A 111,125-nucleotide genomic window follows, 5' to 3' on the forward strand; every position below is an offset into this window, starting at 1 on the left:
GGAGTGGTTCGCCTCCTTCGGGCGGCCGAACAACGCGGGCGTGAAGCTCTTCGGTCTGACCGGGCATATCAACACGCCCTGCGTCGTCGAGGAGACCATGTCCATCTCGATGAAGGAACTCATCGAGAAACACGGCGGCGGTATCCGCGGCGGCTGGAAGAACCTGAAGGCCGTGATCCCCGGCGGCGCGTCCTGCCCGATCATCCCGGCCGACCAGTGCGACGATGCCATCATGGATTATGACGGCATGCGGGAGCTGAAATCTTCCTTCGGCACCGCCTGCATGATCGTGATGGATCAGCAGACCGACGTCATCAAGGCGGTCTGGCGGCTGGCGAAGTTCTTCAAGCACGAAAGCTGCGGTCAGTGCACGCCCTGCCGGGAAGGCACCGGCTGGATGATGCGCGTGATGGACCGGCTGGTCACCGGGGATGCGGAAGTCGAGGAAATCGACATGCTCTTCCAGGTGACGAAGCAGGTCGAGGGCCACACGATCTGCGCGCTCGGCGATGCGGCTGCGTGGCCGATCCAGGGTCTCATCCGCCACTACCGCAACGAGATCGAAGACCGCATCAAGTATAAAAAGACCGGGCGCGTCTCGGCCATCGCGGCGGAGTGACGATGGCGCCCGAGGGGATGCATCTCGCCGAGCTGAACATCGGACGGCTGATCGCCGAAACCGATGATCCGCGCGTGGCGGAGTTCATGGCGGCGCTGGACCGGGTGAACACGCTCGGCAAGCGGATGCCGGGCTTCGTGTGGATGATGGAAGGATCGGGCGAACCGGGCAAGGGCAATACGGAAACGAAGATTGCGGGCGATCCGCGCTTCGTCTCCAACCTCACCGTCTGGGAGGACGTGGAGAGCCTTGAGCGCTTCGTGTGGAACACCGTCCACCGCAGCTTCTACGAGCGGCGGGCGGAGTGGTTTGAGGTGCTGGGGCGGATGCATTTCGTCATGTGGTGGGTGCCTGCCGGGCACCGGCCTACGCTGGAGGAGGGTCTGGCGCGTCTGGACCATCTGACGGCCCATGGCGACAGCGACCATGCCTTCGGGTGGAAATATCTGGATGACGCGCGGCTCTGGCGGAGCCGTGGGTGCCGGCAGATCGCGGCGGAGTAAGTGATGTCGAATATCAGGAAAATCTCCATCGACGGCCTCGTCTATGAAGTGGACGGCGCGATGACCATCCTGCAGGCCTGTGAGGTCGCCGGGATCGAGGTGCCGCGCTTCTGCTACCATGAGCGGCTGTCCATCGCGGGCAACTGCCGGATGTGTCTGGTGGAAGTGGTCGGCGGTCCCCCGAAGCCCACGGCGTCCTGCGCCATGCAGGTGAAGGATCTGCGTCCCGGCCCGAACGGCGAGCCGCCGGTGGTCAAGACCAACTCGCCCATGGTGAAGAAGGCGCGGGAGGGGGTGATGGAGTTCCTGCTCATCAACCACCCGCTCGACTGCCCGATCTGCGATCAGGGGGGCGAATGCGACCTTCAGGACCAGGCGATGGCCTATGGCGTGGATTTCTCCCGCTACCGTGAGCCGAAGCGTGCGACCGAGGATCTGAACCTCGGCCCGCTGGTCGAGACGCATATGACGCGCTGCATCTCCTGCACACGCTGCGTTCGCTTCACCACCGAGGTCGCCGGGATCACCCAGATGGGCCAGACCGGCCGGGGTGAGGACAGCGAGATCACGAGCTACCTCAACCAGACGCTCGACAGCAACATGCAGGGCAACGTGATCGACCTGTGCCCGGTCGGCGCGCTGGTGTCGAAACCCTACGCTTTCACCGCGCGTCCCTGGGAGCTGACCAAGACCGAGACGATCGACGTGATGGATGCGCTCGGCTCCAACATCCGGGTGGATACGAAGGGCCGCGAAGTCATGCGCATCCTGCCGCGCAACCATGACGGCGTGAACGAGGAGTGGATCTCCGACAAGACCCGCTTCGTCTGGGACGGGTTGCGCCGCCAGCGGCTCGACCGGCCCTATGTGCGCGAAAACGGCAGACTGCGCCCGGCAACGTGGGGTGAAGCGCTGCAGAAGGCCGCCGCCGCGATGAAGGGCAGGAAGGTCGCCGCACTGGTGGGCGATCTCGCCCCGGTGGAGGCGATCTATGCTCTGAAGGAACTCGTGCAAGGGCTTGGCGGCAATGTGGAATGCCGGACGGACGGGGCGAAGCTGCCCGCTGGCAACCGGTCGGGCTACGTCGGCACCGCGCGGATCGAGGATCTGGAAAATGCGGAGCTGATCCAGCTCATCGGCACCGATCCGCGCAACGAATCTCCCGTACTGAACGCCCGTATCCGCAAGGCGTGGATCAACGGCGCGAAGGTCGGGCTGATCGGGTCCGCCGCCGACCTGACCTACAGCTATGACCATGTCGGACCGGGACGCGCCGCGCTGCGGGAGCTTGCGGGCAAGGATATCTCAGACGAGACAAAGGCGAAGCCCAGCGTCGTCGTCATCGGGCAGGGGGCGTTGACGGAGGCGGATGGCGCGGCGGTGCTCTCGCAGGCGATGCAGCTGGCGGAGAACACCGGCTCCGGCTTCCTCGTGCTGCATACTGCGGCGAGCCGCGTGGGCGCCATGGACGTCGGCGCGGTGACCGAGGGCGGGATGGATGCCGCGCTGAACGGGGCGGAGGTGATCTACAGCCTTGGCGCCGATGAGGTGGAGATCGCACCCGGGCCGTTCGTCATCTATCAGGGCCATCACGGAGACCGCGGCGCGCATCGGGCGGACATCATCCTGCCGGGCGCCGCCTATACCGAGGAGCCGGGTCTGTTCGTCAATACCGAGGGCCGCCCGCAACTCGCGCTCCGCGCAGGTTTCCCGCCGGGTGAAGCAAAGGAGAACTGGGCGATCCTGCGGGCGCTTTCGGCCGAACTCGGCGCGACGCTGCCCTATGACTCGCTGGCTGCCCTGCGCCGGAAGCTGGTGGCGGAGGTGCCGCATCTGGCGCGCATCGACGAGGTGGCCGAGAACGCCTGGACCCCGCTCGACCCCAGCGCTCCGGCGGATGCCGATTTCCGCCCGGTTATCAAGGACTTCTACCTGACCAACCCCATTGCCCGGGCGTCGCAACTGATGGCGGAGCTTTCTGCTCTCGCCGCCGCCCGGCGCTCGCCGGCCATGGCGGCGGAGTAGCGTGCCGTGATCCGGTTCGACCCCACCGGCAACTACCGTATCCGGGCTGGCATCTGCGGGCCGGATGCTGTTAACAGCAGCGTGACCGGAGGGAGCGAGTCTCTCTCCCCGGCCGACCCAGCGATGACCGACGGTCAATGAACGTGAGGCAAGATGGCTGACTTCTTCTCCACCACCGCAGGGACCATCGTCCTCATCGTCGGTCAGTCCCTTCTGGTCGTCGCCTTTGTGATGCTGTCGCTGATCTATCTGGTCTATGGCGACCGGAAGATCTGGGCAGCGGTCCAGATGCGCCGCGGGCCGAACGTCGTCGGTCCCTGGGGTCTGTTCCAGACTTTCGCCGACGCTCTCAAATATGTTCTGAAGGAGATCGTGGTTCCCGCGGGGGCCGATAAATTCGTCTTCTTCCTCGCCCCGCTCCTGTCTTTCGTTCTGGCGATCCTCGGCTTCGCCGTGATCCCGTTCGCGGATGGCTGGGTGCTTGCCAATATCAACGTCGCCATCCTGTTCCTTTTCGCCATCTCCTCGCTGGAGGTTTACGGCGTGATCATGGGGGGATGGGCGTCGAACTCCAAATATCCCTTCCTCGGTTCGCTTCGGTCTGCGGCGCAGATGATCTCCTATGAGGTGTCGCTGGGGCTCATCATCATCGGGGTGGTGATCTCCACCGGCTCGCTGAACCTCTCGGCCATCGTCCATGCGCAGAGCGGCTCGGCCGGGCTGTTCAACTGGTACTGGCTGCCGCACCTGCCGATGGTCGTGCTGTTCTTCATCTCTGCCCTGGCAGAGACGAACCGCCCGCCCTTCGACCTGCCCGAAGCGGAATCCGAGCTCGTGGCGGGCTTCATGGTCGAATATTCCTCTACGCCGTATCTGCTGTTCATGGCGTCGGAATACATCGCCATCTGGCTGATGTGCGCGCTCATCTCCATCCTGTTCTTCGGCGGCTGGCTCTCGCCCATTCCGGGCCTGCCGGACGGCGCGCTCTGGATGTTCCTGAAGATGTGTTTCTTCTTCTTCCTCATCGCGATGGTGAAGGCGATCGTGCCGCGTTACCGCTACGACCAGCTCATGCGGATCGGCTGGAAGGTATTCCTTCCGCTGTCGCTGATCTGGGTCGTGCTCATCGCCTTCCTCGCGCGTTACGAAGTGTTCGGTCACTTCTGGGCCCGCTGGTCGATGGGGGGCTGAGGATGAAAAGGCAGCCGACGAAACAGACGCCGAAGGAAAGGGCGCACTGATGGCCACCATAAACTATGCGCGCGCAGCGAAGTATTTCCTGATGACCGATTTCATCAAGGGCTTCGGTTTGGGTCTGAAATACTTCTTCGCGCCGAAGGAGACGGTGAACTATCCGTTCGAAAAGGGCCCGCTGTCTCCCCGCTTCCGCGGTGAACATGCGCTGCGCCGTTACCCGAACGGCGAGGAACGCTGCATCGCCTGCAAGCTGTGCGAAGCGATCTGCCCGGCGCAGGCCATCACCATCGATGCCGAACCGCGGGAGGACGGCTCCCGTCGGACCACGCGCTATGACATCGACATGACGAAGTGCATCTACTGCGGCTTCTGCCAGGAAGCCTGCCCCGTGGACGCGATCGTCGAAGGCCCCAACTTCGAGTTTTCCACCGAGACCCGGGAGGAGCTGTTCTACGACAAGGCCAAGCTTCTCGACAACGGCGCCCGCTGGGAAGCTGAAATCGCCCGCAATCTCGAGCTTGACGCTCCATATCGGTGAGGCAGACATGAGCGACGACTTCTCCCGCATGTTCAAGGCGATGCTGGAAAGCAGCCAGGAGATGGCGCGCTCGCTCAATCCGGCACTCGAAGACTTCCGCATGCCGGGCTTCGACGAGCTGATGCCGACCATGTCGAAGAACTTCATGGAGATGGCCTTCGGCAGGACATTCAACCGCGAGGGGCTGGACAGCAAGACCCGCCTGCTCGTGATCATCGCCGCGCTCACCATGCTCGGCGCGCAGGCGGAGCCGCAGTTGAAGCTCACCATCCGCCACGCGCTGGAAGCGGGCGCGACCAAGCGGGAGATCGCGGAAGTGATCTACCAGATGGGCATGTTCGGCGGGCTGCCGTCGATGAACCGGGCGCTGGAGATCGCGCAGAGCGTCTTCGGGGCCAAGGGAACAGAAGAATGACGATGCTAACCTTTGCCTTCTATCTCTTTGCCATCACCACGGTGGTGGCCGGTCTCATGGTCGTGACGGCCCGGAACCCCGTGCATTCCGTTCTCTGGCTCATTCTGGCTTTCTTCGCGGCGGCGGGGCTGTTCGTCCTGCTCGGGGCGGAGTTCGTGGCGATGCTGCTGCTCATCGTCTATGTCGGCGCGGTTGCGGTGCTCTTCCTCTTCGTCGTGATGATGCTCGACGTCGATTTCGAGGAATTGAAGAGCGAGATGGTGCGGTACATGCCGCTCGGCCTGCTGATCGGCCTTGTCATCATCATGCAACTCGCCATCGCGTTCGGAAGCTGGACGATGGCGCCGACGGCGGAGGCCGCGCGGATGGCGCCGGCGCCCGCGCCGGAGGTCATGCACAACACCGCGGCCCTCGGCCATCTGATCTATGACCGTTACGTTTACCTGTTCATGGCCTCCGCGCTCGTGCTGCTGGTCGCAATGATCGGGGCAATCGTGCTCACCCTGCGGCACCGGACGAATGTGAAGCGGCAGGATGTGATCAAGCAGATGATGCGAGACCCGGCAACGGCGATCGAGCTCAAGGACATCAAGCCGGGGCAGGGACTCTGACCACCCCGACGGAACAAGGGCGGCCCGACCGCCGGTGAAGGCCGGTGCGGAAGCGCCGGAAGCGAGGGACGAGGACGATGATCGGACTCACACATTATCTGACGGTGGCCGCGGCGCTGTTCGTCATCGGGATCTTCGGGATCTTCCTCAATCGGAAGAACGTGATCGTCATCCTGATGTCGATCGAGCTGATCCTGCTGTCTGTGAACATCAATCTGGTGACCTTCTCGGCCTTCCTCGGCGATCTCGTCGGGCAGGTCTTCACCCTGTTCGTGCTGACGGTCGCCGCGGCCGAAGCGGCGATCGGGCTGGCGATCCTGGTCTGCTTCTTCCGGAACCGCGGCACCATCGACGTCGAAGACGTCAACGTGATGAAGGGCTGAGGCATGGAAAAGATCATCGTCTTCGGCCCGCTTCTGGCGGCCATCGTCGGCGGCTTCGGCTGGAGGATCATCTCGGAGCGCGGGGCGCAGTTTCTCACCACCGGGCTGGTGTTCCTGGCCGCGATCCTGTCCTGGGTGCTGTTCCTGACCTATGATGGCGAGGCGTATCGCGTCCCGCTGATGACCTGGCTCGAGTCCGGCACGCTCTATGCAGACTGGTCGCTGCGCATCGACCGGCTGACGACGATCATGCTGATCGTGGTCAATACCGTCTCCGCGCTCGTGCATCTCTACAGCTTCGGCTACATGGCGCATGACGACAACTTCGGCGACACGCCCTATCGGGCGCGGTTCTTCGCCTACCTGTCGTTCTTCACCTTCACCATGCTCATGCTGGTGACGTCGGACAACCTGCTGCAGATGTTCTTCGGCTGGGAAGGCGTCGGCGTGGCCTCCTACCTGCTGATCGGCTTCTACTACAAGAAACAGTCCGCGGGCGCTGCGGCGATGAAGGCGTTCATCGTCAACCGGGTGGGCGACTTCGGCTTCATCCTCGGCATTGCCGCGCTCTACTTCCTGGTGGACTCGATCCGCTTCGACGACATCTTCGCGGCGGCTCCCTCGCTCGCCACGACCGAGATCAGTTTCCTTTGGCGCGACTGGAACGCCGCGAACCTCGTGGCATTTCTGTTGTTCATCGGCGCCATGGGGAAATCGGCGCAGCTCTTCCTCCACACCTGGCTCCCGGACGCCATGGAAGGCCCGACGCCGGTTTCGGCCCTGATCCATGCCGCCACCATGGTGACGGCGGGCGTGTTCCTGGTCTGCCGCATGTCGCCGCTGATCGAGTTCGCGCCCGAAACCAAGACCTTCATCGTCATCATAGGCGCGTCCACCGCCTTCTTCGCGGCGACGGTCGGTCTCGTGCAGAACGACATCAAGCGCGTCATCGCCTATTCGACCTGTTCGCAGCTCGGCTACATGTTCGTGGCGGCGGGCGTGGGTGTCTATTCGGCAGCGATGTTCCACCTGCTCACGCACGCCTTCTTCAAGGCGATGCTGTTCCTGGGCGCGGGCTCGGTCATCCACGCGATGCATCATGAGCAAGATCTGCGGAATTACGGCGGACTGCGCAAGAAACTGCCCGTGACCTACTGGATGATGATGATCGGCACCTTGGCGATCACCGGCGTCGGCATTCCGCTTACCCATATCGGTTTTGCCGGGTTCCTCTCGAAGGACGCGATCATCGAGAGCGCCTGGGCCGGCGGGACGGGAGCGTCACAATACGCTTTCTGGATGTTGGTCATCGCCGCTTTCATGACATCCTTCTACTCTTGGCGGCTGATGTTCCTCACCTTCTTCGGCAAGCCGCGCGATGCGCATGTCGTGGAGCATGACACCGAGGAACCCGACGCTCATGCCAACCACCAGGCGGATCATCATTCCAACCCTCACGACAGCGACCATGGCCACGGCCATCACGGTTCCGCCTATGACCACGCGCATGAAAGCCCGAGGGTCATGCTGGTCCCGATGATCGTTCTGGCTTTCGGCGCGGTCTTTGCGGGGATGATCTGGCAAAAGCCCTTCTTCGGCGACCATCATGCGGTAGAACAGTTCTTCTCCATCCCGGCGCAGCACGAGGAGATCGCGGCAGCCGACCATGGCGCGGTGCCAGTAGGGGCGCCTGTGGAAACGGCCGCTGGCGAGGCGGCACCGGCAGACCATGCCGCCGCTCCGACGGAAGCTGCACCGGCAACAGCGGAGCATGCGGCTGTCCCGGCGAAGATCGGGGCGATCTTCATGCATCCCGACAACCACGTGATGGAAAATGCCCACCATGCCCCGGTCTGGGTCAAGGTGTCGCCGTTCATCGCGATGCTTCTGGGGCTGGGGCTGGCCTATGTCATGTACATTCGTGACCCGAGCCTTCCGGCACGCGTCGCTTCCACCAATCGCCCGCTCTACAGGTTCCTGTTGAACAAATGGTACTTCGACGAGATCTATCTGTTCATCTTTATCCGCCCGGCGCAGGCGCTCGGCCGGTTCCTGTGGAAAAACGGTGACGGCGCGACGATCGACGGCGGGATCAACGGGCTGGCCACCGGGATCATTCCGTTCTTCGCGCGGCTCGCGGGGCGGCTGCAGTCGGGTTACCTGTTCCACTACGCTTTCGCCATGGTGGTGGGCATTGCCCTGCTCGTCACCTGGATGACGCTCTGGGGAGGAGCGCACTGATGGAAAACCTCCTTTCGATCGTCACCTTCACGCCCCTCGTCGCGGCGATCATCCTTGCGCTGTTTCTGCGCGGGGACGATGCGGCGGCGCAGCGGAATGCCAAGTGGCTGGCTCTCATCGCAACGACGGCGACCTTCCTCGTCTCGCTGTTCATCCTGATCGGCTTCGACCCATCCGATACCGGCTTCCAGTTCGTGGAAAACCGGGAGTGGATTCTCGGCCTTCGCTACAAGCTGGGTGTTGACGGCATTTCCGTGCTCTTCGTCATGCTGACGACCTTCCTCATGCCGCTGACCATCGCGGCCTGCTGGGATGTCACCTACCGGGTGAAGGAGTACATGATTGCCTTCCTCATCCTGGAAAGCCTGATGATCGGCGTCTTCGTGGCGCTGGACCTCGTGCTGTTCTACCTGTTCTTCGAAGCGGGCCTGATCCCGATGTTCCTCATCATCGGCATCTGGGGCGGGAAGGACAGGATCTACGCTTCCTTCAAATTCTTCCTCTACACCTTCCTCGGCTCGGTGCTGATGCTGGTGGCGATGGTGTCGATGTACTGGCAGGCGGGCACGACCGACATTCCGACCTTGCTGAACCATCAGTTCGCCTCCGCGCCGCTCACGCTCATGGGCTGGCAGATCATGGGCGGCGTGCAGACGCTGCTATGGCTCGCCTTCTTTGCCTCCTTCGCGGTCAAGATGCCGATGTGGCCGGTCCACACCTGGCTGCCGGATGCACACGTGCAGGCTCCCACCGGGGCGTCCGTTCTGCTGGCGGCGGTAATGCTGAAGATGGGGGGCTACGGCTTCCTGCGCTTCAGCCTGCCGATGTTCCCGGTGGCGTCGGATCTGCTGGGGCCGTTCGTTCTGTGGCTCTCCGTGATCGCGATCGTCTATACCTCTCTCGTTGCGCTTGTGCAGCAGGACATGAAGAAGCTGATCGCCTATTCGTCGGTGGCCCATATGGGTTATGTGACAATGGGGATTTTTGCGGCCAACCAGCAGGGACTGGACGGCGCGATCTTCCAGATGATCAGCCACGGCTTTGTCTCGGGTGCGCTCTTCCTTTGCGTCGGGGTCGTTTATGACCGTATGCACACCCGGGAGATTTCCGCTTATGGCGGCCTGGTGAACCGGATGCCCGCCTATGCGGCGGTCTTCCTGTTCTTCACCATGGCCAACGTCGGTCTGCCCGGGACATCCGGCTTCATCGGAGAGTTCCTGACGATCGTCGGGGTGTTCCAGGTGAACACTTGGGTCGCGACCTTCGCCGCGACGGGGGTGATCCTGTCGGCCTGCTATGCGCTCTGGCTCTACCGCCGTGTGGTGCTGGGCGATCTGGTCAAGGAAAGCCTCAAGTCCATCACCGACATGACCCGGCGCGAGAAGGCGATCTTTGCCCCCCTCGTCGCCATGACACTTCTGCTTGGCGTGTATCCGTCGCTCGTCACTGACATCATCGGGCCTTCCGTGGCCAATCTGGTGCAGGGTTACGAGACGGCGGTCGCCCAGGCCGGTGAGGCCGCAACGCGGCTCGCCCGGAATTGAACCGAAGGACCGCGCCATGATCTCTGCCGATATCGCCATCGTCCTGCCGGAGCTGCTGCTCGCGGCCTATGCGATGCTAGCGCTGCTCTTCGGGGTCTATACGGGCAAGGATGCAACCGCCACGCTGATCACCTGGGTGACGGCGGTGGTGATGGTTCTCCTCGCATTCTGGATAGGCCTGGGGGGCGGCACACGGCTCGCCTTCGGGGGCATGTTCATCGACGACGCCTTCTCGCGGTTCGCGAAGGCGGTCATTCTGGTCTCCGGCGCCTTTGTGCTGGTGATGGGCCGCGACTATCTTGCCAAGCACGACCTGCTCCGCTTCGAATATCCGGTGCTGTTCGCTCTGGCGACCGTCGGGATGATGGCGATGGTGTCCGCCGGCGATCTGATGTCGCTTTATCTTGGCCTGGAGCTTCAGTCGCTGGCGCTCTACGTGCTTGCGGCGATCCGGCGTGACAATCTCAAGTCCACCGAGGCGGGCCTCAAGTATTTCGTGCTCGGCTCGCTGTCTTCGGGGATGCTGCTCTACGGCGCCTCGCTCGTTTACGGATTTGCGGGCACGACGCTGTTCAGCGGTATCACGGAGGCCGTCCGTGGGTCCGAGCAACTGCCGCTCGGCCTGCTCTTCGGGCTGGTGTTCATGCTCGCCGGGTTGGCGTTCAAGATCTCCGCCGTGCCCTTCCACATGTGGACGCCCGATGTCTATGAAGGTGCGCCGACGCCGGTCACCGCCTTCTTCGCCACTGCCCCCAAGGTTGCGGCCATGGCGCTCATTGCCCGGCTCGTTCACGGCGCCTTCGGCAATGTCGCGGGGGACTGGAGCCAGATTGTCGCATTCCTGTCGGTCTGCTCCATGTATCTCGGGTCTATCGGCGCGATCGTGCAGACGGACATCAAGCGCCTGATGGCCTATTCCTCCATCGCCCATATGGGTTACGCGCTGATGGGCCTTGCCGCGGGGACGAGCTTCGGGATTCAGGCGATGCTCGTCTATATGGCGATCTACGTCACCATGAACATCGGCACCTTTGCCTTCATCCTGTCGATGGAACGGGATGGACGTCCGGTAAGCGATATCGACTCGCTGCGCCTGTTCAGCAAGCGGGAACCGCTGAAGGCGCTGGCCCTGCTCGTGCTGTTCTTCAGTCTCGCGGGTGTGCCGCCGTTCATCGGCTTCTTCGGGAAGTTCTACGTCATCATGGCGGCGGTCGAGGGCAACATGACCTGGCTTGCGGTTCTGGGTGTCATCGCATCGGTGATCGGCGCCTATTACTACCTCCGTATCGTCTATTACATGTACTTCGGTGAAGAGGGCGCGGGCGTGGAAAGCCGGATGGGGCCGGTGCAATGGGTGATGCTGATGGGCTCGGCGGCGATCATGCTGGTCGGTGTCATCAACCTGTTCGGCATCGAACCCTATGCGCAGGCCGCGGCCACGGCGCTTGTTCCCTGAGGCATGACGGGCCCTGAGACATGACGAGGGTGGCCGACTGGCCAGCGGGTATCGGGCTGCACGTCCATGCCGAACTGGACAGCACGCTGAACGAGGCGGCGCGTATCGCGCCGTCCCTCTCCGCCCCCGCTTGGATTCTCACCTACAACCAGACGCAGGGGCGGGGCAGGCGCGGTCGCCCCTGGGCCATGCCGTCGGGCAACTTTGCCGGCGCGCTGGTGCTGCGGCCGCAGGAGCCGCCCGCGACGGTGGCGCTCCGCTCCTTCGTGGCCGCGCTCGCCCTTGCCGACGCCTTGAGCGAGGTGACGGGCCGGCCGGAGCTCCTCGCGCTCAAATGGCCCAATGACGTGCTGCTGGCGGGCGGCAAGGTGGCTGGCATTCTGCTGGAGGGCATCGGGCAGGGCGGTCAGGTCAGCCACCTCGCCATCGGTATCGGCGTCAATCTGGCGGAGGCGCCGCCTGCGGAGGCGCTGGAGCCGCATGCCGTGCAACCGGTGAGCCTGCTGGGCGCGACCGGTGCCCAGATTGCGCCCGAGGAATTCCTGTCCGTGCTTGCCCGGAGCTACGCGGCTCGCGAGGCCGTCTTCACGACGCAGGGCTTCGCCCCTATCCGGGAGGCATGGCTCGCCCGCGCCGCGCGGCTGGGAGAGCGTATCACGGCACGGACGGGCGGCACCGCGACCACGGGGATTTTCGAGACGATCGACGCGCAGGGGGCGCTCGTCCTGGCAACGTCGGAGGGGCGGCGGGCCATTCCCGCCGCGGAAGTGTTCTTCTGAGGGGGAGAAGGCCATGCTGATGGCGATCGATTGCGGCAACACCAACACGGTGTTCTCCATCTGGGACGGTGCGCGCTTCATCGCCACATGGCGCACCGCGACGGATCATCGCCGCACGGCGGATCAATATTGGGTCTGGATCAAGCAGCTCATGACGCTGAACCAGATCGACGCAGATGTGACGGAGGTCATCATCTCCTCTACCGTGCCGCGGGTCGTGTTCAACCTTAGGGTGCTCTGCAACCGGTATTTCGACTGCCGCCCGCTGGTGGTGGGCAAGCCGGAATGCCGCCTTCCGAACCCGCCAAGGGTGGATGCGGGCACGCTCGTCGGCCCGGACCGGCTGGTGAATACGGCAGGGGCCTACGACCGGCACGGGGGCGACCTGATCGTCGTCGATTTCGGCACGGCGACGACGTTTGATGTGGTGGACAGCGACGGAGCCTATATCGGCGGCGTGATCTCTCCGGGGGTGAACCTGTCGATGGAGGCGCTGCACATGGCCGCCGCCGCCCTGCCGCACGTGGATGTGACCAAGCCCGAACACGTGATCGGGCGAAACACCGTTGCCTGCATGCAGTCCGGCATTTTCTGGGCCTATGTGGGTGTGGTGAAGGAGATCTGCGCGCGGATACGGGCGGAAAGAGGCCGTTCCATGCTTGTGATCGGCACCGGGGGGCTTGCGCCTTTGTTCGCGACCGGCGAAGACCTGTTCGACCGTCTTGAAGACGACCTGACGATGCACGGGCTGCGCATCATCAACGACTACAACAAGGACACACCCCGCGAATGAGGGATACGCATGAGTGAACGGCTGATCTTCCTGCCCCTGGGCGGCGCCGGCGAAATCGGCATGAACGCCTATGTCTTCGGCTACGGGCCGGCGGGTCGGGAGCGGCTGATCCTCGTCGATCTGGGCGTGACCTTCCCGGACATGGAGACGACGCCCGGCGTCGATCTCATCATGGCCGATGTCTCCTGGCTGACCCAGCGGGCCGACCGGCTTGAGGCGATCTTCATCACCCATGCGCATGAGGATCACCTTGGCGGGATCGGCCATCTCTGGCCGCGGCTGAAGGTGCCCGTCTATACCCGCGCCTTCACCGGCGTTCTCGCCCGGCTGAAGCTGGAGGAGCAGGGTCTGGGGACGGATATGCTCAACATCGTCGGCGCCTATCCCGAGCAGGTGGAGGCGGGACCGTTCCGCATCTCCTTCATGCCCGTGTCGCATTCCATCCCGGAAAGCGCTGCGCTGGTCATCGACACGCCCGCTGGCCGGGTGGTCCACTCGGGGGATTTCAAGCTCGACGGGACGCCCGTGGTGGGTGAGCCTTTCGACGCCGCTGCCTGGCATACGATGGCGCGGGCGAATGGCAAGGTTCAGGCCTTCACCTGTGACTCGACCAACGTCTTCTCGCCCCGGCCGGGCCGCTCGGAATCCACCCTGGCCGCGCCGCTGCTCGATCTCGTGGTCAATGCGCGCGGCATGGTGGTGGCCACGACCTTTGCCTCCAACGTCGCGCGCCTGAAGACGCTGGCCGATGCGGCGGTCGCTGCGGGACGCTCCATTTGCCTGCTCGGGCGCGCGATGCGCAAGATGGTGGCCGCGGCGGTCGAGGCCGGTGTTCTGACGGATTTCCCCCCGACCGTGTCGCCCGAGGATGCGGCGAGCATGCCGCGGGAGAACGTGATGCTCATCGTCACGGGCAGTCAGGGCGAGCGGCGCGCGGCTGCCGCGCAACTGTCGCGCGGGCGCTATCTGGGGCTGGAGTTGAAGGAGGGCGATCTGTTCCTCTTCTCCTCCCGCACCATTCCCGGCAACGAACGCGGCGTGATCCGCATCATGAACGCGCTCTCCGAAATGGGCGTGGATGTGGTGGATGACAATGATGGCCTCTACCACGTGTCAGGTCACGCCAACCGGCCGGATCTGGAGGCGGTGCATGATCTGGTGTCCGCCCGCATGGTCATTCCCATGCATGGCGAGCATCGCCACCTGCGGGAACATGCGAAACTGGTCGCAGCCAAGGGTATCCCCTCGGAGATCGTGACCAACGGCATGATGATGGACCTGTCCGGCGACCGCCCCCGCGTGGTCGAACATGTGGAAACGGGGCGGCTCTATCTCGACGGAAACGTGCTGATCGGCGCGACGGACGGGGTGGTGCGCGATCGCATCCGCATGGCGCTGAACGGGCATGTTCTCATCACCGTCATCATCGACGACGAAGGCGAGATCCTCGGCGACCCCTGGGCGGAGGTCATGGGCCTGCCCACGCGTGGCCGGAGCGGCGGCGCGGTGGAGGAGGTCATCGAGCAGGCGCTCGCCGACCTTCTGGAGAAGGTGTCGCACAAGGTCATCGGGGATGACGGCAAGCTCGATGAGGCGATCCGCCGCCAGGTGCGCCAGACATCCGTGCAGGAAATCGGCAAGAAGCCCGAAGTCACCGTGGTGGTGAGCCGTCTGCTGGAGGAGTGAGCGTCAGACCCTGATGCCGTAGGTGCGGGGCGGACTGCCCAGCATCCTGCGGAACATCGTGGTGAATGCCGCAACGCTCTCATAGCCGAGGTCGAGCGCCACCGTCGTCACCGGCTCCCCTGCGGCAAGCCGGGGCAGGGCGGCAAACAGGCTCGCCTGCTGCCGCCAGCGGGACAGGCTCAGGCCCGTCTCCTGCTGGAAGCGCCGGGTGAAGGAGCGGCGGCTCATCCCCGCACGCGCGGCCCAGTCGTCGATGGCGACATGGGCGTCCGGGGAGGCGACGAACTCCCGACACAGCCGCGCAAGCCGTGGATCGGTCGGAAAGGCCAGCGCGAGCGGGCGTTCCGGCAGCAGCGGTATTTCATGCAGCAACAGGTGATTGACGAGCGTATCGCGCGCGCCCAGCGGCCCCAGAGGCGGAAGATCGGACGCCGCCTTCAGCAGTTCGCGCATCAGCGGCGTGACATGCACGACCCGGATGGTGTCCGGCAGGCCCGGATGCGCTCCGGGCAGGACATAGGCCGACCGCATCCGCACATTGCCAAGCATCTCTACCGAATGCACCGTTTCTGCGGGCAGCCAGAGGGCATGATCCTTGGGCACCATCCACCGCCCCGCATCCGCGCGGACCAGCAAAACTCCCTCCAATGCATGGATCAGCTGGGACCGGCTATGCCTGTGGGGAGGCACCAGCCGGTAATCCGGGTAATCCGCGGCCGCGGCGATGAGCGGTTCGCTGGAGATGTCGAGCGCGTCCAGCGTCGGCTTCGGCACCGCCGTCCGGTCGCGATAGTTGGGGTCCGCCTCCATGCTGTCCTCCGTTGGCCCGGATGCGAAAGTCTTTGACCAAAGCACGAAAGAACTCGATTCGGAACTGCCTTAAGAACAGGCGGAAGTATTACGCGGAGTCCCTCCCTTGTCCGATGTGTCTATAACCCCCGATATCGCGGCGCCGTTGCAGCCCGCACAGCCCGCCCCACGGCGACGTCTGGATAGCACGACTTGGTCGATCATCCTTGCCGTCAGCCTGTGTCATATGCTGAACGATGTGATGCAGTCGCTGCTCGCGGCGATCTATCCTCTGCTGAAGGCGGATTTCGCGCTGGATTTCTGGCAGATCGGGGCGCTGACGCTGGCCTTCCAGGGCACGGCCTCGCTTTTGCAGCCGGCGATCGGCATCTATACCGACAAAAACCCGTTGCCGATGTCGCTCCCCTGGGCTTCCGTGCTCACTTTTCTCGGATTGATGGTGCTCTCGGTCGCGGGCAGCTATCCGACGCTGCTCATCGGCGCCTCTCTGGTCGGGATCGGCTCGGCCATCTTCCACCCGGAGGCGTCGCGCGTGGCCCGGTTCGCTTCCGGCGGCCGTTATGGCACGGCGCAATCGCTCTTTCAGGTGGGAGGCAATTTCGGAACCTCGCTCGGGCCGCTGCTCGCTGCTTTCATCGTGGTGCCGCTCGGGCGTCCGGCCGTGGCATGGTTCGGGGTGCTGGCGCTGATCGCGGGCTTCGTCCTCTATCGGGTCGGGCTTTGGTATCGCGACATCCGCGAGGAACTGCAGGCCCGCAAGGCCGCCGACAAGACGCTGCCGCTGCCCCGGGCGCGGGTGATGTGGTCCATCGGGATCCTCGCCTTCCTCGTGCTGACCAAGAATGCCTACATGGCGGGGATGACCAGCTTCTACACCTTCTACCTGATCGAGACCTTCGGCCTCGGCACGCAGGCGGCGCAGGTGATGCTGTTCCTGTTCCTCGGCGCCGTCGCCGTCGGCACGATCCTCGGCGGGCCCTTTGCCGACAGGTTCGGCCCGCTCACGGTGATCTGGGTGTCCATCCTGGGTGTGCTGCCCTTCACGCTGCTGCTCCCCCATGCGAACCTGTTCTGGACGGGAGTGCTGACCGTCGTGATCGGCGTGATCCTCGCCTCCGCCTTCTCCGCCATCGTGGTCTTTGCACAGGAACTGCTGCCGGGGCGGGTCGGGATGGTTGCGGGTATCTTCTTTGGCCTGTCCTTCGGGCTGGGCGGGATCGCCGCCGCGCTGATCGGGCTTGCGGCCGACAGCCACGGGATCGCCAGCGTCTATCACGTCCTTGCATGGTTCCCGGCGCTTGGTCTGCTGACGATCTTCCTGCCGAAATCGGCGGAACTGCGGCGCAAGAGCTGATGCGAAAAGGGCGCCCAAAGGGGCGCCCTTTCACAATCCCGGGTTTTCACCCTCAGTAATCCAGCGGCCTGTCGCCATCCTTGTCCTTCACGCGGGTCGGCAGGCCCAGACGGTCAAGTTCCTTGAGGAACGGTAGCGGCGGCAGTTCCTCCACATTGACCATCTTGCCCACGTCCCAGTCACCACGTGCGATGAGGAGCGCGGCAGCAACCGGCGGCACACCAGCGGTGTAGGAGATCCCTTGGCTGCCGACTTCCTCATAGGCTTCCTTGTGGTCCGCGACGTTGTAGATGAACACTTCGGCCGCTTCGCCGTTCTTCGTTCCGGTCACCAGATCGCCGATGCAGGTCTTGCCCTCATAGTCGGGGGCGAGGCTCGCAGGATCCGGCAAGACCGCCTTGACCACCTTGAGCGGCACGACCTCCTGACCCTCGGCCGTCTTCACAGGCTTTTCGGAGAGCAGGCCGAGATTCTTCAGGACGGTGAACACGTTGATGTAGTGGTCGCCGAAGCCCATCCAGAAGCGCACATCGGCATCGGGATAGTTTGCGGAGAGGGAGTGCACCTCATCATGGCCGGTGAGATACGCCTTCTGCTTGCCAACGACCGGTAGATCCCATTCTCGGCCCACCTCGAACATGCTGTTCGACTGCCACTGGCCATCCTGCCAGGAATAGACTGTGCCGGTGAATTCGCGGAAGTTGATCTCCGGGTCGAAATTGGTGGCGAACCAGCGTCCGTGCGAGCCCGCATTGATGTCCACGATGTCGATCGACTTCACCTCATCGACATACCGGTCGGCGGCGAGGCGGGCATAGGCATTGACCACGCCGGGATCGAACCCGACGCCGAGGATCGCGGTCACGCCCGCTTGCGCCGTGCGTTCCCGCCGCTGCCATTCGTAGTTGCCATACCACGGCGGTGTCTCGCATATCTTCGCCGGGTCTTCGTGGATGGCTGTGTCCATATAGGCTGCGCCGGTCCGGATGCAGGCTTCCAGCACGTACATGTTCACGAAGGCGGAGCCGACGTTGATGACGATCTCCGCACCCGTCCTCTCGATCAAAGCGGCAACCGCGTCGGTATCCATCGCATCGACGGCATGACCTTCGAACACGCCGGGAACCTTCAGGGCGCTTTTCGCATGCACGCTTTCGATGATCGCATCGCACTTCGCCTTGGTGCGCGATGCGATGTGGATATCGCCGAGAAGGTCGTTGTTCTGGGCGCATTTATGCGCAACGACCTGCGCCACGCCACCGGCTCCGATGATGAGGACGTTCTTCTTCATTCCATGAGGCCTCGTTGGTCTGAGAGTGAAGGCCCCCCGCCGATGGGGGGCGCGGGGTCAGGAAAGCGCGGCGGCGAATTCGTCATAGCCGAAGTCGCGCACTTCAGTCAGGGTTCCATCCAGTTCGCGGATGGCGATGGAAGGCATCTTCACGCCGTTGAACCAGTTCTTCTTGACCATCGTGTAACCGGCAGCATCCTGGATCGACAGCCGGTCCCCGGATTTCAGGGGGTGGGGAAAGCGGAACTCGCCGAAGATGTCGCCCGCGAGACAGGATTTCCCGCAGACCATCCATTCCTCCGGCCCTTCGTTCGGCTCCATCTTGGCGGACTGGCGATAGATCAGCAGATCGAGCATGTGGGCCTCGATGGAGCTGTCCACGATGGCGAGGTTCTTTCCATTGTGCAGCGTGTCGAGCACCGTCACCTCCAGTGTGGTGGATTTGGTGATCGCCGCCTCTCCCGGCTCCAGATAGACCTGCACGCCATATTCGCCGGAAAACCGCTTCAGCCGCTCCGCCAGTTTCATCAGCGGATAACCCTCGCCGGTGAAGTGGATGCCTCCGCCCAGCGAAATCCAGTCCAGCCGCCGGATCAGCCCGCCGAAGCGTTGCTCGATCAGGCCCAGCATCTCGTCGAACCGCTCGAAACTCTCGTTTTCGCAGTTGTTGTGGAACATGAAGCCGGAAATCGCGTCGAGATGCGGTTCGATCCGCTGGGGATCCCATTCGCCAAGCCGTGAGAAGGGCCGCGCCGGATCCGCCAGATCGAAGCCGGAGGTGGAGACGCCGGGATTGACCCGCAGGCCGCGGACATGCCCCTCCGACACGTCGCGGAAGCGTTCGAGCTGCCCGGCGGTGTTGAAGATGACCTTGTCGGAATTGGCCAGAACCTCGTCGATCTCGTCAGGCGCCCAGGCCACGGAATAGGCGTGCGTCTCGCCCGGAAACTTCTCCCGCCCGAGCTTCACCTCGTAAAGCGAGGAGGAGGTGGTGCCATCCATGTAGTCCGACATGAAATCGAAGACCGACCATGTGGCGAAGCACTTGAGCGCCAGCAGCGCCTTGGCGCCGGAGGCTTCGCGCAGCGTGGCGATCTTCTCCATGTTGGGCAGGAGCAGCGCCTTGTCGATCACGTAGCAGGGTGTCTGCATGGGGGCCTCCTACGGCGTCAGGGCGGGCGACCGCGTCGCCCGAGGAAGGCGACGACGTAGTCATTTTTCTCCGCCGCCTCAAGTCCCCGGGGCAATTTGCCGCCGAATCTGCCCTGCCGAAGCAACAGGAAGATGACGCCGCGCGGAATGCGCGCGGACGCTCGATCAGGGGGAGGGCGCGACTTAGCGGCGGCGGTCCCGGCGCGCGGACATCGGTTGGAAAGCCACGCTCACATGCGCTTCGCAATAGGGCTTGCCGGGCGCAGCGGCATGACCGCAGAACCAGAAATCGTCCGTGGCCGGGTCACCGATCGGCCATTTGCAGGTCCGTTCCGTCAACTCCAGCAGGGTGAGCTTGCGGGCGCGCTTCTCCACCTCGCGGGCGGAGGCGAGGGTTTCGGGGCTGATTTCGTTGGTCGAGGGCTGCGGCGGAAGCGGTTGCAGACCGTTCGTCACCGGGCGGCGGGTGGAAAGCTGGGTCGGTGGCGGCGGTGCGACACGCGGTTGCGGCTCGGCACGGCTCGGCTCTGCCCGGACAGGTTCCGGCTCCGGCTCGGGTGCGCTCTCGACGACGACCTCGATCACCGTTTCCTGCACCACGATCTCCTCGACCGTTTCGACAACGGCTTCCTCTTCCTTCTCACCCGGTCCACGGTTGGAAAGGCCAAGCCGATGGACCTTGCCGATCACCGCGTTGCGCGTGACACCGCCAAGTTCCTTGGCGATCTGGCTGGCGCTCTGGCCTTCGCCCCACATCCGCTTCAGGGTCTCGACGCGTTCGTCGGTCCAGGACATTCAGTGCCTCCGGCTGAAAGCCGCCATCTCGGCTGCGCCAGGGGGCGCACCGGCAAGCGGCAAAATTCGGGTTCTTGGCGCCGCATTCTAAGCGGGACACGGCGAGATACAAGCGACAGGCCGCCGATTCAAGCATAACCGCAGCAAAGGTCGCTTTCGATGAGATGAGCACCGCAAAAAAGATTTACAACCCTGCACCGAGCCGTTATCCGCGTCACATGATCGCAAAGCTCCGCCTTTCCCTGCCGAGCCGACGTCGTCGCACCCGCGTCTGACGTCCCGATCGCCGTGCGCCTGCCGCACATCTTCTTTCAAACCACCGTCGTTGACTCGCCCCCGCTGCTTTGGCACCTCTGGGGCGCATTTCAGAGGATGATCCGATGATCACGTCCGTGCTGCCGACCTACAACCGCGCGCCGCTGTCCTTCGTGAAGGGGGAGGGCGTCTGGCTGACGGAGGCGGGCGGGGAGCGATACCTCGACCTTGGCGCAGGGATCGCGGTGAACGTGCTTGGTCACGCCAATCCCGCGCTGGCGGAAGTGTTGTCCGAACAGGCGCACAAGCTCTGGCACACATCGAACCTCTACATCGTGCCGGAGCAGCAGCGGCTGGCCGATCTGCTGGTCGCGCATACCTTTGCGGACACGGTGTTCTTCACCAATTCCGGGACGGAAGCGGCGGAACTGGCCATCAAGATGGCGCGCAAATACTGGTATGACGGTGGCGAGAAGGAGCGGGTGGAGATCATCACCTTCGAGGGCTGCTTCCATGGCCGCTCCTCTGCCGCCATCGCGGCCTCCGGCGCGGAGAAGATGGTGAAGGGCTTCGGCCCGCTGCTTCCGGGGTTCGTCCACCTCCCCTTCGGCGACATGGCCGCGGTGAAGGCCGCGATGACGGAAAAAACCGCGGCGATCCTGCTCGAACCCATTCAGGGCGAAGGCGGTATCCGTCCCTTCGGAGACGCCTTCCTGAAGGAAGTCCGTGCCCTTTGTGATGCGACCGGCACGCTCCTCATCCTCGATGAGGTTCAATGCGGCGTCGGGCGCACGGGCAAGCTCTTTGCCCACGAATGGGCCGGGATCACCCCGGATATCATGATGGTGGCCAAGGGTATCGGCGGCGGTTTCCCCCTCGGCGCCGTGCTGGCGACGGAGACCGCGGCGCGGGGCATGACAGCGGGCACCCATGGCTCGACCTATGGCGGCAACCCGCTGGGCTGCGCGGTGGGCGCGAAGGTCATGGATATCGTGGCCGACCCGGCGTTTCTCGAAGCGGTCAATCACAAGGCCGGGTTCTTCCGCCAGAAGCTGGAGGGGCTTGTCGCCGCGCATCCCGAGGTCTTCGAGGAAGTGCGCGGGCAGGGCCTCATGCTGGGCCTGAAGTGCCGCATCGCTCCTGCCGATCTGGTGGCCGCGGGCTATGCGGAAAAGGTGCTGACCGTTGGTGCCGCCGATAACGTCGTCCGCCTGCTGCCCGCGCTGAACATCGCGGAGGCGGAGATGGCCGAAGCGGTGGAGCGTCTGGACCGTGCCGCCGCCGCGCTCTCCCCGGAGAAGAAGGCGCAGGCCGGTGATTGAGGCGCGGCCCCCTTCCGCCACCGGCAGCGAGGCGGTGACCGGCATCCGGCTGGATCCGGTCACGCCCGCAGACCTGCCGCTTCTCGGCTCATGGCTCCGCCTGTCGCACGTCCGCCGCTGGTGGGATGCGCCGGAGGAGCAACTGGCCCGCATCGGCGAGCGGATCGGATCGCCACTGATTTCGCAACAGATCGCCAGCTATTACGGGCAACCGTTCGGTTATGTGCAGCATTACCGCCTTCTGGACTGGCCGGGCGGGGCCGGTGGGCTGCCGGAGGATACGCGGGGCATCGACCTGCTCATCGGGCCGTCTGGCCGGCTTGGCCGGGGTCTTGGGTCCGGCTTGCTCCGGGCTCTCTCAGCCAGGCTTTTTGCGGAGGGTGTGCCTGCTCTCGCGGGCGATCCCGATCCGGCGAACATCGCGGCTGTTCGGGCCTTCCGCCGGGCGGGGTTCCGCGATTATGCTGCCGGTTCCGACATGCCGCCGCTCATGGTGCTTCTTGCCAATCCGACGCCGGATGAAAACGACGAAAGACAAGCCTGATGAACAGCTTCCTCGATATTCATACCACGGCACCTGAAGACTTGCGGGGCATGATAGACAATGCCCGTGCCATGAAACTGGCGCGCAACGGTCGTCCCAAGGGTGCTGTGGATGACGAATTGCCGCTAAAGGGCCGCATGGTCGCCCTGATCTTCGAGAAGCCCTCCACCCGGACCCGCGTCTCCTTTGACGTGGGCGTGCGCCAGATGGGCGGCGAGACGATGGTGCTGTCCGGCAAGGAAATGCAGCTCGGCCATGGTGAGACGATTGCCGATACCGCGCGCGTCCTGTCCCGCTATGTCGATCTGATCATGATCCGCACGTTCGAGGAGGCCACGCTCTACGAAATGGCCGAACATGCGTCCGTCCCGGTCATCAACGGCCTGACCAACCGGACGCATCCCTGCCAGATCATGGCCGATGTGATGACCTATGAGGAACATCGCGGCAATATCGCGGGCCGCAAGGTGGTGTGGTGTGGCGACGGCAACAACGTCTGTGCCTCGCTCATCCATGCGGCGGGGCAGTTCGGGTTCGATTTCACCTTCACCGGTCCGCCGCCGCTGGACCCGGAGCGGGAGTGGCTGGACTTCGCGCGGTCCCGGGGTGCGGGGGCGGAGATCGTGCGCGATCCTGCCCGCGCGGTGGAGGGGGCCGATCTTGTTGTCACTGACACGTGGGTGTCGATGCATGATCCGCAATCGGCGCGGGAGCGGCGGCACAACCAGCTTCGCCCCTATCAGGTGAACGAGGCGCTCATGGCGCATGCGAAGCCCGACGCGCTTTTCATGCATTGCCTGCCCGCCCATCGCGACGATGAGGTGACGAGCACCGTCATGGACGGGCCGCATTCCGTCGTCTTCGACGAGGCGGAAAACCGGCTCCATGCGCAGAAGGCCGTCATGCGATGGTGCCTCGGCGTCTGACGGGCGAATCTGACCTCCGCCCGATCGCCCGAAGTGTTCCGGCGTCATGTGCCCCGCGGTTTCGGGGCGGGGATATCGTATTCCTGCCCCTCCACGATCAGCCGTGCGGCGCGGATCGTTTCCCGGCCCGACAGCACGCCCACCACCTGAGCGGCCTTGCCGTCCTGCGGCGGTGCTGCGGACAGGCCGGAGCGGCTGACCTGCCGTTGCGAGCCGAGCAACACGTGCCACCGGTGGCCGTCGCTGTCCTCCAGCGTCATTCCCGGCGCGGGGGCGGCCAGGTTCACATCATGGACGGCGCCGTTGATCGTCACCTGACCCATCCAGCCCGCGAACCGATGCGCATGTGCCAGCTGCGGCGCGGCGTGATAGGCAAGCGCGGCAAGGAGAAGCGTCGCAAGGCTGACCCGCCCGATGTCTCTCGTCGTCATTCGCCCCTCCTTTGTTTGGCCCGGCAGAGCATATGTCGGGCCGGCACAGGCGGGGAATCACGCTTGCTTGACCCTGCGGGCTCCGGTCTATCTTTCCCGACATGCAGGGAGGGAAGGACATGGAAACCGAACGATTGCATCGCGGGCGGCTCATCGACCATCTTCAGCTCGTTGTCCGGGACTTGGAAGCGAGCCGCCGGTTCTACGGCGCCGTGCTGGACGCGCTGGATATTCCGATCGGCGGGGAGGGGGAGGGTTTCTTCTGGGCGGACGAGCTGTTTGTCTCATCCGCCGACAGCCCGGCGGCCCTAGGCGAACTCACCGGGCGGCACCATCTCGCCTTTCAGGCGGAGGATGAGGCGCAGGTGCGCACATTTCATGCCGCAGGTCTTGCGGCGGGGGGCACCGACAACGGCGGTCCCGGAGAGCGGCCCTATCACCCCGGCTATTACGCCGCGTTCCTGCTGGACCCGGACGGCAACAATATCGAAGCGGTCTTCCATGGCCCCGCCCGCCGCAGCGCGCCCTCCGTGGTCGTGGAGTTCTGACGGGGTTCTGGACGGTCAGGCCGTCTGGCCCCGGGGTTTGGCCCGCAGCGTGGGTTCGGCCTGCGTCGGATCCTCCGGCCACGGATGGCGGGGATACTGGCCGCGCATGTCCTTGCGCACATCAGCATAGCTCGTGGCCCAGAAGCGGGGCAGGTCGGTCGTCACCTGCACGGGGCGGCGGGCGGGCGAAAGCAGCGTAACGCGGAGCGGCAGGCGTTTCGGACCGATGGCAGGATGCTCCGTCACGCCGAACATTTCCTGCAACCGCACCTCGATCCCCGGAACGCCGCCGCGATAGTCGAGCGGGATGCGGTTGCCGAGCGGCGTGGTGAAATGGCCGGGCGCCAGCCGGTCGAGGGCCTGCATCTCCTCCCACCCCAGCATCTGACGCAGCGGTTCGAGCGGGTCGAGCGCCTTCAGGTCCGCCGCCGTACGCCGCCCCGCCAGATGCGGCAGGAGCCAGTCCTGCAACCCTGCGGTCAGCCCGGCGTCGGACATGTCGGGCAGGTCCACCCCCTCTGCCCGGAGCAGTTCCACCCGTGCGCGGAACCGTTCCGCCGCCTCCGTCCAGCCGAGCGAGGAGAGGCCCAGATCGCGCACCCCGTCCAGCAGCGCCCCCGCCACCCGGTCCTCCGGCGCGTCCTGCCAGATGCGGTCGTCCAGCATGATGGAGCCGAGCCGCTCCTGCCGCCGGGCGATGACGCGACGCTCGCGGGGTGACCAGACGCAGACATCCTCCCAGCCGATGCGCTCGCCGTGAAGACGCCGCACCCCAGCCTCGGTGATTTCCACCGCCTGCCGGATCGTCGGCTCCCGCGCCGTGCCGCCCAGATCGGTCGCGACAAGCAGACGCTGGCCCGACATCGGATCGCCCGCCGCGATGGTCACGCCTTTGCCGCCCGACAGCAGCCAGCGCGGTGTTTCCCCCTTGCGGCGCAGGCCGATGCGGTCAGGATAGGCGAGGGAGGCCATCTCGCCCGGCGTCATGTCCGGCCCCTCCGAGCCCGCCAGCCGGGAGAGCCGCCGCGCTTCCTGCCGGATCGTCTCCACCGTCGCGCGGTCGGCAGGCCAGGGGCGGCGCTCGGCATAGGCGCGCAGGTCGCGCACTGCCTCCAGCCGCAGGGCGAGGTCGGCGGGCGCGCCCCGCAGGGGATCCCGCGCGGCCATCAGCGCCGCCAGCGGTGCGGCCTGCCTGCCCGCGAGCCGCAGCATATGGCCAAGGCGGGGGTGCAGCGGTATGGGCGCGAGTTGCCGCCCGTGCTCCGTGACGCGGCCCGCGTCATCCAGCGCCCCCAGATCCTGCAGCAGTGCCCGGGCTTCGGCCAGCGCAGGGGCGGGGGGCGGTGTCAGGAAGGCCAGCCCGCCTCCGTCCGGCGCACCCCAGAGCGCCAGTTCCATGGCGAGCGGGGCGAGGTCGGCCGTCTCCATCTCCGGCGGTGGAAAGGCGGGGAGCGCGCCCTCCTCTCCCTTGGCCCAGAGGCGGTAGCATACACCCGGTGCCACGCGTCCTGCCCGGCCCCGGCGCTGCTCCGCCTCCGCCCGTGTCACCCGCTCCGTCACGAGGCGGCTCATGCCCGAACCGGGGTCGAACCGTGCCCGCCGCGCCCGGCCCGCATCCACAACGACACGCACGCCCTCGATAGTGAGGGAGGTTTCCGCGATGGCGGTGGAGAGCACGATCTTGCGCCCCTGGGTCGAGGGCGCAATCGCCGCGCGCTGCTCCGCAAAGGGCAGCGCCCCGTAGAGCGGGCGCACCGTGGCGCCCGGAATGTCGAGCAGCGCCGCGACCTGCCGGATCTCCCCCTCGCCGGGCAGAAAGACGAGGATGTCGCCTTCTGTCTCCGCTGCCGCCTGTGTGACGAGCGCGGCAGTGGCAGGCGCGAGGCGGGTTCCGGCAAGAAGCGGGGCGGCGAGCCAGCGCGTCTCGACCGGAAAGGCCCGGCCCTCGGAGGTGACGAGCGGCGCGTCCTCCAGCAGCCGCGCGACGGGGGCTGCGTCCAGCGTCGCGGACATCACGATGACGATGAGATCGGGGCGCAGGGCGCTCCGCGCCTCCCATGTCAGCGCAAGGCCCAGATCCGCGTTCAGGGAGCGCTCGTGGAACTCGTCGAAGATCACGGCGCCCACGCCGGACAGTTCCGGGTCGGACTGGATCATGCGGGTGAGGATCCCCTCCGTCACGACCTCGATCCGGGTCGTCGGGCCGGTGCGGCTTTCGCCCCGGATGCGGTAGCCGACGGTTCCCCCGACCGCCTCCCCGAGCGTCTCGGCCATGCGTTCCGCGGCCGCGCGGGCAGCAAGGCGGCGGGGCTCCAGCATCACGATCCGGCCCGTCACCTGTGGCAGCAGGGCCAGCGGCACCCGCGTGGTCTTGCCCGCGCCGGGCGGAGCCTGAAGGACGGCCCGGCCCGCCGTCGCCACTGCCTCCGCCAGCGCGGGCAGGACGGTGTCGATGGGAAGCGGTGACCAGCCCTCTCTCATCAGCGCCGCGTCAGCACCGCCGCGCCATAGAGCGTGTCCATGCTGATCTGTGAGACCTGCATGATACCTTGACCGGCCGGCGTATAGGTCATGGTGAAGTTGAACACGGTCTTTTCCGCCATTTCGCGATCCGAGAATCCTGCCACCCGCTCATAACGCCCCGTGCAGAGGATGGCATCCCCCTCTGCGCGCGGATTGGAGAGCGTGACACGGCTCCGGCGTTTGCCGTCGAACATGAAGCCGTCGTATTTGCACACTTCCGCCGCAGGTGTGGGGCGCAGGCCGATCCAGATGGCCGTCAACGGGTCGATGGTGCCGCCCTGCGTCGCAGGATCGACGCTATTGCCCCGCCGGTCGCGTTCGGGCGGATCATATTCCACCACCTGCGGCGTGCCCCCCTGATAGCGCATGACGGAGCGGGACTTCCGCTTGCCGGTGTCGGCATCCTCCGTATAGCGGGAAGGGGTATAGCGCCCGCCGTTTCGCGCTCCCTGCACCTGCGCATCATAGCGCATGGTGCGGAAGAGACCGACCAGCCCCGCGCTCTGAAGCCGCCCGGCAACGGAATAGCTGCCCGCCGTCTCCTGCCCGGTCATGGACAGCGTCGCGGCGGGAATCCCCCGGATCCGCAGGTCGAAGGTGCTGCTCACCTGCTGCGCCATGGCGGGCGCGAGGGGGAGGGTCATCAGAAGGGCGGCGGCGAGGGCGGTGCGGACGGGCAGTGGCATGGCATGTTTCTCCGGTTCGGACTGGACATATAACCCTGCCCTTGGGCAAGTAATCCCCGCGGCAGCCGGAAATGTGGTCCGCCGCCGAAACCTGCCGAAGGGATGCGATGACAGTGCAGACGACTTCCGCAAGGCGCGGCCCCGTCGGGGCAGGCGAAATCAGCATGCTCGCGACGGGCGTTCTCTCGGGCGATCGCCGTGCGCTGGCCCGGGCGATCACGCTGGTGGAAAGCCAGCGCGCCGATCACCGTCTGCTGGCGGAGGACTTGCTCGACCGGCTGGCGGGGAGCGGGCGGCAGGCGCTGCGGCTCGGCCTTTCGGGCACGCCTGGGGTGGGCAAATCCACTTTCATCGAGAGCTTCGGGTTGCGGTTGACGGAGGAGGGCAAGCGGATCGCCGTGCTGGCCGTCGATCCGTCCTCCGCGCGGACGGGCGGGTCCATCCTTGGCGACAAGACGCGGATGGAACTTCTGTCCCGTGATCCGAACGCCTTCATACGCCCCTCGCCCAGCCGTTCCGAACTGGGCGGTGTGGCCCGCCGCACGCGGGAGGCCGTCGCGCTTTGCGAGGCTGCCGGGTTCGATGTGGTTCTGGTGGAGACGGTCGGCGTCGGGCAGTCGGAGACGATGGTGGCGGAGATGACCGACATCTTCGTCCTGCTGCTGGCCCCGGCAGGTGGGGACGAGCTTCAGGGGGTGAAACGCGGGATCATGGAGATCGCCGACCTGATCCTTGTGAACAAGGCGGATGGCGATCTGAAGGCGGCGGCGACGCGGACCTGTGCGGATTACGCCGGTGCCTTGCGTCTGCTGCGGAAGCGCCCGCAGGATCCCCCCGGGTATCCCAAGGCGCTGACCGTCTCTGCCCTGGAGCAGGCGGGGCTGGCGGAGGCCTGGGAGGAGATCGGGGCACTGACGCGCTGGCGGCAGGAAAGCGGCTGGTGGGCGGAGCATCGCGCCTCGCAGGCCCGCCACTGGTTCGAGGAGGAGGTCCGCTTTGGCCTCATCGCGCGCCTCTCCGCCGATCCCGCCGTGCGGGCGGAGCTGCTGGCCTTGGGACAGGCGGTGATGGAGGGCCGTGCCGCCCCCGCCCGTGCCGCCCGCGACCTCATCGACCGCCTGTCGCAGCCTCCGGCCTGAACCCCGCGGCAAGGCAGTCCGCAACCCGCGAACGGAGCACGGGCACGGCCTCCGGGTGGGTCAGGAACACCGCGACCGGCATCAGGCGCCATTCCTGCCCCTCATCGCCGAACCGGATTGCTGCCACGTCCTCCGCAGTGAGCGTTCCGGCAAAGAAATGTGCGGGCAGCAGGCCCGGGCGCGGGTGAATGCAGTGCCACCGGAGCCGCGGGGGCGGCAGGCGGATACCGAACTCCTCCTCCAGCTCTCGCAGCACGCATGCCTCCGGCGTCTCGTTGCCTTCCCGGCCCCCGCCGGGAAGATCCCATGCCCCCGGCCATGGCAGGTCCGGCCGGTCATCCCGCCGCATCACGAGCAGGTCATCACCCAGGAACAACGCGATTTTCGCGCCGTCGAAAGGGGCACCCGCCTGGCGGCCCGTCATCGGCCGATCATGCGGGAAGGCCGAAGGCGGGGTGATAAAGCGCCTTGCCCTTGGGGGGAGGTGTCCAGATCGCGCGGACGAGGACGTGTTCGGGCGGGATGCCGGGAACCGTCACCTGCGGGGCCGCGACGAAGCCGAAACGGCCATAGTAATCCGCGTCTCCCACCACGACATAGCCCGCCGCATCCTCATCCAGACGGGCGAAGGCCGCGCGGATCAGCGCCGTGCCGATGCCCTTGCGTTGCAGGTCGGGGCGGACGGAGATGGGGCCAAGGCCCAGCCAGACGGAGCCGTTGGCCATGGTGACCGGCGAAAACACCAGATGTCCGATGATGCCGCCGCCCGCCTCGGGGGTCCGGTCCTCGGCCACGAGGGAGGAGAGGAGAACGCCGTCGGCCCTGAGATCGTGCACGATCTGCGCCTCGTTCCCTGCGCTTTGCGGATGCCCAGCGAAGGCGGCGGTGATCAGGCGGTTGATGGCATCCACATCGTCGGGTCGCTCCGGGCGGATGGCGAATTCAGTTGTCATTGATGTCCCGCTTCCAGATTTTCACCTCGCTCCGCCGCCCGAAGATCCGCCTGAGCAGCAGCCACCCGGCAAGGGACAGGAACGCGAAGAGGAGCCAGATTATCGCCGTTCCCCCGAGCGAGGGAAAGAGCAGAAGGGCCAGACCCGTCAGCATCCCCCCCATGGCGAAGCCGAGGAACACCCAGCCGGGGATCAGCACCTCCACGCCCGCCAGCACGATGGCTCCGATCATCCAGACCCACCAGGCCACGTCACCCGCGCCCCTTCAGCATGCGGAAGGCGTTGGCGAAGGCCTCCACCGCGTCGGCAGGCAGGACGACGGTCTGATTGCCCGCACCCTTCGCCATCGTGGCCAGTGCCTCCACCTGTTTCAGCGCGACCTGATACTGCGCGGCCTCCAGCCCGTTGTCGGCAATGGCGCGGGCGACGACCTCCGTCGCATAAGCCTCGGCATCGGCACCGATCCGGCGCGCCTTTGCCTGCTGCTCCGCCGCATAGAGATCGGCATCCGACGCCAGTTCCACCGCGCGTTTGCGGCCTTCCGCCTCGGTGACCTGCGCACGGCGCGCGCGTTCGGCGTTGAGCTGCTGGAGCATGGCGGCGCGCGTGGCCTCGTCGAGGTTGACGTCGAGTATCTCTGCCCGCGTCACCTCGATTCCCCAGTCGTCCACGATATTGGCCAGCGACTCGCGGATTTTCTCGATCAGACGGGCACGGTTCGACTGCACCTCGTCCAGTTCCATCGTGCCGATCTCCGCCCGGACGATCCCGGCGACGGTGGTGGCGATGGCGGCATCCACATCCCGGATGCGATAGACGGTCTTTTCCGGCTCTATGATGCGATAGAACACGCTGGTTTCGACCTGAAGGAGCACGTTGTCCGCGGTGATCGCATCCTGCCGCGCCACGGGAAGCTGCCGCTCCAGCACGGAGATCTTGTGCGCCACACGGTCGAGGAAGGGCACGATCAGGTTGATCCCCGGCCCGAGAACGGCATGGAGCCGCCCGAACCGCTCCACCACGTATTTCTCCGACTGAGGCACGATCCTGACCCCAAGGAAGATGCACAGGATGACGAAGGCGGCAATGCCGATCATCACCATTTCGCTGCCACTCAGCCTGTCAGGAAACATCCCGCCCTCCGCTTTGGTGTGCAGAGAGTTGCCGCAATCGCGGTCCGCGGCAAGGGTCCAAAGGCCCGACCTGTGTTTCGGGGGAGCAGGACGCGCATGTGGTCTGCCGGCCCGGCGATGGGGGGCTATTCATCACCGGGCGCCCGCGCGATAATGGCGCAGGAGGCCCGAGATGCCCGCATTGTGCCGCGATTGCCTCACGCCCTTCGACGCGGGCCGGCGATGCCCGGCCTGCCGGAGCGCGCGCGTGCTGTCGCATCCCGAACTTTTCACGCTCTCCGTCGCGCATATGGACTGCGACGCGTTCTACGCCAGCGTGGAGAAGCGGGATGATCCGAGCCTCGCCGACCGTCCGGTGATTGTGGGCGGCGGGAGCAGGGGCGTGGTCTCCACCTGCTGTTACATCGCGCGCATACAGGGCGTGCGGTCGGCCATGCCCATGTTCCGCGCGCTGAAGCTTTGCCCCGACGCGGTGGTCATCAAGCCTCGGATGCAGGTCTATGTCGACGTCTCCCGCAGGATGCGCGCGATGATGGAGGACCTGTCCCCGGCCGTGCAGCCCCTGTCGCTGGACGAGGCATTCATCGACCTCACCGGGACGGAACGGCTGCATCATGCACCGCCCGCGGTGATGCTGGCGCGGCTCGTGCGGCGGATGGAGGTGGAGCTTGGCCTGACCGGCTCCGTCGGCCTGTCGCACAACAAGTTTCTCGCCAAGATCGCCTCGGACATGGACAAGCCGCGCGGGTTCTCCGTGATTGGCAGGGCGGAGACGCTGGATTTCCTCGCCGATAGGCCGATCCAGCTCATCTGGGGCGTTGGCCCCGCATTTCAGGAGGCGCTGGAGGGCGTGGGCATCCGCACGTTCGCAGACCTGCGCCGCTGGAGTCGGGAGGACCTCTCCCGCCGCTTCGGCCCTTCGGGGGAGCGGCTCTGGCATCTGGCCCGCGGGGAGGATCACCGCCCCGTCACGCCGCATGCGCCGGTCAAGTCCATCTCGCGGGAGACGACGTTCTTCGAGGACATCTCCGACCGTGACCTGCTGGAGGGCCATCTGTGGCGATTGGCAGAGCAGGTTTCCGACCGGGCCAAGGCACGCGATCTGTCAGGGCGTACGGTCACGCTGAAGCTCAAGCGCCACACCCATGCGATCCTCACGCGGAGAGAGACGCTCCGCGAGCCGACCCAGCTTGCCGACAGGATCTACCGCACGGCGCTGGAGCTTATGGCCCATGTGAAGGACGCGGGGCCGTTCCGCCTGCTGGGTGTCGGGCTCAGTGATCTCATGCCTGCGGGCAAAGGCGATCTGACCGTCGATCTCTTCGATCCGAGCGCCGCGCGGCGGGAACGGGCGGAGCGCGCGACCGACAGCATCCGCGCGCGGTTCGGACAGGACGCGATCATCCGGGGCAGGGCGCTTCGCTAGCCTCCCGCCGCAGGCGATCGGATGCGAAGGGTCAGAACGGGGGTCGCGGGGGGCGTCCCCCGCGCCTTGTTCCCCATCTGCGGTGGCTGTCAGGCGCAGAACATCCGGCTCACATAGATGCGGTCTTCGCCTGAATTGTAATAGCAGTAGCCGTTTTCGTTCCGCTGGTACCGGCGCGCCGTCGTATCGGACTTATCCCGGTTCTGCTGCAGCGTTTCGCCCCAGGCACAGGCGAAGCCATCCCCATCGGGATCAAGCCCATACGTGTCGCGTTCCGGCCCGCCTGCCGCCAGAAAGACCCGCTGTGCCGCGGCGGGAGAGGTGAACTCCCCGCAACTCCGCTTCATTCCCGGCTCGCCCGGGCGGGGGAAGCGCGGCTTGCCCACGGCGCTTGCCGAGATGTTGCCCAGATGCCGCCCTCCGAAGCGCATCTGCCCGCGCGCGCCCAATTCGGCTTCCACTATCATCAGATCGGTTTCGGACGGCGGCTGTCCCTGCACCTCCCAGAGCCGGAAGATCGGCAGGCGCTCATAGCGGGCCGAGAGGGTGGCAGGGTCCGGCCTTGCGGGCGCACAGGCGGCAAGACCGAGCAAGGCCAGAAACGCGAGCCTTTTGGCGGGACGGGGTAAAGCGCCGGCCCGGCGGGCCGCACGGCAGAGAGATGGCATGGGTGTGTTCCTGTCCGGCTATTCCGCGGCGTGTCGCCGCTCGCCTCCAGCAAAATCGCTGGCGCCTGCCGCGATGCCCGCGGCTACCCTGTCGATCAGCGTCTGAAAAACCGGGTAATCGTCGCTTTTCCTGAGGGTGCGTTCGTTCATGTAAAGCCCACGGTCCACTTCGATCTGGATCACGTGCCGATTGCGCGTGGGATTGCCGTAGGTCTGCGTGATGTAGGCCCCGGCGAACGGCATGTTGCGCAAGACCCGTAGGCCCTCTGCCGCCAGCAGCGATTCGACCATCTCGACCAGCCGCCCGTCGGCGCTCGAGCCGAACCTGTCGCCCAGGACCACATCGGGACGACGCCCGGCGGCGGAGAAGTGATTCTCCACGGCCTCCCGCGGCATGGAGTGGCAATCGATCAGGAGGGCCGTGCCGAAGCGGGCGATCGTTCCCTCCACCAGTTGTCCCAGGCGCGTGTGATAGGGCCGCCACCAGAGCTGGATACGCTCCTCCGCCGCGCTCCGCGACATCTTGCCGGAAACGATGGCCCGCCCGCCCGCGACGACCCGGGGAATCACCCCCAGACCCGATGATATGCGGGGATTGTGCGCGACGTGACGCACCCCTTCGATCAGGGCGGGGTCGAGTTCGTCGCTGTTGCGGTTGAGGTCGATGAAGGCGCGCGGCATGGTCGCGGCGATCAGCGGCGCCCCGTGCAAAGGCGCGCAGGACCACAGTTCATCCACGAAAGCATCCTCGGAAGACCGGATCGCGCGTCCGTCGAGCAGCGATGCATTCAGGAACGCATCGGGATAGTGTCTCCCGCTGTGAGGCGAGGAAAACACAACCGGCGTGGTCTGCGTGGAAGGCTCCGTCAGGATATAGGGGGCAGGGCTCATCGCGGTCTCCATCAAAAACGAATATAGTGCGATGCAGGTTCTGTCCAAAAGCCCTTGAACACCTTCGCGAGTCCTTTTATAGACCCGCCAACCGACAAGGACCGCCGGTTTCGCAGGAAGCTGCGGTCAGGGTCGGGTGGGGCGCGTAGCTCAGCGGTAGAGCACTACGTTGACATCGTAGTGGTCACAGGTTCGATCCCTGTCGCGCCCACCATTTTCACCGCCCATATGGGCAATCTGTTTCAAGGCGCACGCCGCGCCGCGAATGGGAGACGACCGATGAAGGTCCGCAACTCGCTCCGCTCGCTCAAGCAGCGTCACCGCGATTGCCAGATCGTGCGCCGTAAAGGCCGCGTCTACGTGATCAACAAGACGCAGCGCCGCTACAAGGCCCGTCAGGGCTGAGGCGGGAGCCACAGGACAGAACATGAGCGGCCGCCGGGAAACCGGCGGTCGTTCGCTTTTCCGGGCGGGGATGGCCCGCCCTCGAGAGGGGTAGGGAAAATGACAGGGGCAGGGAAAAGCGCCTGCCCTTGCCGCACCTCCGGTCGGAGAAATTGGGTGCGGCGTCCGGGTGCGGTGCTTTCAGCGCAGGGCGCTACTCCTCCTTGGGTTCGACGATCTCACCTTCCTCCACCAGATGCTGGAACAGTCCACCCGCATGGGCGAGGTCGTGGAACTTGCCGTCCTCCACGATCCGCCCCTGATCGAGCACGAGAATCCGGTCCGCATTCGCAACGGTGGAAAGCCGGTGAGCGATGACGAGCGTGGTGCGGTTCGCGCGGAGCTTGTCGATCGCCCGCTTGATCTTGGCCTCCGTTGCGGGGTCGAGGGCGGAGGTCGCCTCATCCAGAATGAGAATCGGCGCGTTCTTCAGCACCGCGCGGGCAATGGCGATCCGCTGGCGCTCGCCGCCCGAGAGCGCATTCCCGCGCTCGCCGATCACGAAGCCATAGCCGCCGGGCTTGCGTGTGATGAACTCATGCGCCTCGGCCAGTTCCGCCGCCTGCTGCACCTCCGCATCAGTGGCGCCGGGCCGGCCGATGCGGATGTTCTCGGCGATGGAGCGGTTGAACAGCCCGGCCTCCTGGAACACGACGGCCACGTTGTCGCGGAGGGATGACAGGGTGATGTCGGCGATATCGCGGCCATCGACGGTGATGGTGCCGGAATCGGGTTGCCGCAGCCGCTGGAGCAGGGCGAGCGTCGTCGTCTTGCCGGAGCCGGTCGGGCCGACGAGGGCCACCGTCTGCCCCGGCAGGGCCTCAAAGGTCAGGTCGAAAACGCCCTGATCGCTGTCGGGGAAGCGGTAGGTGACATGGTGGTAGGCCACGTGGCCAAGCACCAGACCCACCAGCGGTGTCGCGTCGGGCGGGTCGATCACGTCGGCGCGGGCGTCCAGCAGCTCGAAATAGCTGCGGATCACCGGCGTCTGCCGAACCACGGTCGAGACGAAGCTGGAGAGCCTGTCCAACTGCCCGACCAGCAACCCCGCAAAGGCCGCGAAGGAGACGATCTGCCCCACCGTGATCTCTCCCCGCTGGGCCAGCACCGCGCCCACGCCGAAGATCACCACCATGGTGATCGTCGCCGCCGCGCGGGTCAGCACGGTCATCAGCCCCCACCATGTCAGCACGGGATACTGGGCGGAGAGCAGCGTGTCGATCAGCCCGCGCATGGCCTGCATCTCGGAGGCGAAGCGGCTGTAACTCTGCACCACGGTCACGTTGCCCAGCACATCGCCCACCCTGCCGAACAGGCTGCCGGAATTCTTCTCCACCTCCGCCTGGCCGATGCGGGTTTTGCGGATGACGAGCACGTTCAGCACCAGATAGACGATCCCCAGCAGCGCCAGCACTCCCGCCATGGTGGCGTTCAGGCGGATTGCGGTGGGGATCATCAGCAGGATGCCCGCCAGCGCCGTCAACTGCTCCCGCAGCACGCCCAGCCAGACGACGAAGAGCGCATCCGTCCCCGCGAGGATGGAGCGCACCACCGCTCCGCTGCCCTTCCGCGCGTGATAGCTGATGGGCAACGTCATGGCGGTGGAGAATGCATCCCCCAGCGCCGCCATCCGCCGGCGATGCGCGAGCCTGTCCGACGCGATGGCGACGACCGCACCCGCCACGATGCCGAACAGCCCGAAGGCCGCCCAGATGCCGATGAGCTGAAAGGCATTGGACCCTTCGGCCAGCCGGTCCACCATCCGTCCGAACAGGATCGGCTCGGCAAGCTGCACCACGGCTAGGATCACCCCCGACAGCGCCAGCGAAAGGGCGAGCCAGCGTTCCGGCAGCAGGAGCGCGATGGTCCTGCGGTAGATTTCCTGCGGCGTCATCCTGTCCCGTTCCTGCGCGTTGCGACGTTCCGTCGGGATATCTTGCGCATCATGCCCCCGGCGACCATCTGCGTTTTATCCTTTTCTTCTCCCGTTCGGCGTGAAATAGGGAAGCGCCAAACGATCACTCCCCCCGCCGCCCTAAGGAGGTCTCCATGGAGATTCGTGAGGCTCTCACCTTTGATGACGTATTGCTGGTTCCCGCCGCGTCCAGCGTGCTGCCGTCAGATGCCGATACATCCACCTTCGTCACCCGCAGTGTCCGGCTGAACATTCCGCTGCTCTCCTCCGCGATGGATACCGTGACGGAGGCCCGCATGGCCATCGCCATGGCGCAGGCGGGCGGGATCGGCGTGATCCACCGCAATCTCGGCATCGATGAGCAGGCCGATCAGGTCCGCCGGGTGAAGCGCTTCGAATCGGGCGTCGTCTACAAGCCGATCACCCTCACCCCGGATCAGACGCTGGCCGATGCGAAGGCTTTGCAGGAGCAATACAACGTCACCGGCTTCCCCGTGGTGGACGGGGAGGGGCGCGTCGTCGGCATCGTGACCAACCGCGACATGCGCTTCGCCTCCGATGACCGCACCCCGGTCCGCGCGATGATGACCGCCGACAATCTCGCCGTGCTGCGGGAGCCTGCGGATCTCGATCTCGCCAAGAGCATGATGAAGGCGCGGCGGATCGAGAAGCTGCTGGTCACCGACGGTCAGGGCAAGCTCACCGGGCTGCTCACGCTGAAGGATACCGAAAAGGCCGTGCTGAACCCGAACGCGACTAAAGATTCGCTGGGCCGCTTGCGCGTGGCCGCGGCGAGCACGGTGGGCGATGCGGGTTTCGAGCGCTCGGCCGCGCTGATCGACGCGGGCTGTGACCTGATCGTCATCGACACGGCGCATGGGCATTCCATCTCTGTCGCGCAGGCGGTGGAGCGGGTGAAGAAACTCTCGAACGAGGTGCAGGTCGTCGCGGGCAACGTCGCCACGGCGGAGGCCACGCGCGCGCTCATCGACGCGGGGGCGGATGCGGTGAAGGTGGGCATCGGCCCCGGCTCCATCTGCACCACGCGCATTGTCGCCGGTGTCGGCGTTCCGCAGCTCACCGCCATCATGGATGCGGCCGGGGCTGCCGGCGGCGTGCCGGTCATCGCGGATGGCGGCATCAAGTTCTCGGGCGACTTCGCCAAGGCGATCGCGGCGGGTGCCTCCTGCGCCATGGTGGGCTCGGCCATCGCCGGAACGGATGAAAGCCCCGGCGAGACGATCCTCTACCAGGGGCGGTCCTACAAATCCTATCGCGGCATGGGCTCTCTCGGCGCGATGGCGCGGGGGTCTGCCGACCGCTACTTCCAGAAGGACGCGGCCTCCGACAAGCTGGTGCCCGAAGGGATCGAGGGGCAGGTGCCCTACAAGGGCACGGCGGCTGCGGTGATCCATCAACTCGTCGGCGGCCTGCGTGCGGCGATGGGCTATACCGGCAACCGCACGATCGAGGAGATGCGGACCAACTGCAGCTTCGTCCGCATCACCGGGGCCGGGCTGAAGGAAAGCCACGTGCACGACGTGCAGATCACCCGCGAGAGCCCCAACTACCGGATCGGCTGACCGTGACGCCCGCCGCCCGAATCGCTGCTGCCATCGCAGTGCTGGACGAGATCCGCGCAGGCGATGCCGCAGAGCGCGCGCTCACCAACTGGGCGCGCCGCAGCCGTTATGCCGGTTCGGGGGATCGGGCGGCGGTCCGGGATCATGTGTTCGATGCGCTCCGCTGCCGGCGGTCCTTCGGCTGGCTCGGCGGTGGAGAGGACGGGCGCGCGCTCATGCTGGGCGCCCTCCGCGCCGGGGGGGAAGACCCGTCGGTGATGTTCACGGGCGAGGGCCACGCGCCCGCCCCGGTGACCGCAGATGAGGAAGGGCAGTCCCTCGCCACCGCGCCGGAGGCCGTCCGGCTGGATACGCCGGACTGGCTGGTGCCCGACCTGAAAGCCAGCCTCGGTGATGATTTTGCCCCGGTGATGGAGGCCCTGCGCCATCGTGCGCCGGTGTTCCTCCGTGCCAACCTCGCCCGTACGACACGGGATGAGGCGGCCCGTGCCCTGGCGGAGGAGGGGATCGAAACACGCTCCTCGCCGCTGGCCGAGACCGCTCTCGAAGTCACGGCCCGTGCCCGTGCCGTCTCCGGTTCCGCCGCTTATCGTGATGGGCTGGTGGAGCTGCAGGACGCTGCCTCCCAAGCCGTGGTAGAGGCGCTGCCGAGGGGGGGGCGTGCCCTTGATTACTGCGCGGGCGGCGGGGGCAAGTCGCTCGCTCTAGCGGCGCGCGGGGCAGAGGTCTTTGCCCATGACGCCGACCCCGGACGGATGCGCGACCTTCCCGCGCGGGCAGAGCGTGCGGGCGTCCGCATTACCCAGTTGCAGGCGATGGATCGCGCCGCTCCCTTTGACCTCGTGTTGACGGATGTTCCCTGTTCCGGTTCGGGAAGCTGGCGCCGCGCGCCGGAGGGGAAATGGCGGCTGACGGGAGATATGCTGGAGCGGCTGGAGCAGACACAGGCCGCCATCCTTCGCCGCGCAGCCCCGCTCGTCGCTCCGGGGGGCGTGCTGGCCTATGCCACCTGTTCGCTGCTCGAGCGGGAGAACGCCGCCCAGATCAGGCGCTTCATGGCCGAGGGCACGGGCTGGCATCTCGCGGAGGAGCACCGGTTCACGCCGCTCGACGGTGGCGACGGTTTCTACCTCGCCGTTCTGCGACACAAGCCATAGTTGAAAAATCCACGATTAACCGGATCTTAACCCTCGTCGGTGTCCAAAGGGGTGTGGCGGCAGGGGGTGAAGGTGTCGGGGCAGCGGATCGGGATCATGGAGCGGACGGGGCTTTGGCAGACGGGCCTGTTGGCAACGTTCGGACTGCTCGCCTGGGCAGGGGGTGAGGTTCTCCACACCCGGCCCGGCGTTCTGCATGCGGTGGCTGCCGCGCTTGGGCTCGTGGCGATGATCTTGGCTGCGATGACCGGGGTTCGGTTGCTTCAGAAAGGCCAGCGTGGCCAGTGGCTCATGCGCCTTCCGGGGATGGAGGCAGGTCCGGCCGCGATCACCGATGAGAGGGGGCGGATCCTCTCGGCGAACACAGCGGCCGGCACGGGCGAGACGCTTGTGGAATTGCTCCATCCGCTGCTGCTTGAGCCGCAGGCCGCCTGGGCACGGCTCGCCTCGGGGGGGCACGCGGATTTCCCGACGGCGCGCGGAACGCTCCGCCTCACTGCGCTTCCTCTGGATGCCGGCCTGACGCTGTGGTGCTGGAAGGATGGACTTGCCGATACCCTGCCGCTCCCGGCCTGCACCCTGGCGGCCGATGGGCGCGTTCTGCATGTCAGCCCCACGCTCCGGGAGCTTCTGGGGCTGCGCCCGTCACGGATCTCCGACATGTTCGCGACACCGCCCCGCAATGGAGAGGAAACGCGGCTCATCACGGCGAAGGGGCCGCTTGCCGTTCTGGTCCACGACCTGCCCTCCACGGGGGATCGCCGGGTCTTGCTGCTGCCCATGGAGGAGCCTGCCTGCAACGCCAGCGGTTCTGCCGAGGATCTGCCGGTCGCGTTGCTGGAACTCGCGCCTGACGGAAGGGTGCTCTCTGCCAACCGCGCCGCTCGGGAAATCCTCTGCCCGCCGGAGGGGGAGGCCCTGCTGCACGACCTCGTGGAAGGGCTTGGCCGCCCTGTGAGCGACTGGATTGCCGATGCGATGGCAGGGCGGACACTCAACAAGCCGGAGATCCTGCGTGCCTCCCGGGCCGGTCGCGAGTTCTACGTGCAGATCGTCCTGCGCCGCGTGCGGAACGGCGGCCGCATGCGGCTCATCGCCGTGCTGAATGACGCCACCGAGCATCAAAACCTCCAGTCGCAGTTCATCCAGAGCCAGAAGATGCAGGCGATAGGCCAGCTCGCCGGTGGTGTGGCGCATGATTTCAACAACCTGCTGACCGCGATTTCCGGCCATTGCGATCTCCTCCTGCTCCGTCACCGGCCCGGTGACCCGGAGTTCGCCGATCTGGAGCAGATCAGGCAGAATGCCGATCGTGCGGCGGGGCTCGTACGGCAACTGCTCGCCTACTCGCGCAAGCAGACGCTTCAGGCCGAGGTGCTGGATCTGCGGGCCGTGCTGGCCGACGCCATGCATCTGCTGAACCGGCTGGTGGGGGAGCGGGTGCGGGTGATCTTCCGCAATGACGATGCGCTCCGCCTTGTGCGTGCCGACAGGCGGCAGCTTGAGCAGGTGATGATGAACCTCGTCGTCAATGCCCGTGACGCGATCGGTGGTTCCGGCAACATCTGGGTGGAAACGGAAGCACTGCGGTTGAACGCGCCGCTGTCGCGGGACCGGGCGAGCGTTCCGGCTGGCGATTATTCCGTGATCCGCGTGCGCGATGAGGGAAGCGGTATCCCGCCCGACATGCTCACCAAGATCTTCGAGCCATTCTTTACCACGAAGCGGCCCGGAGAGGGGACGGGTCTCGGCCTTTCCACCGTTTACGGCATCGTGAAACAGTCGGGCGCCTTCATCTTCGTGGATTCGGTTCTGGGCGAAGGCACGACATTCACCCTCTATTTCCCGGTTCATATCGCCGCTCTGCGCGCGGAGCCAAAGCCGGCGCCTCCGAAACTTCCCCCGATCCAGGCAGGCGGCGTGGTGCTGCTGGTGGAGGATGAGGCGCCCGTACGCGCCTTCGCCGCCCGTGCGCTCCGGCTGAAGGGGTTTACCGTGCTCGAGGCGGACAGCGGGGACGCCGCCCTTGCCCTGACGTCGGAGCCCGATTTGCGCATCGACGTGATTGTGAGCGATGTCATCATGCCCGGCATCGACGGGCCCACCTGGGTCGCCAGGGCCATGCATCAGCGACCCGACATGCGGGTGATCTTCGTCTCCGGCTATGCGGAGGAGTCGTTTGGCGAAATCCGCGCCCGGATGCCGAATTCTACTTTCCTGCCGAAGCCGTTCTCCCTCGCCCAGCTGACCGAAGCGGTGAGCGCGGAGGTCGGTCGCCGGCCCGTGACGGAGGCAGAACTGGAACCGGTGGCCTGAGAGCTTCCGGCAGTCCGACTTCCGAGCGCTGCGCCATATCGGTGGCCGGTTTGCATCGACGGTGAAATCCGGCTAACTGCGCGCGGCGCCGGAGGATATGATGGTCGAGATTTCACTGCACAACACGCTGACCCGGCGGCGCGAGGTTTTCGCGCCGCTCGATCCCGAAGATGTGCGGATGTATGTCTGCGGACCGACCGTCTATGACCGCGCCCATCTGGGCAATGGCCGCCCCGTCGTGGTGTTCGACACGCTCTTCCGGCTGCTGCGGCATGTTTATGGGCCGGACCACGTGACCTACGTCCGCAACTTCACCGATGTGGATGACAAGATCAACGCGCGTGCTCAGGCGGAAGGTGTCCCGATCGGGCGCATCACCGAAGAGACGATCGCCTGGTATCATGCCGACATGGACGCACTCGGCGCGCTCCGCCCGACGGCGGAGCCGCGCGCAACGGAGCATATCGGCTCCATGATCGCCATGATCGCCTCGCTCATCGCACGTGGACACGCCTATGAAGCGGAGGGCCATGTGCTGTTCGACGTGCGGAGCTTTGCCGATTATGGGCGGCTTTCGGGCCGGTCGGTGGATGACATGATCGCCGGGGCGCGCGTGGAAGTGGCGCCCTACAAACGCGATCCGATGGATTTCGTGCTCTGGAAGCCCTCGACGCCGGATCTGCCCGGTTGGGACAGCCCCTGGGGCCGGGGCCGTCCCGGATGGCACATCGAATGCTCCGCGATGAGCTTTGAGCTGCTGGGGCCGAGTTTCGACATTCATGGCGGCGGGATCGACCTGCAGTTTCCGCATCATGAGAACGAGATCGCGCAGAGCTGCTGCGCCCATCCGGAGGGCAGTTTCGCGCGCTACTGGCTGCATAACGAGATGCTTCAGGTGGAAGGGAAGAAGATGTCGAAATCCCTCGGCAACTTCTTCACCGTGCGCGACCTTCTGGAACAGGGTTGGCCGGGCGAGGTGATCCGTTTCGTCTATCTCGGAACCCATTACGGTAAACCGATGGACTGGACCGCGGAGAAGGCGGAGCAGGCGCGGGCGACGCTGGCGCGTTGGCGTGCGCTGACACGGGGGGTGTCCCCCGCGGCGGAACCGGCGCCGGCCCTTCTGGCCGCGCTTGGCGACGATCTGAACACGGCGGGTGCGATCGCGGTTCTCCACGGATTGGCGAATTCCGGGGATGCGGCGGCGCTGAAGGCTTCGGCCGCGCTGCTGGGTCTGCTCGACGATGAGCACGACTGGACGCAGCGGGAGGTGGCTCCACAGGTCGCGGCGCGGATTGATGCGCTGCTTCTGGAGCGAGCTGCGGCGCGGAAGGCGCGGGATTTCGCCCGCGCCGATGCGCTGCGCGACGGGTTTCAGCGGGCCGGGCTCATCGTTCGCGACACGCCGCAGGGCGCGGAATGGGACGCGGGGCCGGATTTCGACCCAGCCGAGATACTGCGCCTGGAATGACCGCTCAGCCGGGCGGCGTCTGATCGCCCGGCCCCAGCGCCCGCTGCATCAGCACGGAGTCGAGCCAGCGACCGTGCTTGAACCCGATGGAGTGAAAGGTCCCCGTGAGGGTAAAGCCGAATCGCCGGTGCAGCGCGATGGACCCTGCGTTGCCGCTGTCGCCGATGACCGCGATCATCTGCCGCCACGGGCCCTTTTCGCAGTCCGCGATGAGGCGGGAAAGCAGGGCGCTGCCAACGCCCCGCCCCGCCAGATCCGGCGCGACATAGATCGAATCCTCAACCGTGTAGCGATAGGCGGGGCGGGGCCGGTAAGTTCCGGCATAGGCGTAGCCCAGCACACCGTCTACCCCTTCCGCCACCAGATGCGGCAGGCCGAGCGTCAGGACACTCTCCCGCCGCCGGGCCATCTCAGGCAGGTCCGGGGGTGTTTCCTCAAAGCTCGCGACGCCATGCAGGACATGGTGGGCATAGATGCGCTGGATCGCGCAAAGGTCGTCTTCCTCCGACGGGCGGATAAGCAGATCGTCTGTCATCGTTGTCAGCCATTCCGGCGGAAGGACGCCGGGGATTTTCCTGTGCGCTGGTGAAAGGCGCGGGTGAAGTAGGCGGGGGAACTGAAGCCGAGCGCCCGCGCGACTTCTACGACCGGCAAATGCTGTTCGGCAAGCAATCGGCGCGCCTCCACGATCAGCCTGTCCTGCAGCAGCGTATGCGCGGAGCGCCCCGCGGCCGCGTAGCAGGCCCGCGACAGATGACCCGTCGTCACGCCGAGATCATGCGCAAAATCCACCACGTCGCGCCGGGCATAAGGCATGCGGTCCAGAAGTTGCACGTAGCGCGCCACGAGCTGCTTCTCCGGGTCGTCGCCACTCTCCCCCCGGCGGAGCGCCTGCCGCTCCATCCAGACGCAGATCAGGCCGAGCCAGCACTGCGCCGCCTGCTCCCGGCCGGGGCGCAGACCATCCAGTTCGCGGGTGAGGTGATCGATGAGCTGGTTCAGCTCAAGCTGTACGGGTGTTTCGCGCGCGCGGATATGCAGCGGCTCGAAGGGCAGCGGGAGGCCGTGGTTGCGTCCGAAGAAGACCGCGGAGCCGAAAACCTGGGGGTGCGCTTCAAAGCCGTGCATTGTCTCCGCAGGCAAAAAGATCGCGTTATGAGGGCCGTAGCCGCGAATCTCTCCGCCCGCCGACAAACGCCCCTGACCGCGGGTGAACCAGTAGAGCACCGGCTCTCCCCATGACCGTCGCGCCTCCGTATGCCACTTGCCCGCCTGCACGATGCGGGAGATGGGGGCGACGCGGAGAGTGGGAAGCACGGGCAGACTGTTCATCGGCGCTCCTTCTGTGCCACCGATCTTACTCAGCCCGCGCATCTTACAAAGCGGCTTCGCGCGCTACTGTCGTCAAGGTTGTCCTGCGTTGCGCCGCCGCTACGGTTGCGGGAGGCGGTGCCATCCGCCCATTCGACGTCGGAACCAGGTCCGCTGCCGCTTCGCATATTGGCGGGTCGCGGCCTTGGCCAGTTCCATCGCCGCGTCGAGGGACATTTCTCCATTGAGATGGGCCAGCAGTTCGGGCGCGCCGATCGCGCGGGAGGAGGGGCGCGCCGGATCCCAATGCGGAAGCTCCGCCCTAACCTCTTCCAGCGCACCCGCATCGATCATACGGTCGAAGCGCCTGTCGATCCGCTCGGCCAGCCAGTTCCGCTCCGCATCGAGATGGAGCAGAGTTGCCGCGCCGCGCGGAAGGAGGGGCGGGCCGGTTTCCGCCTGCCATGCGGCGATGCCGCGCCCCGTGGCGCGCAGAACCTCCCAGGCCCGCTGCACCCTGGCCCGATTGCGCAGGTCGATCTTCGCCGCGGTTTCCGGGTCTAGCTGCCCGATCAGCCGCTCCAGCGACAGGCCGTCTGCCTCCTCCCGAACCGCGCCGGGGGTCGGGGGAATTTCGGCGAGCCCTTCCGTCAGCGCGGTGAGATACAAGCCCGTGCCGCCGACGATGATCGGGCGGGCACTGCCCCGCAGCAGAGGCGCCACATCCCGCAGCCAGTGACCCACCGAATAGTCCGCCTCGCGAGCGACATGGCCGTAGAGAAGGTGGGGAATCCCTGTCTTCTCTGCCTCGCTCGGACGCGCCGTGAGGACGCGCCAGTTGGCGTAAACCTGCAAGGCATCGGCATTGACGATGACACCGCCGAAGTCCTGCGCCAGTTCAATCGCCAACGCTGACTTGCCCGAGGCCGTGCAGCCGGCGATAAGGATCGGCCTGTCGTCAATTATATCAGAGTATTGTAGGTACTTGTTCATGCAATTTATCAGAAATGAGGGGTTTTTGCCTGCCGATGCGCTTCTGCGTTGAACCTTCCGGGCTTTTGAGACATTTTCCCCACTCGGGGAATAGTAGAAGTCGAAAGGAACCGCCGCATGAGCGATGCGCCGAACCCGTCGTCACAGGTCAAGTACAAGCGCGTCCTGCTCAAGATCTCCGGCGAGGCCCTGATGGGCGATCAGGGATATGGGCTTCACCCTCCGACGGTCGCGCGGATCGCCGCAGAGGTGAAGACCGTCCATGATCTCGGTGTCGAGATATGCATGGTCATCGGCGGGGGCAATATCTTCCGCGGCCTCCAGGGTTCCGCCCAGGGCATGGAGCGGACGACGGCGGATTACATGGGTATGCTCGCCACGGTGATGAACGCGCTCGCCATGCAGGCCGCGCTGGAGGCGCTCCACATCCACACCCGTGTCATCTCCGCCATTCCGATGGATCAGGTCTGCGAGCCCTATATCCGCCGCCGCGCCGTCCGACATCTGGAGAAGAAGCGCGTCTGCATCTTCGCCGCAGGCACCGGCAACCCGTTCTTCACGACGGATACGGCAGGCGCTCTCCGCGCCGTGGAGATGAGCTGCGAGGCGATCTTCAAGGGAACGAAGGTGGACGGCATCTACGACAAGGATCCGAAGAAGTTTGATGATGCAAAGCGTTATGATACAATTACCTACGACGAAGCGCTCATCAAGAATCTGAAGGTCATGGATGCCTCTGCGCTTGCTCTTGCCCGCGACAATGACCTGCCGATCATCGTGTTCTCGCTGGACGAGCCGGGCGGTTTTGTCGGCATTCTCCGGGGCGAGGGGCGGTCCACGCTGGTACACGGCTGACGACGCCGCCGATGGTGTGGTAGCGCGGTATTCCCGCCGCGTCCGCCGCGGCAATCTTCTCCGCGATCTTCTCTGTGCAATTCGCCTCGTTATCGCTATACCGGGCCAAAATGGCTGCGTCTTGAGCGGCGCGGCACGGAACTGGAGACCAACTTATCATGGCGGATGACATCACCGAAATCGATCTTGCGGATCTGGAGCGGCGCATGGATGGCGCCATGGCCTCGCTGCGCACCGAATTCGCCTCTCTTCGCACCGGGCGGGCCTCGGCCACCATCGTGGAACCGATCCAGGTCGATGCCTACGGATCGATGACGCCGGTCAACCAGCTTGGCACCGTCAACGTGCCGGAGCCGCGCATGATCACCATCAACGTCTGGGACAAGGGTCTCGTCTCCAAGGTGGAGCGGGCGATCCGCGATTCCGGTCTGGGTATCAATCCGGTTGTGGACGGCACGATCATCCGGCTGCCGATCCCGGAACTGAACGAAGAGCGCCGCCGTGATCTGACCCGCGTCGCCGCGCAATATGCCGAACATGCGCGCGTCGCGATCCGCAACGTTCGCCGGGACGGCATGGACCAGATCAAGAAGGCCAAGGGCATGTCCGAGGACGACCAGAAGATGTGGTCGGACGAGGTGCAGGACCTGACCGACAAGTCCATTGCCGCGGTGGACAAGGCTCTGGAGAGCAAGCAGCAAGAGATCATGCAGGTCTGATCGATCTGAGAAGGCCAATGCCGAGCCATTCCGGGGACAGGATCGTGGCGGAAAGACCCAGCACAGACGCGCTTCACGTGGCGATCATCATGGATGGCAACGGCCGATGGGCCGTGCGCAAGGGCTGGCCCCGGCTTATGGGGCACCGCCGCGGCGCAGAGCGGGTGAAGGAGATCGTGGCGGCCTGTCCCGATCTCGGCATCCGTTACCTCACCGTGTATGCCTTCTCCACGGAGAACTGGAAACGATCCACGGAGGAGGTGCTGGGCCTTATGTCCATCTTCTCCCGCTATATTGAGAACGAGGCCGAGCGCATGAACGCGGGCGGTGTGCGCCTGCGGTTCATCGGCGACCGCTCGCGGCTGGACAGGCGGCTTCAGCGGCTCATGGCCCGGATCGAGGAACATACCTCGACCAATGACCGGCTCCATCTGACCGTTGCGATCAACTACGGCGGCCGCAACGAGCTGGCCCGTGCCACGCGGAAGGTGGCGGAGAAGGTCGCCCGCGGCGAAATCCGGGCGGAGGATGTCACGGAAGCCACCCTTGAGGGGGAGCTGGACACGGCTTTCCTTCCCGAGCCGGACCTTGTCATCCGCACCAGCGGGGAGACGCGGGTTTCCAATTTCCTGCTCTGGCAGGCGGCCTATGCCGAATACGAGTTCACCCCCACGCTCTGGCCCGACTTCACACCGCAGGAGCTGGGCTGCATCCTTGACCGCTATTCGCTGCGTGAGCGGCGGTTCGGCGCGCAGGCGGTCTGATGGCGGCGCAGTTCCAGGATCTCGCGCCCCGGTTCATCTCGGGTGCGGTTCTCGCCCTCATCGGGCTGATCGCCATGTGGGTCGGCGGCTGGGTGTTCCTGATACTCGTGACGGTGCTGATCGGCCTGATGGTCTGGGAGCTGCAGCGCATCTGCACGCTTCCCGAAACCACGCCGGTCGGCGTTCTGCTGGCCGTGCTCGCCGCGCTCGCGGTGTTCCTGTGGGGGGTGTTGCCGATCGGTTTCGTACTGCCCTTTGCGCTGCTTCCCGCGATGCTCGGTATCGGGAACCTGCCACGGAACCGGACGATCTTCGCGGTCTATTCCTCCTTCATGATCGTCGCCGGTTTCGGGCTTCTGCATCTTCGGCAGGATTATGGCTTCGTCTGGATGTCATGGCTCGTGCTGGTGGTCGTGGGAACGGATGTCTTCGGCTACTTTGCCGGTCGCATCATCGGCGGGCCGAAGTTCTGGCCGAAGGTCAGCCCGAAAAAGACATGGTCCGGTACGCTCGCGGGCTGGGCCGCCGCTGCGGGAATAGGTGCGATCTACGTGCTGGCAACCGGCGCGCGGTGGGAGCTGGTGGGCGTTTCCATCGCGATTTCAATGGCCTCCCAGCTTGGCGATGTCGCGGAAAGCGCGGTCAAGCGGCGGATGGGGGTGAAGGATGCCTCCAACATCATCCCCGGCCACGGCGGGGTCATGGATCGGTTCGACGCCATGCTCGGTGCCTCGGTATTCCTCATGCTGGTGGAGCGGCTGGCGGATTTCAACCTGATCGTCTGGGGCCTCTGAATGCGGCGCGTCACGGTCTTTGGCTCGACCGGGTCGATCGGGGAGAGCACGCTCGATCTGCTGTCGCGGGAACAGGATGTGCAGGCGGTGGCCCTGACCGGCGGGCGGAACGTTGCACGGCTGGCCGAACAGGCCCGCGCCTTGCGCGCCGAGCTTGCGGTGACTGCCTTCGAGGAGTGCCTTCCCGATCTCCGGGCCGCGCTGGACGGCTCGGGCATTGAGGCTGCGGCGGGAAGCGCTGCGCTGCTGGAGGCGGCGGATCGCCCCGCGGACTGGGTGATGTCGGCCATTGTAGGAGCCGCGGGGCTGGCGCCGGGGCTGCGTGCCCTCGGGCAGGGCAGGGTGCTGGCGCTGGCGAACAAGGAGAGCCTCGTTTCCGCCGGTCCGCTGTTGCTGGGCAAAGCAGCGCGTCACGGAGCGACAGTCCTGCCGGTGGACAGCGAGCATTCCGCGATTTTTCAGGCGCTCCGCGGTGAGGACCCCGCGACGGTGGAGCGGGTCGTCATCACCGCCTCTGGCGGGCCATTCCGAACCTGGAGCCATGAGGCGCTCGCCCGCGCCACCCCGGCGGAGGCCGGCCGCCATCCCAACTGGGACATGGGACAACGCATAACGATCGACAGCGCATCGCTTTTCAACAAGGCGATGGAAATCATTGAAACCCGCGAGTTCTTTGGATTTTCTCCCGCGCAGATCGAGGTTGTGGTTCACCCGCAATCCGCCGTGCACGCATTGGTCGGTTTCATCGACGGTGCGCTTATGGCGCATCTCGGCGCGCCCGACATGCGCCATGCCATCGGCCATGCGATGCACTGGCCGGAGCGGCGACCGCTGCCGGTGGAGCGGCTCGATCTGGCACGGCTCGGGCGGCTGGACTTCGAGGCGCCGGATGAGGTCCGGTTCCCCGCGCTCCGTCTCGCACGCGAAGTGATGGGGGCGGGCGGCCTTGCGGGCGCGGTGTTCACGGCTGCCAAGGAAACCGCTCTCGATCATTTCATCGCGGGGCGGATCGGTTTTCTCGACATGGCGGGCGTGGTGGAGGAAAGTCTGACGCGCCTCGCCGCTCGGCCGGACTTCGGGCGGCCCGCCGACGATCTGGACGCCGTTCTGGCGATGGACGATCTCGCGCGCCGCACGGCGGGAGAGATCGCGGCGATGCGCGGCCTGACCACGACGGGAGCTTGAGGCTTGGAGACTATCGGACTGATCCCCTCCTTCGGGAGCTTCGCGGCGACGATCATCGCCTTCGTCGTGGCGCTGTCGATCATCGTCGCCGTGCATGAATACGGCCATTACATCGTCGGTCGCTGGACGGGGATCAAGGCGGACGTGTTTTCGCTGGGATTCGGTCCTGTGCTGTTTTCCCGCGTGGACAGGCACGGCACACGCTGGCAGGTCGCGGCGCTGCCGCTCGGCGGCTACGTGAAGTTTCGCGGTGATGCCGACGCCGCTTCCGCCGGGGTGGATCAAGCCGCTCTCGCCGGGTTGAGTTCTCAGGAACGCCGGGCCACGATGCATGGTGCCCCGCTCTGGGCACGGGCGATGACGGTCGCTGCCGGGCCGGTGTTCAACTTCGTGCTCTCCATCGCGATCTTCGCCGGGTTCTTCATGATCCAGGGCATCGCGGCGGAGCAGCCGGTCGTGGGCCAGCTGCGCAACCTGCCGGGGCCAAGCCAGCAGATCCGCGAGGGCGACGTTATCCTCTCGGTGGGGGGCGTTCGGACGCCGGATACCTCGGCCTTCGTGCTGGCCGCGGACTCGCTGCAACCTGCGGAACGGGTGGCCTACCTCGTCCGTCGCGGGGGCGAGGAGACGACGGTGCAGGGGCCGTTTCCCTTTCCGCCCGTGGTGGACGGGGTGCAGCCGCAATCCGCCGCCGATGCTGCAGGATTGCAGCCGGGCGACGTGATCGTTTCGGTGAACGGCATGCAGATCAATGCCTTCCGGCAGCTTCGTGAAGCGGCCGGCGCCTCCGAAGGAAAGCCGATGACGCTGGGGGTCTGGCGCAACGGCGAGGTGTCGGACGTCACGCTTGCCCCGCGCAGCGCCGATCTTCCTGCGGCGGGCGGCGGGTTCGAGACGCGGTGGATGATCGGCCTGACCGGCGGCCCGGGATTCCTGCCCGACATGCGCCACCCCGGCCCGTTCGAGGCGATGAGTCTTGGTGCACAACAGACATGGTCGGTGGTCTCCACCAGCCTCTCCGGGCTCTGGCACATGCTGACCGGCGCGATCAGCTCCTGCAACCTGCGCGGCCCCATCGGAATCGCCGAGACGTCCGGCGCGGCGGCGAGCCAGGGCCTCGCCAGCTTCATCTGGTTCATCGCCGTCCTCTCTACCGCTGTCGGCATGATGAACCTCTTTCCTGTCCCGGTGCTGGATGGCGGGCATCTGGTCTTTCATGCTTGGGAGGCGGTGACGGGCCGTCCGCCTTCGGATCGGGCGCTCAGAATGCTCATGTCGGTGGGCCTCGCGATGCTGCTGACGCTCATGGTCTTCGCGCTCACCAACGACATCTTCTGTCCCTGACGGCAGGCGCCACGATCCATGGGCCTTTTCTGCCACGCGTGGCCTGCATTGGCGCGCGAGTGTTTTGACACGGACGCGCTTTCGGGCTAGTCAAAGTCAAACACAAAAAAGGGCAGAGCGGGGGCTTGCACATGGCGGAACGGAACGGGGCCCTCGGGGTGCGCCGCGATCGCTTGGGCGACCGGGCGCGAAGCGCCGCGATTTCGCTGTTTCTAGGGACGGCTGCGGCCTCGGCGCTGATGGTGCCGGTGGTCTACGCGCAGAGCTACAGCTTCTCCACCATCCGCGTGGTCGGCAACCAGTATGTCGATACGGCGACGATCTCCACCTATGCGGGGATTTCGCAGGGGCGGACGGTTTCCGCCGGGCAGCTGAACGATGCCTATCAGCGGATCATGAACTCCGGGTTGTTCGAATCCGTCGATCTGGAGCCGCAGGGTTCCACGCTGGTCGTACGGGTCACGGAATACCCGATGATCAACCGGATCGCCTTTGAGGGGAACCAGCGGATCAAGGATGAGCAGATCGCCGAAGCCGTGCAGTCCAAGGCGCGGCATGTGTACTCGCCCAGCCAGGCGGAGCAGGATGCCGCCGCGATCACCGACCTCTACCGTAACGCCGGCCGCGTCGCCGCGATTGTCGAGCCGAAGATCATCCGGCGGAGCGACAACCGCGTCGATCTCGTGTTCGAGGTTCGCGAAGGCGGCGTGGTGGAGATCGAGCGGATCAGCTTCAGCGGAAACCGTTCGTTCTCCGAAGGGCGGCTCCGGCAGGTTCTGGCCACGAAACAGGCTGGTCTGCTGCGGCGGCTCATCTCGTCCGACAGCTATGTCGAAGACCGGGTGGAGTTCGACAAGCAGCTTCTGACCGACTTCTACCGCTCGCGGGGCTTTGCCGATTTTCAGGTTCTCTCCGCGACATCCGAATTCTCCCGCGACCGGAACGCCTTCTTCCTGAACTTCAACTTGCGTGAGGGGCCGCGCTACACCGTGGGCCGCGTCTCCGTAGGCACCGATCTCCCCGATATCTCCGTGCCGGAGTTTCAGGAAGCGCTGCGCATGTCGTCGGGCGGCTACTACAACCCGACGGAGATCGACGCGAACATCACCCGGCTGGAACGGCTCGCGCTGCAGAAGGGCATGAACTTCGTCCGGGTGGAGCCGCGGCTGACCCGCGATCCGCAGAACGGCATCCTGAATGTCGAGTTCTTCGTGAACCGCGGCCCGCGCGTGTTCGTCGAGCGGATCGACATCGAGGGCAACCAGACCACGCTCGACCGGGTGGTCCGGCGGCAGTTCCGGGTGGTGGAAGGCGATCCCTACAACCCGCGCGAGATCCGCCAGACGGCGGAGCGTATCCGGGCGCTCGGGTATTTCTCCGACGTGCAGGCGAACGCACGGCCGGGCAGCACGCCCGAGCAGGTTATCGTCGATGTGGACGTGGTTGAGCAACCGACCGGCTCCCTCTCCTTCGGCGTGAGCTATGGGGTGGATTCCGGGGCGGGCTTCTCCGTCGGGCTTTCGGAGTCGAACTTCCTCGGCCGCGGGCAGACGGTCGCGCTGAACCTCAGCTCTGGAACGGAGGATACCAACACCTCCTTCACCTTCATCGAGCCGTTCTTCCTCGACCGCGATCTGCGGCTGCGGTTCAATCTCTATTACAACCGCGGCTCCACCTCGAACCGGATCCACTACAACACCCAGCGCGCCGGTATCGTGCCGTCGATCGAGTTCCCGATCAGCGAGCAGGGCCGGCTGGAACTGCGCTACCGTCTCTCGCGCGACAAGCTGACCAACGTGCCTTACGGCGATCCGGCGGCGAACGGCGATCCGACGATCAACAACACCGGCTCCTCCATGATCCTCCATCGGGAGGAGGAGGAGGGCGCGCTTATCACCAGCGCGGTCGGCTATACCTACAAGTTCGACAACCGCACCACCGGCCTGACGCCGAACCGCGGCGTCTATTTCCAGTTCGGGCAGGATTTCCTCGGCGTCGGCGGCGATGTGAAGGCGATCACGACCACAGCGCTGCTCGGTGCGGAAATGAAGGTCATGAACGAGGATGTCACGCTCCGCGCAGAGGTGGAGGGCGGCAACATCCACATGCTCAGCGGGCAGGACAGCCGGGTGACGGATCGTTTCTTCCTGCGCGGCAAGATGCGTGGCTTCGAATCCTCCGGCCTCGGCCCCCGTGACCTCAGCGTATCGAACGAGGACGCGCTTGGCGGGAACATCTTCGCCGTCGCCCGCCTGGAGGCGGAATTCCCGCTTGGCCTGCCGCAGGAATACGGCATCTCGGGCGGGCTTTTCTGGGATGTGGGCTCGGTCTGGAGCCTCGACGATACGCAGGGCGGCCCTTATTACGGCTCCTGCCCGATCGCGAGTTGCGAGGTGGACGACAGCCTGCACTGGCGGTCCGCTGTCGGCTTCTCCGTGTTCTGGACGAGCCCGCTTGGCCCGCTGCGGTTCAACTTCTCCAAGGCGCTGGTCAAGGAGGATTACGACCGGGAGCAGAACTTCGACTTCACGGTTTCCACCCGGTTCTGACAGCAGATGCGCGCGCGACCGATCGCCTGCCTGATTTCCGCCGCTCTCTGGGGTGGCGGCGCGGCGGGGCAGGAGGCCGTGCCCGCTCCGCCGGTTCCGAATGTCTGGCCCGTGCCGCATCCGGCTGCCGCCGTCACCCCGCTTCTGACCGTCGATCAGGAGCGGCTGTTTGCCGAAAGCGCCTTCGGGAAGGCTGCGCAACGGGCGCTGGAGGATGAGTCCCGCGCGCTCGCCGCCGAGAATCGCCGGATCGAAACCGAACTGGTGGAGGAGGAGCGCGCTCTGACCGACCTCCGCAAGACGCTTCCGGCGGATGATTTTCGCAAACGCGCCCAGGCGTTTGACGAGAAGGTCGTCCGCATCCGGCAGGAGCAGGATGCGAAGTCGCGCGATCTTGGCCGCCGGACGGATGAGGACAGGAAGCGCCTTCTGCAGGCGGCCGTGCCGATCCTCGCGCAGCTTGTCGCGGAGCGCGGGGCGGTCGCGGTTCTGGATGTGCGGGCAGTCCTCATCGCTTCAAGCCAGATCGATATTACCGATGACGCGATCACCCGGCTGGACACGGTACTGGGGGAGGATTCCGGCGCGGAGGAGAGGCCGATACCTCCCGTCGAAGGTGCGCCTGGAACGCCCTGACCCCGGCTTGTCAGCGCCGGGGGGAGTTGCTAGTCAGGCACCGACAGCCCGAGGAGGTTTCCGATGCCCGACACCGAGGCCGCCGAGGCCAAAACACCCGCGCCAAAGACCCGCCCCACCATACTGGAGGGGCCTGCTCCCGATGCGGATATCCAACTGGTTCAGCGGCTGATCCCGCACCGCTATCCTTTCCTGCTCATCGACAAGGTCGTGCAGATCGAGCTCAACCGCCGCGCCGTGGGCGTGCGGAACGTGTCGATCAGCGAGCCCGTGTTTCAGGGGCATTTCCCGGGCGTCCCGGTGTTTCCGGGCGTGATGATCGTGGAGGCGCTGGCCCAGACGTCCTGCGTGCTGGTCAGCCTGACGATGGACCTGCTGGACAAGAATGCTCTGGTTTACTTCATGTCCGTCGAGCAGGCCAAATTCCGGCGCAAGGTCATCCCGGGCGATGTGATGGAACTGGAAGTCGTCGTGAAGCGCGGCGGCGGGAAGGTCTGGAAGTTCGACGGCACCGCGCGCGTCGATGGGGAAATCGCCGCGCAGGCTGAATTCACCGCGATGATCGACCTCAGCCGGGCGCCCGCATGAGTATTGCCGCCTCCGCCATCATTCATCCGAGCGCCTTTGTGGAAGAGGGCGCCGTCATCGGCCCCGATTGCCACATCGGCCCGTTCTGCACCGTGGGTGCGGAGGTGACCCTGGGCCGGGGCGTCGTGCTGAAAAGCCATGCCGTTCTCACCGGCTGGACGGAAATCGGCGACGAGACCGTCGTTTTTCCCTTCGCCTGCATCGGAGAAATTCCGCAGGATCTGAAGTTCCGCGGGGAGCGGACGCGGCTGATCGTCGGTCGGCGCAATCGCATCCGCGAAGGTGTGACGATGAACACCGGGACCACTGGCGGCGGCGGCGTGACGCGTGTCGGCGACGACAACCTGTTCATGACGGGCGCGCATATCGGCCACGATTGCGAGATCGGCCATCGCACCGTGATGGCGAATCAGGTGGCCATCGCCGGGCACTGCCATATCGGCGACGATGTCATCATCGGCGGGCTGTCCGGCGTGCATCAATGGGTTCGGGTCGGGCAGGGCGCCATCATCGGCGCGGTGACCATGGTGACAAATGACGTCATCCCCTACGGTCTGGTTCAGGGCCCGCGGGGGGAGCTTGACGGGCTGAACCTCGTCGGGTTGAAGCGGCGCGGCGTGGAGCGGGCGGAGATTTCCGCGCTCCGGTCCGCCTATCAGGTGCTTGCCTCCGGCGAAGGCGCGTTCGTGGACCGGGCGCGGAAGCTCGCCGCGGAAACGGAGAGCGATCATGTGCGGCAGGTGGTGGATTTCATCCTCGGCCAGACCGACCGCTCCTTCCTGACGCCGCGATGAGCAGGGTCGCCATCATTGCGGGCACCGGTCGTCTGCCCGCGCTCCTCGCCGATACGCTTGAGACGCGGGAGGCGGGGTTCGTCCTTGCCGGCCTGCCGGGTGTCAGCGTCGAGGGGCGGGTTGTGGAGCCGTTCCGGTTCGAGCGTCTCGTACCCTTCATGGACCGGCTGCATGAGCTCGACGTGGACCGGCTGATCTTCGCGGGCGGGCTCCGTCGTCCGAAGCTGGAACCCGATCAGTTCGACAGCCGCACGATGCAGCTCATACCCCGCGTGGCTGCCGCCATGCAGGGGGGGGACGATGCCATCCTGCGTGAGGTGCTGGCGATCTTTGAGGAGGACGGGTTTCGCGTCGTCGGCGCGGATGAGATCGCGCCCGAACTCGTGCCCGAGGCGGGCATCCTGACCGCCGCGCAACCTTCGCCTGCCGATGAACGGGACGTTGCCCGTGCGGCGGAGATCGTCCGCGCTATCGGAGCGGCGGATGTGGGACAGGGTGCCGTTGTGGCGCAGGGCCTGTGTCTCGCGGCGGAATCGCTTCCCGGAACCGATGCGATGCTCGACTGGGTTGCCGGGATGCAGGGCCTGCGGCCCGATCCGGGCGGCGCGCGGGGCGTGCTCTACAAGGCGCCGAAACCCGGACAGGAGCGGCGCATGGATCTGCCCGCCATCGGCCCGCGCACGGTGGAACGGGCGGTCGCGGCAGGGCTTGCCGGCGTGGCCTTCGAGGCCGGCGGCGTCCTTCTGATCGACCGGGAGGAGATGGTGTCCATCGCCGATACCGCCGGCCTGTTCCTCTGGGCGCGGCAGCCGTGAAAGCCTATCTCGTCGCCGGTGAGCCGTCGGGAGACAGGCTCGGCGCGGCGCTGATGGCGGGGCTGAAGGCCCTTGTCCCCGAGATCGAATTCGTTGGGGTCGGTGGTCCCGGCATGGAGGCGGAAGGGTTGGCGAGCCTCTTTCCCATGGAGGAACTCTCCGTCATGGGGCTGATGGAGGTTCTGCCCAAGTATCGCCACCTTCTTCGCCGCAAGGATCAGGTCGTGGCCGACGTTCTCCGCCATCGACCGGACGTTCTCATTACCATCGATGCGCCTGATTTCTGCCTCCGTGTCGCTGCGGGGGTGAAGGAGGTTCGTCCCGAACTGCTCACGGTGCATTACGTGGCGCCCTCCGTCTGGGCGTGGCGTCCCGGGCGGGCGAGGCGGATGGCGCGGATGATCGATCATGTCCTCGCCATCCTGCCCTTCGAGCCGCCCTACATGGAAGCCGCAGGCATGAGTTGCGATTTCGTCGGGCATCCCGTCGTGGCCGAACCGCAGGCCACGCCGGAGGAGGCATTGCGCTTCCGCCTCGCCCACGGCATCGCGCCGGAGGAGCCACTGCTCCTTGTCCTCCCCGGTTCGCGGAGGGGGGAGGTGGAGCGACTTGCCCCGGTTTTCGGTGCGACGATCGCCGCGTTGCCGGACCGCCCGCGCGTGGTGCTGCCCACCGTCCGCGGAGTCGCCGATCTTGTGGCCGAGGTAACCGCGCGCTGGCCCGTCAGGCCGTTGATCGTGCCCCCTGACGCGCCGGAAATGAAGCGGGCGGCGTTTGGTGCGGCGGACGCGGCCCTCGCCGCCTCCGGCACAGTGTCGCTGGAACTGGCGGCAGCGGATGTGCCCATGGTCATCGCGTATCGGTTCAACGCCCTCACATGGATGATGATCCGTAGGCTGGTAAAGATAGACACCGCGACTCTGGTCAATCTGGTGAGCGATACGCGCGCTGTGCCGGAGTTCATCGGCGAGAACTGCCGCCCGGAGAAAATAGCGCCTGCGCTTGCAGAACTGCTTTCCGGCGGGCCGCTCCGCGCGGTGGAGGCAGAGGCGATGGCCACAACGATGGAGCGTCTTGGCCGGGGCGGGGAGCCGCCCGGGCTGCGCGCCGCGCGATCCGTGCTCCGCGTGACGCCCGCGTTGCTGGCAGGGGCCAAGCTGACGGGGGCCTAAGCTGGCAGAAAGCCTAAGCTGACGGGGGCCTAACGACCCCGCCAGATCCAGCCGCCGCCCAGTACACGGCTGCCTTCGGGCGCATAGAACACGCAGGCTTGCCCGGGGGAGACGCCCTCTTCGGCGTTCAGCAGCTCCACTTCCGCTTCCGTCGCCGAAAGCGGGCGCAGAATCGCCTCGCGCGGCGGGCGGGTGGAGCGGACCTTTACCGCCACATGCCATTCGGCCTGCGAGGTAAAGGGCGCGTCGCCCAGCCAGTTGATCTCGCGGAGCGGCACCCGACGGGTCGCCAAGGCGGCGCGCGGTCCGATAATCACGCGACGGTTGTCCGGATCGAGCCTGATGACGTACAGCGGCTCACCCGTTCCGCCGATGCCGAGCCCGCGCCGCTGCCCGACGGTGTAATGGATGACACCGCGGTGCTCACCAAGCACATTGCCGTCAACATCCACCACCTCGCCGGGATCGGCGGCACCGGGCCGCAGCTTTTCGATCACCGCGGCATAGTTTCCGTCGGGCACGAAGCAGATGTCCTGGCTGTCGGGCTTGTCCGCCACCGGCAGGCCATAGCGCGCTGCAAGCGCCCGCGTCTCCGCCTTGGACGCCAGGTGGCCCAGCGGAAAGCGCAGGTAATCGAGCTGCTCCGCCGTCGTGGAGAACAGAAAATAGGACTGGTCGCGATTCGGATCCGCCGCGCGATGCAGTTCCGCACCCTGAAGACCCATCTTGCGTTGGATATAATGGCCGGTGGCCATGCAATCCGCGTCGAGATCCTTCGCGGTTTCCAGCAAGTCCTTGAACTTCACCCGCTCATTGCAGCGGATGCAGGGGACCGGCGTCGCACCGCCCAGATAGGCATCGGCGAATTCGTCGATGACGGCCTCCCGGAAGGTGTTCTCGTAATCCAGAACGTAATGGGGGAACCCCATTTCCTCCGCCACGCGGCGCGCATCGTGAATGTCGCGGCCCGCACAGCAGGCTCCTTTCTTCGCAAGCGCCGCGCCGTGGTCGTATAGCTGAAGCGTCACGCCCACCACGTCATACCCCTCGGTCTTGAGCTGTGCGGCCACCACGGAACTGTCAACGCCACCGGACATGGCGACGACGACGCGCGTTTCGGAAGGCGGCTTCGCAAAGCCGAGCGAGTTGACGGCAGTGTCTCTGGGCATGGCTGACCTCTGGGATTGCGCAGCAATATAGGAAAATTCGACAGACTCACAACCCATCGCTTCACCTGTCCTTAAGACCCCTACTTCTAAATGGTCAGGCCGGCAGCGACGTCGGTGGAGAGGAAGTCGAGCATGTATCTTAAAAAAGTGGGCGGACGGCGTACCGTGACCCTTCCCGATGGCACCATTCTCTCTCGCGCGGACCTGCCGCCGACCGATACCCGGCGCTGGGTTGCGAGCAGGAAGGCCCTGGTGGTGCGCGCAGTTACCTATGGGCTGCTGTCTCGGGAGGAGGCCATGGAACGCTACGCGCTTTCGGAGGAGGAGCTGGAGCTGTGGTCGAATGCGGTCGCCACCCATGGCGAAAGTGGCCTGAAAGTCACGACGATCCAGAGGTATAGACAACCTATGGTTGAATAATATCTATATTCATCCACGGTAACGTGTAATTAACCCTTCTACCGCAAGGTGAAAGCGTTAAGCCAACCGGAGGGATGATAATGCGAATTCTGCTGGTGGAGGATGATCCGACCACTGCGCGCAGCATCGAGCTGATGCTGAATCACGCGAACCTCAATGTCTATTGCACGGATATGGGGGAGGAGGGCATCGATCTCGCGAAGCTGTATGACTATGATCTGATTCTGCTGGATCTGAACCTGCCGGACATGAACGGTCATGAAGTGCTTCGCCAGCTTCGCATGGCACGGATCTCCACGCCGATCCTGATTCTCTCCGGGTCTGATGACACGGATTCGAAGATCAAGGGCTTCGGGTTCGGCGCGGATGACTACATGACCAAGCCATTTCACCGGGATGAGCTTATCGCGCGTATTCATGCGATCGTCCGCCGGTCCAAAGGGCATTCGCAACCGGTCATTCCGACCGGCAAGCTCAGCGTGAATCTGGATGCCAAAACGGTGGAAGTGGCTGGCCGCCGGGTGCACCTCACCGGCAAGGAATACCAGATGCTCGAACTGCTGAGCCTGCGTAAGGGCACGACGCTGACCAAGGAGATGTTTCTCAATCACCTCTATGGCGGCATGGATGAACCGGAGCTGAAGATCATCGACGTCTTCATCTGCAAGTTGCGCAAGAAGCTGTCGGAAGCGACAGGGGGGGAGAACTACATCGAAACGGTATGGGGGCGGGGCTACGTGCTGCGCGATCCGCTGGAAGAAGCAATGCCGGTGAACGCCAAAGCGGCGCTCAGCGCCTGAACCACGGTTCCATTCCTCCCTTTCTCGCCCCACATAGGGAGGGAAAGGGGAAGACAATGCAATATTCACTCCTCGACCTCGCGCCGATCTGCGAGGGGCAGAGCATCTCCCAAGCCTTTGCGAACAGTCGGGATCTTGCCCGGCATGCCGAGAAATGGGGATACCACCGGTTCTGGCTTGCCGAACACCACGGCATGCCGGGTATCGCCTCTGCGGCGACGGCCGTTGTCATCGGCAACGTTGCCGGAGCGACGGAACGCATCCGTGTGGGGGCAGGCGGCATTATGCTGCCCAACCACTCGCCGCTTGTGATCGCCGAGCAGTTCGGGACGCTGGCGGAACTCTATCCCGGGCGTATTGACCTCGGTCTTGGCCGGGCGCCCGGCACCGACATGGCGACCGCGCATGCCCTTCGGCGCAGTCACGACAATGGCGACGGCTTTCCGCAGGATGTCGTCGATCTCATGCGGTTCATGGGCGAGGCCGATCCCTCTGCCCGTATTCGTGCGGTGCCGGGCGAAGGAACGCATGTTCCGGTGTGGATTCTCGGCTCAAGCCTCTTCGGCGCTCAACTGGCGGCCTATTTGGGGCTACCATATGCCTTTGCCTCGCATTTCGCCCCTGCGATGCTGGCGCAGGCTGCGGAGACCTATCGCAGCAGCTTTCGCCCCTCCCCTCACCTGGAAAAGCCGCATTTCATGATGGCGATAGGCGTATTTGCCGCCGATACGGACGTGGAGGCGGATTATCTGCGCAGTTCGATGATCTTGTCATTCGCGCGCCTGCGCACCGGCCAACCGGGTAAATTTCCCCCGCCGGTCAGGGATATCGAACGCCAGATACCCGCTTCCGTTCGTGCTTCGGTGGGAGAGGCGCTGTCCTGCTCCGCTACTGGATCACCCGAAACCATCCGTCGGGAGTTGAGCGGGCTGATAGACCGGTATCGCCCTGATGAAGTCATGCTGACCGGGCAGATCTATGACCATGCTGCACGTTTGCATTCCTTCGACCTTGCAGCAAAGGCCATGCGGGAAATAGGCGCCGCCGCGATGGTCTAGTACCAAATGAAAAAGGGCCGGTCGTGATGACCGGCCCCTTTGTCTCGATAGCGACGCGCTTATTCGCGGTTGCCCATGAACTGCAGCAGGAACATGAACATGTTCAGGAAGTTCAGGTAGAGGCTCAGCGCACCCATGATGGCGGATTTGCCCAGCCATTCGGAGTCGCCGCCGGCCGCCATCTGCACATAGGTGGTCTTGATGTTCTGGGTGTCATAAGCCGTCAGTCCGGCAAAGATCAGCACACCGATCACCGAAATCGCGAACATCACCGCCGGCGAGCCGAGGAAGATGTTTACGATGGATGCAACGATCAGCCCGATCAGGCCCATGACAAGGAAAGTGCCCATGCCCGACAGGTTGCGCTTCGTCGTATAGCCGTAAAGGCTCAGACCGGCGAAGGCGATGGCGGTGACAAGGAACGTCTGCGCGATCGAGATGCCGGTGTAAGCGGCAAAGATATAGCTTATCGACAGGCCCATAAGCGCGGCGAAGAGGAAGAACACCCCTTGCGCGGCGGATTGGCTAAGCCGGTTGATCATGGCGCTGAAACCGAAAACCACGGCCAGCGGCGCAAACATCACCACCCATTTCAGCGGCGAGCCGAAAATCTGGGCCAGCAGCGCCGGGTTGGAGCCAACGAACCAGGCCACAATCGCCGTCACGCCGAGACCGGCGGACATAAGTCCGTAGACCTTGTTCATGTGAGCGCGAAGACCCTCATCGATCTGCGCGGTTCGGACACCCGCCTGACCCATGCGGACCGAATTGTAGTCTGCCATCAATTCCTCCATATATTCAGGGATCTCCCCGGTTCCGAACGGAGACCAGGCGACCTCCTTCAATATCGGTATGACGGCAATATGTTTCAAGCCGGTTAAGCCCCCGACTAAGCCCCCGGCCGCGAAGGCCGGGAACCGCCGTCTCAGCGCTGGTCGGTCAGCGCCGCCAGTGCCGGGGTGCATCCCAGGCGGGCCGCTTCACTTCGCCTTCCGCTTCGTGTCGCGTGAGCCCGATATCAGCGAGGAGCCTGTCGTCCAGAGCGGAAAGGTGCAGCCGCTGACGACGGAGGGATTGCGCGTCAAGCACGCGATCCGTGAGTGATTTCCGGGTGTTGCGGGCCGCTTCAGCATTCCTTGCGAAACGGCTGAAGGGAGCTGTGAATACACCGAACATGATCCGACCTCTTCTTTTGACCGGGGCCTTCCAACCGGTCTCCTACGATTTCTGTTGTCAGATATGATGCTTGGCGTGGTATAATGAAAACGAATGTTTGTGCTGTATGCCATCAAGGTGTGTGATGATCAGAAACCTCGATCTTGTCGCCCTGCGCTCATTTGTCACGGTGGCTGAATCCGGCGGTGTCACGCGTGCCGCCGGTCTGCTCAACCTGACCCAATCGGCGGTTTCCATGCAGATCCGGCGATTGGAGGATGCACTCGATCTTCAGCTCTTCTGCCGAAGCGCGCGGCGGATGTCGTTGTCGGCCGAAGGGGAGCAGCTCCTTACATATGCGCGGAGAATGCTGGACCTGAATGACGAAGCGCTCGCCCGGCTGACTGCGGATGTCTATAAAGGCGAGCTGCGTATCGGTGTGCCGCATGACATCGTTTATCCGCAGATTCCGATGATCCTCCAGCGGTTCGCCGCTCTTTACCCGCGAATGAGGATCAATCTCGTCTCCTCGTTCACGACCACGCTGAAAGCTTCCTTCGGACGCGGAGAGCTGGATTTCATCCTGACGACGGAGGAAAATGTGGGCGAGGACGGCGAAGTGCTGGCTGAGCGGGAGCTGGTGTGGATCGGTGCGCCGGGCGGAATGGCGGCGCAGAAGCGGCCGCTGCGGCTGGCGTTCGAGGAGCGCTGCAGGTTCCGGCCTCTGGCGATCGCGGCGCTCGATCGGGCCGACATACCTTGGGAAATGGCGTTCGACGGGCAATCGGAACATGTGATGGAGGCGACTGCGGCGGCCGACCTGGCCGTCACTGTGCGGATCGGCGGTGGGCTTCCGCAAGGTTGCGCTCCCGTCCCGTCGGAGGCCAATTTGCCGGACCTTGGCTGGACGCAGATCTGCCTCTATCGGGCGGGCGGCGGCAACAAGGAGATTCGCGACGCGCTCGCCCAAGCCTTCCGTCAGGCTTATGGAGGGCAGGGGTTGCGCGAGCCTCTCCGCCTGCACGTTGCAGAATAGGAAATAAGCAGCGACATTTTCGCTTTCTGCAAATGAAATGTGGAAAATGCCCTTGGTTTTTCTTCTAAAATTTTCCAAAAACCAGAGCGAACCCGCACAAACCTGTTCCCCCCTGAGTTGATAAAAGTTATAAAAGTAATTGCCGAGACTTTTTCTGTCTCCGGCATTCTGGTTGGCACGAAATTTGCTTATTTAGGTTATGGGCGCCGTTCGGTTTCCCGGTTAGTGAGGAGTGAGTGATGAAGCACCCCGTCGATGTGCATGTCGGCAAGCGCGTCCGCCATCGTCGTTGGATGGTCGGCATGACGCAGCAGCAGCTTGCGGACAAAGTCGGCATCAAGTTCCAGCAGATCCAGAAATATGAGACAGGGATGAACCGCATCAGCGCATCCCGTCTGTGGGATATCGCCGAGGCGCTCGCGGTACCGGTCAGCTTCTTCTTCGAAGGGCTGGAATCGGAAGCACCGGACAGGGTTGCCGAGGGCGACATCCTTGCCGACAAGGAAGCGCTTGAACTCGTCCGCTCCTACTACGCGATCCCCGAAAACCAGCGCCGCCGGCTGTTCGAACTTGCCCGTGTTCTCAGCGACGCGGCCTGAAAGCCGCCGGTTTGAAGGCTCCCCCCCATGTCCGGCCCGCTTGACGGGCCGGACATGGATCGCTACCGGCAATTTAACTGCCGGAGCATATCATGACGATTGACGCAGAAACCCGCGCCGCCCTCATCACAACGGCGGATGCCTTGGCCGATGCGGCCCGCGCAGCGACGCTGCGACATTTTCGCAGCTTCGACCTCTCCGCGGAGAGCAAGGAAACCGCCCGGTTCGATCCTGTCACCGTGGCGGACCGGCTGGCGGAGCAGGAGATGCGCGCCATCCTCTCTCGGCAACGCCCGCGGGATGCCATCCTCGGAGAGGAATTCGGCCGCACGGCGGGCAGCAGTGGCCTGACCTGGGTGCTCGACCCGATCGACGGTACGCGCGGCTATCTTTCCGGCACGCCGACCTGGGGCGTGTTGATCTCCGTTGCGGATGCGGATGGCCCTGTGTTCGGGCTGATCGACCAACCCTATATCGGCGAGCGTTTCCGGGGCGGTCTCGGCGTGGCGGAGATGGACGGCCCGCAAGGGCGGCGGGTCCTGAAGACCCGTGCGCCCCGCACGCTTTCGCAGGCCATCCTGTTCTCGACCTTTCCCGAAGTCGGCACCCCTGAGGAAGGGGAGGCTTTCCGGCGAGTATCGGAAGCCGCGCGCCTCACGCGCTACGGGATGGATTGCTACGCCTATGCATTGGTTGCTGCCGGGCAGATCGACCTCGTGATCGAAGCGGGCCTGCAACCCTATGATGTGCAGGCGCCCATTGCGGTGATCGAAGCGGCGGGCGGCATGGTGACCGACTGGCGTGGAGGGCCCGCGCATGAGGGCGGGCGCATCCTTGCCGCCGCCAATGCGGAAATCCATGCCGAAGCACTGGCGTTGTTGAACGGCAGCTGATCGCAGGGGCGCGCCGCGCCGGTCAGGCGATAGGCGTCCAGACAACCATATCGATCCGGGGAGCACCGGTCGCGAGCATCACCAGCCGGTCGAACCCCAGCGCGATACCGCTCGCGGGAGGCATCTGCGGCAGGGCTGCGAGAAAATCCTCGTCCAGAGGGTAGCGCTCGCCATAGACGCGCTGTTTTTCGTCCATTTCGGTAATGAAACGGCGCCGTTGTTCGATGGCATCCGTCAGTTCGCCGAACCCGTTGGCCAGTTCGACCCCGCAGGCGTAAAGCTCGAACCGCTCCGCCACCCGCATGTCATCGGGCGCCCTGCGGGCCAGCGCCGCCTCCACCGCCGGATAGCGGTCGAGAACGGTGGGCCGGCCCAGCCCCAGATGCGGCTCCACCCGCTCCACAAGAATGCGGGAGAGGATGTCGGACCAGGTGTCATCTTCCGCAACACGCGTGCCGATCATGCGCGCGGCGCTGGCCAGAGACTCGCGATCCGGCTGGCCGTCGGGAGACAACGTCGCCAGCAGGTCGATCCCGGCATGGCGGTCAAAGGCGTCGGCCACGCTCAACCGCTCCGGGGGTGCAAAGGGATCGCAGGTCCGGTCGCGAAAGCGGAACAGTGTCGCGCCCGTCGCCGTCGCCGTCGCCGTCGCGGCGAGGCGCATGATCTCCGCACAATCCGCCATCAGCTGCTCATAGGGCGCGCCTGCGCGATACCATTCCAGCATGGTGAATTCCGGGCTGTGCAGCGCGCCGCGCTCCCGGTTGCGCCAGACATGGGCAAAGGCGGCGATGCGCGGCTCTCCCGCTGCCAGCAGCTTCTTCATCGCGAATTCGGGGGAGGTGTGCAGATACATCGGACACGTCTCGCCCGCATTGCCGATGGCCTGCGTGGCAAAGGCGTGGAGATGTGCCTCGTTCCCGGGAGAGACCTGTAGCGCCGCGGGATCGACTTCGACGAAATCCTGTGCCGCGAACCAGCCGCGCAGTGCGGCCTGAATGCGGTTCCGGGCCAGAAGCAGGGGGCGGCGGTCGGCGTGGCGGTCGGGCGTCCACCAGGGCGTATCGGTCATGGGCGGAGTGTCCTGCGGCTTTCGGCTGGAATTTCCGGGCAGGATGCGCTAGGGCCTCCGGCCAAGTGGCGGGGGCTTACGCGGCCCGCTGCCAAAGCTCAAGGACAAGATCAAGGGAAAACCCGTGAAAGTCATCGCCTCCTCGCTCCGCAAGGGCAATGTCGTCGAACTGGAGGGTCGGCTCTATGTCGTCCTCAAGGCCGAGAACTTCCATCCCGGCAAAGGCACGCCGACCACCTCCGTGGACATGCGCCGCATCTCCGACGGGGTGAAGGTTGCCGAACGCTGGCGCACCACCGAGATGGTGGAGAAGGCCACGGTGGATGAGCGTGAATACGACTTCCTCTACGAGGACGGCGAAGGGTTCCACTTCATGAACCCGGACAACTACGAGCAGCTTACCGTCTCCGCCGATGTGGTGGGCGACGACAAGGTGTTCCTGACCGACGGGATCAAGGTTTATCTGCGGACGTTTGAAGGCGTCGCCATCGCCATGGAACTGCCGCAGAAGCTGGTCGTGGAGATCGCGGAAACCGAGCCGGTGGTGAAGGGGCAGACCGCCTCCTCCTCCTACAAGCCCGCGCTGGCCACGAACGGCGTGCGTGTCATGGTCCCGCCGCATATCGGGGCGGGCACGCGCATCGTCATCTCCACCGCCGACAACAGCTATGTGGAGCGTGCGAAAGACTGATCTTTCGGACGGCTTGAAGATCAAAGGCTGCCGGGGAGAACCGGCAGCCTTTTTCATGCGCGAGAGCGAAAACCGCGGGATGGTTTTCGCAGACCGCAGACCGCAGACCGCCAAACTTCATACTCCAGCAGGCTGCTGAAAAAGTCCTGAAGTGTAATGCCTATGTGCCGGAAATCGGAAGATCGGCCCGGAAATGCCCGGAAGTCTATAGTTTTCCGGCTGGATTTGGTCAGATTGCGAAGGATTTCCGCTCCAACACAGGCCAAAAGTCTTTTTCAGCAGCCTGCCAGGGGCGGACAAGCGGCTCAGGCCTTTTACGGCGCTTCCGGGGTGTAGCCTGCATCGCGGATGACCTCAGCCGCCCGGGCGGCATCGCCGTTCACCGACACCAGATGACGGGGAAGATCGATCTCCACCTCCGCCTCCGGCATGGCCTGCGCGAATGCCTTTTGGATCGTCGCGACGCAATGTCCGCAACTCATGTCATTGACGATGAAGTTCTGCATGGACGCCTCCTGTCTCTCCCCCAGATATGGTCCTTCCAGTTGGGGGAAGGTCAAGAGGCGCCCGGATCAGTCCTGCAGCGCGCTGATCAGGGGCGCCGCCAGATCACGGAGCCAGCTTCGCGCGGCGTTCACATTCTCCACATAGGTGGTGATGTAGGGCGCGAGACCCGGCATATCCTCCGCCAGACCCGGGCCGACGATATAAAGCGCGACGAGACAGGCAACGAGCAGGAGGCCACAGGCAAATCCGATGTGGAAGCGCCGCCGGCCGCGCTCGCTTTCCTCCTCGTTGACAAAATCCTCCAACGCCTGATTCACCGGCATGTCAACCGGGCCGGGAGCCGGTTCCCAGTTGCGGGGACGGGCAGGGGAGGCCACGGGTTGCGCAGATTTTGCCGGTGACGGCACGGCGGCTTCGCGAGGCGCGGTATCCTGCGGCTGCCCCCGCTCCTGCGGCCGGTCCATGCCCTGCGACTGGCCCACATCCTGCGGCTGGCTCACGTCTTGCGGTCGGTCCACATCCTGCGGTCGGCCCGCATCCTGCGCTTCGCCAATGGCGGGAGCACTCGGAGGGGCGGCGGGCGCAGGTTTCGGGGGCTGGAGCGTCGCCTGCGGGGCGGGGGTCTCGGCTTCGCTTTGGTGATTCGCGCTGCGACGCGCCTCCGCCTCGCGGGCGGCCTCTTCCCGCAGGACGTTCAGCACGCCCTCGTCCACCGGCCTCCGGGGCAAGGGAGCGGGAGTTGCGGATGTCGCATCCTCCCGCGTCTGGAACCAACTGTGGCCGCATGCGGCGCATTGCACCTCCCGCCCCTGGGGGGGGATCGCCGTATCGGAAATCTCGTACTGCGCACCGCAGTTCGCGCAAATCAGCCGCATCTGCCCTCGACCCGCGTCTCGCGGTGGATCCTAACTTTGCGCTGTTGTAACAAGGCGCCGACGTCAATCCAACCCCGGCTCTACCGGTGGATGAAACGTCCAGTGCGGTCGCAGAAACCGCGCCGGCGCGGGGCCGGGCAGCATCGGAGAAGTCGTTGATCGAATTTCAGAACGTCGCCTACAGCTATGGCGGAGGGGAGTTGCTGGCCGACATGTCACTGCGCCTTGCTCCCGGATCGTTCCACTTCCTGACCGGGCCTTCCGGCGCGGGCAAGACCACGTTCCTCAAGCTGTGTTACGGGGAGCTTGTGCCGACCAGCGGCGCGCTGCGCATCTTCGGAGAGGAGGTGACCGGCCTTCCGCGCGACGCCGTCGCCGACATGCGCCAGCGGATCGGTGTCGTGCATCAGGACTGCCAGTTCCTTGACCACCTGCCGTTGGCGGAGAATATCGAACTGCCGCTCACCGTCGCCGGACGAGGGGAGGAGGCGGAAGCCTATCTTCAGGAACTGCTGGCCTGGGTCGGCCTGTCCCGTCATGCGGAGGCGCTGCCGCCCGAACTCTCCGGCGGGGAGCGGCAGCGCGCGGCGCTGGCGCGGGCGATCATCACCTCTCCCGATGTGATTCTGGCCGACGAGCCGACGGGCAACGTGGACTGGGACATGGCGCAGCGTCTGATATCGTTGCTCATCGAACTCAACCGGATGGGCAAGGCAGTGGTGATTGCCACCCATGACATGAACCTGATCCGCTGGGCCAAGGGGCGGGTAGCGGCGCGCGTGCTCCGCATCCGGGGCCGCCGGGTGCAACTTGCGGGGGTGGACCTGTGAACGCGTTGACCGCCTATCTTTCCTCCCTCCTCGCCCTTCTCCAGCCGGACGGCGCGTCCGACCGGGTGGTGCCGCCCTCCGGCAATGCGGCGAAGCTCACGCTGTTCACCGCTGCGGCCATGGCTTTCCTCGCCGTCTTTGCACTGGCGCTGTCCACTGCAGCGGGGCGCATCGCCGCGGACTGGTCCTCCGCGCTTGACGGGTCGATCACGCTCCGTATCTCCGCCCCGGAGGAGGAGATGGCCCGCCAGACGGAGACCGCGCTTTCCGTTCTTGCCTCCACTCCGGCCGTGTCTGGCGCGCGCGCGCTTTCGGCGGATGAGGCGCGTGCCCTGCTGGAGCCGTGGTTCGGTCCCGATCTCCCCGTGGAGGAGCTGCCGATCCCTCAGCTCATCGAGGCCCGCACCGTCAGCGGTTTCGACATCGATGCGCTTCGCCTCCGGTTGAGTGCCGAAGTGCCGGGCGCGGTGGTGGACGACCACAGCCGCTGGCGCGCACCGCTTGTTTCGGCCGCGAACCGGCTGCGTCTTCTGGGTGTCGCCTCCGTGCTGGTGATCGGCGCGACGACGGCGGCGATGATCGCGCTGGCCGTGGGCGCTGCGCTTTCGGCCAATGCGCAGACGATCCGCGTGCTCCGGCTGGTGGGCGCGCGGGACAGCTATATCGCGCAGGCTTTCGTGCGGCGCTTTACCTTTCGGGCGCTCGGCGGCGCGGCGGTGGGCACCGTGATTGCACTGCTCGCGCTGGCGCTGCTGCCCTCGGGGGAAGATGCGGTGCTGAAAGGGCTGGGCTTCCATGGCGCTGGGTGGCTCTGGCCGGTGCTCGTTCCGCTGGCCGCAGCCGCGGTTGCGCTTGCCGCGACCCGGACGGCGGCCTTGAGGACATTGCGCGGCTTCCAATGATGCGGCGGTTCCTGCCTCTCCAGTATCTCCTCTCGGTCGTGTTCATCGCGCAGATGTACGTGATGATGGCGGTGATCGCGGTGGTGTTCGCGCCCGCGGTCCTGCTGCGGCGGGAGGTCGCCTATACCGCCTGCCGGACCTATTGTCGCTGGGTCCGCTGGTCGGCGCGCTGGATCGTCGGGCTGTCCTCCGAAATCCGGGGCGATGTGCCGGAGGATGAGGTTCTCATCGCCTCCAAGCATCAGTCGTTCTTCGATATCATCCTGATCGTCTCCGCCGTGCCGCGGCCGAAGTTCGTGATGAAGAAGGAACTGCTCCGGGCCCCCATCGTCGGCTTCTATGCCAAGCGCATCGGCTGTGTTGCAGTTGATCGCGCCAAGCGGGGTAAGGCGCTGCGCCAGATGGTCGCCCAGGTGGCGGCGGGGCGGTCCATGCCGGGGCAGCTCATCATCTTCCCGCAGGGCACCCGCGTCGCTCCCGGCGCGACAGAGCGCTACAAGGGGGGCGCCGCCGCGCTCTATCTGGAACTGGGAGAGGATTGCGTTCCCGCGGCGACGAATGTCGGCGTGTTCTGGCCGCGGCATGGGGTGCTCAGGCGTCCGGGTCACGCTGTGCTGGAATTTCTGCCGCGCATCGCGCCCGGCCTTGAACATCACGCCTTTCTGGAAACACTGGAGCGGAGGGTCGAAACCGCTTCCGATGCGCTGATGCGGGAGGCAGGTTTCCCGGTGCGGGAGACGCTGACATGAAAACCATCACCGATATCACGGCGCTGGAAGCGCTCTACGGCATGCCTGCGCCCGCCGCCGCCCGCAAGGTCACGCCAGGCCTGACGCCGGAGTATCGCCGCTGGGTGGAGGCATCGCGTTTCTGCCTGGTGGCGACGGTCGGGCCGGAGGGCACGGACTGCTCTCCGCGCGGCGACGACGGGTCGGTGGTCAGGATCGCCGACGACAGGACGCTCTTCCTGCCGGACTGGAAGGGCAATGACCGGATCGACACGCTGCGGAACGTCGTGCGCGATCCGCGCCTCTCCCTGCTGTTCATGGTGCCGGGCTCCAACAACGTCCTTCGCGTGAACGGGCTTGGCGCTGTCACGGCGGACGACGATCTTCGCGAGAGTTTCGCGCGAAAGGGCGTGCTGCCGCGCAGCGTCCTGATCATCGAGACGCAGGAAGTCTACTTCCAGTGCGCGCGGGCGATCATGCGGTCCCGCCTGTGGACGGCAGGGGATGAGGCGGCTGGCCTGCCCACGCCGGGAGAGATGCTCGTCGCCGCGACCGCCGGGCAGGTGGGCGGGCCGGAATATGACCGGACATGGCCGGAGCGCGCGGCAAAAACGATGTGGTGACCGGAGACCGGGCATGTCCGCGCATATGGCCGCGTCGAACATGCCTGTGCCGTGCTTTTGGTTTCAGACCGCGCGCCTGAACCCGTTCCGTTCAGGCAGCGAGGCTCTTTGAGCCCATGTCGAGGAACTTCCGCCGCCGCTCCCGGATCAGATCCTCGCGACCCATGCCGTCAAGCTCGCCCAGCATCGCCGCGATGGCCTTGCCCACACCGTCGATCGCCGCTGCCGGGTCACGTTGTGCGCCGCCGAGCGGCTCCTTCACGATGCGGTCGATGACGCCGAGCTTGTGGAGATCCTGTGCGGTCAGCCGCAGGGCCTCCGCCGCCTCGCGCATCTTCTCCGCATCCTTCCACAGGATGGAGGCGCAGCCTTCCGGCGAGATCACCGAATAGACGGAGTGCTCCAGCATGGCGAGCCGGTTCGCCGTGGCAAAGGCCACAGCGCCGCCCGAGCCACCCTCGCCGATCACCACGCAGACCAGCGGCACGCCGATCTTGAGACACCTTTCCGTGGACCGCGCGATGGCCTCCGCCTGTCCGCGTTCCTCCGCCCCCTTGCCGGGATAGGCGCCGGGCGTATCCACCAGCGCCACCACCGGCAGCCGGAACCGGTCGGCCAGATCCATCAGCCGGATCGCCTTGCGATACCCTTCGGGCCGCGCCATGCCGAAGTTGCGGTCGATCCGGGTGGAGGTGTCATGCCCCTTTTCCTGACCGATCACGACCACCGGGCGGTCGTTGAACCGCGCGAGCCCGCCCATCACCGCGTGATCGTCCGCGAAGCCGCGGTCACCGGCGAGCGGCATCCAGTCGCTGAACAGGGCCTCGATATAGTCCTTGCAATGCGGCCGGTCCGGGTGGCGTGCGACGAGACATTTCTGCCAAGGCGTCAGCCCCTTGTAGAGATCGCGCAGCAGCGTCTCGGCCTTCTTGTCGAGGGCGGCGGCCTCCTTCTCGACATTCGTCTCCGGGTTGGCGCGCGCCATGTTCCGAAGTTCCTCCGCCTTGCCCTCGATCTCGGCCAGAGGCTTTTCGAATTCGAGATAGGTCATCCTGTGCTCCGCTTGGGTTTGACGGCTATATGGACCGAGGTCGGGCCGAATGCAACTTTCCGCCCCTTCTCCTACCGGGGGCGGGCGGCCTTCTCGGCGATGCCGGAGGTGCCTTCGCGCCGCTCCAGTTCTGCCATGACGGCGGAGAGAGGCACATCGCGCGCGGTCAGCATGACGAGCATGTGATAGAGCACGTCCGCCGCCTCCGACGCGAGCCGCTCCCGGTCACCCCGCACGGCCTCGATGATGGCCTCCACCGCCTCCTCGCCGAATTTCTCGGCGCATTTCTCCGGCCCGCGGGAAAGCAGCTTTGCCGTCCACGAGCTTTCGGGATCCGCGCCCTTGCGGGCCTCCACCGTGGCGGCCAGACGTTCGAGCGCGGTCATGCGAGCCTCATCGGAATACCGGCGGCGGCCATGTGCTCCTTGGCCTCGCGGATCGTGTAGGTGCCGAAATGGAAGATGGAAGCGGCGAGCACGGCAGAGGCATGGCCCTCCGTCACGCCTTCCACCAGATGGTCCAGCGTGCCGACGCCGCCGGAGGCGATCACGGGGATGGAGACCGCATCCGCCACGGCACGGGTGAGCGGGAGGTTGAAGCCTGCGCGCGTGCCGTCCCGGTCCATCGAGGTGAGAAGGATCTCGCCCGCCCCGCGCTCGGCCACCGTGCAGGCAAACTCCACGGCGTCGATCCCCGTGGACTTGCGACCGCCATGGGTGAAGATCTCCCAGCGACCGGGCTCGACCGTCTTGGCGTCGATGGCGACCACGATGCACTGGCTGCCGAAATGGTCTGCCGCGCGGGCCACGACATCCGGGTCGGCCACTGCGGCGGAGTTGAAGGACACCTTGTCCGCGCCCGCCAGCAACAGCGCGCGCACATCCGCAGGCGTCCGCACGCCGCCGCCCACCGTCAGCGGCATGAAGCAGCGCTCCGCCGTGCGGGTCACGAGGTCATACATCGTGCCGCGGTTCTCATGCGTCGCGTGGATGTCGAGAAAGCACAGCTCATCCGCCCCGGCGGCGTCGTAGGCTTCCGCCGCGGCGACGGGATCGCCTGCATCCACCAGATCGACGAAGTTGACGCCTTTCACCACGCGACCGTCGGCCACGTCCAGACAGGGGATGATGCGGGTCTTGAGCATGCTGAAAATCCTTCCCCGCGCGTCTTAGCGCAAAGCGGCGTCCGGGCCAATGGGCTCTGCCGGGCATGACCGTCAACATCGATAGGGCCGGTTGCGAAGGGCCTCGGACCTTGCGATGCTGCCCGGCAAAGGGAGCAGATGATGCACTGGCTTTTGATCTATGATTACGTGAACGATTATCTGGAGCGCAGGGAGGCGCTGCGGGCAGATCATCTGGCCCATGCGCGCGCGGCCGTGGCGCGGGGAGAGCTGGCTCTGGGGGGCGCCTTTGCCGATGAACCGCCGGGTGCGGTCATCATCTTCCGCGCGCCCTCGCGGGAGGTCGTCGAGAGGTTCGCGCGGGCCGACCCCTATGTGACCGGCGGTCTGGTGAGGGGCTGGACCGTCCGCCAATGGACGACCGTCGTGGGGGAAGGGGCGATGACGCCCCTCTGATCAGTCCTTGAGGACCGCCAGCGCCTCGCCAAGATCAATGGCGCCGTCGTAAAGCGCACGGCCGGAGATTGCGCCATTCAGCGGCGCCCCGGATCCTTTCAGGGCGACGAGATCCGCGAGGGAGGAAACCCCGCCCGAAGCGATCACCGGGATCGACACCGCCAGCGCCAGCGCGGCGGTGGCGGCGACGTTCGGCCCCTGCATGGCCCCGTCGCGGTCGATATCGGTGTAGATGATCGCAGCCACGCCCGCATCCTCAAACGAGCGGGCGAGGTCGGTGGCCTGCACCTCCGTCTCCTCCGCCCAGCCACGGGTTGCAACCCGGCCGCCGCGCGCGTCGATCCCCACGGCAACCTTGCCCGGAAAGGCGCGAGCCGCCTCCCGCACAAGCTCCGGCTTCTCCACTGCCACCGTCCCGAGGATCACCCGCGCCAGCCCGCGATCCAGCCAGCGCTCGATGGTGGCCATGTCGCGGATTCCACCCCCGAGCTGCGCGGGAACGTCAACCGCCGCCAGAATCGCCTCCACCGCCTCGGCGTTGACCGGATGGCCCGCAAAGGCGCCGTTCAGATCGACCAGATGCAGCCATTCGCACCCTGCGGCCACGAAGGCGCGCGCCTGTGCGGCCGGATCGTCGGAAAAGACCGTCGCCTGCTCCATGGCACCCTTGTAAAGGCGCACACATTGGCCGTCCTTGAGGTCGATCGCCGGATAAAGGATCATCTGCGCCCCTTTCGAGAAACTTCGCCCGCCTGATAGCCGGAAGCCACCCCGACGGGAAGGGGCGAAGGCCGCGGCCCCGAAACGGCCTCACCCCCTTGACCCTACGTCCAGACTTGCGCGGCTGTGGCGTCATGGCAGCATCCGCCGGAGGAGAGGGAGGATCATCATGGAAAAATCGCGTTGGAGCCGGAGGTCGGGGGAAACGGCCGACAGGAGCGGGGCGCCGGAGGCATCACCGGCCGGCAAAGCTTGTCGGGCTGGCTGGCGGGCCGGCCTTGCCGTCATCGGCTTGTCCGTGATGACAGGCGGGGCGATGACAGGCGGCGCGGCCTTCGCCGCGGATCCCGTGCAGGGGGCGTGGCTCACCCAGCCGGACGATAACGGCCATTATGGGCGGGTGGAAATCGCGCCCTGCGGCGACCGGCTCTGCGGCACGCTGACCGCCGCGTTCGGGGCGGATGGTAAATCGGTGCCCTCCGACCGGATCGGAAAGCGGATCGTCTGGGACATGCAGCCGGCGGGCGGTGGCCGCTATGAAAACGGTCAGATCTTTGCCCCGGATCGTGGCAAGACCTATGCGTCCAAGATGAGCATGGCGGAAGACAAGCTGACCGTTTCGGGCTGCGTGCTCATCCTCTGCCGCAGTCAGGTCTGGTCGCGGGCGAAGTGAACAGCCGGAGAGGCTGACGCACGGGAAGCCCCGTCCCGCTTTGTCTGTGACACGCGTTCGTCAGCCATCCATGCTGCGAAGGGCCAGCTCCCCCGATGAAATCAGGTCGCGGATGCGTGTGACCACGGCATTCTGAGCCTTTTCGGTTTGTTTCAGCGCGCTCTCCGGCAAGAGCGCGATCTCTTCCGTCAGCCCCGAAGCAAGGCGCTGGGATATGTTCTTGAGAATGAAGGCGGAACTCGCGCTTTCCGGCCCACGCGTTCCCGCGAGGGCGAGGAGAAGGTCGGTCTGGTCCACGCCCCGGACAATACGGGCGACATCGCGCGGTTCGATGCGCTCGGGAATGTCGGCATAGGTGAAGATCGCGCGCCTGACTCGCCCGGCCAGTTCCGCATCCTCCTCCTCCAGCCCTTTCAGCACATCTTCCCGCGTCTCGTTCGCGGAGGAGTTCAGGATGGCCCCGATCCGCTCCACCGGACCTTCGTCGAAGGCGGCGCGGGCTTGCGCTTCGATCGGGGCGGCGAGGGTGGCGCCGATGCGGGCAACCATCTCCGGCGCGATGCCCCCGGTCAGTGACATGGAATAGGCCAGCCGCCGCGCGCGATCACCCGGCAGCTTGCCGAGCAGGGTGGCGGCCCGCCCGGTGGGAAGCTTGGAGATGAGCACCGCGCCGACCTCCGCGCTTTCGCGCTCCAGCAGTGCGAGCAGCGGCTCGTCCGCCTGCGCGAGCACGAGATCCCAAGGGTCGTTCACCTCTCCCGTACGCGCGAGGCGGCGGAGGCGCGTGATGGCGGGCGTGCTGAGTTGATCGGAAAGCAGGTTCAGGGCCCCCTCCAGCCCACCCGGAAAGGCGAGTCCCACCGCCTCCAGCTCCGCCACGAATTCCTCGATCACCGAAACCAGCGTCTCCCTGTCCACAAGCCGGAGCCGCGCAAGCTCCCTTGTGAGGGATTCCTGCATCCCGACGGGCAGGCTGGAAAGGGGCACCTCCGCCCCCTCGGCCAGCAGGAGGCGCACCATGATCGCGGCTTTCTGTGGGCCGGACAGGATCTTGCGCGCGGGGGCGGGTTGGACGGGAGAAATGGCGAGGGCGGCGGCGGACATCGATTCTCCTACAGTCTGGAAAGTCCACTCTGCCACCCGCGGGTTAACGCCCGATTAGCGGGCCGCGCGGATCGTCACGGTCCGGCCGGAACAGGTTTGTTGCGCAGTTCCGCCGCCAGTTTCCGCTTGAGCCTGTCGATTTCCGGTACAGTCCAGCCGGGCGGCTCCGTCAGCGCGACCCAGCCATCCACGTAATGTTCCGGCGCGAAGACATGCCCGTAACCCATTGGCGTTGTGGTGGCCGTCATCATGTCCAGCACGAGTTGCAGGAACGTGACTATCGGGTACCACCGAAGTTGCGGCGATACATCCGGCCCCCGATCCCCCAGCCATTCGGGGGAGGTATAGGCATAGGAGGGGCTGAAGAAAGTGATCGGATCGGACGCGTATTGCAGATAGATGATGCGAATCAGCCCCCATGGCGCCGTCGCCTCGTTCAGATGGTTCTTCTGGTTGGTGAACCGCACGAGCGAGCCGTCCCGTACCTCGGGCAGCCAGGCGGGACTGCCGGGGTTGCGGTCGTTGGTCATCTGCCGCCATGTCGGGGTCGGGAAGGGCGGACCGGTCCAGAACGCGCCCTGAAACGGATCGTCGATCACCGTGAGCAGGTTGGCCGACAGGTCGGAGTTCAGTGCGCCGAGGCTCAGCCCGTGGAGATACAGCCGCGGCCGGGCGTCGCGGGGCAGGCGGTGCCAGTAGTCGTAGATCAGGTCGAACACGGCGCGCGCGGTTTCGTCGCCGATATCCGGGTCCACAAGCAGCGCGAGCCAGCTCGGGAGGTGCGAATACTGCACGGTGACCGTCGCGACATCGCCGTTTTCGAGATACTCCAGCGCCCGCTGGCTAGCCGGGTCCAGCCAGCCGGTGCCCGTCGGCGTTGCGATGACCAGCACGGAGCGCGTGAAGCCGCCGACGCGGATCAGCTCCTCCAGGGCGAGCTGCGCCCGCTCCCGCACCGTCTCGGCTGAGGCGACACCGACATAGACGCGAAGCGGTTCGAGCGCCGGACGGCCCGTGAACGCCGCGATATCGCTTTGCACGGGCGGCGATGTGACGACCTCGCGCCCCGCACGGCCCAGTGTCTTCCACTCGATGAGAGAGGCGGGGCTCCCGGTCTTGCCCGGTTCTTCCGGCGCGCGGATCCCGTCTTCCACCAGCGTGTCGAACTGCCGGTAGGAGGCGTCCAGCGCGCCGACCGCCTGACTGACCAGCACGCCATTGCCGATCATCCAGAACATCGCGGAGACCAGCACCAGCGCCAGGATGTTGGACACCCGCCTCGGCACATGGCTGCTGAGGTAACCCGCCACCCAGCGGATCATCAGCGCGAAAAGCCGCGCGATGAGCACGAGGATGAGAAAGATCGCCAGCGCGATGCAGCCCACCGTGTAGGGCCGCGATGTCTCCACCGGTGACAGCCCCATGAGCACGCGGATGGAGTTCTGCCATTCGGAAGCGTTCCACAGGAAGAACAGCGCGATACCGCCGCAGGCGACGCTTGCCGCGATCTTCAGTGCGAGCACGTCCCAGCCGGTCCGGTTCGTCGGAAGCTCCAGATAATCCCAGAGCCAGCGGAGGAACACGCCGATCCCGTATCCGAGCGCTGCCGACATGCCTGTCAGCACCCCCTGAAAGACAGGATTGCGGGGAATGAGGCTGGGAGCGAAGGAGGCCGCAAGAAACAACGTACCCAGCAGCACACCGAGACCGGAGAAACTGAGGGCGAACTGAGAGATATGCCTGCGCATGGTCGCCCGCTGAGTGCTGTTCTGCACAGTGTAGCGGGTCAGGGGCGCTTCGGGCAAGCGGCGGAAAAGGTGCTTTCGCCGAACGCCGAACGCCGAGGGGAACGAACGCGGCCGTCGCTGCGTTGAACGGCATCGTTTCCCGCCGGGGAGAGGCCGATGGCACCGCGCGCGCTTTGGAAGGGCTTTCTCAAGATAGATGAGCTGGTGTGTCCCGTGGCGCTCCATGCCGCAGCCTCCACTGCGGAGCGCGTGTCCTTCCACATCATCAACCGCAAGACCGGTGACCGGGTGCGCCGGGAAATGGTGGATGAGGAAACCGGCAAGCCCGTCCCGCGGGAGGATCAGGTCAAGGGATATCGCACGGAGGAGAACCGGTACATCCTCCTCGACCCCGAGGAGGTCGCGAGCGCGGTTCCGAAGTCGGACAAGACGCTCGATGTCTCCGGGTTTCTGGCCTGTGACGAGATAGAGACGGAGTATTTCGACAAGCCGTATTACCTCACGCCGGCCGATAGCGGGGCGCGCGCGGCCTATGCGCTTATCCATGCCGGCCTTGTGCGGGAGTCGGCGGCGGCGATTGCTGACGCGGTGCTGTTCCGCAAGGAGCGGGCCCTGCTGATCCGGGCGCATGACGGAGGCCTTGTCGCGCATACGCTTAAGTTCGACTATGAGGTGAGAAGTGCCTCGGATGCTTTTGATAGAATTGGTGATTATGACATCGGCGGCGAGATGCTCGACCTTGCCAAACACATCATCGACACCAAGCGCGGTGACTTCCAGCCAGAGGAGTTCGAGGACCATTACGACGCCGCTCTCGCGGAGTTGGTGCAGGCAAAGATCGCAGGCCGCGCCCTGCCCAAGCCCAAACCCCGGAAGGAGGAGAAGGTGGTCAACCTGATGGAAGCGCTCCGGCTCAGCGCGGGCGGGAAACCCGGGCCGAAAGCTTCTGCCAGGAAGGCAGCAAAGAAGCCTTCGCAGAAAAAGAGCGCCTGACCCATGGCGCTGGAGACCTACAACGCCAAGCGGGATTTCACCCGCACCGCCGAACCGCAGGGGAAGACTGCAGCGGGCGAGGGCGGGCTTTACGTCATCCAGAAACACGATGCGCGGCGGCTGCATTACGACCTGCGGCTGGAGCTGGACGGCGTGCTGAAAAGCTGGGCCGTGACGCGCGGGCCGAGCCTCGATCCCGCGGAGAAGCGGTTGGCTGTCGAGGTGGAGGACCATCCGCTCGACTACGCGACGTTCGAGGGCACGATCCCCAAAGGGCAATACGGCGGTGGCAGCGTTATCGTCTGGGACAAGGGGCGCTGGCGGCCGGATTTCGACCCGCACGCCGGTTTGAAGAAGGGCCATCTGGAGTTCGAGCTGGAGGGCGAGAAGCTGCATGGCCGCTGGCATCTGATCCGCATGAAACCGCGCCGGGGCGAGAAGCGGATCAACTGGCTGCTCATCAAGGCGGAGGACGGCGACGCGCGGGAGGCGGGCGACATCCTGAAAGAGGCGCCTCGTTCCGTCGCGAGCGGTCGGACGGTGGAGGAGGTGGGCAAGGGTCTCGGCAGCGCCGCGAAGGCTTCCAAGGCGACGGTACAGGAGCGCACCAAGGTTGGCAAAACCGCGCCGCTCGTGTCCCGCGCGGCGCAGACTCGACAGAGAAAGCCGGAAAGCACGACCGATCGTCCGGGGCCCACCGAACGTAAGGGCGGGGGCAGCCGGGCCGGAAAGAAGCCGGGCCGGAAGGAAAAGCTGCCGGATTTCATCGAGCCCATGCTCGCCACGCTTGTGGCGCATCCCCCCGCGGGCGGCGACTGGCTGCACGAGATCAAGTTCGACGGCTACCGCCTGCTGGCCCGTCTGGAGAAGGGCAAGGTGCGCCTTCTGACTCGGAGCGGGCTGGACTGGACGGAGCGGTTCTCGGGGCCGCTGACCGGGGCGTTGGAGGCGCTGGCCGTGACCGCCGCGATGATCGACGGGGAACTGGTGGTGGAGAAGGCCTCCGGCGCCTCCGATTTCGGTGCGTTGCAGGCCGATCTGTCCGGCGGGCGCGCGGACAGGTTCGTCTATTACGCCTTCGATCTTCTGCATCTGGATGGGTATGGTCTGCGCGCCCTGCCGCTGGTGGAGAGGAAGGCGGCGCTGGAGCGGCTGGTCCCCCGGGAAGGCCCGGTTCGGTTCAGCGCGCATTTCGACAACGACGGTGCCGATGTGCTCGAGCATGCCTGCGGGCTGAGGCTGGAGGGCATCGTCTCCAAGCGCGCGGCCTCGCCCTATGTGTCCGGGCGGGGGCGGGACTGGGTGAAGGCCAAATGCGCCTCCCGGCAGGAGTTCGTGATCGGCGGGTTCACGCAATCCTCCGCCACGCCGCAGGCCATCGGGTCGCTGGCACTGGGCGTGCAGGAGGCGGGGGCGCTGCGCCATGTCGGGCGGGTCGGGACAGGGTTCACGGCGGAGGTGGCGCATGATCTGTGGGTGCGTCTGACGGCTTTGGAAACGGACGACAGCCCGTTCAGCGCGCGGCTGGATGCCACCGCGCGGCGCGGGCTTCACTACGTCCGTCCCGAGCTGGTCGCGGAAGTCGAGTTCCGGGCATGGACATCTGACGGGCGCCTGCGCCACGCGGCCTTTCGCGGGTTGCGCGAAGACAAACCTGTAGGCGACATCTTGCGGGAGGAGGAAGCCGTGGAGCGTCCGGCAAGCGTGGAACTCACCCATCCCGACCGCGTGTACTGGCCGGCGGAGGGTGTAACAAAGGCGGATCTGGCCGACTACTACACGCGGGTCTGGCCGCGGATCGCCCCCTTCGTTACCGGCCGCGCGCTGGCGCTGCTGCGGTGCCCGGAGGGCATAGAGGGGCCGAGTTTCTTTCAGAAACACGCATGGCGCGGCATCCCGGAGCAGGTCCATCAGGTCAAGGATCCGAACAACCCGGAGGAACCCTTTGTCGCGATTGACGATCTCGATGGGCTGATCGCGCTCGTCCAGTCTGCCGTGCTCGAGATCCACCCCTGGGGCTCCACCCTGCAGAGCTGGGAAAAGCCCGACATGATCGTGATGGACCTCGACCCGGGCGAGGGCGTCGCCTGGCCGGATATCGTCAGCGCGGCGGGCAAGGTGCGGGAGCGGCTGGAAGAGGCGGGGCTTGCAGCCTTCGTCAAGACCTCGGGTGGCAAGGGGCTGCACGTGGTCGCGCCGCTCACCCCGAAGGCGACGTGGCCCAGCGTGAAGTCCTTCACCAAATCGCTCGCGGAAGCGATGGCTGCGGACGAGCCGGAGCATTTCGTGGCGACGATCAGCAAGGCCCGGCGCAAGGGCCGGATCCTGATCGATTACCTGCGCAATCAGCGCGGGATGACGGCGGTTGCCCCCTATTCCACCCGGGCGCGCCCCGGCGCTGCGGTTTCAATGCCGGTCCCGTGGGAGGCGCTGCCCGGGATCGGCCCGCAGGACTTCACCGTCCTGAACATTGCAGATCACCTTGCCAGCGACCCGTGGGAGACGTTCCGGGCCTCCGCGAAACCACTGCCGACGCGACGGAGATAGGCGGGGCGCGGGAAATGATGCAGCGCGGCCACGGTCTTGAGAGAGTGGCTCACCCGCTTTCCATAACGAAACCGCCCTCCTATAGTCGCTTCGCGCCGGGGTGAGCGCGACAGGACGGGAAGCGGGCGTGGCGCATTTCATCATTGTCGGGAACGAAAAAGGCGGATCCGGCAAGTCCACGACCTGTATGCATGTCGCCACCGCGCTGACCCGGATGGGCCATCGCGTAGGCGCGCTCGACCTCGACCTCCGGCAGCGGAGCTTTGGACGGTATGTCGAAAATCGCACGGCTTTCGTGCGGCGTTCGGGCATTGATCTGCCGACACCGACCTACCGGATGCTCCCTTCGGGCCAACCGCCCGAGGGGCAGGACCATGCCGATTGGGCCATCTCCAGCGCTTTGTCGGAGCTTGAGCCGATATCGGATTTCATCCTCATCGACTGCCCCGGCTCCCATACGCGGCTGAGCCAGCTCGCCCATTCCATGGCAGACACGCTCATCACGCCGCTCAATGACAGTTTCGTCGATTTCGACCTGCTGGCGCGGACCGATCCCGATACGGGAAAGGTCACCGGGCCGTCGATCTATGCGGAAATGGTCTGGGCCGCGCGGCAGGCACGTTCCGCCGCCAGGCTGCGGCCCATCGACTGGCTTGTGGTGCGCAACCGGCTGGGCGCCCAGCAGATGCACAACAAGAAGAAGGTGGGCGAGGCGCTTGACCAGCTTTCGCGCCGTATCGGCTTTCGCGTGGCACCCGGCTTTTCCGAACGTGTGGTTTTCCGCGAACTCTTCCCGCGCGGGTTGACCCTTCTGGACCTGAAGGACGTGGGGGTTGAGAGCCTCAACATGTCCAACATCGCCGCGCGGCAGGAACTGCGCGATCTGATGAAGGAACTGAACCTTCCGGGCGTGACGGTCGACTTCTGAAATGCCGCGTTATCAGGCATTTCCGCTGAACTTTTCCTGTCATTGCATTGTCACTCAACCTGCTTATTGCGTTGCGCGGCCTTTGCGGCTTACCTGAACCCGCACCGGGATCCGGGGCCAAGAAGGATTGGCGCGGAGATGCGCCCCGATAGGGAGTTTATTCATGTTCCGACACGCTATGATCGCCGCCACGGCGGTTGCTGCGATTCTTGGCCCCGTTGCGGCTTCGGCACAGTCGCTCGACGCGCTCATCGAGGGGGCGAAGAAGGAGGGCATGCTGACCACCATCGCCCTGCCGCATGACTGGTGCGGCTATGGGGAGGTGATCGCCGGGTTCAAGGCCAAGTATCCCTTCCTGACGATCAACGAGCTGAACCCGGACGCGGGTTCCGCCGATGAGCTCGAGGGCATCCGCGCCAACAAGGACAACAAGGGCCCGCAGGCCCCCGACGTGATCGACGTGGGCTTCTCCTTCGGTCCGCAGGCGAAGGAAGAGGGGCTGATCATGCCCTACAAGGTCTCCACCTGGGACACGATCCCGGAGGCCGCGAAGGATGCGGACGGCTACTGGTACGGCGACTATTACGGCGTGCTTTCCTTCATGGTAAATAAGGATTTGATCGACGAGGTGCCGAAGGACTGGTCGGACCTGCTCAAGCCCGCATACGCCAATTCCGTGGCGCTGGCGGGCGATCCGCGCGCGTCCAACCAGGCGATTCTGGCGGTGCTCGCGGCCGGCATGGCCAAGGGAGCCGAAGCCGGAGAGGCGGCGGGTAAGGCCGGGCTCGACTACTTCGCCGAGATGAACAAGGCCGGCAATTTCGTGCCGGTGATCGGCAAGGCGGGAACGCTGGCCCAGGGGGCGACGCCCATCGTCATCTACTGGGATTACAACGCGCTCTCCGCCCGCGACACGCTGAACGGAAACCCCCCGGTGGAGGTGGTCGTGCCGGCTTCCGGGGTTCTGGCGGGCGTCTATGTGCAGGCGATCTCAGCCTATGCGCCGCATCCGAACGCGGCGAAGCTGTGGATGGAATATCTCTATTCCGACGAGGGTCAGCTCGGCTGGCTCAAGGGCTACTGCCACCCGATCCGGTTCAACGATCTCGCTTCCCGTGGCGTCATCCCGCAGGAGATGATGGACGCGCTCCCGCCCGCATCGGCCTATGAAAAGGCGGTGTTCCCGTCGCTGGAGGAGCAGGAGGCGAACAAGGCGGCCGTTACCGCCGGCTGGGACAGCGTCGTCGGCGCGAACGTCCAGTAACAGGGCAGGCGGGACCGGCCTGTCCGGTCCCGCTCCGCAGACCCATGGCCTCCGCTCCCGACAGCCCCGCTCTGCCCGCAGAACGCGCGCGTCCCGCCCTTCTCTGGGTCGGTGTCGTGCCGTTCTTCCTGTTCGCCCTGCTGTTTCTGCTGCTGCCGACACTGAACATCGTGCTCGGGGCGTTTCGCGACAGTAACGGCGCCTTCACGCTCGACAACCTGAAGAACCTCTCGCAGCCGTCGATCGTCGCCTCCTACTGGATTTCCATTCGCGTGAGCCTTGCCTCCGCGTTGCTGGGCTGTTTGATCGGCTTCGGCATCGCCGCGGCGTTGACGATGGGGAACCTGCCCGGCTGGCTTCGCGGGCCGGTCCTGACATTCTCCGGCGTTGCCTCCAACTTCGCGGGTGTGCCGCTGGCTTTTGCCTTTCTGGCGACGCTGGGGCGGCTGGGGCTGGTCACCGTGTTCCTGCGGGAATGGTTCGGCGTGAACCTCTATGCGCTCGGCTTCAACCTGCTGAGCTTCTGGGGCCTGACACTCACTTACCTGTTCTTTCAGATCCCGCTGATGATCCTCATCATCACGCCTGCGCTCGACGGGCTGAAGAAGGAATGGCGGGAGGCGGCCTCCATCCTCGGCGCGACGGGCTGGCAATACTGGCGCATCGTGGCACTGCCGATCCTGTGGCCCTCGCTGCTCGGCACGTTTGCGCTGCTGTTCGCCAATGCGTTCGGCGCGGTGGCCACGGCCTATGCGCTGACGGGCTCCTCGCTCTCCATCGTGCCGATCCTGCTGTTCGCGCAGATCAGGGGGGATGTGCTTCAGGATCCGCATCTGGGATATGCTCTGGCCTTCGGGATGATCGTGATCACCGGCATCGCCAATCTCATCTACATGGTGCTGCGTGTGCGGGCCGAGAGGTGGCAGAAATGACGCGGCTGTGGTCCTGGCTCGCGCTCATCGTCGGGCTGCTCTATTTCTTCGTGCCGCTGATCGCGACTGTCGAGTTCTCGCTCAGGATGGAACGGGGGCGCTATTCGCTCCGGGCCTACGAAGTCGTGCTCTCCGACCCGCGTTTTCAGCAGACGTTCCTCTACTCCACGGTAATGGCGTTCTGCACCATTCTGATGGGGGTGCTGATCGTCGTGCCCACTGCCTATTGGGTGCGGCTGAAGCTGCCGCGGCTGCGCCCGGTGGTGGAATTCGTGACGCTTCTGCCGCTGGTCATTCCGCCCATCGTCGTCGTGTTCGGCTATATCCGGCTTTACAATACCTCGTCGCTCCTGCCGCTGACGGGATCGCTGACGGGGACGAATTTCCTGCTGCTCATGGGCTATACGGTCCTGGCACTCCCCTACATGTATCGCGCGGTGGATACCGGCCTGCGCTCCATCGACGTCGCCACGCTGACGGAGGCTGCCCAGTCGCTCGGCGCGGGCTGGGTCACGATCCTGTGGCGGGTCATCCTTCCCAATGTGCTGGTGGCCGTGCTGTCCGGCGCGTTCCTGACCTTTGCCATCGTCATCGGCGAGTTCGTACTGGCGGCCCTGCTGAACCGCCCGGCCTTCGGGCCCTACATGCAGCTTCTGGGCGCCAACCGCGCCTATGAGCCCGCGGCGCTCGCCGTCATCGCCTTTGGCATCACCTGGGCGTGCATGGGGCTTATCCAGCTCGTCACCCGCCTTTCACGACATACCCGGATCAAACGCTGACATGGCCTTTCTTGACCTCGTCCATATCGAAAAAGCCTTCGGCGCGACCCGCGTGGTGAAGGATTTCAACCTGACCGTGGAGAAGGGGGAGTTCGTATCCTTCCTCGGCCCTTCCGGCTGCGGCAAGACCACGACGCTACGGATGATCGCGGGGTTCGAGACGCCGACATCCGGCTCCATCCGCATCGACGGGCGCGAGGTGACCGGGCTGAAACCCAATCAGCGCAACATCGGCATGGTGTTCCAGAGCTACGCGCTGTTTCCCAACCTCACCGTCGATCAGAACGTTGACTTCGGGATGCGTGTCGCCGGGGTGGACCGCGCGACCCGGCGGACGCGGGTGAAGGAGATGCTAGGGATCGTCGGCCTCGGCGATTTCGGGGCGCGTTATCCGTTTCAGCTGTCCGGCGGGCAGCAGCAGCGCGTGGCGCTGGCCCGTGCGCTGGCCGTGCAGCCGCAGGTGCTGCTGCTGGACGAGCCGCTCTCCGCGCTGGACGCAAAGATCCGCATCTCGCTGCGCGAGGAAATCCGCGCGATTCAGCGCAGGCTCGGCATCACCACGATCTACGTCACCCACGATCAGGAGGAGGCGCTCTCCATGTCCGACCGCGTGGTGGTCATGAATCAGGGCCGCGCGGAGCAAGTCGCGCAACCTTTCGAGATCTACAACCGCCCGGCGACCCGTTTCGTCGCCTCCTTCGTCGGGACGCTCAACACGTTCGAGGCGGAGGTGGAGGATCCGGCGACCGGCACCGTGCGGCTGGGGGAGGAGCAGGTCTCACTGGGCCGCACGCTTCCCGCGGGCCGGGTCACGCTGGCGCTCCGCCCGGAAATGCTGAAGCTCGGCGGGGGCGAGGGGCGCGTCACCCTGCCCGCCACGGTGCGGGAGGTGCATTTCCTCGGCTCCGTCATCCGCATGCGGGCCGATGTGGCGGGGACGCCGGTCGCCTTCGACACGTTCAACATGTCGGACGCGCCGCCGCCGGAAATCGGCGCTGTGGTGCGGCTGGGCATCCGTCCGACGGACATTCTGGTGCTTGGCGACTAACAGGCTGCTGGAAAAGTCCTGAAGCGCCATGCCTATGCGCCGAAACTCGGAGAATCGGCCCGGAAACGCCCGGACGTATATAGATTTCCGGCTGGATTTCGCCAGATTTCGAAGGATTTCCGCTCAAACACTGGCCAAAAAGCCTCTTTCAGCAGCCTGCTAAAGCGGCAGCCGCACCGAGAAACTGGTCGTTCCGGCCCGGCTGTCCACGGCAATGTCGCTGCCATGCGCGCGGGCGATCTCGCGCGCGATGTGCAGGCCAAGCCCGAAACCCTCCCGGCTGGAATTCCGGTGGCGCCGGAAGAAGGGCTCGAAGATCTGCGCCATGAGGATGTCGGATATCGGGTCGCCGCCGTTCGTGACCGAAATCCTGTAGGCCTCGCTCTCCCGGCTCCCGATAAGACCGATGGGCGTTGCCATGTTGCCATGCAGAATGGCGTTGGCGAGAAGGTTTGACAGCAGCTGCCCCATGCGGCGGGCGTCGCAGGTGACCGTCGCCTCATCCACCGCGACATCGAAGCTGCGCTCGGGATGGGCGAGCCGCAACTCCTCCAACGTCTGCATCATAACGACATCGATCCGGACGGGCTGCGGGTCGAGGATCATCCCCTCGCCAAGGCGCGACCGGGTGAAGTCCGTCACATCGTCCAGCATTCGCGACATGCGGACGACGCTTCCCTCCATGAGAGCCATGAGTTCCGCGGTCTTGTCCGCCGGAAGATTGCGCCGGAGCATCCGCATGCCCGCCGAAAGCGAGGCGAGCGGATTGCGGAGGTCATGGCCGAGAATGGCGATGAACTGCTCCCGGAAGGCGTTGATTTCCTGTTGCTGGCGGAGGCTGTCTTCTGCTGTCGTGAGCTTGTCGCGCTCCGAGAGGTGAAAGGCGATGAGTTCGGCGAAAAGGGAGAAGGCGCCTTGAATGGCCGTGGTCCGCAGGGTGCGGGCCTGACGGTCCATGGCGCAGAGCGTTCCAAAGAACCGGCCATCGGGCAGGATGATCGGGTAGGAGATGTAGCTTTCCGCCCCGCAACACTCCGGGCGGTGACGGGTCTCTCCCTGTTCCATCCGCTCCATGATGATGGGGCGGCGCACATCCTCTGCGTCGGAGGAGAGCGGGTCGAGGCGCAGTTCCATGCCGTCAGCAATGCCGAAATCCGCATCATCCCGCGCCCGGCAGACGATCCAGCGCTCGCCCGACACGTAGGTCACCGCGGCAAACCCCATGCCCGTCACCTGGCAGACGACATCGAGGATCAGCGGCAATGCGTCGATTCCCATGACGAATTGCGTGACGGTATCTGGACGGAATGGCAAGTGACGGACCTCCCCCGCCGATCAGGGCTCCGGATTTCAGGAGTACGAAAGGTCATCCAGGCGGGAAACGCAACCATCCGCAAATGGAAACGGCGCGCCCAGGGGGACCGGGGCGCGCCGATAGTTCAGGCAGAGGGCTGGCCTCAGAAACCGAGACCGGCGTATTTGTTCTTGAATTTGGACACACGGCCGCCGGTGTCCATCAGCTTGGCGGAGCCACCGGTCCAGGCCGGGTGAGCGAGCGGGTCGATGTCCAGCGCCATCTGATCGCCTTCCTTGCCCCAGGTGGAACGGGTCTGGAAGACGGTACCATCGGTCATCTTGACGTCGATGAGGTGATATTCGGGGTGGATGCCCTTTTTCATCGCGACGATCCTCAGGCTTTGGGTTTGTAGTTGGTGACTTCCGCAATACGCGCGGATTTGCCGCGACGGTCACGGAGGTAGTAGAGTTTCGCCCGGCGGACACGGCCGCGGCGCACCACTTCGATCGACTCGATGTTGGTCGAGTAGAGCGGGAAGACGCGCTCGACACCTTCGCCGAAGGAAATCTTGCGGACGGTGAACGAGGCCGAGATGCCGCCGCCCTTGCGGGAGATGACGACGCCCTCGTAGTTCTGGACGCGCGAGCGCGTGCCTTCCGTCACCTTGAAGCCGACGCGCACGGTGTCGCCAGCCTTGAAATCCGGAATGGTCTTTCCGAGGCTCTCGATATGTTCGGCCTCGATCTGCGCGAGAAGATTCATCGCGTATCTCCTGGTTCCGCGGTTTTTCCGCGTTGGTGAGTGCCGCCCGAGAGCTCTCGGTCTTCCATCGGGTCCCCGCCCCCGGCTTCCGGCCTGTCAGCCGTCTGCGTGAGGTGAGCCCGCCAGAGATCGGGTCTGCGTTCCTTGGTCAGCCTTTCGGCCATGTCCCTGCGCCAGGCGGCGATCTTCGCGTGATTGCCCGACAGGAGAATGTCGGGTATCTCGCGGCCTTCCCAGACAGGGGGCTTCGTATACTGCGGATGTTCAAGAAGTCCATCCGAAAAGGATTCCTCTTCGGTGGACTGCTGATTCCCGAGCACGCGGGGTATAAGCCGGACCGTCGCGTCGATCAAGGCCTGAGCAGCGATCTCACCGCCCGTGAGGACGAAATCGCCGAGGCTGACCTCCTCCACCCCGTAATGTTCGAGCACACGCTCATCCACCCCCTCGAAACGGCCGCAGAGGAGAGTGATGCCGTCGGCCTCCGAAAACCGCCGCGCTGTGGCCTGATCAAGAGGGCGGCCGCGGGGCGAGAGATATACGACTGGCCAGCGCGCCCGGTCCCCCGGCGCACCGATGGCGGCCTGATCCAGCGCTTTGGATACCACATCCGCCCGGAGCACCATACCCGCGCCGCCGCCTGCGGGCGTGTCGTCGACGTTGCGGTGACGACCCTCGCCGAAGGGGCGCAGATCGATGGTCTCCAGCGCCCAGAGACCCATGTCCAGCGCCTTTCCGGTGAGGGAAAGGCCCAGCGTGCCGGGAAAGGCATTGGGAAAGAGGGTGATGATCCGCGCCGTCCACGCGCCTTTCAGGCGGGGATTGTGGCTCATCAGCTCCCGCGGCTGTACGGAGGCGGAGATGGCGAGGCGGCCATGGGATTTCGGGGGAGCGTCGCTCATCCGGCATCCTCCGGCGGGTCCACGACGACCCGGCCTGCGGCAAGGTCCACCGTGGGGACGACAGCACGGGTGAAGGGCAGGAGCAGCAGACGCGGCCCCGCGACCTCGATGATGTCGCCCGCGCCGTGGTTGTAGATCGCGCGCACCCGGCCAAGCTCCGTGCCGCCGGTATCGACGACAGTGAGGCCGATCAGGTCGGTATGGTAAAACTCGTCATCCGGCAGAGAGGGGAGCCGGTCCCGGTCGGTGAACAGTTCCACCCCCTTCAACGCATCCGCCTCCTCCTTGGTGGAGATGCCGGAGAGGCGCGCGGCGAGGCCGTTCGGGATCGTGCGCGTGATCGTGACGGAGAAGCTGCGCTTTCCGTCTTCGGTCCAGAGGGGGGTATAAAGGGCGATGTCGGTCGGGTCGGAGGTATAGCTTTTCAGCCGCACCTCACCCCGGACGCCGAAGGCGCCGGCGATCGCACCCACGCAAATCCTGTCGCTCATGCGTTCATCCCGGCCTGCTAGGAATGCGGAGTGTGCGCCCTTGCGGGCACACACGAGAGATGATCCGGTTTTCCCCGATGGGAAAAACCGGCTGCCGGATTACTCGGCCGCGGCTTCGGCTTTCGCGGCACGCTCTTTCGCGCGCTCGGTGGCCTTCTTGCCGGGTTGAGCGGCTTTCGGGTTGTTGCGGACGGCCTTCTCGCGGTGGCCGGCAGCTTCGAGGAAGCGGGCGACGCGGTCGGTCGGCTGCGCGCCCTGACCCAGCCAGTAGGTGACGCGCTCCATGTCCATCTTCACGCGGTCTTCGGAGTCTTTCGGCAGCATCGGGTGATAGGTGCCGAGTTTCTCGATGAAGCGGCCGTCGCGCGGCATGCGGCTGTCGGAAGCGACAATCGCGTAATACGGACGTTTCTTGGAGCCCCCACGGGCGAGGCGGATTTTCATAGCCATGTCATGTCTCCTGTATCTGGCTGTTCGGCGGGTTGCCCCGCCATCCGGTGTCTGTGCCTTGTGCGCAGGGCGTCACTTGGCGGTTTGCAGCTTCTCGTGGTGACGGATCACTTCCGAGATGATGAAATTGAGGAAGGAGCGTGCGAACTCCGGGTCGAGTTCGGCTTCGCCGGCGAGCCATTCGAGCCGCTCGATCTGCCGGGATTCCCGTACGGGGTCGGAGGGGGGCAGGGCGTGTTCCGCCTTCAGCCGCCCGACCGCCTGGGTATGCTTGAACCGCTCCGCCAGAGTATAGACCAGGATCGCGTCCAGCCGGTCGATGGAGTCGCGATGATTGCGGAGGAGTTCGGCCGCACGGGCCGTCGCGTCGGTCATTGCAGGCGCTCCGGTGCTGGGTGGCGATAGGCGATGCAGGGGTCTGCGTCGCGGAGGATGACGCTCGGATCGGGCCGCGCGCCCAGCCGTTCGGCAAGGCGGAGCGAGCGGGGATTTTCCGGGCTGATGTAGCTGACCGCCGTCGTCCAGCCGAGCGTGCGGTAGGCCCAGTCGCGCGTCGCCTCGACGGCTTCGCGGGCATAGCCCTTGCCCTCCAGCGCCGGGTCCCACAGCATCCAGCCGATCTCCGCTTCCGGCCAGCCCTCCGGGAACCACGGGCCTGCCATGCCGACGGCGGTATCCTCCGTCCCTTTCAGGGTGATCGCGAAGCTGCCGTAGCCGCGGAGCGTCCAGTGGCCGATGACCCGCGCCAGCACTTTCCAGGCATCCTCGGCATCGAGGGGGCCGCCGACGAAGCGGGAGCGGTCGCTGGCGAAGAAGGCGGAGAAATTCTCCACGTCCCGCGCGTCGAGGCCGCGCAGCACCAGCCGCTCCGTCCGCAGGACGGGTGGTATGGCCATGCCTCTGTGACGCGCGAACAGCTTCATTTCTTCTTGCCGATCCCCGAAAGACCGGCGGGCAGCGTCAGCCCCCTGGGCATGCCCGGCGCCGCGGGCATCTGGTTCTGGAGCGCTTTCAGTGCGGCCGGGTCCATGCCCTTCGCCAGCGCTTCCGGGTCGCCCTTGCCGAACATCTTCATGGCCTGCTTGAGCATGCCGCCTTTGCCCATCTTGCCCATTTTCTTCATCATGTCGGCAGTCTGGCGATGCATCTTGAGAAGTTTGTTGAGGTCGGACACATCCATTCCCGCCCCCGCCGCGATCCGCTTCTTGCGGCTGGCCTGCAACAGGTCGGGATTGGCGCGTTCCCGCTTCGTCATGGACTGGATGAGCGCGATCTGACGGCGGATCATCCGGTCATCGACACCGGCTTCCTCCATCTGTTTTGACATCTTTCCCATGCCCGGCATCATGGACATCATGCCCTGCATGCCGCCCATCTTCAGCATCTGGTCAAGCTGCATGCGCAGGTCGTTCATGTTGAACTGACCCTTCTGGAAGCGCTTGAGCATCCGTTCGGCCTGTTCGGCCTCAAACGTTTCCTGCGCCTTTTCGACAAGCGCGACGATATCGCCCATGCCGAGGATGCGGCCCGCGACGCGATCCGCGTCGAAGGTCTCCAGCGCGTCCATCTTCTCGCCAAGGCCGACGAAGCGGATGGGCTTGCCCGTGACCGCGCGCATGGAAAGCGCAGCGCCCCCGCGCCCGTCGCCGTCCATCCGGGTGAGCACGACGCCGGAAATGCCGACCTTGCCGTCGAACTCCGTCGCGACGTTCACTGCGTCCTGGCCGGTCAGGCCATCGACCACCAGCAGCGTTTCGCGGGGCTGGGCCACATCGCGGACGGCCTGGACCTCATCCATCAGCACTTCGTCGATGTGCAGCCGGCCGGCGGTGTCAAGGATATAGACATCGTAGCCGCCGAGCGAGGCCTGCGTCTTCGCCCGCTTCGCGATCTGGACAGCGTTCTCCCCCTTGACGATCGGGAGCGTGTCCACGCCGACCTGCTGGCCGAGGATCGCAAGCTGCTCCATCGCCGCGGGCCGGTTGGTGTCCAGCGAGGCGAGCAGGACGCGCTTGCCGTTCCTGTCCTTCAGCCGCTTGGCGATCTTGGCGGTGGTGGTGGTCTTGCCAGAGCCCTGCAGACCGACCATCAGGATCGGGGCGGGCGGGTTGTCGATCTTCAGCGAACCGGGATCGCCGTCGCCCTTGAGCACATGGACAAGTTCGTCATGGACGATCTTGACGACCTGCTGCCCCGGCGTGACCGATTTCGTGACATGCTGCCCCGCGGCCTTCTGCTGGACGGCCTTGACGAAATCCCGCGCGACGGGAAGCGAAACGTCCGCCTCCAGCAGCGCGACGCGGACCTCGCGGAGCGCGGTCGCCACGTCCTCCTCGGTCAGCGCGCCCTGACGGGTGAGCCGCTCGAAGACGCCGCCAAGGCGTTCGGACAGGTTCTCGAACATGCGCGATCCTCCTCGGACCAGTTTTCCGGCCGTGACCGGGTATTCCAAAACGACAACGGCACCCGTGGGCGCAACGCGCTGACGGATGGCGATCCCCGGCCTTTGCAGGGGACCGGAAGACACAATGCTCCCGGAATTGCGTGACCGATACGCCTTGGAGGCGTCCCTGTCAACACAAAGCCGGCTCATCCGTGGATGGCCGGCTTTGCTCAGTCTATGTCGCGGCGATCAGCCGTTCGCGTAGTCCGGCACTGCAATGGCGGTCGGGTTCTGCGCACCGCGCGTCACGCTGGCGTCATGGTTGAGGATGAGTTCCATGCGCTCGGTGTCATTGTGGCGTTTCGCGTTGTCGAGCTGGATCAGCTCATTGGTGCTGAACCGGGTGGGATCGACGCCGAGTTCGGCAGCAAGCTGGGCTTTGCCCGCGTTGACGCCCTGGGCCATGACGGGAGCGGCGAGGCCGAGGAGGGCGATGGTCATGATGGTCTTGGCAAACATGTCTCTATTCCTTTTCTTCGCTGCAAATGCAGCCTTGTCGGGGGAGGTTGGGGCGCACTGCCCCGGTTGACTCTTCAGTGACGCGTATCGGCGTAACCCGGCACCATCAGCGCCGTGGGAGTGTTCGCGTTACGTGTCACGCCAGCCTCCCTATCCATGATGCGGTTCCAGAGCTGACTGTCGTGGTTACGTTTGGCAGTATCGAGTTGAATGAGTTCGATCAACGTGAAATCCGAGGGATTCACGCCGAGTTCCGCCGCCATCTGCGCCTTGCCGGGGTTGACGCTCTGTGCAGCGACGGGAGCGGCAAGGCCGAGCAGGGCAACGGTCATGATGGTTTTGGCGAGCATTTCTAATATCCTTTCGACACGGAGCCGCGTTGTGGCTCCTAATCTCCCGGTCTTTCCTGTTCCGGTGAGGGTGATATGGGGTATGTCTTTCCGGGGGTGAAGGGCAGATTCTGCAAAAGTCTGTGCATTTATGCACAGGCTCTGTGAGCAGATGAGAGACTTGAAAACGGGAACTATTTCCGTGTTGGCGCTGCGCCGGATTGCGTGAGCGACCGTGATCGTCCGGCATCACCACTGTCCGCGGCCCCATCAGGCATATTGAGAAACGAAATGCCGCGTGCAACTGTCCGTTGTCACGCGTTCAAAGAGCTTCCATGGCCACCGACAACTGGAGCGAGATCAGGACCGCGTATTTCGTCGCGCGTCTGGGCACCGTCAGCGCTGCGGCGGAGGCGTTGGGCGTCCATCATGCGACGGTGATCCGCCATATCGAAGCGCTGGAGAAGCGGCTCGGAACCCGGCTCTTTCACCGCCATGCCCGCGGCTACACCCCCACGGAGGCGGGGGAGGACCTCTTGCAGGTGGGACAGGCGACGGATGAGCAGCTTACCCATCTGCTCAACCGTATTCGCGGCAGGGGGGAGGAGGTCTCGGGCGACCTTCTGATCTCCAGCGTCCCCGGTCTGGCCGATCTCGTGGTGCCTGCCATCGGCCGGTTTCAGGCGCTGCATCCGGCGATACGGGTTCACTACGCCTCGGAGTTGCGGAAGGTCCGGCTGGAATACGGGGAGGCGCATGTGGCGCTGCGCGCGGGATCCGCCCCGGAAGAGCCGGACAACGTGGTCTCTCCCCTGATGGACTATCGTTTCGCGCTCTATGCGACGCGGGAATTCATCGACATGAACGGCTGCCCCGAGACGCCGGAGGATCTGGCCTCCTTCCGCATCGTCGGCGCGTCGGGTGAGGCGTTGCGCGCCCCCTACAACCGTTGGCTGGCCGATTACGTGCCGGAGGACAAGTTCTGCTTCATCTCCCCGGTCGGGCCCGCGCTCAAGGCGGCTGTTCTGGCGGGAATCGGCATCGGCTTCATGCGTGCGGGCTCGCACGAGACGCGGGAGCAGCTGGTGGAGATCTTTCCGGGGCTGGATGAGCCGCGCTGGAACTCCAAGGCTTACATCGTCACCCATGTGGATACGCACCGCACGGCCAAGGTGCAGCAGTTCGTGACCTTCCTGCGTCGCGACGCGCGCAACTGGACCTGAGGGACCCCGCAGGAGCGGCGTGGACAATTCCGGCCCTCCGCCTATAACGGCCCGTGAACGAGGAGCGAAGCGATGCGCAAGGCCACCATCACGCGCCGGACGGCGGAAACCGACATCACCGTCAGCGTCGATCTCGACGGCAGCGGGAGCTACGACAACCAGACCGGGGTCGGGTTCTTCGACCACATGCTGGACCAGCTCGCACGCCATGCGTTGATCGACATGACCGTGCGGGCGACGGGCGATCTGCATATCGACGACCATCACACGGTGGAGGATACCGGTATCGCCATCGGGCAAGCGCTGGCGCAGGCGCTCGGCGACAAGCGGGGCATCCGCCGCTACGGCTCCTGCCACCTGCCGATGGATGACGCGCAGGTGCGGGCGGCGCTGGACCTTTCGGGGCGGCCTTATCTCGTGTGGAACGTCGATCTGCCGACGCAGAAGATCGGCACATTCGATACGGAATTGGTGCGGGAGTTCTTTCAGGCGCTCTCCACCCACGGCGGTATCACCCTGCACGTGGACCGGCTGCACGGGATCAACAGTCACCATATCGTGGAGGCGGCGTTCAAGGCCGTTGCGCGCGCGCTCCGCGAGGCGGTGGAGATCGACCTGCGGAAGGCGGACGCTATCCCCTCCACCAAGGGGGCGCTCTGATGCTGGTGGCGCTGGTCGATTACGATTCCGGCAACCTCCATTCGGCAGAGAAGGCGTTTCAACGCATGGCGGCGGAGGTCGGGCGGACCACCGTCACCGTGACGTCTGACCCCGACGTGGTCGCACGGGCGGACCGGATCGTCCTGCCGGGCGACGGGGCATTCCCCGCCTGCCGGGAGGCGCTGGAAGCGCATGACGGCCTTTTCGACGCGATCTCGGAGGCCGTTCGCGGCGGGGGGCGGCCGTTCCTCGGCATCTGCGTGGGGATGCAGATGCTGGCATCCCGCGGGCTGGAATACCAGCCGACCGCCGGTTTCGACTGGATCCCCGGCGAGGTGCGGCGGATCGCCCCCGCCGATCCCGCGCTGAAGGTGCCGCATATGGGCTGGAACGAGCTTCGGCTGGAGCAGTCCCATCCGGTGCTGGACGGGATCGCGAGCGGCGAGCATGTCTATTTCGTCCACTCCTATCAGCTTCATGTCGCCGACGCGGCGGATCGGCTGGCCTCGGCGGATTACGGCGGGCCGGTCACGGCAATCGTGGGGCGCGGCAATGTGATCGGCACCCAGTTCCACCCGGAGAAAAGCCAGGAGACGGGGCTGAGGCTCATCCACAACTTCCTCGACTGGACACCCTGAGAATGCCGCAGCGGCTGGCGGATACGCTCCACCGGATCGGCGTCGAGATGGCGCAGGTGCAGGAGCGCGGTCGCGTCGCCGACTATATCCCGGAGCTTGGCTGCATCGACCCGAAGCGCTTCGGCATGGCGGTGGTGACGGCGGAGGGGCGCGAGGTGCAGACCGGCGACGCCGACACCAGCTTCTCCATTCAGTCCGTGTCAAAGGTCTTCACGCTGGCGCTCGCGCTCGGCAAGCTGGGGGATCAGCTCTGGCAGCGGGTCGGGCGTGAACCTTCCGGGCAGGCCTTCAACTCCATCCTGCAACTTGAGCTGGAAAAGGGGCGCCCGCGCAACCCGTTCATCAATGCGGGTGCGCTGGTGACGACCGATGCGGTGTTGACGGGCGCGACGCCGCGTGAAGCGCTGGGGTCCGTCCTCCGCTTCATGCGTGCGGCGGCGGAGGATGAGGATATTCATATCGACGCCGATGTCGCCCGGTCGGAGCAGAAGACCGGACACGGCAACTATGCTCTCGCCCATTACATTGCCTCGCATGACAACCTGCTTCACCCGCCGGAGCTGGTCTGCGGCACGTATTTCCACCAATGCGCCATCACGATGACCTGCCGTCAGCTTGCCCGCGCCGGGCGGTTCCTGATGAGCGCCGGGCAGGGGCCGCGGCTGGTTTCGGCGGGTCGCGTCCGCCGGATCAACGCGCTGATGATGACCTGCGGCCAGTATGACGGATCGGGGGACTTCGCCTACCGCGTCGGCCTGCCGGGCAAGAGCGGGGTGGGCGGTGGCCTGCTGGTGATCGCGCCCGGGCGGGCGTCCATCGCGGTCTGGTCTCCGGGGCTGGATGAACAGGGAAACACCCTGATCGGCACGCTCGCCGTGGAGCGTCTGGCGCGCGCGATGGGCTGGTCGGTCTTTGGATGATCTCCGGCAGAAAGCCGCTGTGCAAGAATCCGGTGCCTTCCGTTTCCCAAGCGGCTCGTGAAAGCTATCCTTCCCCGCAGGCTCGGCTGCGGAGAGATGAGCGAATTGAAGATATGAGCGAGTTGACCGGCCCGCCAACAGGTGGCCTGCGGCGCCCCGCATTGCGGCGGTGGGGGGTGCCGCTTGGCCTTGCGGGGGGTGCGGCGGTGCTTGTGGCGGCGGGCGGGCTTGCGCTTCGCGACAGGCCGCTTCATGCGCCCCGCTGGGTGGCCGACCGGGTGGAGGCGGCGGTCAACAATGCCTTGGAGGGTCATGGGCGGCTTGCGCTCGGCGCGGTCGATCTGGTGCTCGATCACGGCTGGCGGCCCCGGTTCCGCCTGTCCGACATCACGCTCTTCGATCAGGCGGACCAGCGGATCGGGACGCTGGCCGACCTGCGGTTCCGTTTGCGGCGGGACGATCTTCTGGCGCTGCGGCTCCGGCCCGATGTGGTGGAGATGGGGCGCGCGACGATGTATCTCCGCCGGTTGCCGGACGGAAGGCTCGACCTCGACGTGGGGCAGACGGGCGCTGCTTTCGGCGCGGTCGGCTCCATGGCGGAGATCATGGCCGCGATCGACGATTTCTTTGAGGAGCCGCTGCTGTCGGGCGTCATTCGGGCCTCCGCCCGGGAGGTTGGCATCCGGCTGGAGGATCAGCGCGTCGGTCAGGTCTGGGAGGTGAGCGATGGCCGCCTCACCGTCCGCCGGGACGGGGCGGGCGTTCGCGTGGCGCTGGATTTCGACCTCGGCGCGGCGGGGGAGCGGCCTGCCGCGGCCAATCTGCTGTTTGAAACCCGGCGCGGCACGCCCGAGGCGAGCTTCAGTGCAAGGCTGACCGACGTCCCCGCCCGCGATGTGGCCTTGCAGGCCCCCGCGCTCGCCTGGCTCTCCGTGCTGGACGCACCGCTTTCAGGAGAGGTTTCCGCGCGGATCGACGGCACGGGGGCGCTGCTTCCCGTCCGGGGCAAGCTCTCCATCGGGCCGGGCGCGGTGCAACCGGAACCGGGGACGCCCCCCGTGCGCTTCCGGTCCGCCGTTCTGGCGCTTGCCTACGATGCCGCGGCGGAGCGGGTGAATTTTGAGCAGATCAACGTCCAGAGCCGCACGCTCCGCTTCTCCGCCACAGGTCAGGCTTTCCTGCGGGAGATGGAGGGCGGCTTCCCTGCTGTCGTGGAGGCCCAGATCGCCGTGTCGGACATGCGCGTCGACCCCGATGGCGTGTTCGAGGCGCCCGTCGGGTTCAGCGACGGGCAGGCCGATCTGCAGCTTCGGCTGGATCCGCTGACGCTCGCCATCGGACAGGCGACGTTGAGCGAGGGTTCCCAGCGGCTTCGCGCCTTCGGGCGGATAGCGGCGCGGCCCGATGGCTGGGAGGTGGCGCTCGACACGACGGTGAACGAGGTGGACCGGCAGCGGCTCATCGCGCTGTGGCCCGTTTCCGTGGCTGGCAAGACGCGGGAGTGGCTGAGCGAGAATGTCTTTACCGCGAACCTGTCCGACGTGAAGGCCGCCGTGCGCCTTCGTCCGGGGGAGGAACCGCGTCTTGGCCTGACCTATGAGTTCCGCGATGGCGAGGTGCGGTTCATGCCGACGCTGCCGCCGATCCGCCACGGCTCCGGCTATGCCGCCATCGACCGCGGACGCTATGCGATGCGGGTCAACGCGGGACAGGTGGATGCGCCGAAGGGCGGGACGCTGGATGTCGCGGGCTCCACCTTCGTTGTGCCGGATATCGAGGAGAAACCTGCCCGCGCAGAGATCGACCTTCAGGCCCGGGGGAGCATCACCGCCGCGCTCTCCGTGCTCGATGAGCCGCCCTTCCGCTTTCTCAGCAAGGCCGAAAAACCTGTCGATCTGGCCGAGGGGCGGGCCGATGTGCGGGCCAGGATCGCGCTCCCGCTCCTCAAGGACGTGAAGTTGCCGCAGGTTGAGTATCACGTCGCAGGCGCGTTGAGCGAGGTGCGCTCCGACCGGATCGTGCCGGGCAGGGCGCTGGAGGCCGCGCAGCTCGACCTGACGGCGGATCGCGACATGCTGCGGATATCCGGTGCCGGGCGGCTTTCCGGTGTGCCGTTTCAGGGGGCGTGGGAACAGCCGCTGGACAAGGCGAAAAGCGACCTGTCCCGCGTGACCGGCTGGGTGGAGCTTTCGCCCGCGGCGCTGGCGGCCTTTGCACCGGGGCTGCCGGAAACGCTGGTTTCGGGGCGGGGACGGGCGGATGTGCAGGTCGATCTGGCCAAGGGCGCCCCGCCCGCGATCCGGTTGGAGAGCGATCTGGCGGGCCTTGGGCTGCGTCTGCCGGAGATCGGCTGGCAGCTTGCTCCCGCGCAGAAGGGCAGGCTCTCCCTCGCCCTCACCGCCGGGAAGCCTGCGGAGGTGCGAAGCCTTTCTCTCACCGCTCCGGGGCTGATGCTGGAGGGTGGCAGGGTGACGCTGAAGGCTGACGATACGCTGGGGACCGCCCGTTTCTCCCGCGTCCGGGCGGGTGACTGGCTCGACGCGCCGGTGGTGCTGACGGGGCAGGGCCGGGGCCGGCCGCCGGCGGTATCGCTGCCCGGCGGGCATGTGAACCTTGCCGCGTTGCCCGATGGCGGCGGCGGCGCGCGGTCGGCGCGGAGCGCGGCGCCCTCGCGGGGGAGCAGCGTGCCGATTACCTTCACGCTCGACCGGGTGGACGTGGGCAAGGGGCTGTTCCTGACCAATGCCAGCGGTGCGCTGGAGACGGGCGGCGGGATTCACGGCACGTTTCGCGGTCTGGTGAACGGGGTCGCCGGTCTGACGGGGGAGGCGATCGCCACGGGCGGGCGACCTGCGCTTCGATTCAGCGCCAAGGATGCAGGCGCGCTGATCGCCGCCATGGGGATCACGCCCCGGGCAGCGGGCGGCGCGCTTTCCCTCTCCCTCACACCGCGGACGCAGGCCGGAGAGTATGACGGACAGCTCGCCATCGAGGACATGCGGCTTAGGGAAGCGCCCGTGCTGGCGCAGCTTTTGTCGGCGGTGAGCGTGGTCGGCCTTGTGGAGCAATTGGCGGGGGGCGGCATCCTTTTCAGCGACATCCGCTCAGACTTCCGCTTGACGCCGGGCGCGGTGGAGGTGAAGAGCGGCTCGGCCACGGGCCCCTCGCTCGGCATCTCCGCCGCCGGGGTCTATCTTCTGGGGAGCAGGCGTATCGAGATGCAGGGTGTCGTTTCCCCCCTCTATCTGCTGAACGGCATCGGCGCCGGCCTGACCCGGCGGGGCGAGGGGCTGATCGGCATCAACTACACCGTCTCCGGCACGGCGGATGATCCCCGGATCGGGGTGAACCCGCTCTCGATCTTCACCCCCGGCATGTTCAGGGAACTGTTCCGCAGCGATCCGCCGCGGCTTGCACAATGACACTCAGGCTTTCCGACTTCGACTTCGACCTGCCCGACGATCTGATCGCGACGCGGCCCGTCCGCCCGCGCAGCGCGGCGCGCCTTCTGGTGGCAGAGGGCGATCGCATCAGCGACCGGCGGGTAAGCGATCTGGTAACGCTTCTCCGCCCTGGCGACCGGCTGGTGCTGAACGATACCAAGGTGATCCCGGCCCGGCTCTCCGGCCTTCGCATCCGGGGGGAGGTCAGCGCACGGGTGGAGGTGACGCTGCTGGAGGCGACGGCCTCGGGCGGCTGGCGCGTGCTGGCCCGCCCCCTTCGCAAGCTGAAACCCGGCGACATCCTCATCTTCTCCGACCGGCTTTCAGGGGAAGTGCGGGAGCGGAACGAGGCCGACGCGGTGATCGCCTTCAACCTGACGGGCGGAGATTTCGATACCGCGCTGGCAGAGGCGGGCTCCATGCCGTTGCCGCCCTATATCGCCGCCAAGCGCCCTGCGGATGAACAGGACAAGGAAGACTACCAGACGGTGTTCGCCCGTCGCTCCGGCGCCGTGGCGGCCCCGACCGCCTCGCTGCATTTCGATGAGCCGCTCCTTGCCGCTCTGGCGGAGCGGGGGGTCGCGTTCTCGCATGTGACGCTGCATGTAGGCGCGGGCACCTTCCTGCCGGTGAAGGTGGAGGATGTGACGACCCACCGGATGCATGCCGAATGGGGCGAGGTCACCGCCCGCGCGGCGGAGGAGATCGCGGCCACGCGTCTGGCGGGAGGGCGGGTGATCCCCGTCGGGACTACCGCGCTCCGCCTCATCGAAAGCGCTTCCCGGGGTGGTGAGATCGCGCCGTGGGATGGGGAGACCGACATCTTCATCTATCCGGGTTTCCGCTTCCACGCGACGGACGGACTCATCACCAACTTCCACCTGCCGAAATCGACGCTGCTGATGCTCGTCTCCGCGCTGATGGGGATGGACCGGATGCGCCGCGTCTATGCCCATGCGGTGACCGAGAGGTATCGTTTCTTCAGCTACGGCGATGCCTCGCTCCTGCTGCCGCAATAGGATGCGCGGCCCTCGCCTCTGTCGCGGCGACGGGGGCTGCAACCAGAGCGCTGCCGCTGGATCCGGTGGGGGGCGCTTGTGAGAAATCCCGCGCCTTCCGCCGTCCGAGGGCGGCTCCGGTTCTCTTGCGGGTCGGCCCTTATCCCGCCGCGCGGATGGCGTCACACCGGGATGTGTTGAGGTTGCGTTGATGCGACGCAAGGTAATCCCCCTTGTTCCGGCCCTCAGGTGAGATAGGGAAGGCAGATCGGAGGCGCGTCATGCTCGAAGTTCTCAGCCGTTCCTGGCCCCTTCTGTTCGGGGTCTTCCTCATGCTTGTCGGCAACGGCATGCAGGGTACGCTTCTGGGTATTCGCGGCGGCATCGAAGGGTTCTCCACTTCGCAGATGTCGTGGATCATGTCCACGTATTTCCTTGGGTTTCTCGGGGGGTCGCTTCTGGCGCCCCGCTTGATCCAGCGGGTCGGCCATGTGCGCGTGTTCGCGGCGCTGGGGTCGCTGATCTCCGCGCTGCTCATCCTCTATCCGGTGCTGCCGGAGTGGGTGGCCTGGGCGACGTTCCGGCTGCTGATCGGCTTCGGCTTCTCCGGTGTCTATGTGACGGCGGAAAGCTGGCTCAACAATTCCTCGACCAACGAAACCCGCGGCAAGGCGCTGTCGCTCTACATGATCATGCAGAGCGGGGGGATCATCGTCGGGCAGGCGCTGCTGAATGTCGCGGATCCGGCAGGCTTCCTGCTGTTCGTGATTCCCTCGGTGCTGGTGTCGCTCTCCTTCACGCCGGTCCTGTTGTCCGTGGCACCCGCTCCGGCCTTTGAATCCACGCGGCCCATGAGCATCCTGAAACTCATGCGCATGTCGCCGCTCGGGTGCTTCGGCACCTTCGCGATGGGGGGCGTGTTTTCCGCGCTGTTCGGCATGGCCTCCGTCTGGGGCGGGCTGGAGGGGCTGACGGTTGCGCAGATCTCGGGCTTCGTCGCGGCGATCTATTTCGGCGGGCTTGTCGTCCAATACCCGATCGGTCAGCTTTCGGACCGGATGGACAGGCGGCAGCTCATCCTCGTCATCGCGCTCGTGGGTGCTTTTGTGATGATGATCGCGGCGGCGCTGGACCTTCCCTACGCCCTGCTGCTCGGCGTGGCCACCGTCATCGGCGGCGTGGCGAACCCGCTCTACTCGCTCTTCATCTCGCATACCAACGATTATCTGGATTCGAGCGAAATGGCGGCGGCTTCAGGCGGTCTGCTGTTCCTGAACGGCTGCGGAGCCTTCATCGGGCCGTTGATCACCGGCTGGGCAATGACACGGCTCGGGCCGAATGGGTTCTTTCTCTATATCGGCGTGCTGCTCGTTGCGATCACCTTCTACACGGCATGGCGCATGATGCGCCGCGAGGCGCCGGTGGCGACAGGTGCGATGGCCGTGGTGCCGCCCTCCGCCGGGGTCGTCGCCATGGAGGCGGCGATGGAGGTCGCCTCGGAGGCCGTTCCCCCGCCCGAGGAGGAGATACCCGGGGAGGAGGCGCCCGAGACCTCCGGGACAGCGGAAGAGACGGAACCACAAAGGGAATCCACGGGTTCCTGAGGCGTTGCGCCGGGGCGGCTGACCTGTCAGCTTCGCCCGGCAGATGCCGAAGGAGATCCCATGACCCCGCACGACGTTCTCGACTTCTGGACCCGCCAGCATGGCCCGGAGGACTGGTACAAGTCCGATCCCGCGCTTGACGAGGCGATCCGCAGCCGCTTCCTCTCCGCCTGGGAGCAGCTCGATGAGGGCGGTCTGACCGACTGGATCGACGGGCCGGAAGGGGCACTGGCCTACATCATTCTCGCCGACCAGTTTCCGCGCAACATGTTCCGCGACGACCCCCGCAGCTTCGCCACCGACCCGGCTGCGAGAGCCGCGGCAAGGCGCGCCATCGATGAGGGCTGGGATCTCGCCATACAGGAACCGACGCGCCAGTTCTTCTACCTGCCGTTCATGCATTCAGAGGATATGGGCGACCAGAAGTTCTGCATCGCGGCCGTGCAGGAGCGGATGCCCGAAACGGGGGAGAGCACGCTGCTCCACGCCCGCGCCCATGCGGAGGTGATCGACACCTATGGCCGCTTTCCGCACCGCAACGAAGCTCTGGGCCGGCGGACGACCTCGGACGAAAAGGACTATTTTGACGAGGGCGCCTATGGCGGCGTCGTCCGCAAGCTGCAGGAACGGGATGCGGATTGAACGGTGTTGAAAGATAGTTTAACGTCAAACTAATTTCCGAACGAGGATGAGTGATGGCTTCCAGCTATGATGTGATCGTGATCGGCTCCGGCCCCGGCGGCTATGTCTGCGCCATACGCGCGGCCCAATTGGGGATGAATGTCGCCATTGTGGAGCGGGAACATCTGGGAGGCATCTGCCTCAACTGGGGCTGCATCCCCACCAAGGCGCTGCTCCGTTCGGCGGAAGTGCTCCACCTGATGCACCGGGCAAAGGATTTCGGCCTGAAAGCCGGTGACATCGGCTATGATCTCGATGCCGTCGTCCAGCGGTCGCGGGGTGTGGCCAAGCAGCTTTCCGGCGGCGTGGCGCATCTGATGAAGAAGAACAAGATCACCGTGGTCATGGGCACTGCCAAGCTCGCCAAGGGCGGCAAGGTTGTGGTGACGACTGAGAAGGGCACCGAGGAGTTGACCGGCAAGGCCGTCGTGCTCGCCACCGGGGCACGCGCGCGGGAGCTGACGGGGCTGGAGGCGGACGGCGATCTGGTCTGGACCTACAAGCATGCGCTGCTGCCCAAACGGATGCCGAAGAAGCTGCTGGTCATCGGCTCCGGCGCCATCGGCATCGAATTCGCCAGCTTCTACAACACGCTGGGCGCAGAGACGACCGTGGTCGAGGTGATGGACCGAATTCTGCCGGTAGAGGATGCGGAGATCTCCGCCTTCGCCAGGAAGCAGTTCGAGAAGCAGGGGATGAAGATCCTCGAAAAGACCACGGTGAAGAAGCTGGATCGTGCGAAGGGCAAGGTCACCGCGCATCTGGAAGCCGGGGGCAAGACCACGACGGCGGAGTTCGACACCGTGATCTCCGCCGTGGGGATCGTCGGCAATGTCGAGGATCTCGGGCTGGAAGATGCCGGTGTGAAGATCGACCGCACCCACGTGGTGACGGACGAATTCTGCCGCACCGGGGTCGATGGCGTCTATGCGATAGGCGATATCGCCGGGGCGCCCTGGCTCGCGCATAAGGCCAGCCATGAGGGTATCATGGTGGCGGAACTGATCGCGGGTGGACATCCGCATCCGATGAAGCCGGGTTCCGTCGCGGGCTGCACCTATTGCCACCCCCAGATCGCCAGCGTCGGCATGACGGAGGCGAAGGCGAAGGAGGCTGGTCATGAGGTGAAGGTGGGCAAGTTTCCCTTCATCGGCAACGGCAAGGCCATCGCTCTGGGAGAGACCGAGGGTATGGTCAAGACCGTGTTCGATGCCAAGACCGGGGAGCTTCTGGGAGCGCACATGGTCGGTGCCGAAGTGACCGAGATGATCCAGGGCTACGTGATCGGCAGGACGCTGGAAACCACGGAGGCGGAGTTGATCGAGACGATCTTCCCGCACCCGACGATATCGGAATCGATGCACGAAGCGGTGCTGGCGGCCTACGGGCGCGCGATCCACATCTGACTGCGGGAACCTGAAGGGGGAGCCTGAAGGCGGGGCATCGAACCCCGCCCTCAGGCGCTGCCGCCCTCCGCTGACGCGGGTGGGTGAGGAGGGGTGCCTTTGCCCTTCATGGGGCGGGGGCGAAGGGTCTTTGCACCCTGATGGCGGAACCACTCTTCGACGACCGCCCAGCCCAACCGCAACGTGCCTTGGAGGCTTTTGAGCCGGGCTGTGCGGTTGCGGGAAAGTTTTGGGGTGTGGCCGGCCCGGATCACCGATTTTCTGACATTTCGACGCGGATTTGCCGGAACCGAGGCCGATAGCCACCTGCGGGGCCTTTGGCAGTTGGCAATGGCGGCTTGGCTCGAACGCCCCGGATAGCCCAGCACCAGAAACGGATTGCGCGTCGAGGGAAGGCCTGTCGGGGATTTGCCATCCCGGACGGCTGGGGCAACAGGCGCCGGTGCACTGTCCGGCCCGAGGAATGACTCGCACGAAAGCCTGCAATGGAGCGAAGCTGTTGCGGCGTTCACTCATTGTTCACATTTTGCGGTTGGAGACTCGGCCGTGAATGCCTATCTTCTGTCCCTGTCCTGTCCCGGAGCCTCCCATGGAACAGAAGTTCATCTCCGTCCGCGGCGCACGCGAGCATAATCTCAAGAATGTCGATGTGGATATTCCGCGCGACAAGCTGGTGGTGCTGACGGGCCTCTCCGGGTCGGGGAAGTCGTCGCTGGCCTTTGACACGATCTATGCGGAGGGGCAGCGGCGCTATGTGGAGAGCCTGTCGGCCTATGCACGGCAGTTTCTGGACATGATGCAGAAGCCGGACGTGGATCACATCTCCGGTCTCTCGCCCGCCATCTCCATCGAGCAGAAGACCACGTCGAAGAACCCGCGCTCCACCGTGGGCACCGTGACAGAGATCTACGACTACCTCCGTCTGCTCTTCGCGCGGGTGGGGGTGCCCTACAGCCCCGTGACCGGCCTGCCGATCGAGGCGCAGCAGGTGCAGGACATGGTGGACCGGACGCTGGCCCTGCCCGAAGGCACGCGGGCCTATCTGCTGGCGCCCATCGTGCGCGAGCGGAAGGGCGAGTACCGGAAGGAAATGCTGGAGCTGCGCAAACAGGGCTTCCAGCGCGTCAAGGTTGATGGGCAGTTCTACGAGCTGGACGAACCGCCGACACTGGACAAGAAATTCCGCCATGACATCGACGTGGTGGTGGACCGGATCGTCGTGCGGCCGGGGTCGGAGACGCGGCTGGCCGACAGCTTCCGCACCGCGCTCGATCTGGCCGACGGCATCGCGATACTGGAGACCGCGCCGACGGACGGCGAGCCGCAACGCATCACCTTCTCCGAGAAGTTCGCCTGCCCGGAATCCGGCTTCACCATCCCGGAAATCGAACCGCGCCTGTTTTCCTTCAACGCGCCGATGGGGGCCTGTCCGGTCTGCGACGGGTTGGGGGTGGAGCTGTTCTTTGACGAACGGCTGGTGGTGCCGGACGTGACGCTGAAGGTCGCGGATGCCATCGCGCCTTGGGCCAAGTCCAAAAGCCCCTATTACCGCCAGACCATCGAGGCGCTCGCCGATCACTACGGCTTCGATCCGAAGACGCGTTGGAAGGATCTGCCGGAGAAGGCGCGCGATGTCTTCGTCAACGGCTCGCGCGGCGAGGAGGTCACCTTCCGCTACGATGAGGGGGGCCGCGTCTATCAGGTGAAGCGCGCGTTCGAGGGTGTCATCCCGAACATGGAGCGCCGCTACCGGGAGACCGATTCCGCCTGGAGCCGCGAGGATCTGGAGCGTTACCAGAACAACCGCCCCTGCGCGGCCTGCCACGGCTACCGGCTGAAGCCTGAGGCACTCGCAGTCAAGATCGCTGGCCTGCATGTCGGGCAAGTGGTGGAGAAATCCATCCGCGAGGCGCATGACTGGGTGCTCTCCGTCCCCGAAACGCTGACCGAGCAGCGGAACGAGATCGCCCGCGCGATCCTGAAGGAGATCAGGGAGCGGCTGGGCTTTCTGGTCAATGTCGGGCTGGATTACCTCACGCTGTCCCGCTCCGCCGGCACGCTGTCAGGCGGGGAAAGCCAGCGCATCCGGCTGGCGAGCCAGATCGGATCGGGGCTGACGGGGGTGCTTTATGTGCTGGACGAGCCGTCCATCGGCCTGCACCAGCGCGACAATGACAGGCTGCTGGAGACGCTGAAGAACCTGCGGGATGCCGGGAATACCGTGCTTGTGGTGGAGCATGACGAGGATGCCATCCGCACCGCGGATTACGTGCTCGACGTCGGGCCCGGCGCGGGCGTCCATGGTGGAGAGGTCGTGGCGCAGGGAACGCCCGAGCAACTGGCGGCGGATCCCGCCTCGCTCACCGGGAAATACCTCTCCGGCGAGCGGGAGATCGCGGTGCCCAAGGAGCGGCGCAAGGGCAACGGCAAGAAGGTGACGGTGGTCAATGCGACCGGCAACAACCTCAGGAACGTGACGGCCGATTTTCCGCTGGGCAAGTTCGTCTGCGTGACGGGCGTGTCCGGCGGCGGCAAGTCCACCCTGACCATAGAGACGCTGTTCAAGACGGCTTCCATGCGGCTCAACGGCGCGCATCAGACGCCGGCCCCCTGTGACACGGTGAAGGGGCTGGACCATTTGGACAAGGTGATCGACATCGACCAGCGCCCCATCGGGCGCACGCCGCGCTCAAACCCCGCCACCTATACCGGCGCTTTCGGGCCGATCCGGGACTGGTTCGCCGGTCTGCCCGAGGCGCAGGCGCGGGGCTACAAGCCGGGACGCTTCTCCTTCAATGTGAAGGGAGGGCGGTGCGAAGCCTGTCAGGGCGATGGTGTCATCAAGATCGAAATGCACTTCCTGCCGGATGTCTATGTCACCTGCGAAACCTGCAAAGGCGCGCGTTACAACCGGGAAACGCTGGAAATAAAGTTCAAGGGCAAGAGCATATCGGACGTTCTTGATATGACGGTTGAAGACGCGCAGAGCTTCTTCAGCGCGGTCCCCTCCATCCGGGAGAAGATGGACGCGCTTGTTCAGGTGGGGCTTGGCTACGTGAAGGTGGGTCAGCAGGCGACCACGCTTTCCGGCGGTGAGGCGCAGCGGGTAAAACTGTCGAAGGAGCTTGCGCGCCGGTCCACAGGCCGCACGCTCTATATCCTCGACGAGCCGACGACGGGGCTGCATTTCGAGGATGTGCGCAAGCTGCTGGAGGTGCTGCACCAGCTTGTCGATCAGGGGAATACGGTGGTGGTGATCGAGCACAATCTCGATGTCGTCAAGACGGCCGACTGGATCATCGACATCGGCCCCGAGGGCGGTGACGGAGGGGGGCGCATCGTCGCCACGGGCACACCCGAGGCTGTGGCGAAGGTGTCCGACTCCTATACGGGGCACTACCTTGGCCCGCTGCTGAAACCGCGCCGGATGGCCGCGGAATGAGCGTGCAGGCCTGCCTCAACGGCGCCCGCCGCGCGGGGTCGCATCCGACGCTGCCGGTCACACCTGCCGAACTCGCCCGTGACGCGGCCCTCTGCCGCGCCGCGGGGGCGGAGACCGTGCATCTGCATGTGCGCGATCACGGCGGGGCGGAATCGCTGCACCCGGAGCATGTGGCCGAAACCCTGACCGCCGTTCGGGAAGCGGTGCCCGGCATGCCGGTAGGCATTTCCACCGGGGCGTGGAACCCGCCCTATGGCCAGCGGCTTGCAGCGATGGCGGAATGGTCGGTTCGCCCGGATTTCGTCTCCGTCAACCTCTCCGAGGCCGACGCGCCGGAGGTGATCGCTCTCATGCAGCGGCAGCGGATCGGGGTGGAGGCCGGGTTGAGCTCGCTTGAGGATGTCCGCCGCCTGTTGCCGCTTGAGCCCGGCAACTGTCTGCGTTTTCTCGTAGAGATGGAAACCGCCGATTTCGCGGCGCAACGCGAGGAGGCGGAGGAAATGATCCGCCGTCTCGCAGATACCGCCCCGCATGTTCCGGTGCTGTTGCACGGGATGAATGCGACCGCGTGGCGTTTCGTCGATATGGCGGCGGAGCAGGGTCTGGCCACGCGGATCGGGCTGGAGGACGTGCTCACCCTGCCGGACGGTTCCCCCACCGACAATCCGCGGCTGGTGGCCGAAGCGGTCAGGCGGTATCCCGCGATCTAGCCGGGGGGTTGCAGGTTTGGACCGGCATCGACACCGGGAACGATGATCGTTCGCCTTCGGATCTGATCCTGCAATTGCTGTCGCTGCCGGATCTGATCCTGCAGCGCATTGTTCCGCTGCTGGTCCATCTGCTGCCTTTGGTTGTCGATCTGCTGATTGCGGCGGCGCAGTGCATCGGCGCTGTCGGGTGTCTGGGCACACCGCATGCCGGGCGGGCAGGTGGTTTGGGCGAGGGCTGGCCCCGACATGCCCAACGTGATCGTCAGGGCCAGTGCCGACAGGAGAGCGCGCTTCCTCATCATCCCCCCATCAGCCGGTCATAGGACAGCATGATCTGTGCCACGCGTTGGCTGCTATCGTCCACCATCACCACCCAGCCTTTCAGCACACGGTAATGATAGCCGCGCGGCGGCGTCGGCAGACGGCTGCGCGCCGCCTGCTGGAAGGGCGGAGCCGCGCGCGCGCTGTCTCCCAGCTCGGGCGCGTTTCTCGGCAGTTCGCTTCCATCCCACGCATAGCCATAGCGCGGCGTGTAAGACGGTTGCGATGGCCACGGGTTGAAGGGAATTGTCATCAGCCCCGCCAGCAACCCCGTCCAGATCGGACTGGAATCCGAATATCTTCTCGGCCGGCGGTCATAGCCGGGGGGCCAGCGCCCGTTGTTCCACCCGGGCGGCGGCCGATCGGGACGGGGGCGGCTTCCCCATCCCTGCGGAGGCCGGTCCGGCGGCCAGCGACCGTTCCAACCGGGAGGCGGCCGATCAGGCGGAGGGCGATTGCCCCAACCGGGCGGCGGCCTGTCGGGCGGAGGGCGATTTCCCCACCCCGGCGGCGGTCTGTCGGGCCGGTGCCTGTCAGGTGGCGGTCTGTCGGGTGGAGGGCGGTTGCCCTGTCCCGGCGGTATTACGGCGGGCGGACGGCGATCCCGATCCCGCCGTGAGGGCTCGGGCGTGCGCCCCTGCCGCTCGATCAGGGAATTGCCGGACTCCCGCGAACGGTCCCGGTCCCTGCCACGGTCACCCCTGTCGGAGCCACCGCAGAGCGCAGGGTTGTCCGCACACTGGGCCTGTGCAAACGCAGGCGGAAGCGGCATCACCAACAGCGCCGACAGCGAAATGAGCGCGACACTTCGCCAGAGTGAACCGACAACCCGAGTCATCATCTCCTCCCAGAGATCCCTCCGCGCCCGATCTGCCGGCCGCGCCCTATGCCAAGGATCTGTGTCGTTTTTCGAACCTTGGCAACATCGCGGAGAAATCTTTTCCGCTTCCATCCTCCTCATCAACAAAAGTTGCATAGAGGCGGGCGGCCAGCTCCCCCATGGGAGTGTCGGCATCGGCCGATTCCGCCGCTTGCTGGCTGAGGCGGAGGTCCTTCAGCATCAGGTCGGAAGCAAATCCCGGCTTGTAGCCGTTGTCGGCGGGGGACTTCGGCCCCACTCCGGGCGCGGGGCAGTAGGCGTTCATCGACCAGCTGTAGCCGGAGGAGGTGGAGACCACATCGAACATCTTCGCCCGGTCCAGCCCCAGCTTGTCGGCCAGTGCGAAAGCCTCGCATGTGGCGATCATGGTCACGCCGAGGATCATGTTGTTGCAGATCTTCGCAGCCTGGCCGGCGCCCGACTCGCCGCAGAGCACCGCCTTCTGACCCATGACGTCGAACAGCGGCTTCACCTTGTCGAACGCCGCCTGGGATCCCCCGGCCATGAAGGTCAGCGTGCCGGCGTCGGCGCCGCCGATACCGCCGGAGACCGGCGCGTCAACCGCCAGAAGCCCGGCCTTGCCTGCCTCCTCGGCGACAGCGCGGGCGCTTTCGACATCCACCGTCGAGCAATCCAGAAACACCGCGCTCTGCCGCATGGCGGGCACGATCTCCGCCGCGACCGCGCGGAGGATCTTCCCGTTCGGCAGCATCGTGATGACCACATCGGCACCGCGCGCGGCCTCCTCAGCGGAAGCGGCCATGGAGACGCCCGCAGGCGCCGGGGCGACAAGGTCGAACCCGGTCACCGTATGGCCCGCCGTGGCGAGGTTCCGCGCCATCGGGCCACCCATGTTGCCAAGGCCGATGAAACCGATCTTCATTTAAGCTCCTCCTCCATGTTCAATTCGTCGGCCCCGAGGGGGGCCGTGATCTCTGCCACACGCGCGGCCATGTCGGCCGGGGCGATGTCCTGCCATTTCGGCTGACGGTCCTTGTCGATGATCTGGGCGCGCACGCCTTCCAGAAAATCGCCTTCCTCCAGCAGCCGCCAGGTGGCGCGGTACTCGTGCGTCAGCGCGGCGCGGACACTTTCCTTTGCCGCCGTGCCGCGGACCAGCGCCAGCGTCACCGCCATCGACAGCGGTGAGTTCCGCTGCATGGTCTTCAGAGTCGCGGCGGCGAAGTCGCCCGGCTCATCCGCCAGCGCCTTCATGATCGCGGCTACGGAGTCGTGCCGGAAGAGCCGGTCCACCGAGGCCTCGTGCTCCGCCAGCGGCGGGGCAGGCGGTTGCTCCGCA

113 protein-coding genes and 1 tRNA gene (2 of these 114 running past the window's edge) are annotated in these 111,125 nt (G+C 65.6%); 70 read left to right on the forward strand and 44 right to left on the reverse strand.

Annotation, left to right across the window (positions count from 1 at the left end; all coding sequences use genetic code 11):
- The 14 genes from nuoF to CDV49_RS06890 form a co-directional block, all read left to right on the forward strand.
- Positions 1-619: the end of an NADH-quinone oxidoreductase subunit NuoF gene (gene nuoF / locus CDV49_RS06825; RefSeq protein WP_088214810.1), read on the forward strand. Its footprint begins 677 nt before the window's first position; 619 of the gene's 1,296 nt are visible here — the last part of the coding sequence; its start codon lies off the left edge, out of view; its stop codon occupies positions 617-619.
- 2 nt (positions 620-621) lie between these two features.
- Entirely contained in the window at positions 622-1,122 is a 501-nt protein-coding gene (locus CDV49_RS06830) for a DUF3291 domain-containing protein (protein ID WP_088214811.1), read from the forward strand.
- 3 nt (positions 1,123-1,125) lie between these two features.
- Entirely contained in the window at positions 1,126-3,147 is a 2,022-nt protein-coding gene (nuoG, locus tag CDV49_RS06835; RefSeq protein ID WP_088214812.1) for an NADH-quinone oxidoreductase subunit NuoG, read from the forward strand.
- A gap of 153 nt (positions 3,148-3,300) precedes the next feature.
- The gene (gene nuoH, locus CDV49_RS06840) at positions 3,301-4,338 is read left to right on the forward strand and encodes an NADH-quinone oxidoreductase subunit NuoH (RefSeq protein ID WP_088214813.1); all 1,038 of its coding nucleotides are present in this window, start codon (positions 3,301-3,303) and stop codon (positions 4,336-4,338) included.
- A 49-nt stretch (positions 4,339-4,387) separates the two neighbouring features.
- Positions 4,388-4,882, forward strand: a complete 495-nt coding sequence (gene nuoI / locus CDV49_RS06845; protein WP_035713893.1) for an NADH-quinone oxidoreductase subunit NuoI — start codon at positions 4,388-4,390, stop codon at positions 4,880-4,882.
- A gap of 7 nt (positions 4,883-4,889) precedes the next feature.
- Entirely contained in the window at positions 4,890-5,297 is a 408-nt protein-coding gene (locus CDV49_RS06850; RefSeq protein WP_035713892.1) for a carboxymuconolactone decarboxylase family protein, read from the forward strand.
- Between the two features lie 2 nt (positions 5,298-5,299).
- Positions 5,300-5,908 (forward strand): NADH-quinone oxidoreductase subunit J, encoded by a 609-nt coding sequence (locus CDV49_RS06855; RefSeq protein WP_088215028.1) that lies wholly within the window; start codon positions 5,300-5,302, stop codon positions 5,906-5,908.
- A 77-nt stretch (positions 5,909-5,985) separates the two neighbouring features.
- Complete coding sequence (nuoK, locus tag CDV49_RS06860; RefSeq protein ID WP_035745126.1) at positions 5,986-6,291, forward strand: NADH-quinone oxidoreductase subunit NuoK; 306 nt, start codon at positions 5,986-5,988, stop codon at positions 6,289-6,291.
- Between the two features lie 3 nt (positions 6,292-6,294).
- A complete protein-coding gene (gene nuoL / locus CDV49_RS06865; RefSeq protein WP_088214814.1) occupies positions 6,295-8,532 on the forward strand; it encodes an NADH-quinone oxidoreductase subunit L in 2,238 nt (745 codons plus the stop codon).
- Positions 8,532-10,076, forward strand: a complete 1,545-nt coding sequence (locus tag CDV49_RS06870) for an NADH-quinone oxidoreductase subunit M (protein ID WP_088214815.1) — start codon at positions 8,532-8,534, stop codon at positions 10,074-10,076. The genes nuoL and CDV49_RS06870 overlap by 1 nt, the downstream gene beginning before the upstream one ends.
- Positions 10,077-10,092: 16 nt before the next feature.
- A complete protein-coding gene (nuoN, locus tag CDV49_RS06875; protein WP_088214816.1) occupies positions 10,093-11,532 on the forward strand; it encodes an NADH-quinone oxidoreductase subunit NuoN in 1,440 nt (479 codons plus the stop codon).
- A gap of 20 nt (positions 11,533-11,552) precedes the next feature.
- Positions 11,553-12,311 (forward strand): biotin--[acetyl-CoA-carboxylase] ligase, encoded by a 759-nt coding sequence (locus CDV49_RS06880; protein WP_179209137.1) that lies wholly within the window; start codon positions 11,553-11,555, stop codon positions 12,309-12,311.
- A 13-nt stretch (positions 12,312-12,324) separates the two neighbouring features.
- Positions 12,325-13,104, forward strand: a complete 780-nt coding sequence (locus CDV49_RS06885; RefSeq protein ID WP_088214817.1) for a type III pantothenate kinase — start codon at positions 12,325-12,327, stop codon at positions 13,102-13,104.
- A gap of 9 nt (positions 13,105-13,113) precedes the next feature.
- Positions 13,114-14,790, forward strand: coding sequence for a ribonuclease J (locus CDV49_RS06890; protein WP_088214818.1), 1,677 nt, complete (start codon positions 13,114-13,116; stop codon positions 14,788-14,790).
- Between the two features lie 3 nt (positions 14,791-14,793).
- On the opposite strand, the gene CDV49_RS06895 is transcribed toward CDV49_RS06890, so the two are convergent.
- The gene (locus tag CDV49_RS06895) at positions 14,794-15,600 is read right to left on the reverse strand and encodes an AraC family transcriptional regulator (protein ID WP_088214819.1); all 807 of its coding nucleotides are present in this window, start codon (positions 15,598-15,600) and stop codon (positions 14,794-14,796) included.
- Positions 15,601-15,706: 106 nt separating this feature from the next.
- Between CDV49_RS06895 and CDV49_RS06900 the strand changes: the two genes are divergently transcribed.
- Positions 15,707-16,954, forward strand: coding sequence for an MFS transporter (locus CDV49_RS06900; RefSeq protein ID WP_373447786.1), 1,248 nt, complete (start codon positions 15,707-15,709; stop codon positions 16,952-16,954).
- Between the two features lie 52 nt (positions 16,955-17,006).
- Here the strand turns inward: CDV49_RS06900 and CDV49_RS06905 are convergent, their stop codons facing one another.
- From CDV49_RS06905 to CDV49_RS06915, 3 genes are all read right to left on the reverse strand, one after another.
- Positions 17,007-18,245, reverse strand: a complete 1,239-nt coding sequence (locus CDV49_RS06905) for a saccharopine dehydrogenase family protein (protein ID WP_088214821.1) — start codon at positions 18,243-18,245, stop codon at positions 17,007-17,009.
- Positions 18,246-18,302: 57 nt separating this feature from the next.
- Positions 18,303-19,397: a carboxynorspermidine decarboxylase gene (locus CDV49_RS06910; protein ID WP_088214822.1), complete on the reverse strand. Its 1,095-nt coding sequence runs from the start codon at positions 19,395-19,397 to the stop codon at positions 18,303-18,305.
- A 183-nt stretch (positions 19,398-19,580) separates the two neighbouring features.
- The gene (locus tag CDV49_RS06915) at positions 19,581-20,192 is read right to left on the reverse strand and encodes a GcrA family cell cycle regulator (RefSeq protein ID WP_088214823.1); all 612 of its coding nucleotides are present in this window, start codon (positions 20,190-20,192) and stop codon (positions 19,581-19,583) included.
- Positions 20,193-20,572: 380 nt separating this feature from the next.
- On the opposite strand from CDV49_RS06915, the gene CDV49_RS06920 reads away from it, so the two are divergent.
- Genes CDV49_RS06920 through argF form a run of 3 tightly spaced genes read left to right on the forward strand, consistent with a single transcriptional unit; the run spans position 20,573 to position 23,239 of the window.
- Positions 20,573-21,769, forward strand: a complete 1,197-nt coding sequence (locus CDV49_RS06920; protein ID WP_088214824.1) for an aspartate aminotransferase family protein — start codon at positions 20,573-20,575, stop codon at positions 21,767-21,769.
- Positions 21,762-22,313 carry a GNAT family N-acetyltransferase gene (locus CDV49_RS06925; protein WP_179209138.1) on the forward strand — a complete coding sequence of 184 codons (552 nt, stop codon included), beginning with the start codon at positions 21,762-21,764 and terminating at the stop codon, positions 22,311-22,313. The genes CDV49_RS06920 and CDV49_RS06925 overlap by 8 nt, the downstream gene beginning before the upstream one ends.
- Positions 22,313-23,239, forward strand: a complete 927-nt coding sequence (gene argF / locus CDV49_RS06930) for an ornithine carbamoyltransferase (protein ID WP_088214826.1) — start codon at positions 22,313-22,315, stop codon at positions 23,237-23,239. Before CDV49_RS06925 ends, argF begins: the two co-directional genes overlap by 1 nt.
- 44 nt (positions 23,240-23,283) lie before the next feature.
- On the opposite strand, the gene CDV49_RS06935 is transcribed toward argF, so the two are convergent.
- Positions 23,284-23,670, reverse strand: coding sequence for a hypothetical protein (locus tag CDV49_RS06935; protein ID WP_088214827.1), 387 nt, complete (start codon positions 23,668-23,670; stop codon positions 23,284-23,286).
- A gap of 119 nt (positions 23,671-23,789) precedes the next feature.
- Between CDV49_RS06935 and CDV49_RS06940 the strand changes: the two genes are divergently transcribed.
- A complete protein-coding gene (locus CDV49_RS06940) occupies positions 23,790-24,218 on the forward strand; it encodes a VOC family protein (RefSeq protein ID WP_088214828.1) in 429 nt (142 codons plus the stop codon).
- A gap of 15 nt (positions 24,219-24,233) precedes the next feature.
- On the opposite strand, the gene hrpB is transcribed toward CDV49_RS06940, so the two are convergent.
- Both hrpB and CDV49_RS06950 read right to left on the reverse strand, forming a co-directional pair.
- Complete coding sequence (gene hrpB / locus CDV49_RS06945) at positions 24,234-26,699, reverse strand: ATP-dependent helicase HrpB (protein ID WP_088214829.1); 2,466 nt, start codon at positions 26,697-26,699, stop codon at positions 24,234-24,236.
- Positions 26,699-27,427: a DUF3108 domain-containing protein gene (locus tag CDV49_RS06950; RefSeq protein WP_088214830.1), complete on the reverse strand. Its 729-nt coding sequence runs from the start codon at positions 27,425-27,427 to the stop codon at positions 26,699-26,701. The genes hrpB and CDV49_RS06950 overlap by 1 nt, the downstream gene beginning before the upstream one ends.
- Before the next feature lie 164 nt (positions 27,428-27,591).
- Here CDV49_RS06950 and meaB point away from each other — a divergent pair, with 164 nt between their 5' ends.
- Positions 27,592-28,566 carry a methylmalonyl Co-A mutase-associated GTPase MeaB gene (gene meaB / locus CDV49_RS06955; RefSeq protein WP_373447788.1) on the forward strand — a complete coding sequence of 325 codons (975 nt, stop codon included), beginning with the start codon at positions 27,592-27,594 and terminating at the stop codon, positions 28,564-28,566.
- On the opposite strand, the gene CDV49_RS06960 is transcribed toward meaB, so the two are convergent.
- From CDV49_RS06960 to CDV49_RS06975, 4 genes are read right to left on the reverse strand one after another with little or no spacing between them, the layout of a single operon-like run.
- Positions 28,535-28,990: an NUDIX hydrolase gene (locus CDV49_RS06960; RefSeq protein ID WP_088214831.1), complete on the reverse strand. Its 456-nt coding sequence runs from the start codon at positions 28,988-28,990 to the stop codon at positions 28,535-28,537. The two genes, meaB and CDV49_RS06960, sit on opposite strands and share 32 nt — an antisense overlap.
- Before the next feature lie 7 nt (positions 28,991-28,997).
- Entirely contained in the window at positions 28,998-29,519 is a 522-nt protein-coding gene (locus CDV49_RS06965) for a GNAT family N-acetyltransferase (protein WP_088214832.1), read from the reverse strand.
- Positions 29,509-29,751, reverse strand: a complete 243-nt coding sequence (locus CDV49_RS06970) for an NfeD family protein (RefSeq protein ID WP_088215031.1) — start codon at positions 29,749-29,751, stop codon at positions 29,509-29,511. Before CDV49_RS06970 ends, CDV49_RS06965 begins: the two co-directional genes overlap by 11 nt.
- 19 nt (positions 29,752-29,770) lie before the next feature.
- The gene (locus tag CDV49_RS06975) at positions 29,771-30,622 is read right to left on the reverse strand and encodes an SPFH domain-containing protein (protein ID WP_373447789.1); all 852 of its coding nucleotides are present in this window, start codon (positions 30,620-30,622) and stop codon (positions 29,771-29,773) included.
- Positions 30,623-30,824: 202 nt separating this feature from the next.
- On the opposite strand from CDV49_RS06975, the gene CDV49_RS06980 reads away from it, so the two are divergent.
- Positions 30,825-32,078, forward strand: a complete 1,254-nt coding sequence (locus tag CDV49_RS06980; protein WP_088214834.1) for a DNA polymerase IV — start codon at positions 30,825-30,827, stop codon at positions 32,076-32,078.
- Between the two features lie 89 nt (positions 32,079-32,167).
- Here CDV49_RS06980 and CDV49_RS06985 read toward each other — a convergent pair whose 3' ends face one another.
- Entirely contained in the window at positions 32,168-32,746 is a 579-nt protein-coding gene (locus tag CDV49_RS06985; RefSeq protein WP_088214835.1) for a hypothetical protein, read from the reverse strand.
- Between the two features lie 18 nt (positions 32,747-32,764).
- Positions 32,765-33,637, reverse strand: a complete 873-nt coding sequence (locus tag CDV49_RS06990; protein WP_088214836.1) for an N-formylglutamate amidohydrolase — start codon at positions 33,635-33,637, stop codon at positions 32,765-32,767.
- Between the two features lie 139 nt (positions 33,638-33,776).
- Between CDV49_RS06990 and CDV49_RS06995 the strand changes: the two genes are divergently transcribed.
- Positions 33,777-33,851, forward strand: a tRNA-Val gene (locus CDV49_RS06995).
- Between the two features lie 65 nt (positions 33,852-33,916).
- Positions 33,917-34,042 carry a type B 50S ribosomal protein L36 gene (gene ykgO / locus CDV49_RS07000; RefSeq protein ID WP_035712875.1) on the forward strand — a complete coding sequence of 42 codons (126 nt, stop codon included), beginning with the start codon at positions 33,917-33,919 and terminating at the stop codon, positions 34,040-34,042.
- 193 nt (positions 34,043-34,235) lie between these two features.
- Here the strand turns inward: ykgO and CDV49_RS07005 are convergent, their stop codons facing one another.
- Entirely contained in the window at positions 34,236-35,975 is a 1,740-nt protein-coding gene (locus CDV49_RS07005) for a glucan ABC transporter ATP-binding protein/ permease (RefSeq protein WP_088214837.1), read from the reverse strand.
- Between the two features lie 155 nt (positions 35,976-36,130).
- On the opposite strand from CDV49_RS07005, the gene guaB reads away from it, so the two are divergent.
- The 4 genes from guaB (at position 36,131) to cysS (ending at position 42,523) form a co-directional block, all read left to right on the forward strand.
- On the forward strand, positions 36,131-37,579 hold the full coding sequence (gene guaB / locus CDV49_RS07010) for an IMP dehydrogenase (protein ID WP_088214838.1): 1,449 nt from the start codon (positions 36,131-36,133) through the stop codon (positions 37,577-37,579).
- Positions 37,580-37,581: 2 nt separating this feature from the next.
- Positions 37,582-38,736 (forward strand): RsmB/NOP family class I SAM-dependent RNA methyltransferase, encoded by a 1,155-nt coding sequence (locus CDV49_RS07015; protein ID WP_088214839.1) that lies wholly within the window; start codon positions 37,582-37,584, stop codon positions 38,734-38,736.
- A gap of 39 nt (positions 38,737-38,775) precedes the next feature.
- Complete coding sequence (locus tag CDV49_RS07020; RefSeq protein ID WP_088214840.1) at positions 38,776-41,052, forward strand: ATP-binding protein; 2,277 nt, start codon at positions 38,776-38,778, stop codon at positions 41,050-41,052.
- 100 nt (positions 41,053-41,152) lie between these two features.
- On the forward strand, positions 41,153-42,523 hold the full coding sequence (gene cysS / locus CDV49_RS07025; protein WP_088214841.1) for a cysteine--tRNA ligase: 1,371 nt from the start codon (positions 41,153-41,155) through the stop codon (positions 42,521-42,523).
- 4 nt (positions 42,524-42,527) lie between these two features.
- On the opposite strand, the gene CDV49_RS07030 is transcribed toward cysS, so the two are convergent.
- The 3 genes from CDV49_RS07030 to miaA all read right to left on the reverse strand — a co-directional run bounded on the left by CDV49_RS07030 (position 42,528) and on the right by miaA (position 44,827).
- Complete coding sequence (locus tag CDV49_RS07030; RefSeq protein WP_088214842.1) at positions 42,528-43,058, reverse strand: GNAT family N-acetyltransferase; 531 nt, start codon at positions 43,056-43,058, stop codon at positions 42,528-42,530.
- A 5-nt stretch (positions 43,059-43,063) separates the two neighbouring features.
- Complete coding sequence (locus CDV49_RS07035) at positions 43,064-43,855, reverse strand: helix-turn-helix transcriptional regulator (protein ID WP_088214843.1); 792 nt, start codon at positions 43,853-43,855, stop codon at positions 43,064-43,066.
- Positions 43,856-43,954: 99 nt separating this feature from the next.
- The gene (miaA, locus tag CDV49_RS07040; RefSeq protein ID WP_088214844.1) at positions 43,955-44,827 is read right to left on the reverse strand and encodes a tRNA (adenosine(37)-N6)-dimethylallyltransferase MiaA; all 873 of its coding nucleotides are present in this window, start codon (positions 44,825-44,827) and stop codon (positions 43,955-43,957) included.
- 117 nt (positions 44,828-44,944) lie between these two features.
- Here miaA and pyrH point away from each other — a divergent pair, with 117 nt between their 5' ends.
- The 12 genes from pyrH to lpxB all read left to right on the forward strand — a co-directional run bounded on the left by pyrH (position 44,945) and on the right by lpxB (position 57,042).
- Positions 44,945-45,682 carry a UMP kinase gene (gene pyrH / locus CDV49_RS07045; RefSeq protein ID WP_088214845.1) on the forward strand — a complete coding sequence of 246 codons (738 nt, stop codon included), beginning with the start codon at positions 44,945-44,947 and terminating at the stop codon, positions 45,680-45,682.
- A 158-nt stretch (positions 45,683-45,840) separates the two neighbouring features.
- A complete protein-coding gene (gene frr, locus CDV49_RS07050; RefSeq protein ID WP_035712864.1) occupies positions 45,841-46,401 on the forward strand; it encodes a ribosome recycling factor in 561 nt (186 codons plus the stop codon).
- 17 nt (positions 46,402-46,418) lie between these two features.
- Positions 46,419-47,165: a polyprenyl diphosphate synthase gene (gene uppS, locus CDV49_RS07055; protein WP_088214846.1), complete on the forward strand. Its 747-nt coding sequence runs from the start codon at positions 46,419-46,421 to the stop codon at positions 47,163-47,165.
- Positions 47,165-47,959 (forward strand): phosphatidate cytidylyltransferase, encoded by a 795-nt coding sequence (locus tag CDV49_RS07060; protein ID WP_088214847.1) that lies wholly within the window; start codon positions 47,165-47,167, stop codon positions 47,957-47,959. The genes uppS and CDV49_RS07060 overlap by 1 nt, the downstream gene beginning before the upstream one ends.
- Entirely contained in the window at positions 47,960-49,144 is a 1,185-nt protein-coding gene (gene dxr, locus CDV49_RS07065) for a 1-deoxy-D-xylulose-5-phosphate reductoisomerase (RefSeq protein WP_088214848.1), read from the forward strand.
- Positions 49,145-49,147: 3 nt separating this feature from the next.
- Positions 49,148-50,488, forward strand: a complete 1,341-nt coding sequence (rseP, locus tag CDV49_RS07070) for an RIP metalloprotease RseP (RefSeq protein WP_088214849.1) — start codon at positions 49,148-49,150, stop codon at positions 50,486-50,488.
- Positions 50,489-50,619: 131 nt separating this feature from the next.
- The gene (gene bamA, locus CDV49_RS07075) at positions 50,620-53,037 is read left to right on the forward strand and encodes an outer membrane protein assembly factor BamA (protein WP_088214850.1); all 2,418 of its coding nucleotides are present in this window, start codon (positions 50,620-50,622) and stop codon (positions 53,035-53,037) included.
- Positions 53,038-53,043: 6 nt separating this feature from the next.
- Complete coding sequence (locus tag CDV49_RS07080; RefSeq protein ID WP_088214851.1) at positions 53,044-53,673, forward strand: OmpH family outer membrane protein; 630 nt, start codon at positions 53,044-53,046, stop codon at positions 53,671-53,673.
- Positions 53,674-53,736: 63 nt separating this feature from the next.
- Entirely contained in the window at positions 53,737-54,261 is a 525-nt protein-coding gene (gene fabZ / locus CDV49_RS07085; RefSeq protein WP_084695201.1) for a 3-hydroxyacyl-ACP dehydratase FabZ, read from the forward strand.
- Positions 54,258-55,055, forward strand: coding sequence for an acyl-ACP--UDP-N-acetylglucosamine O-acyltransferase (lpxA, locus tag CDV49_RS07090; protein ID WP_088214852.1), 798 nt, complete (start codon positions 54,258-54,260; stop codon positions 55,053-55,055). Before fabZ ends, lpxA begins: the two co-directional genes overlap by 4 nt.
- A complete protein-coding gene (locus CDV49_RS07095) occupies positions 55,052-55,870 on the forward strand; it encodes an LpxI family protein (protein WP_088214853.1) in 819 nt (272 codons plus the stop codon). Before lpxA ends, CDV49_RS07095 begins: the two co-directional genes overlap by 4 nt.
- Complete coding sequence (gene lpxB / locus CDV49_RS07100) at positions 55,867-57,042, forward strand: lipid-A-disaccharide synthase (protein WP_088214854.1); 1,176 nt, start codon at positions 55,867-55,869, stop codon at positions 57,040-57,042. Before CDV49_RS07095 ends, lpxB begins: the two co-directional genes overlap by 4 nt.
- A gap of 29 nt (positions 57,043-57,071) precedes the next feature.
- Here the strand turns inward: lpxB and mnmA are convergent, their stop codons facing one another.
- On the reverse strand, positions 57,072-58,211 hold the full coding sequence (mnmA, locus tag CDV49_RS07105; protein ID WP_088214855.1) for a tRNA 2-thiouridine(34) synthase MnmA: 1,140 nt from the start codon (positions 58,209-58,211) through the stop codon (positions 57,072-57,074).
- A gap of 132 nt (positions 58,212-58,343) precedes the next feature.
- Between mnmA and sciP the strand changes: the two genes are divergently transcribed.
- The 3 genes from sciP (at position 58,344) to CDV49_RS07120 (ending at position 60,489) form a co-directional block, all read left to right on the forward strand.
- Positions 58,344-58,631, forward strand: a complete 288-nt coding sequence (gene sciP, locus CDV49_RS07110; RefSeq protein WP_088214856.1) for a CtrA inhibitor SciP — start codon at positions 58,344-58,346, stop codon at positions 58,629-58,631.
- Between the two features lie 80 nt (positions 58,632-58,711).
- Positions 58,712-59,431, forward strand: coding sequence for a response regulator transcription factor CtrA (ctrA, locus tag CDV49_RS07115; protein WP_088214857.1), 720 nt, complete (start codon positions 58,712-58,714; stop codon positions 59,429-59,431).
- Positions 59,432-59,487: 56 nt separating this feature from the next.
- The gene (locus CDV49_RS07120; RefSeq protein ID WP_088214858.1) at positions 59,488-60,489 is read left to right on the forward strand and encodes an LLM class flavin-dependent oxidoreductase; all 1,002 of its coding nucleotides are present in this window, start codon (positions 59,488-59,490) and stop codon (positions 60,487-60,489) included.
- A 59-nt stretch (positions 60,490-60,548) separates the two neighbouring features.
- Here CDV49_RS07120 and CDV49_RS07125 read toward each other — a convergent pair whose 3' ends face one another.
- Together CDV49_RS07125 and CDV49_RS20975 are read right to left on the reverse strand one after the other, a co-directional pair.
- On the reverse strand, positions 60,549-61,271 hold the full coding sequence (locus tag CDV49_RS07125; RefSeq protein ID WP_088215032.1) for a Bax inhibitor-1/YccA family protein: 723 nt from the start codon (positions 61,269-61,271) through the stop codon (positions 60,549-60,551).
- 157 nt (positions 61,272-61,428) lie between these two features.
- Complete coding sequence (locus tag CDV49_RS20975; protein WP_088214859.1) at positions 61,429-61,665, reverse strand: DUF1127 domain-containing protein; 237 nt, start codon at positions 61,663-61,665, stop codon at positions 61,429-61,431.
- Positions 61,666-61,789: 124 nt separating this feature from the next.
- On the opposite strand from CDV49_RS20975, the gene CDV49_RS07135 reads away from it, so the two are divergent.
- The 3 genes from CDV49_RS07135 (at position 61,790) to hisN (ending at position 64,172) form a co-directional block, all read left to right on the forward strand.
- The gene (locus tag CDV49_RS07135) at positions 61,790-62,680 is read left to right on the forward strand and encodes a LysR family transcriptional regulator (RefSeq protein ID WP_088214860.1); all 891 of its coding nucleotides are present in this window, start codon (positions 61,790-61,792) and stop codon (positions 62,678-62,680) included.
- 239 nt (positions 62,681-62,919) lie between these two features.
- Positions 62,920-63,279 (forward strand): helix-turn-helix domain-containing protein, encoded by a 360-nt coding sequence (locus CDV49_RS07140; RefSeq protein WP_088214861.1) that lies wholly within the window; start codon positions 62,920-62,922, stop codon positions 63,277-63,279.
- A gap of 92 nt (positions 63,280-63,371) precedes the next feature.
- Positions 63,372-64,172, forward strand: coding sequence for a histidinol-phosphatase (hisN, locus tag CDV49_RS07145; RefSeq protein ID WP_088214862.1), 801 nt, complete (start codon positions 63,372-63,374; stop codon positions 64,170-64,172).
- Positions 64,173-64,194: 22 nt separating this feature from the next.
- On the opposite strand, the gene epmA is transcribed toward hisN, so the two are convergent.
- On the reverse strand, positions 64,195-65,244 hold the full coding sequence (gene epmA, locus CDV49_RS07150; RefSeq protein WP_088214863.1) for an EF-P lysine aminoacylase EpmA: 1,050 nt from the start codon (positions 65,242-65,244) through the stop codon (positions 64,195-64,197).
- Between the two features lie 124 nt (positions 65,245-65,368).
- On the opposite strand from epmA, the gene efp reads away from it, so the two are divergent.
- The gene (gene efp / locus CDV49_RS07155) at positions 65,369-65,935 is read left to right on the forward strand and encodes an elongation factor P (protein ID WP_088214864.1); all 567 of its coding nucleotides are present in this window, start codon (positions 65,369-65,371) and stop codon (positions 65,933-65,935) included.
- Positions 65,936-66,249: 314 nt separating this feature from the next.
- Here the strand turns inward: efp and CDV49_RS07160 are convergent, their stop codons facing one another.
- Entirely contained in the window at positions 66,250-66,441 is a 192-nt protein-coding gene (locus CDV49_RS07160) for a heavy-metal-associated domain-containing protein (protein ID WP_088214865.1), read from the reverse strand.
- Positions 66,442-66,507: 66 nt separating this feature from the next.
- Positions 66,508-67,317, reverse strand: coding sequence for a zinc-ribbon domain-containing protein (locus CDV49_RS20675; protein WP_218821913.1), 810 nt, complete (start codon positions 67,315-67,317; stop codon positions 66,508-66,510).
- Between the two features lie 155 nt (positions 67,318-67,472).
- On the opposite strand from CDV49_RS20675, the gene CDV49_RS07170 reads away from it, so the two are divergent.
- Genes CDV49_RS07170 through CDV49_RS07185 form a run of 4 tightly spaced genes read left to right on the forward strand, consistent with a single transcriptional unit; the run spans position 67,473 to position 70,400 of the window.
- Complete coding sequence (locus CDV49_RS07170; RefSeq protein ID WP_088214866.1) at positions 67,473-68,147, forward strand: cell division ATP-binding protein FtsE; 675 nt, start codon at positions 67,473-67,475, stop codon at positions 68,145-68,147.
- 5 nt (positions 68,148-68,152) lie between these two features.
- A complete protein-coding gene (locus CDV49_RS07175) occupies positions 68,153-69,049 on the forward strand; it encodes a cell division protein FtsX (protein WP_088215033.1) in 897 nt (298 codons plus the stop codon).
- Positions 69,049-69,798: a lysophospholipid acyltransferase family protein gene (locus CDV49_RS07180; protein WP_088215034.1), complete on the forward strand. Its 750-nt coding sequence runs from the start codon at positions 69,049-69,051 to the stop codon at positions 69,796-69,798. Before CDV49_RS07175 ends, CDV49_RS07180 begins: the two co-directional genes overlap by 1 nt.
- Positions 69,795-70,400: a pyridoxamine 5'-phosphate oxidase family protein gene (locus CDV49_RS07185; RefSeq protein WP_088214867.1), complete on the forward strand. Its 606-nt coding sequence runs from the start codon at positions 69,795-69,797 to the stop codon at positions 70,398-70,400. The genes CDV49_RS07180 and CDV49_RS07185 overlap by 4 nt, the downstream gene beginning before the upstream one ends.
- 91 nt (positions 70,401-70,491) lie before the next feature.
- Here the strand turns inward: CDV49_RS07185 and CDV49_RS07190 are convergent, their stop codons facing one another.
- From CDV49_RS07190 to hisF, 3 genes are all read right to left on the reverse strand, one after another.
- A complete protein-coding gene (locus CDV49_RS07190; RefSeq protein ID WP_088214868.1) occupies positions 70,492-71,451 on the reverse strand; it encodes an acetyl-CoA carboxylase carboxyltransferase subunit alpha in 960 nt (319 codons plus the stop codon).
- A 71-nt stretch (positions 71,452-71,522) separates the two neighbouring features.
- Positions 71,523-71,837, reverse strand: a complete 315-nt coding sequence (locus CDV49_RS07195) for a phosphoribosyl-ATP diphosphatase (RefSeq protein ID WP_035712832.1) — start codon at positions 71,835-71,837, stop codon at positions 71,523-71,525.
- Positions 71,834-72,595, reverse strand: coding sequence for an imidazole glycerol phosphate synthase subunit HisF (gene hisF, locus CDV49_RS07200; RefSeq protein WP_088214869.1), 762 nt, complete (start codon positions 72,593-72,595; stop codon positions 71,834-71,836). Before hisF ends, CDV49_RS07195 begins: the two co-directional genes overlap by 4 nt.
- Positions 72,596-72,736: 141 nt before the next feature.
- Between hisF and CDV49_RS07205 the strand changes: the two genes are divergently transcribed.
- The gene (locus tag CDV49_RS07205) at positions 72,737-73,030 is read left to right on the forward strand and encodes a YciI-like protein (RefSeq protein WP_088215035.1); all 294 of its coding nucleotides are present in this window, start codon (positions 72,737-72,739) and stop codon (positions 73,028-73,030) included.
- Here CDV49_RS07205 and hisA read toward each other — a convergent pair whose 3' ends face one another.
- Positions 73,031-73,753, reverse strand: a complete 723-nt coding sequence (gene hisA / locus CDV49_RS07210) for a 1-(5-phosphoribosyl)-5-[(5-phosphoribosylamino)methylideneamino]imidazole-4-carboxamide isomerase (RefSeq protein WP_088214870.1) — start codon at positions 73,751-73,753, stop codon at positions 73,031-73,033. It lies immediately after the preceding gene.
- 313 nt (positions 73,754-74,066) lie between these two features.
- On the opposite strand from hisA, the gene CDV49_RS07215 reads away from it, so the two are divergent.
- Positions 74,067-74,423 carry a DUF2147 domain-containing protein gene (locus CDV49_RS07215; RefSeq protein WP_256947265.1) on the forward strand — a complete coding sequence of 119 codons (357 nt, stop codon included), beginning with the start codon at positions 74,067-74,069 and terminating at the stop codon, positions 74,421-74,423.
- A 60-nt stretch (positions 74,424-74,483) separates the two neighbouring features.
- On the opposite strand, the gene CDV49_RS07220 is transcribed toward CDV49_RS07215, so the two are convergent.
- Together CDV49_RS07220 and CDV49_RS07225 are read right to left on the reverse strand one after the other, a co-directional pair.
- Complete coding sequence (locus tag CDV49_RS07220; RefSeq protein ID WP_088214871.1) at positions 74,484-75,527, reverse strand: FliG C-terminal domain-containing protein; 1,044 nt, start codon at positions 75,525-75,527, stop codon at positions 74,484-74,486.
- A gap of 74 nt (positions 75,528-75,601) precedes the next feature.
- Positions 75,602-77,275, reverse strand: coding sequence for an alpha/beta hydrolase (locus CDV49_RS07225; protein ID WP_088214872.1), 1,674 nt, complete (start codon positions 77,273-77,275; stop codon positions 75,602-75,604).
- Positions 77,276-77,431: 156 nt separating this feature from the next.
- On the opposite strand from CDV49_RS07225, the gene ku reads away from it, so the two are divergent.
- From ku to CDV49_RS07260, 7 genes are all read left to right on the forward strand, one after another.
- Positions 77,432-78,268 carry a non-homologous end joining protein Ku gene (ku, locus tag CDV49_RS07230; protein WP_088214873.1) on the forward strand — a complete coding sequence of 279 codons (837 nt, stop codon included), beginning with the start codon at positions 77,432-77,434 and terminating at the stop codon, positions 78,266-78,268.
- 3 nt (positions 78,269-78,271) lie between these two features.
- A complete protein-coding gene (gene ligD / locus CDV49_RS07235) occupies positions 78,272-80,815 on the forward strand; it encodes a DNA ligase D (RefSeq protein ID WP_088214874.1) in 2,544 nt (847 codons plus the stop codon).
- 127 nt (positions 80,816-80,942) lie between these two features.
- On the forward strand, positions 80,943-81,743 hold the full coding sequence (locus CDV49_RS07240) for a division plane positioning ATPase MipZ (RefSeq protein WP_088214875.1): 801 nt from the start codon (positions 80,943-80,945) through the stop codon (positions 81,741-81,743).
- A 163-nt stretch (positions 81,744-81,906) separates the two neighbouring features.
- A complete protein-coding gene (locus CDV49_RS07245) occupies positions 81,907-83,007 on the forward strand; it encodes an ABC transporter substrate-binding protein (RefSeq protein ID WP_088214876.1) in 1,101 nt (366 codons plus the stop codon).
- A gap of 44 nt (positions 83,008-83,051) precedes the next feature.
- On the forward strand, positions 83,052-83,939 hold the full coding sequence (locus tag CDV49_RS07250; RefSeq protein ID WP_088214877.1) for an ABC transporter permease: 888 nt from the start codon (positions 83,052-83,054) through the stop codon (positions 83,937-83,939).
- On the forward strand, positions 83,936-84,718 hold the full coding sequence (locus CDV49_RS07255) for an ABC transporter permease (protein WP_088214878.1): 783 nt from the start codon (positions 83,936-83,938) through the stop codon (positions 84,716-84,718). The genes CDV49_RS07250 and CDV49_RS07255 overlap by 4 nt, the downstream gene beginning before the upstream one ends.
- A gap of 1 nt (position 84,719) precedes the next feature.
- Positions 84,720-85,766, forward strand: coding sequence for an ABC transporter ATP-binding protein (locus CDV49_RS07260; protein WP_088214879.1), 1,047 nt, complete (start codon positions 84,720-84,722; stop codon positions 85,764-85,766).
- A 159-nt stretch (positions 85,767-85,925) separates the two neighbouring features.
- Here the strand turns inward: CDV49_RS07260 and CDV49_RS07265 are convergent, their stop codons facing one another.
- The 11 genes from CDV49_RS07265 to CDV49_RS07315 all read right to left on the reverse strand — a co-directional run bounded on the left by CDV49_RS07265 (position 85,926) and on the right by CDV49_RS07315 (position 92,920).
- Positions 85,926-87,080 carry a sensor histidine kinase gene (locus tag CDV49_RS07265; protein ID WP_143413131.1) on the reverse strand — a complete coding sequence of 385 codons (1,155 nt, stop codon included), beginning with the start codon at positions 87,078-87,080 and terminating at the stop codon, positions 85,926-85,928.
- 143 nt (positions 87,081-87,223) lie between these two features.
- Positions 87,224-87,445, reverse strand: coding sequence for a 50S ribosomal protein L31 (rpmE, locus tag CDV49_RS07270; protein WP_035712819.1), 222 nt, complete (start codon positions 87,443-87,445; stop codon positions 87,224-87,226).
- A gap of 11 nt (positions 87,446-87,456) precedes the next feature.
- Positions 87,457-87,825 (reverse strand): 50S ribosomal protein L19, encoded by a 369-nt coding sequence (rplS, locus tag CDV49_RS07275; protein WP_088214881.1) that lies wholly within the window; start codon positions 87,823-87,825, stop codon positions 87,457-87,459.
- Positions 87,822-88,727, reverse strand: coding sequence for a tRNA (guanosine(37)-N1)-methyltransferase TrmD (gene trmD / locus CDV49_RS07280; RefSeq protein ID WP_088214882.1), 906 nt, complete (start codon positions 88,725-88,727; stop codon positions 87,822-87,824). The genes rplS and trmD overlap by 4 nt, the downstream gene beginning before the upstream one ends.
- A complete protein-coding gene (rimM, locus tag CDV49_RS07285) occupies positions 88,724-89,218 on the reverse strand; it encodes a ribosome maturation factor RimM (protein WP_088214883.1) in 495 nt (164 codons plus the stop codon). The genes trmD and rimM overlap by 4 nt, the downstream gene beginning before the upstream one ends.
- Before the next feature lie 99 nt (positions 89,219-89,317).
- Positions 89,318-89,668: a 30S ribosomal protein S16 gene (gene rpsP / locus CDV49_RS07290; RefSeq protein ID WP_088214884.1), complete on the reverse strand. Its 351-nt coding sequence runs from the start codon at positions 89,666-89,668 to the stop codon at positions 89,318-89,320.
- 72 nt (positions 89,669-89,740) lie between these two features.
- The gene (locus tag CDV49_RS07295) at positions 89,741-90,043 is read right to left on the reverse strand and encodes a chorismate mutase (protein ID WP_088214885.1); all 303 of its coding nucleotides are present in this window, start codon (positions 90,041-90,043) and stop codon (positions 89,741-89,743) included.
- A complete protein-coding gene (locus tag CDV49_RS07300) occupies positions 90,040-90,564 on the reverse strand; it encodes a GNAT family N-acetyltransferase (RefSeq protein ID WP_088215037.1) in 525 nt (174 codons plus the stop codon). The genes CDV49_RS07295 and CDV49_RS07300 overlap by 4 nt, the downstream gene beginning before the upstream one ends.
- 23 nt (positions 90,565-90,587) lie before the next feature.
- Positions 90,588-92,072, reverse strand: a complete 1,485-nt coding sequence (gene ffh / locus CDV49_RS07305; RefSeq protein WP_088214886.1) for a signal recognition particle protein — start codon at positions 92,070-92,072, stop codon at positions 90,588-90,590.
- 228 nt (positions 92,073-92,300) lie between these two features.
- Positions 92,301-92,570, reverse strand: a complete 270-nt coding sequence (locus CDV49_RS07310; protein WP_088214887.1) for a hypothetical protein — start codon at positions 92,568-92,570, stop codon at positions 92,301-92,303.
- A 74-nt stretch (positions 92,571-92,644) separates the two neighbouring features.
- Entirely contained in the window at positions 92,645-92,920 is a 276-nt protein-coding gene (locus CDV49_RS07315; RefSeq protein WP_088214888.1) for a hypothetical protein, read from the reverse strand.
- Between the two features lie 314 nt (positions 92,921-93,234).
- On the opposite strand from CDV49_RS07315, the gene CDV49_RS07320 reads away from it, so the two are divergent.
- The 11 genes from CDV49_RS07320 to CDV49_RS07370 all read left to right on the forward strand — a co-directional run bounded on the left by CDV49_RS07320 (position 93,235) and on the right by CDV49_RS07370 (position 108,624).
- The gene (locus CDV49_RS07320; RefSeq protein ID WP_088214889.1) at positions 93,235-94,122 is read left to right on the forward strand and encodes a LysR family transcriptional regulator; all 888 of its coding nucleotides are present in this window, start codon (positions 93,235-93,237) and stop codon (positions 94,120-94,122) included.
- Between the two features lie 72 nt (positions 94,123-94,194).
- Positions 94,195-94,782 carry an imidazoleglycerol-phosphate dehydratase HisB gene (hisB, locus tag CDV49_RS07325; RefSeq protein WP_088214890.1) on the forward strand — a complete coding sequence of 196 codons (588 nt, stop codon included), beginning with the start codon at positions 94,195-94,197 and terminating at the stop codon, positions 94,780-94,782.
- Positions 94,782-95,420 (forward strand): imidazole glycerol phosphate synthase subunit HisH, encoded by a 639-nt coding sequence (hisH, locus tag CDV49_RS07330; protein WP_088214891.1) that lies wholly within the window; start codon positions 94,782-94,784, stop codon positions 95,418-95,420. Before hisB ends, hisH begins: the two co-directional genes overlap by 1 nt.
- 2 nt (positions 95,421-95,422) lie before the next feature.
- Positions 95,423-96,340, forward strand: coding sequence for a glutaminase (locus tag CDV49_RS07335; protein WP_088214892.1), 918 nt, complete (start codon positions 95,423-95,425; stop codon positions 96,338-96,340).
- Between the two features lie 113 nt (positions 96,341-96,453).
- Entirely contained in the window at positions 96,454-99,762 is a 3,309-nt protein-coding gene (locus CDV49_RS07340) for a YhdP family protein (RefSeq protein ID WP_143413132.1), read from the forward strand.
- Complete coding sequence (gene queA, locus CDV49_RS07345; protein WP_088214894.1) at positions 99,759-100,802, forward strand: tRNA preQ1(34) S-adenosylmethionine ribosyltransferase-isomerase QueA; 1,044 nt, start codon at positions 99,759-99,761, stop codon at positions 100,800-100,802. Before CDV49_RS07340 ends, queA begins: the two co-directional genes overlap by 4 nt.
- Positions 100,803-101,062: 260 nt before the next feature.
- The gene (locus CDV49_RS07350; protein WP_088214895.1) at positions 101,063-102,385 is read left to right on the forward strand and encodes an MFS transporter; all 1,323 of its coding nucleotides are present in this window, start codon (positions 101,063-101,065) and stop codon (positions 102,383-102,385) included.
- Positions 102,386-102,445: 60 nt separating this feature from the next.
- Entirely contained in the window at positions 102,446-103,027 is a 582-nt protein-coding gene (locus tag CDV49_RS07355; RefSeq protein WP_088214896.1) for a DUF924 family protein, read from the forward strand.
- A gap of 50 nt (positions 103,028-103,077) precedes the next feature.
- Positions 103,078-104,472 (forward strand): dihydrolipoyl dehydrogenase, encoded by a 1,395-nt coding sequence (lpdA, locus tag CDV49_RS07360; RefSeq protein WP_179209139.1) that lies wholly within the window; start codon positions 103,078-103,080, stop codon positions 104,470-104,472.
- Between the two features lie 589 nt (positions 104,473-105,061).
- Positions 105,062-107,914: an excinuclease ABC subunit UvrA gene (gene uvrA, locus CDV49_RS07365; RefSeq protein WP_088214898.1), complete on the forward strand. Its 2,853-nt coding sequence runs from the start codon at positions 105,062-105,064 to the stop codon at positions 107,912-107,914.
- A complete protein-coding gene (locus CDV49_RS07370; RefSeq protein ID WP_088214899.1) occupies positions 107,911-108,624 on the forward strand; it encodes a 3-keto-5-aminohexanoate cleavage protein in 714 nt (237 codons plus the stop codon). Before uvrA ends, CDV49_RS07370 begins: the two co-directional genes overlap by 4 nt.
- Here CDV49_RS07370 and CDV49_RS07375 read toward each other — a convergent pair.
- The 4 genes from CDV49_RS07375 to CDV49_RS07390 all read right to left on the reverse strand — a co-directional run.
- Positions 108,621-108,923 carry a hypothetical protein gene (locus CDV49_RS07375; RefSeq protein ID WP_143413133.1) on the reverse strand — a complete coding sequence of 101 codons (303 nt, stop codon included), beginning with the start codon at positions 108,921-108,923 and terminating at the stop codon, positions 108,621-108,623. The genes CDV49_RS07370 and CDV49_RS07375 overlap by 4 nt on opposite strands.
- Positions 108,923-109,198, reverse strand: coding sequence for a hypothetical protein (locus CDV49_RS07380; protein WP_143413134.1), 276 nt, complete (start codon positions 109,196-109,198; stop codon positions 108,923-108,925). The genes CDV49_RS07375 and CDV49_RS07380 overlap by 1 nt, the downstream gene beginning before the upstream one ends.
- Positions 109,199-109,829: 631 nt before the next feature.
- Positions 109,830-110,708, reverse strand: a complete 879-nt coding sequence (gene mmsB / locus CDV49_RS07385) for a 3-hydroxyisobutyrate dehydrogenase (RefSeq protein ID WP_088214902.1) — start codon at positions 110,706-110,708, stop codon at positions 109,830-109,832.
- Positions 110,705-111,125, reverse strand: the 3' end of a protein-coding gene (locus CDV49_RS07390) for an enoyl-CoA hydratase/isomerase family protein (RefSeq protein WP_088214903.1). It continues 623 nt past the right edge of the window; the window shows 421 of its 1,044 coding nt (coding positions 624-1,044); its start codon lies off the right edge, out of view; the stop codon is at positions 110,705-110,707. The genes mmsB and CDV49_RS07390 overlap by 4 nt, the downstream gene beginning before the upstream one ends.

This window comes from Haematobacter genomosp. 1, from assembly GCF_002196855.1.
Taxonomy (GTDB): domain Bacteria; phylum Pseudomonadota; class Alphaproteobacteria; order Rhodobacterales; family Rhodobacteraceae; genus Haematobacter.

What these genes read in the sequence shown, in the direction of transcription:
- CDV49_RS06830 (WP_088214811.1), top strand. Translation starts at nt 622, where the DNA reads ATGGCGCCCGAGGGGATGCATCTCGCCGAGCTGAACATCGGACGGCTG.
- nuoG (WP_088214812.1), top strand. Translation starts at nt 1,126, where the DNA reads ATGTCGAATATCAGGAAAATCTCCATCGACGGCCTCGTCTATGAAGTG.
- nuoH (WP_088214813.1), top strand. Translation starts at nt 3,301, where the DNA reads ATGGCTGACTTCTTCTCCACCACCGCAGGGACCATCGTCCTCATCGTC.
- nuoI (WP_035713893.1), top strand. Translation starts at nt 4,388, where the DNA reads ATGGCCACCATAAACTATGCGCGCGCAGCGAAGTATTTCCTGATGACC.
- CDV49_RS06850 (WP_035713892.1), top strand. Translation starts at nt 4,890, where the DNA reads ATGAGCGACGACTTCTCCCGCATGTTCAAGGCGATGCTGGAAAGCAGC.
- CDV49_RS06855 (WP_088215028.1), top strand. Translation starts at nt 5,300, where the DNA reads ATGCTAACCTTTGCCTTCTATCTCTTTGCCATCACCACGGTGGTGGCC.
- nuoK (WP_035745126.1), top strand. Translation starts at nt 5,986, where the DNA reads ATGATCGGACTCACACATTATCTGACGGTGGCCGCGGCGCTGTTCGTC.
- nuoL (WP_088214814.1), top strand. Translation starts at nt 6,295, where the DNA reads ATGGAAAAGATCATCGTCTTCGGCCCGCTTCTGGCGGCCATCGTCGGC.
- CDV49_RS06870 (WP_088214815.1), top strand. Translation starts at nt 8,532, where the DNA reads ATGGAAAACCTCCTTTCGATCGTCACCTTCACGCCCCTCGTCGCGGCG.
- nuoN (WP_088214816.1), top strand. Translation starts at nt 10,093, where the DNA reads ATGATCTCTGCCGATATCGCCATCGTCCTGCCGGAGCTGCTGCTCGCG.
- CDV49_RS06880 (WP_179209137.1), top strand. Translation starts at nt 11,553, where the DNA reads ATGACGAGGGTGGCCGACTGGCCAGCGGGTATCGGGCTGCACGTCCAT.
- CDV49_RS06885 (WP_088214817.1), top strand. Translation starts at nt 12,325, where the DNA reads ATGCTGATGGCGATCGATTGCGGCAACACCAACACGGTGTTCTCCATC.
- CDV49_RS06890 (WP_088214818.1), top strand. Translation starts at nt 13,114, where the DNA reads ATGAGTGAACGGCTGATCTTCCTGCCCCTGGGCGGCGCCGGCGAAATC.
- CDV49_RS06895 (WP_088214819.1), bottom strand. Translation starts at nt 15,600, where the DNA reads ATGGAGGCGGACCCCAACTATCGCGACCGGACGGCGGTGCCGAAGCCG.
- CDV49_RS06905 (WP_088214821.1), bottom strand. Translation starts at nt 18,245, where the DNA reads ATGAAGAAGAACGTCCTCATCATCGGAGCCGGTGGCGTGGCGCAGGTC.
- CDV49_RS06910 (WP_088214822.1), bottom strand. Translation starts at nt 19,397, where the DNA reads ATGCAGACACCCTGCTACGTGATCGACAAGGCGCTGCTCCTGCCCAAC.
- CDV49_RS06915 (WP_088214823.1), bottom strand. Translation starts at nt 20,192, where the DNA reads ATGTCCTGGACCGACGAACGCGTCGAGACCCTGAAGCGGATGTGGGGC.
- CDV49_RS06920 (WP_088214824.1), top strand. Translation starts at nt 20,573, where the DNA reads ATGATCACGTCCGTGCTGCCGACCTACAACCGCGCGCCGCTGTCCTTC.
- argF (WP_088214826.1), top strand. Translation starts at nt 22,313, where the DNA reads ATGAACAGCTTCCTCGATATTCATACCACGGCACCTGAAGACTTGCGG.
- CDV49_RS06935 (WP_088214827.1), bottom strand. Translation starts at nt 23,670, where the DNA reads ATGACGACGAGAGACATCGGGCGGGTCAGCCTTGCGACGCTTCTCCTT.
- CDV49_RS06940 (WP_088214828.1), top strand. Translation starts at nt 23,790, where the DNA reads ATGGAAACCGAACGATTGCATCGCGGGCGGCTCATCGACCATCTTCAG.
- hrpB (WP_088214829.1), bottom strand. Translation starts at nt 26,699, where the DNA reads ATGAGAGAGGGCTGGTCACCGCTTCCCATCGACACCGTCCTGCCCGCG.
- CDV49_RS06950 (WP_088214830.1), bottom strand. Translation starts at nt 27,427, where the DNA reads ATGCCACTGCCCGTCCGCACCGCCCTCGCCGCCGCCCTTCTGATGACC.
- meaB (WP_373447788.1), top strand. Translation starts at nt 27,592, where the DNA reads ATGCTCGCGACGGGCGTTCTCTCGGGCGATCGCCGTGCGCTGGCCCGG.
- CDV49_RS06960 (WP_088214831.1), bottom strand. Translation starts at nt 28,990, where the DNA reads ATGACGGGCCGCCAGGCGGGTGCCCCTTTCGACGGCGCGAAAATCGCG.
- CDV49_RS06965 (WP_088214832.1), bottom strand. Translation starts at nt 29,519, where the DNA reads ATGACAACTGAATTCGCCATCCGCCCGGAGCGACCCGACGATGTGGAT.
- CDV49_RS06970 (WP_088215031.1), bottom strand. Translation starts at nt 29,751, where the DNA reads ATGATCGGAGCCATCGTGCTGGCGGGCGTGGAGGTGCTGATCCCCGGC.
- CDV49_RS06975 (WP_373447789.1), bottom strand. Translation starts at nt 30,622, where the DNA reads ATGGTGATGATCGGCATTGCCGCCTTCGTCATCCTGTGCATCTTCCTT.
- CDV49_RS06980 (WP_088214834.1), top strand. Translation starts at nt 30,825, where the DNA reads ATGCCCGCATTGTGCCGCGATTGCCTCACGCCCTTCGACGCGGGCCGG.
- CDV49_RS06985 (WP_088214835.1), bottom strand. Translation starts at nt 32,746, where the DNA reads ATGCCATCTCTCTGCCGTGCGGCCCGCCGGGCCGGCGCTTTACCCCGT.
- CDV49_RS06990 (WP_088214836.1), bottom strand. Translation starts at nt 33,637, where the DNA reads ATGAGCCCTGCCCCCTATATCCTGACGGAGCCTTCCACGCAGACCACG.
- ykgO (WP_035712875.1), top strand. Translation starts at nt 33,917, where the DNA reads ATGAAGGTCCGCAACTCGCTCCGCTCGCTCAAGCAGCGTCACCGCGAT.
- CDV49_RS07005 (WP_088214837.1), bottom strand. Translation starts at nt 35,975, where the DNA reads ATGACGCCGCAGGAAATCTACCGCAGGACCATCGCGCTCCTGCTGCCG.
- guaB (WP_088214838.1), top strand. Translation starts at nt 36,131, where the DNA reads ATGGAGATTCGTGAGGCTCTCACCTTTGATGACGTATTGCTGGTTCCC.
- cysS (WP_088214841.1), top strand. Translation starts at nt 41,153, where the DNA reads ATGGTCGAGATTTCACTGCACAACACGCTGACCCGGCGGCGCGAGGTT.
- CDV49_RS07030 (WP_088214842.1), bottom strand. Translation starts at nt 43,058, where the DNA reads ATGACAGACGATCTGCTTATCCGCCCGTCGGAGGAAGACGACCTTTGC.
- CDV49_RS07035 (WP_088214843.1), bottom strand. Translation starts at nt 43,855, where the DNA reads ATGAACAGTCTGCCCGTGCTTCCCACTCTCCGCGTCGCCCCCATCTCC.
- miaA (WP_088214844.1), bottom strand. Translation starts at nt 44,827, where the DNA reads ATGAACAAGTACCTACAATACTCTGATATAATTGACGACAGGCCGATC.
- pyrH (WP_088214845.1), top strand. Translation starts at nt 44,945, where the DNA reads ATGAGCGATGCGCCGAACCCGTCGTCACAGGTCAAGTACAAGCGCGTC.
- frr (WP_035712864.1), top strand. Translation starts at nt 45,841, where the DNA reads ATGGCGGATGACATCACCGAAATCGATCTTGCGGATCTGGAGCGGCGC.
- uppS (WP_088214846.1), top strand. Translation starts at nt 46,419, where the DNA reads ATGCCGAGCCATTCCGGGGACAGGATCGTGGCGGAAAGACCCAGCACA.
- CDV49_RS07060 (WP_088214847.1), top strand. Translation starts at nt 47,165, where the DNA reads ATGGCGGCGCAGTTCCAGGATCTCGCGCCCCGGTTCATCTCGGGTGCG.
- dxr (WP_088214848.1), top strand. Translation starts at nt 47,960, where the DNA reads ATGCGGCGCGTCACGGTCTTTGGCTCGACCGGGTCGATCGGGGAGAGC.
- bamA (WP_088214850.1), top strand. Translation starts at nt 50,620, where the DNA reads ATGGCGGAACGGAACGGGGCCCTCGGGGTGCGCCGCGATCGCTTGGGC.
- CDV49_RS07080 (WP_088214851.1), top strand. Translation starts at nt 53,044, where the DNA reads ATGCGCGCGCGACCGATCGCCTGCCTGATTTCCGCCGCTCTCTGGGGT.
- fabZ (WP_084695201.1), top strand. Translation starts at nt 53,737, where the DNA reads ATGCCCGACACCGAGGCCGCCGAGGCCAAAACACCCGCGCCAAAGACC.
- lpxA (WP_088214852.1), top strand. Translation starts at nt 54,258, where the DNA reads ATGAGTATTGCCGCCTCCGCCATCATTCATCCGAGCGCCTTTGTGGAA.
- CDV49_RS07095 (WP_088214853.1), top strand. Translation starts at nt 55,052, where the DNA reads ATGAGCAGGGTCGCCATCATTGCGGGCACCGGTCGTCTGCCCGCGCTC.
- mnmA (WP_088214855.1), bottom strand. Translation starts at nt 58,211, where the DNA reads ATGCCCAGAGACACTGCCGTCAACTCGCTCGGCTTTGCGAAGCCGCCT.
- sciP (WP_088214856.1), top strand. Translation starts at nt 58,344, where the DNA reads ATGTATCTTAAAAAAGTGGGCGGACGGCGTACCGTGACCCTTCCCGAT.
- ctrA (WP_088214857.1), top strand. Translation starts at nt 58,712, where the DNA reads ATGCGAATTCTGCTGGTGGAGGATGATCCGACCACTGCGCGCAGCATC.
- CDV49_RS07120 (WP_088214858.1), top strand. Translation starts at nt 59,488, where the DNA reads ATGCAATATTCACTCCTCGACCTCGCGCCGATCTGCGAGGGGCAGAGC.
- CDV49_RS07125 (WP_088215032.1), bottom strand. Translation starts at nt 61,271, where the DNA reads ATGGCAGACTACAATTCGGTCCGCATGGGTCAGGCGGGTGTCCGAACC.
- CDV49_RS20975 (WP_088214859.1), bottom strand. Translation starts at nt 61,665, where the DNA reads ATGTTCGGTGTATTCACAGCTCCCTTCAGCCGTTTCGCAAGGAATGCT.
- CDV49_RS07135 (WP_088214860.1), top strand. Translation starts at nt 61,790, where the DNA reads ATGATCAGAAACCTCGATCTTGTCGCCCTGCGCTCATTTGTCACGGTG.
- CDV49_RS07140 (WP_088214861.1), top strand. Translation starts at nt 62,920, where the DNA reads ATGAAGCACCCCGTCGATGTGCATGTCGGCAAGCGCGTCCGCCATCGT.
- hisN (WP_088214862.1), top strand. Translation starts at nt 63,372, where the DNA reads ATGACGATTGACGCAGAAACCCGCGCCGCCCTCATCACAACGGCGGAT.
- epmA (WP_088214863.1), bottom strand. Translation starts at nt 65,244, where the DNA reads ATGACCGATACGCCCTGGTGGACGCCCGACCGCCACGCCGACCGCCGC.
- CDV49_RS07160 (WP_088214865.1), bottom strand. Translation starts at nt 66,441, where the DNA reads ATGCAGAACTTCATCGTCAATGACATGAGTTGCGGACATTGCGTCGCG.
- CDV49_RS20675 (WP_218821913.1), bottom strand. Translation starts at nt 67,317, where the DNA reads ATGCGGCTGATTTGCGCGAACTGCGGTGCGCAGTACGAGATTTCCGAT.
- CDV49_RS07180 (WP_088215034.1), top strand. Translation starts at nt 69,049, where the DNA reads ATGCGGCGGTTCCTGCCTCTCCAGTATCTCCTCTCGGTCGTGTTCATC.
- CDV49_RS07185 (WP_088214867.1), top strand. Translation starts at nt 69,795, where the DNA reads ATGAAAACCATCACCGATATCACGGCGCTGGAAGCGCTCTACGGCATG.
- CDV49_RS07190 (WP_088214868.1), bottom strand. Translation starts at nt 71,451, where the DNA reads ATGACCTATCTCGAATTCGAAAAGCCTCTGGCCGAGATCGAGGGCAAG.
- CDV49_RS07195 (WP_035712832.1), bottom strand. Translation starts at nt 71,837, where the DNA reads ATGACCGCGCTCGAACGTCTGGCCGCCACGGTGGAGGCCCGCAAGGGC.
- hisF (WP_088214869.1), bottom strand. Translation starts at nt 72,595, where the DNA reads ATGCTCAAGACCCGCATCATCCCCTGTCTGGACGTGGCCGACGGTCGC.
- CDV49_RS07205 (WP_088215035.1), top strand. Translation starts at nt 72,737, where the DNA reads ATGCACTGGCTTTTGATCTATGATTACGTGAACGATTATCTGGAGCGC.
- hisA (WP_088214870.1), bottom strand. Translation starts at nt 73,753, where the DNA reads ATGATCCTTTATCCGGCGATCGACCTCAAGGACGGCCAATGTGTGCGC.
- CDV49_RS07215 (WP_256947265.1), top strand. Translation starts at nt 74,067, where the DNA reads ATGACAGGCGGCGCGGCCTTCGCCGCGGATCCCGTGCAGGGGGCGTGG.
- CDV49_RS07220 (WP_088214871.1), bottom strand. Translation starts at nt 75,527, where the DNA reads ATGTCCGCCGCCGCCCTCGCCATTTCTCCCGTCCAACCCGCCCCCGCG.
- CDV49_RS07225 (WP_088214872.1), bottom strand. Translation starts at nt 77,275, where the DNA reads ATGCGCAGGCATATCTCTCAGTTCGCCCTCAGTTTCTCCGGTCTCGGT.
- ku (WP_088214873.1), top strand. Translation starts at nt 77,432, where the DNA reads ATGGCACCGCGCGCGCTTTGGAAGGGCTTTCTCAAGATAGATGAGCTG.
- ligD (WP_088214874.1), top strand. Translation starts at nt 78,272, where the DNA reads ATGGCGCTGGAGACCTACAACGCCAAGCGGGATTTCACCCGCACCGCC.
- CDV49_RS07245 (WP_088214876.1), top strand. Translation starts at nt 81,907, where the DNA reads ATGTTCCGACACGCTATGATCGCCGCCACGGCGGTTGCTGCGATTCTT.
- CDV49_RS07250 (WP_088214877.1), top strand. Translation starts at nt 83,052, where the DNA reads ATGGCCTCCGCTCCCGACAGCCCCGCTCTGCCCGCAGAACGCGCGCGT.
- CDV49_RS07255 (WP_088214878.1), top strand. Translation starts at nt 83,936, where the DNA reads ATGACGCGGCTGTGGTCCTGGCTCGCGCTCATCGTCGGGCTGCTCTAT.
- CDV49_RS07260 (WP_088214879.1), top strand. Translation starts at nt 84,720, where the DNA reads ATGGCCTTTCTTGACCTCGTCCATATCGAAAAAGCCTTCGGCGCGACC.
- rpmE (WP_035712819.1), bottom strand. Translation starts at nt 87,445, where the DNA reads ATGAAAAAGGGCATCCACCCCGAATATCACCTCATCGACGTCAAGATG.
- rplS (WP_088214881.1), bottom strand. Translation starts at nt 87,825, where the DNA reads ATGAATCTTCTCGCGCAGATCGAGGCCGAACATATCGAGAGCCTCGGA.
- trmD (WP_088214882.1), bottom strand. Translation starts at nt 88,727, where the DNA reads ATGAGCGACGCTCCCCCGAAATCCCATGGCCGCCTCGCCATCTCCGCC.
- rimM (WP_088214883.1), bottom strand. Translation starts at nt 89,218, where the DNA reads ATGAGCGACAGGATTTGCGTGGGTGCGATCGCCGGCGCCTTCGGCGTC.
- rpsP (WP_088214884.1), bottom strand. Translation starts at nt 89,668, where the DNA reads ATGGCTATGAAAATCCGCCTCGCCCGTGGGGGCTCCAAGAAACGTCCG.
- CDV49_RS07295 (WP_088214885.1), bottom strand. Translation starts at nt 90,043, where the DNA reads ATGACCGACGCGACGGCCCGTGCGGCCGAACTCCTCCGCAATCATCGC.
- CDV49_RS07300 (WP_088215037.1), bottom strand. Translation starts at nt 90,564, where the DNA reads ATGGCCATACCACCCGTCCTGCGGACGGAGCGGCTGGTGCTGCGCGGC.
- ffh (WP_088214886.1), bottom strand. Translation starts at nt 92,072, where the DNA reads ATGTTCGAGAACCTGTCCGAACGCCTTGGCGGCGTCTTCGAGCGGCTC.
- CDV49_RS07310 (WP_088214887.1), bottom strand. Translation starts at nt 92,570, where the DNA reads ATGTTTGCCAAGACCATCATGACCATCGCCCTCCTCGGCCTCGCCGCT.
- CDV49_RS07315 (WP_088214888.1), bottom strand. Translation starts at nt 92,920, where the DNA reads ATGCTCGCCAAAACCATCATGACCGTTGCCCTGCTCGGCCTTGCCGCT.
- CDV49_RS07320 (WP_088214889.1), top strand. Translation starts at nt 93,235, where the DNA reads ATGGCCACCGACAACTGGAGCGAGATCAGGACCGCGTATTTCGTCGCG.
- hisB (WP_088214890.1), top strand. Translation starts at nt 94,195, where the DNA reads ATGCGCAAGGCCACCATCACGCGCCGGACGGCGGAAACCGACATCACC.
- hisH (WP_088214891.1), top strand. Translation starts at nt 94,782, where the DNA reads ATGCTGGTGGCGCTGGTCGATTACGATTCCGGCAACCTCCATTCGGCA.
- CDV49_RS07335 (WP_088214892.1), top strand. Translation starts at nt 95,423, where the DNA reads ATGCCGCAGCGGCTGGCGGATACGCTCCACCGGATCGGCGTCGAGATG.
- CDV49_RS07340 (WP_143413132.1), top strand. Translation starts at nt 96,454, where the DNA reads ATGAGCGAGTTGACCGGCCCGCCAACAGGTGGCCTGCGGCGCCCCGCA.
- queA (WP_088214894.1), top strand. Translation starts at nt 99,759, where the DNA reads ATGACACTCAGGCTTTCCGACTTCGACTTCGACCTGCCCGACGATCTG.
- CDV49_RS07350 (WP_088214895.1), top strand. Translation starts at nt 101,063, where the DNA reads ATGCTCGAAGTTCTCAGCCGTTCCTGGCCCCTTCTGTTCGGGGTCTTC.
- CDV49_RS07355 (WP_088214896.1), top strand. Translation starts at nt 102,446, where the DNA reads ATGACCCCGCACGACGTTCTCGACTTCTGGACCCGCCAGCATGGCCCG.
- uvrA (WP_088214898.1), top strand. Translation starts at nt 105,062, where the DNA reads ATGGAACAGAAGTTCATCTCCGTCCGCGGCGCACGCGAGCATAATCTC.
- CDV49_RS07370 (WP_088214899.1), top strand. Translation starts at nt 107,911, where the DNA reads ATGAGCGTGCAGGCCTGCCTCAACGGCGCCCGCCGCGCGGGGTCGCAT.
- CDV49_RS07375 (WP_143413133.1), bottom strand. Translation starts at nt 108,923, where the DNA reads ATGAGGAAGCGCGCTCTCCTGTCGGCACTGGCCCTGACGATCACGTTG.
- CDV49_RS07380 (WP_143413134.1), bottom strand. Translation starts at nt 109,198, where the DNA reads ATGACAATTCCCTTCAACCCGTGGCCATCGCAACCGTCTTACACGCCG.
- mmsB (WP_088214902.1), bottom strand. Translation starts at nt 110,708, where the DNA reads ATGAAGATCGGTTTCATCGGCCTTGGCAACATGGGTGGCCCGATGGCG.